This is a genomic window from Shewanella sp. MF08487, assembly GCF_050848685.1.
Taxonomy (GTDB): domain Bacteria; phylum Pseudomonadota; class Gammaproteobacteria; order Enterobacterales; family Shewanellaceae; genus Shewanella; species Shewanella glacialipiscicola.
The window spans coordinates 1-104,344 of the sequence record NZ_JBOZPB010000017.1; the positions used below are offsets into that span (position 1 = coordinate 1).

The window sequence follows — 104,344 nt, forward strand, 5'->3', positions numbered from 1 at the left end:
ACCTTTTAGAGCAGCATCCGCTAAAAGCCAGTAAACCAACCAAGATAAGAAAGGCAGCATGGAATGACGATTTTAGGCGCGAGATTTTCTTTGGTTAAGAGATTTAACAAAGCTTAATCCCGCCCTGACCTAATCCCTGCGAAGTTGCTGAAGGACGTTTAAGAAAATAGCGTGACGCAGACAGGACGTCTGCGTAGCTTTCGGGGGGGGGGGGAAGGGACGCCCCATCTGAAGCGTTAGCTATTTTTGAATAAGCACTAAACCAGCCTTTTATGTTATTGATTTTTTAATGAATTAACCAAAAAAATATACGCAACTGCTAATGGGGACACCAGATTAGGCATTGTTGCACCAGTGACCTTCTAAAACATGGATGTTTTAGTAGAGCCTACAGGGATGTATTTACGGCGAGTCACTGGTGTAACAGTGCAAAAGCCTGCGGCAGGCAATTAGACACACCATTACTTTGCCGCGATAACACTGCTAGTTCGCAATACAAAACGAACCAGCAACATTGGGTTTGGGGCGAAGCCCCACGACCTTTCGGTCGCAAGACCGATCTTATACCGCGTTAGCGTAATAAAGATCCTGATTATTCAGGATCATAATCCAATATTGGTGATAACCACCTTTCTGTTTCCTCAATGCTCATCCCCTTGCGCTTGGCATAATCTTCCACTTGATCGCGGCCGATGTTGGTTACGCCAAAGTAACGTGATTTCGGGTGGGCGAAATACCAGCCCGATACTGCCGCTGTGGGGAACATGGCGTAGCTTTCGGTGATATTCAAGTCGATGGTTTCATCGGGCTTGAGCAAGTCCCATAACAAGCCTTTTTCTGTGTGGTCTGGGCATGCTGGGTAACCCGGTGCGGGGCGTATACCTTTGTATTTTTCGCGGATTAAGGCTTCATTGCTTAACTGCTCGTCGGCCGCATAACCCCAAAACTCTTTACGTACCCGTTCGTGCATCCGCTCGGCAAAGGCTTCGGCCAAACGGTCGGCTAAGCATTTGAGCATGATGGCGTTGTAGTCGTCGTGGTTGGCTTCAAAACGCGCCACATGTTCGTCTATGCCGTGGCCTGTGGTCACCGCAAAGCCGCCCATGTAATCGGCGACGCCTGAGTCTTTTGGCGCAACAAAGTCAGATAGACAGAAGTTGTCGTTACCGACACGCTCAAGCTGCATCCGCAGGTGATGTGTGGTCATTTCAACTGTGGTACGCGACTCATCGGTGTACAGCTCAATGTCGTCGTAATTAACGGTATTGGCAGGGAATAAGCCGATAACCGCTTTCGCCGTGAGCCACTTTTCTTCGATGATTTGCTTGAGCATGGCCTGACCATCGGCGAACAGCTTTTGCGCCTCAACGCCCACCACTTTGTCGGTGAGGATTTCGGGGTAATGGCCATGTAATTCCCACGAGCGGAAAAACGGTGTCCAGTCGATACGCTCGACTAAGTCTTCTAATGGATAATTATCAAATACTTGGCGACCGAGCACGTTTGGCGTGAACGGGGTGTAGTTGGCCCAATCGTGTTGGCAACGGTTTTCGCGGGCCGCTTCGAGTGACACAATTTCTTTGCGTTTAGCCTGTGATAAACGTTTAGTGCGCATGTCATCGTATTCGGCATAGGTTTCGTCGATTGTCGCTTGGCGAGTCTCGTTGTTGATGAGTTTACTTACCATAGGCACGGCGCGGGACGCATCGGCGATATAAATGGCGCCATGGGGATAATGGGGCGCAATCTTCACCGCTGTGTGGATTTTTGAGCAAGTGGCGCCGCCGATAATCGCCGGAATGGTTAAGCCTTCGCGGTGGAAGGTTTTCACGTTATGCACCATCTCGTCCAGACTCGGAGTGATGAGGCCCGACATGCCGATGATATCGATATTGTGTTCTTTCACGGCGTCGAGAATTCGCTCCACCGACACCATCACGCCTAAATCGAATACCTCAAAACCGTTACAGGCGAGCACCACGCCGACGATATTCTTGCCGATATCGTGCACGTCGCCTTTTACCGTCACCATCAAAATCTTGCCGTTAGATTGGCCTTCGACCTTTTCTAGCTCGATATAGGGGTTTAAGTAAGCCACGGCTTTTTTCATTACCCGCGCCGATTTCACCACCTGCGGCAGGAACATCTTGCCCGAGCCGAATAAGTCACCGACTACGTTCATGCCGTCCATCAAGGCGCCTTCAATCACATCCAGTGGACGTTTCGCTTCTTGGCGAGCGGCTTCGGTATCTTCATCGATAAATTCGGTAATGCCTTTGACGAGCGCATGGGATAAGCGTTGACTCACCGGCCAGCTGCGCCATTCTAAATCTTCTTTTTTACCGACCTGCGCGCCATCACCGCGGAATTTCTCCGCGATTTCAAGTAACTGCTCGGTATTGCTTGAGCCTTCAACTGGGCAGGGCAAGTTAAGCACCACGTTTTCGACCCGCACTTTAAGTTCAGGGTCGATATCGTCGTAAATGGCTAACTGACCCGCGTTGACAATACCCATGTCCATGCCGACTTTGATGGCGTGGTACAGGAATACCGCGTGAATCGCTTCGCGCACTGGGTTATTACCGCGAAACGAGAACGACACGTTCGACACGCCGCCCGAAATCATTGCATGGGGCAGGGTGGCTTTAATCGCTTTAATGGCATCAATAAAATCGACGGCATAGTTGTCGTGTTCATCGATACCTGTGGCGATGGCGAAAATGTTCGGGTCGAAGATGATGTCTTCTGGCGGAAAGCCGACCTTATCGACCAGAACCCGATAGGCGCGGGTACAGATTTCGATTTTGCGTGCCTTAGTATCAGCCTGACCTTGCTCGTCGAATGCCATGATAATGGCCGCCGCGCCGTAGCGTTTCACCAGTGTTGCTTGCTCGATAAACTTGGCTTCGCCTTCTTTAAGGGAAATCGAGTTAACTATGCCCTTGCCTTGAATACATTTGAGGCCAGCTTCGATCACTTCCCATTTAGAGGAGTCGATCATAATAGGTACGCGGCTGATGTCGGGCTCAGAGGCAATCAAGTTTAAAAACTTGTGCATGATCTCGGCGCCATCGAGCATGCCTTCGTCCATGTTGATGTCGATGATTTGCGCGCCGCTTTCGACCTGCTCGCGGGCGACATCGAGCGCCTGCTCAAACTTGCCTTCTTTGATCAATTTTAAAAACTTGGCCGAACCTGTAACGTTGGTGCGCTCACCCACGTTAACGAACAGGGATTGGGCGTCGATAGTCAGTGGTTCCAAACCTGCCAAGCGGCAAGCTACCGGAATGTCCGGCAAAATACGTGGATCGTGACGGCTCACCGCTTCGCGGATCACGCGGATATGTTCAGGCGTACTACCACAACAACCCCCGATAATATTAAGCATGCCTTCGCGCGCCCAATCTTCGATCACGTTCGCCATGTCCTCTGGGGTTTCATCGTAACCGCCAAACTCGTTCGGTAGGCCAGCATTCGGATGCGCCGACACATAACACTCACTGATGCGGGATAATTCTTCGACGTACGGGCGTAATTCTTTTGGCCCAAGTGCACAGTTAAGACCGATAGATAAGGGCTTGATATGGCGAAGGGAATTGTAAAAGGCTTCGGTCGTTTGGCCAGTCAGTGTGCGGCCAGAGGCATCGGTAATCGTGCCCGAAATCATGATCGGCAATCTGTCTTTAGAATGCTGACCGAATAAGTCATCGAATACGGATTCAATCGCAAACAGCGCAGCCTTGGCGTTTAAGGTATCGAATATGGTCTCGACCATAATGATATCCGCGCCGCCTTCAATCAGCGCCTTAGTGGATTCTTTGTAAGCAGTCACTAACTCATCGAAGCTGACGTTGCGATAGCCTGGGTCGTTCACATCTGGGCTAATCGAGCAAGTACGGTTAGTGGGGCCTAACACACCGGCGACGTAGCGTGGAATGCCTGTGGCAGCAAAGGCTTCATCACAAGCTTCACGGGCGAGTCGCGCGCCGACTAAGTTAATTTCGGCGGACAGCGACTGCATGTCGTAGTCGGCCATGGCGATGGTGGTGGCGTTAAAGGTGTTGGTTTCAATGATGTCTGCACCGGCGTTTAAGTAGTCGGTGTGAATTTGTTTGATGATGTGGGGTTGCGACAACACTAATAAATCGTTGTTACCTTTGACATCCGTATGCCAATCTTTAAAACGTTCGCCGCGATAGTCCTCTTCTTCCAGCTTGTAGCCTTGGATCATAGTGCCCATGGCACCGTCTAAGATCAGAATGCGCTCTGCAAGCTGTTTGCGTATGTCTGCCAATATCTGGCCGGCTTTGGTAGAGGGTATCGTCATAAATAATTACCTTAAATACAGCTAAGCTAAGCCCATGATTAAGCCTAGGATTAAATACAGGATGCAGTTCAGAGTGTTTGCTGGTTCACTATCGACTTTTATTATGCTTAGTGCATTTTATTCTGCTCAGTCGATATTTCCAGACTTCCACTATTCCAGACTTCTACAATTCCAGATGTAAGTTATGGACGTTTAAACGTATGGACGTCCATAGTACGCGACTTATGATCGTCAGTGCAAGGTCAAAATCACCTGACGATTTACCCTGCTCATCGGAGATTTTTGAGCACTTTTAGCGGTGATTTGTTGAGTGAATGCTTTAATGGCAAATTAACAGGGCTGTTTTCATTGGTATTAAGCCATTTTTTAACAACATAATGCCCATAAGATTAAGTATCACCGCCTGAATGATGTGTTTTTTGAACATTCGCTCTTGAACATTAGCCAAGGAATACGATGAAACAAATACAACTATTATTACTACGCCACGGTGAGTGTGAAGGCGGCGCCATCTTACGCGGGCGTGTAGATGTGCCATTGAGCGAAACGGGTTGGCAACAAATGTCGGCGGCGGTTGCAGCGCAGGCCAGCGTCTGTAGCGCCATTTATAGTTCAACTTCACGCCGCTGTGCTGACTTTGCCCAAGCTCTGGCCGCTGAGCTGCATTCAACGGCGCCGCTGTTAACTGGAGTACCACCGTTAAGTACGGCGCTATCTTCAAATTCGACATCAGCAAGCAACATATTAACGGCACAGACAAAGCCATTAGAGGCGCAATTTTTGTCAGATTTACAGGAAATAGATTTCGGTGATTGGGACGGACGTAAACTCGATGAACTCTATCAACAAGAGGGCGAACGTTTAGCCGCCTATTGGCAAAATCCTTGGCAAGCGCCGCCGCCCAACGGTGAGACTATGGCCAGTTTTGAGTCGCGAGTGAACTATGCTATTGAGCAAATACTTGCCGCTGAGTTTGAGCAATTGTCTATTGCGTTAAATTCTATTGCCTTAAATAAAGATGAGGCTCAAGACGGTACGCTCACGCCTACTGCTAAAATATGGCTAGTGAGCCACGGCGGTGTTATCCGCCATTTAATGGCGCGGGCACTGGGGGTTGAACGGGCCGTGGGTTTTTATAGCCAACTTAATTTACCCGTCGCCGCAGTGGTAAAAATTAATGTGCTGCAAGATGAGCAAGGCACTCGTTATTGGCGTTTAGATTGGCCGAGCGGTCGCTGCGAATAACGTGACTCGCTGCCGTCGGTTATAACTGCAGGGAGTAACAGAGTTAGTCATCATAGTTAGCCATTTAAACCATCCGCTAAGTTGAAGATTTTTCTCATCTTAGCGGCGCGATTGTCGATTGCCTATTAGGGTAAATATAGGATAATGCTTTCTCTTGATGTTACCGCTCGCATACGATCCTGCTATAGCGTAGCGGCTAACGTCACAGAAATAGGTGTTGAGGGTTTTGAGTGGTGCAAGGGGAGTTAGGCAAATATTGCTAAGCCTCTTTGCCAAGGCTAAAGATTAATTTCAACATAATAGGGAATCGGGGAGCTGCTCGTCAGTCAGCCCGAACTGTGCCCGCAACTGTGCGTGACTTTTATAGAGTTTTAAATATAAAAGTGACAAGTCAGGAGACCTGCCTATTTCTGTTATCGCTGCGTGCAGCTTAAATTCTTGAGCGGGTGACTCGAGGGAGCAGATGACTATGTGTATAACGATTATGTATACAGCGACTATGTATACAGCAACTATGTGTATCTCCTTTTTTAGTGCAGGTTTGGACTCGCTAGGAGCGCCGCGTTGGTGAGACTCTCTGAAATCCAAACCAGCCGCAGCTTAAATAGCTGCGATACCCCACTTGCCAGCCAGCCAGTTGCGCTTGATGTGAGCCATTTGAGTTGGAGTATTGATAGCAAAACTATTCTTACCGATATTAACTTTACACTGCCGACAGGGCAGATGCTTGGGCTGATTGGCCCTAACGGTGCGGGTAAGTCTAGTTTGCTGCGCTGTTTGTATCGATTTGTGCGCCCGACTCAGGGCAAAATCACCTTATTTGATCAAGATATTGAGCGCTTATCGCCCAAAGCTTTTGCCTGTAGTGTTGCTGTTGTCCAGCAAGATACGCCGCATTATTTCGACATGACTACAGAGCAATTGGTCAGTATGGGGTTAACGCCGCACAAGGGCATGTTCGACACTAACTCTAGCAAAGATGGCGAATGCATTGCTAAAGCGCTCGAAAAAGTCGGCCTCAGCCATAAAATGTACCAGCAATATGAGCGTTTATCGGGTGGTGAAAAACAACGCGCCTTGATCGCTCGTGCCATAGTGCAACAGCCACAACTGCTCATCCTCGATGAACCCACCAATCATCTTGATGTGCGCTATCAAATTCAAATTCTTGAGCTGGTGCGCAGTTTGGGTATTAGTGTGATTGCTTCCATCCACGATCTTAATTTGGCCAGTGCCCTGTGTGACAGCTTATTGTTAATCCACAACGGCGAGGTCAGTGCCATGGGCACACCGACAGAGGTATTAACTGAAGCGCGTATCGCCGATGTGTTCGGGGTGTGCGCTCAGGTATCTGTTCATCCGCAACATAAAAATCCCTTAATCAGCTATTTTTATGGTTACCATGATGCAACCCATAACGGGGACAAACGAGGTGAGAGTGAATGATTCAGACGAGTCAACAACGCAGTATTGCACCTCAAATTTGGGGCCTATGGTGACACTTTTGACAAGACAACAGTTGATGCTGCTGGCGTTAGCCATGCTGACATTGATTACACCGATAGCCGCGACCAGTTTTGGTGCGGCAAACATCAGCTTTATGGATGTTATCCAGGTGTTTATCAATAAGGTTGCTAACCTCGCTCAGACAAGCGGCATGACTGAGCGCATTGTGATGGAGCTCAGGCTACCGCGCATTTTACTGGCTTTTGTGGCGGGGGCGGGTTTGTCACTGGCGGGCAGTGTGTTGCAAACCGTGACGCGCAATCCGCTGGCAGACCCGTATTTATTTGGCATTAGCTCTGGCGCGTCCTTTGGCGCTGTGGTGATGTTGACCTTATTCACTGGCTCTGGATTTTTTGATAATGCTGGCATGGCGGCACATTCTGGGCTTTTTAGCGGTTCGGGCGCCTTGTCGGGTTTGCTTTGGTTTAGCTTGCCCTTGGGCGCTTTTATTGGCGCCAGTTTGTCGGTGTTGATTGTGTTAGCGTTATCGGGACTTGGGCTTAATAGCCAAGTCGAGCGCATGCTGCTTTCAGGTGTGGCAACCTCCTTTATGTTTGGCGCCCTAACCAGTTTACTGTTGTATTTTTCCAGTCCGCAGGCCACGGCTTCGGTATTGTTTTGGAGTTTAGGCAGTTTTGCTAAGGCCAGTTGGTCGTTACTTATTTTGCCGACTCTGGTTGTTGGGGTGAGCTTATTGATTATCTTAGGCATGAAGCGGCAGATTATGGCGCTGCAAGCGGGGGATGAAACCGCCCATACCTTAGGGGTAAATGTACCTAAGTTACGACTCAACATGTTACTACTGTGCTCGTTAATTACCGCAGTATTGGTTGCCACCTGTGGCGGTATTGGTTTTGTCGGTTTAATGATCCCCCATACCGTGCGCATGCTATTTCCCGGTCGCCAGCCGATTTTATTAACGGCGTTGGTGGGCGGATTATTTATGGTGTGGATTGATGTATTAGCGCGCTGTTTGTTGGGTAATCAAGAGTTACCCGTAGGCATTATTACTGCCGCTATCGGCAGCTTATTCTTTTTACTGATTTTGCGTAAGCGTAGAGTTATGCCGTAAATACAAGGTCATGCCGTAGGCACCTAGTCAGAACGTAAACCCAGAGTTAAGTCGTCATCCTAGAGTTATGTCGTAAGCGCAGACTGACGGGATAATCAGTATTTCTGTTGATATCTGCCCCGCGATTGGAAATGCAAAATTGGTCATGTTAGTCATATACGCAGGATGCGTTGTGGTTATTTAATGTAGATTACAAGTGGAGTGTGGATGTCTCAGTCAGCCGTATCTTTTCAAATAAGCCCAGTGAGTAACGCGCAGGATCAAATGATTCAGCAGAAGATTGATCTTAAAACTAAACCGCTTGGCGCCTTAGGCCTGCTTGAATCCTTAGCGTTACAGATTGCCCGCGTGCAAGGCGCAACGTTGCCACAAGATACACTAAAAATCGTTCATCCAACTCTGTTAGTGTTTGCAGGAGATCATGGCATTGCCGCGCAGGGAGTATCGATTGCGCCGAGCGAAGTCACGCGCCAAATGGTGCAAAATTTTGCCCATGGCGGCGCTGCTATTAACGTGTTTTGTCGACAGGTCGGCTTTAAACTCGAAGTGATTGATTGCGGTATTTTAACGCCTGTAGAAGATGTTGAGGGCATTATTAATCAACGTCTTGGCGCCGGTACTGAGGCTATTCATTTGGCGCCCGCCATGGCGCTAAATACCGTTGATAAAGGCTTTGCCATGGCGCGAGATTTAATTGAACGCCACCATCAAGCAGGTTGTAATCTGATTGCCTTTGGCGAAATGGGTATAGGTAATACCTCGGCAGCAGCAGCGATTATGGCGGCAATTATGCAACTCGATGTGGCTGATTGCGTGGGTCGCGGTACGGGGATTAATGCAGAGACCTTAGCGCTAAAACTGTCGTTAATTGAGCAGGCTTTGCAGTTACATCAACACGCCTTAACTGGTCCCAAAGCAGTGTTAGCCTGCTTAGGCGGATTTGAAATTGTGCAAATGACAGGGGCGATATTAGCCGCGGCTGAACGCAAAATGCTGGTGGTGATAGATGGTTTTATCGCGACAGCTGCGGCGTTAGTGGCGGTAAAAATTGCGCCGAATGTGCGCGATTATTTAATTTTTGCCCATCAGTCTGACGAACAAGGCCACCTGCGGATGTTAGATTTTTTACAGGCTAAACCCTTGTTGTCCCTCGGGCTGAGATTGGGCGAAGGCACTGGCGCCGCTTTAGCATTGCCGCTTATTCAAGCTGCAGTAAATTTTTACAACCAAATGGCGAGTTTTAGTGATGCTGGGATTGAGGCTGTTGTATGATGTACTCTGCTAAGTCTCTTATTTTACTTATTTAAAATAATAACTGTTAGCCAACTGTTTTATTCTTAAATCGTGTAGCAAGTGTGAACTCACTAAGGATGCTTTATGTCAGAACGCGAAAGCTGGCACAAAGAAATAGATTTGTTTTTTGTTGCCATGGGCTATTTTACCCGCATTCCTATGCCGAGCTGGGTTGAAGTCGATAGTGATAAGCTGAATAAAGCCAGCCGTTATTTCGGTCTGGTCGGTCTTTTGGTCGGCCTGCTCAGTGCCATTGTGTTTTGGTTGACGCAGAACTGGCTCCCCGCTGGCGTTTCTGTACTGTTGGCTATGCTCGTTGGCGTCTTGCTTACGGGCGGATTCCATGAAGATGGCCTGGCCGATACCTTTGATGGTTTTGGTGGCGGTTGGACGGTCGAAGATAAGCTGCGGATCATGAAGGACTCGCGCCTTGGCAGCTATGGCGCTTTGGCGCTAATGTTGGCTCTGCTGCTGAAATGGCAGTTGTTGGTCGAGTTGGCCCTGTATGATCCTGTGGTGGCGGGCTCGGCGCTTATCGTCGCGCACACAGTGAGCCGTGTGGTGTCGGCGAGTATTATCTTTAGTGAAAAATATGTCCGCGATGACGAGACCAGTAAGTCAAAGCCGTTATCGCAACATCAAGGGATTAATGAGCTGCTTATCCTGATCGCCAGCGGCGTATTAGTGCTGTTATTCCTCAAGGGGTTAGCGGCATTGTCATTGCTATTGGTGATGATAGGACTGCGCCGTTTGATCATAGTGATCTTTAGACGCCAGATTGGCGGTTACACGGGTGATACCTTAGGCGCTGCGCAGCAAATAGCTGAAATCGTGTGTTATTTTGTATTACTCGTTGTGGGTAACATACTGTGATCCATCTCGTCCTAGGCGGCGCCCGTAGCGGTAAAAGTCGCTACGGTGAAGCCTTAGTGCGCCAGTACACAGCGCTAGGCTTCGATGCCTGCTATGTGGCCACGGCGCAGGCGCTAGATGATGAAATGGCCATACGCATTGCCAAGCATCAAGCGGACCGTTCTGACGATGGTGTTGAGTGGCAATTGTTTGAAGAGCCATTGGCGTTGACGGCTACATTAGCGCGCTTAGCCAAACCTGGACGAGTGATTTTAGTCGACTGTTTAACCCTGTGGTTAACCAATCAATTACTCGCATCCAATCCGCAAGTTGATGATGAACCCGCGCCGACCGAGTGGAACGCCTCAGACTTTGCCACTAGAACCTCAATGGATAAAGCTTTAGCGAATTGGCAGGCAGAAAAAACCGCTTTTGTGGATGCGCTAACTGAGTTTGAAGGCGTGGTGATTTTGATCAGTAACGAAGTCGGTTCTGGCATAGTGCCCTTAGGTGAGTTGAGCCGACAATTTGTCGACGAAGCGGGCTGGCTAAACCAAGCCGTTGCCGCCTTAGCGGATAATGTCACCTTAGTGGTCGCGGGTTTACCCTTAGCACTAAAACCACTGTAATCTAACTAAGTGATGTTGAGACTGAGCTTTATCTTTATCCCTGCAAACTAGAATAAGTTTTTTAACCCTATGCCCTCTCCAAACACAGACAACACAGGCTGTGCAAATGCACTCGATACCGCTAACGCTTTAGCTATTCATTCTGCTGCTAATCTTGCGGTGAATACGCCTGCGGTTAATTCACCTCGCCGCGCAAAAGTCTTGATGGTGCAGGGCACAACATCGGATGCGGGGAAGAGCACCTTAGTGGCGGGGATTTGTCGTTTGCTCGCCCGAGAGGGCGGTAAGGTTGCGCCTTTTAAGCCGCAAAATATGGCGCTCAATAGCGCTGTCACTATTGATGGCGGCGAGATTGGTCGCGCACAGGCCTTGCAAGCCGTGGCCTGTTATCTTGAGCCCCATACCGATTTTAATCCCATACTGCTTAAACCTAGCTCGGACACGGGCGCGCAAATTATCGTTCATGGCAAAGCCCTGACGACACTCGAAGCCTCAGCCTTTTTTGGGCCTAAATCTAAGGATTACAAGGCAATGGCGCTTGACGCTGTGCTGGAGTCCTTCGAGCGATTGACGGCCCAGTATCAAACCATAGTGGTTGAAGGCGCGGGCAGTCCGGCGGAGATCAATCTGCGTGAAGGCGATATTGCCAACATGGGATTTGCCGAAGCCGTGGATTGTCCTGTGATCATCATTGCCGATATCGATAAGGGCGGCGTATTTGCCCATTTGGTCGGGACCTTAGCGCTGTTATCTGAGTCTGAACAGGCGCGGGTAAAGGGCTTTGTGATCAATCGTTTCCGTGGCGATATTAGCCTGTTGCAATCAGGGCTCGATTGGCTTGAAGCTTATACTCAAAAGCCTGTTTTAGGCGTGTTGCCTTATCTGCATGATTTACATCTCGATGCCGAAGATGCGCTGATAAGCTCGCCGACTAAAGGCGCTAACAGCCGCTTAAAAGTGCGGGTCTTAGTGTACCCAAGGATCAGTAATCACACGGATTTTGATCCGCTGCGGTTGCATCCCGATATCGATTTTGACTATGTGTCATTGCAAACCCAAGCTGCGAGTCACGCCACTCATTTGCCCGCCGCCGATTTATTGATCTTGCCCGGCAGTAAGAATGTGCGTGCCGATTTGGCCTTTTTACGCCAGCAAGGTTGGGATAAGGATATCGACACACACCTGCGTTACGGCGGCAAAGTGCTCGGCATTTGCGGCGGTTACCAAATGTTAGGCCAAAGCATTGCCGATCCCTTAGGGATTGAAGACAGTGCGGGCGATACCGAAGGACTTGGCTACTTACCATTGAGCACAGAACTCAAAGCCGATAAACAGTTACGGCGGGTGAGCGGTGAGCTTACTCTGCTTGGGCAAAGGGTTGCAGTGCAGGGCTATGAAATCCACTGCGGCGAATCAAGTTATCTCGCGCCCATTCTTACGGCAGCTCTCGCGCTAAGTGATGAACAGTACAATCCGCCCTTGCAGTTAATCCCAGAATCGACACCATTAACCGCGCCTACGATGAGTTTTTCCGATGGCCTGCAAAGCGATGATGGGCAAATCTTAGGTACTTATTTACACGGGTTGTTTGATAGCCCTGATGCCTGTCAGCTGATCCTGCGCTGGGCGGGATTAAACGATACTAAGGCGATAGATATCAATCAAATACGTGAACAGCAACTCGATCGTTTAGCTGACGTGTTAGCCGAGCATTTAGACATGCAAAAATTACAGACTATTTTGGATGCCGCAGTTCGGCGTTGAATTCGGCAAAGAGCGGATATTGAGAAAGAGCGGCATTTAAAAACTAATATTTATAAAAGCATACATTTTTAGCAGCAGAGTGAAGAGAAGACTATGACAGCACAGAACGATAATGAACAAGCTCAAATCAAGGCCGAACGCCACAAGGCTCGCCAACAAAAAGTGAAAGTCGGTGTGGATGCTAAAATTGCCGCCGCTCAAGAAGAAAAGGGCATTCTGCTGGTATTAACCGGTAACGGCAAAGGCAAGTCTACTTCTGGTTTTGGCACAGTGGCTCGCGCCGTCGGTCACGGCAAAAAAGCCGCGGTAGTGCAATTTATCAAAGGTACTTGGGAGTGCGGTGAGCGCAATTTACTCGAAGGTGCAGGGGTTGAGTTTCATGTAATGGGCACAGGTTTTACCTGGGAAACCCAAGATAAAGAAAAGGATACCGCCGCTGCTGTACTCGCTTGGGAAGCCGCCGAAAAGCTGCTGCAAGATGAGAGCATAGATTGCCTTATGCTCGATGAACTCACCTATATGGTGAGCTATCACTATCTGGATGTGGAACGCGTGCTTAGCGCACTTAAAAATCGTCCACCGATGCAGCATGTGATTATTACGGGCCGCGCTTGTCATCGGGCGATTATTGAGCTGGCCGATACTGTGAGCGAAGTGCAGCCGTTGAAACACGCCTTCGAAGCGGGTGTCAAGGCACAGCAAGGTTTTGATTATTGATTTATGGTTATTTAATTTATGGCGATTTGATTAAAGGTTACTCCATCAAATCGCCATGAACTGATACCTATGCTGCCTATGATTTCAGGATTAACATTAAAGGGATGACGATGAAACGCTATTATGTTGGCTGCATATTGGGTCTGAGTATTTTGCTTTCTCAGCACGCATTAGCCAAACCTGCCCAACGTATTATTGCGCTTTCGCCCCACGCGGTAGAAATGCTTTACGCCATAGGTGCGGGCGATACGATTGTGGCCGCAACTGATTATGCGGATTATCCCGAGGCGGCAAAAAATATCCCGCGTATTGGGGGTTACTACGGTATTCAAATGGAGCGGGTGATGGAGCTTAATCCCGATCTGATTGTGGTGTGGGATTCGGGTAATAAAGCCGAAGATATCAACCAGCTTAGGACGTTAGGATTTAACCTTTATGGTAGCGATCCTAAAACTTTGGAAGGTGTCGCCAAGGAGCTTGAAGAGTTAGGCCAACTTACGGGGCATGTTGAAGAAGCAAGCAAGGCTGCGGCCACTTATCGCGCTGAGCTTATCCGATTGCGGGTTGAAAATGCTAAAAAATCAGAACCTAAGGTATTTTATCAACTCTGGTCGACCCCCTTGATGACGGTTTCTAAAAATAGTTGGATCCAGCAGATTATTGATGTGTGTCATGGTGAAAATGTGTTTTACGATGCCGCCAGTGATTACCCGCAGGTGAGTTTAGAAAATGTGTTACTGACCTTGCCCGAGGTGATTTTGCAAAGCCAAGAGGAAGGCAATGTTAAAGGTGTCGATTGGAGCCAATGGCCCGAAATTCCCGCCGTTAAAAAACAGCATATTTATCAAATTGATGCCGATTTATTGCACCGTGCTTCGCCCAGAGCGTTACTCGGCGTTCAAGCCTTATGTGATGCCTTGGATAAAGCACGTTAAATAAAACGCCTGACAGATTATTCCGTCAGGCGTTTAGTCAGATGTTGCTATTTTTTAAGCGTTTAGAAAGGCGCGTTAATATCAACCACATTAATCAGTTTGTGGTTTACAAACTCTTTTAAGCCTAAACCAATTAGCTCGCGGCCATAACCTGAGCGTCGCACACCACCAAAGGGTAAATCGGCCTTGACCATAGTTGGATGATTAACAAACATCATGCCGGTTGAAACCTGCTTAGCGACCGCTAACCCGCGTTTATTATCAGCAGTAAACACTGAGCCACCCAGGCCAAAGGGTGAGTCGTTGGCGATATCAATCGCTTCTTGTTCATCTTTCGCTTTGAGGATCATCGATATAGGGCCGAAAAACTCCCAATAGTAAGCGGGGTTATCTGGCGTGACATTGGTCAATATCGTCGGCTGCACAAAGGCACCTTTTTCTGGCACTTTAGGGCCGACTTCGGTTGCTGTTGCACCATGTTTTACCGCATCACGCACTTTTTGCTTCACTTCATCGGCAGCTGCCTGAGAAGATAACGGGGCCAATGTGGTGGTGGGATCCATAGGATCGCCCGCTTTTAGCGCTTCCACACCTTTGATATAGCCTTGCATAAACTCATCATAAATGGCTTCAACTAAGATCATCCGCTTGGATGACACACAAACCTGGCCTGCGTTCCAGTGACGGCCGAACACCGCCCAATCAATAGTTTTTGGCAGCTGGGCATCTTCAAGCACGATGAAAGCATCAGCCCCGCCGAGTTCTAAGGTGGATTTTTTCAACGCTTTACCAGCTTGTGCGGCAATCATTGCGCCTGCACCCTCAGAACCTGTGAGTGCCACCCCATGTACTTTGGGGGAGTTAATAATGTATTCAATTTGGTCGCGTGTTGCATACAGGTTTTGGAATACCCCTTGTGGCAGCCCTGCATCGCGCATCAGACCTTCAAAGGCTGCGGCGCATTGCGGCACATTGGACGCGTGTTTGAGCAGTAACGTGTTTCCGACGGATATCTGCGGCGCCAAAATTCGGGCAATTTGATAGTAAGGGAAGTTCCAAGGTTCGATAGCCAGCAATACGCCAAGGGGATCGTGAACCAGTATCGCTTCACCTTCTGCGGGATCGGCTACCGGCAGTTTTTGCGGGGCTAATAGTCGCTCGGTATGTTCGGCGTAATATTCGAGAATTTGCGCAGAAAGCTCGACCTCAGCTTCGGCTTCTGCAATCACTTTACCCATTTCTAACGTCAATAAATTAGCATATTGCCGCTTGTTATCTCTGAGAATGGTTGCAGCCTTAGACAGTATTGCGGCCTTGTCGGCAAAGGGAGTGGTTCGCCAAGCCAAAAAAGCCTGATGGGCGGAGTCTATCGCCTGCGTAACTTCGGTATCTGTTGCATTGGGAAATTCTTTGATGAGTTCTCCCGTATAGGGATTGATCGTTGTATAAGCCATATGTTCCTCCAAGCGTTCAACGAATAGAGTGACAATGCCAAGTCTTGGCATTAGGGGTAAATGTCTTTTATTTGCCATCGCCCTTGTCATTAACGATAAGGTCAGGGATTAACCTTCTACCTTTCTACCCACTCTAATCCGCGAGTGATGTGAGCCAGATCGCAGGGATTAAGATATCAACCTTGTTTTTAGGCATTTCATACTTTCGTTTTGGTTGGCTTAGTTTTTTATTAAACAACCCGAGTTAAGTAGGGTTGGCGCGACAACAAAGCCGCCAAAGACAGGTTAAGGGGCACTAATGCTGTGAGTATTTGGGCTGATATCTTGCGTATGGCAAAGGTATGGCACTGTGAGTCGCTTAACGTTACGATTGCATTTTGTGAGCGACAGTAGGTATAGGGTGAAATAATGTCGTCGTGCGCATACACTCATCAATTCAACATACTGAATACACTCAAATACTAAAATAATAGGAAGTGCAGCCCATGAATACCTTACTCATTTGTTTGTTTATCGCGATGTTATTGCCGTATTTAGCCAAAGGCCCCGTTGCTTGGGCGATGGCGAAGGCGGGCGGTTATGATAATAACCATCCTCGCGCCCAACAGGCGCAGCTAACTGGTTTTGGCGCACGTGCTTTAGCTGGGCATCAAAATGCTTTTGAATCACTCTTAGTTTTTGGCCTAGCGGTATTAGTGGTAATGGCTACTGGCAAAGTGACACCGACTGCAGAATGGCTTGCCATCAGCCATGTTGCAGCCCGTTTTGTGTACCATATTTTGTATCTTGCTAATAAAGGTACCTTGAGATCCCTCTCATGGTTTGTGGCTATTTTCAGTGCCTTCGGAATTTTCTTTCAGGCTTTTTAGCCTGTTTGAGCGGCGATATCTCAATAATGTAGTGCTTTTTTAACGCTTGAAACGGACCACCAGTTCGTGGAGTTCATCGGCGGTATTTTTAAGTTTAATAATTGACGCTGAGGTATCGATAGCACTTTCAGCGCTAGTGCCTGCTAAATCAGAGATATTAACTACTTGGCGGTTAATATCTTCGGCAACATGGGTTTGTTCTTCTACCGCTGCCGCCATTTGCGTCGACATATGGGCAATTTGACTTACGGCGTCTGAAATACCATTAAGCATAGCGGCGCTTTCAACGACTTTTTCAAGCCCTTCATTAGCCGCTTCAGAGCCAACATGGGCGGCATTAACGGCTTGTTTAGCCTTGGTAGTGAGTTCTTCAATGATCCCATGGATACTGTGGGTCGATTCCTGTGTACGTTGCGCCAGATTACGTACTTCATCAGCGACAACGGCAAATCCTCGGCCTTGCTCTCCCGCTCTGGCGGCTTCAATAGCGGCATTCAATGCCAGTAAATTAGTTTGATCGGCAATTTGCTCAATGATTTGTGCCACCTGTGCAATGCGCACCGTTTGATCTGAAAGCTCGGAGACGGAAACACTGATATCGTTGACGGTAGTTTTAAGTTTTTGAATCGACTGTTGGGTGATATCGGCCATATTTCGGCCCTTAATCGCTAAGTTATTCGCCGTATCTGCATGGTTTGCGGTTTCTGATACGTGTATTGAAACCTCGGCAATCGTGGTGGTCATTTGATTCATTGCTGTCGCAACTTGGCAGGTTTCTGCCTGCTGTTGTTCAATCTCGGCGCAGGTGTTAAGGGTTAACTGATAGCCATTGTCTGACTCTTTAGCCATATTCAATGCCGCATTTTCAATCCGAGTGATCACCGTCCCTAGATGGGCATTTTGGCTTAAAATACTCACCTTTAATAAACCCAGTGTGCCACTTGAGTCTGTGTAAGCTCTGGCGGCAAGGTCGTTAGAGAAGCTCATTTTTAACATGGCATTTAACGAGTCAACCGTAGATTTGTATTTGTAGGTTATTGAAATGGCATACAGCACTGCAGTGCTCAGCAGTAAAATGCTAAACAGAGTTGGGTATCCTGCAAAATAAAGCGCACAGGCTGAAATGAGGGCAAAAATAAGGCATAAGTTTGCAACAGAAATGCGCCCTGATGTAGCAAAAGACTTACCCGCATTAATTTGCTGATATAAAGTATCGGCCCTTGCTACGTCATCTCGCTTAGGACATGACCTTACTGACTCATAACCGACCACTTTGCCAGCGGTAGTGACTGGCGTAACATAGGCATCTACCCAATAAAAATCACCATTTTTACAGCGATTTTTAACCATACCCATCCAAGGTTTGCCTGCTTTTAAATAAGACCACATTTGAGTAAATGCAATTGAAGGCATTTCTGGGTGCCTCACAATGTTGTGGTGTTGTCCGATTAATTCCGTTTTTTTAAAACCACTCACATCGACAAACGCATCGTTACATTCGAGAATTGTGCCTTGTAAATCGGTCACAGAAATAAGTTTTATCGATTCAGGGAAGGTTCTTTCTTGACGGGTAATCGGTTGGTTGTTTCTCATGCCACACTCCTTTGTATATTGGCTATTTCTCAATAATATAAGGCTAAATAATCCTTTAGTTAATGTTAACACTAGTTAAACCGATTAATCGCCATTTATAAGTGTTTTTCTTGTAGAAAAATATACGTAACTACTATGAAAAAATTGAATTTAATGTTCTATTTACAATACTTCTCAAAAGACGTTTATTAATTGCGCAAGTACTAACGTCAACCCTAAAAATACCCATATTAATGAAATCAGTTATTCATAATGAGTATTGTGCTTACTAACATTAGATTAAAAACGCTCAGTAACCTTGTCCAATGTAAATGGTTGTAAATTGGTTATATTAGAGTAGAACATCCCAGAGAATTTGCCTTAAAGACGTGGTGAATTAGATTTAGTGCAGTACTTGTACATGGATTTGCCATCTAAGTTTTAGGTGACTTTTATTGGTGTATGAGGCTGGTGGCTTAATGAAGACATGAGTCGTTTAGGGACAAGCCTACTAAAATGGCTATGAAATTCATTACTCGCATGTAAGTGACCATTGGCGGCATGGACTGGACCGTTGAGCCCTCAGGGGAGTTTATGGCTTGTCACTGGAATAAACGTGATTAATCCTATGCATAAAAGATAAATCATGAATCGCTCTTTAAACTGAAGAGAGTATTGCTGTTAATCCCCTCTTAATCGTGCGAGTCTCAAATTAAGACCGCTGATGCGGCCTTAATTTTCTTAGTTTTATAGCATTAGTTTTATGGCATTAGTTCGATATTATCCTGCTCAATAGCAGCAGGATAATAAGCCTAGTTCAAGCGCTTATTTTACCTGCCAATCAATGGCTTCACCTGCACGAATCGGTACCACGTTGGTGTCGCCCAGCGGATAGCTCGCGGGTACATCCCATGATTTTTTTACCAGCGTAATCGTGTCGATGTTGCGTGGCAGATTGTAAAAATCTGGGCCATTGAAGCTTGCAAATGCTTCGAGTTTATCTAGCGCATTCACCGATTCGAAGGCTTCGGCATATAGCTCAATGGCGGCGTGGGCCGTGTACGAACCCGCGCAGCCACAGGCGGCTTCTTTTTTATCCTTAGCGTGGGGCGCCGAATCTGTGCCGAGGAAGAACTTCTTGCTACCGCTCGCTGCTGCGGCCAATAACGCCTGTTGGTGGGTATTGCGTTTTAAAATCGGCAAACAGTAAAAATGCGGGCGAATACCGCCAGCTAACATGTGGTTACGGTTATACAGTAAATGGTGCGCTGTGATAGTTGCGGCCACATTATCAGAGGCTTGAGTGACAAAATCGACCGCATCTTTGGTGGTGATATGCTCAAGCACGATTTTAAGCGCTGGGAAATCGGCGACAATTTTACTGAGGATATTTTCAATAAAGACACGCTCGCGGTCGAAAATATCAATAGCTGAATCTGTGACTTCACCGTGGACTAAAAACAGCATGCCGACTTCTTGCATGGCTTGGAGTACGGGATAGATATTTTTAACATCGGTCACTCCGGAATCTGAGTTAGTCGTCGCGCCCGCAGGGTAGAGTTTAGCGGCGAAAATTTTACCCGAAGCTTTGGCTTTACGGATTTCATCTGGGCTGGTTTTGTCGGTTAAATACAACACCATTAAAGGTTCGAACTGTGAGCCTGTAGGCACCTTAGCTTTAATGCGGTCGTAATAGGTTAGTGCGGTTTGTGTATCGATAGCGGGCGGCACTAAGTTGGGCATGACGATGGCGCGGCCCATATAGCGGCTGATATCACGCACGGTATCTTTAAGCTGCGCACCATCTCTTAAATGAATATGCCAGTCGTCTGGGCGAGTGATTGTAATTGTCGTCATAGGATTTTATCTTTTGATTGTTTTGGCTACGAGGGTGGCAGGATCTTATGTGGCAAGGATTTTACTGTAAAGGGAAACTCGGTATTTCGAGGTAATAAGTTATCTGTATTGGCGTTTTAGCCATTTAATGCTGATGACAGCGATATTACGCGGGATAACGCATTACCCAAATGGGTTATTTTCACCTTTTCACCTTAGCTCTTCGGGCTAATTTTGCCTTACACGTAATGACGGGAGATCTTTAACCCTGTTAACCTGCTTTATCAAAAAATCATTCCCATCACTTAGGTTGTGTTAACGGAGGTGGCAATGATTTTTAAAGCAAGCTTATATAGGTAAAGGAGGGATAAGTGAAACCGTTAAAACAGCGCCTGCTGATCTGTGTTTTATGTCCATTTCTACTGCTGGCTTCTCCTATCACACTTGCCGATAACGACATTGAAATTAGTGGGTTAGTGATAGATAGAACCTTGACTCGGTTTGGTAAAGATTTTGGTTTTTATTATTCAAGTTATTGGCGTGAATTGCCCTTTACCCAAGGCTTTAACGTCACCCTGTATGAGACGGTATTTCCACAGGCGGGAACCGTTTTAACCTTAGAGGTAAACGGGACGCGGATTTACACCACCCATTTTGGTCGTCGTGCAAATCCGATAAAAGAGAGTGCAGAGCAGGCCATTTTGCTCACCATTGATTATTTAGCGCAAGTGAGAGCCAATGCCCTCACAGGTGAATTTTCAGAAACATCGGACGATTTTTAGGATAATAAGAATGACTTACAGGACGTTACTTGCCCTTGTTACGCTATGTGTTGCAGGCAGTGGTCAAGCCACTGAATTGATTTACACTCCAGTAAACCCCAGCTTTGGTGGTAATCCGCAAAATGGGGCCTTTTTATTAAATAAGGCTCAAGCGCAAAATGACCATAAATCGACTTCGAACGAGAAGGACTTTGTCACCCGCTTTAAAGAATCCCTAGAACGTAACATTATCAACTCGATTACCCGAGGTGTCGCCGATGGGGAAATTACCGACGGTGTTTATGATACCGGTGATTTTCGTATCGAAGTGGCGTCGACGGGCAATGGCGTGATGTTAACGATTACAAATACTGAAACGGGTGAAGTCACTGTGATAGAAATGCCGACGTTTGGGGGGATCAGCTAATGGTCCGTTTAGTGTTAATCAGCCTGATGTTAATCAGTATTTCGGCGTGCAGTTTAATCTCAAAACCAGATCTTAATATCACTACTGCTGAAGTTAATCCCATAAGTGAAGTGATGCGTGGGCTGCAAGCGCAACCTGGACCTAAGTTTCCGATTCCAGTAGCCGTATATTCTTTTCGCGATCAAACGGGACAATATAAGCCACAGGCTAATGTGAGCTCATTTTCGACCGCAGTGACTCAGGGCGCAACATCGATGTTGATGCAGACCTTGCTCGACTCGAGATGGTTTACCCCTGTTGAGCGTGAAGGGCTGCAAAATTTGCTTACCGAGCGCAAAATTAGCAGCAAAAAAAGCGGCACTAAGGGGGATGAAGTACCGGTATTATCCACCGCCAGATTACTACTCGAAGGAGGCGTTATCAGCTATGAAACTAACACTAGCACCGGCGGTAGTGGCGTTGAATATTACGGTATTGGCGCATCGGAAATGTATCGCGAAGATCTGGTGACCATTTATTTGCGCGCTGTTGATGTGCATACCGGCAAAGTAATGATGTCGGTTTCGACCAGCAAGCGGGTTTTATCCCAAGAAATGCGTGCAGGTTTATTCCGTTACACCAGCTTAAATCGACTCGCCGAGGCTGAGGTTGGTTTTACCACTAACGAGCCAGTACAATTTTGCGTGCTACAGGCAATTGAACTGGCTGTTGCGGAGCTGATTGATAAGGGAATTAAGCAGGGTTATTGGAATCCAACGCAAGTGGCACAACCCGCTGAAAAAGTACAGGAGCTAAGTCAGAGTTAAGCTAAGGCCAGCTAACTTTTGGCTCAGTCAGCGCTAGGTTTCGGTTTAGCCAGCGTTGAGTGGTGTAATCTTTAAGCATCAATAAAAACCGAGCCATTTAATCTGGCTCGGTTTTTTTGTTATATCAATCTAAGCTGTTAGTATTCCTCTGTTAATCGGCTTGCATGGCCTTCCAAAACAGCTCAAAACTGGCATTGCGGTATTGGCTATTGTGGCCTAAATGTGGGTTATCAATAAAAAAGCGTGTGGCGGCCAGATACTGACCATGGCAGTTTTCTAGCATTAGCTCCACAGGGTAGTGGGCGATTAATCCCATCATTTGTCCCTGCTTAATCAGTTCGCTAATAAAGCCTAAAATACTGTTCATGGCTTGATCCCGCACATTTTTTGCAATCATAGGCGACATTGAGTATTGCTGAAAAAACAATTGCTTGATGGGGTTTTCTAGTGACCAATCTATCGCACTTTGCCAGAGTTGTTTGGCATTGTGTTTAAGCTTACTGTCTTGATGCGCGTTTAACAGTAAAGCATTGGCAAATTCTTGTTTTATAGTCAGAAACAAACATTCCAACAAGGCTTCTTTGGAAGGGAAGTGATGGAATAAGGTGCCCGTAGCGACACCGGCTTGCTTAGCTATCGATGCGGTTGAAGTGCCATGAAATCCTTGGCTGACAAACAACGCCAAAGCGGTATCGAGAATCGCTTGGCGTTTGTCTGTCTTAGTTTTTATAGGTTGTTCCATTAACTGTGTATTCACGATTTATCCCCGTCACTAGCGCAAGAACAGCTTCATCAGCATACGTTGGATAAACGTACCGTAGGGCGGGTGCACAAACTTACCCGTATTAAAGCGACCTCGGCTGAGCACAGTTTTAGCATGACTGAAGGTTAAAAAGCCTTCTTTACCATGGTAATGCCCCATACCCGAGGGACCAATACCGCCAAAGGGCGCGTCATCGGCGGCCACATGGAATACGGTCTCGTTAATACAGACGCCACCAGAATGGGTTTGCTGGAGGATTTTTTGCTGGCAGGGCTCATCAAAGCTCATGATATAAAGCGCTAAAGGCCTTGCTCTGTAATTGATATATTGAATCGCTTCATCTAGGGAGTTATAGCCAATTATCGGCAATAATGGGCCAAAAATCTCCTCTTGCATCAATAGCATATCTTCATTGGTATTAGTGATTAGCTGAGTCGCAAGTTTGCGGTTTTGGCTATCAATGGCTTCATCAGTCGCCGAAATGACACGGGCGCCTTTGGCCTTGGCATCGTTTAACACTGTGATAATACGGTCAAACTGACGGGTATTAATGATGCTACCGTAGTCTTTATTGTTATTTATTACGCCGTACATGGTCTTAAATTTAGCTCGATAGGCGGCGATAAAGTCATCGACTTTGGCTTTAGGGCACAGCACATAATCGGGGGCGACACAGATTTGTCCTGCATTGAGACACTTGCCGTAAATCATGCGTTCTACTGCTATCTCAAGCGACATATCGGGGGCGATAATCACTGGTGACTTACCGCCAAGTTCGAGTGTCACTGGAGTCAGATTATTGGCTGCGGCGCGCATCACATGGCGACCCACAGTGGTAGAGCCGGTAAAGAGTAAATGATCGAAGGGCAGGGCTGAAAACTCCGCGGCCACATCCGCTTCACCCTCGATAACAGCAACATGGGATTCATCGAAGACTTCTGCTAAAAGTTGTTTTATCACTTGATTGGTTGCAGGGGTGAACTCAGATAATTTGAGCATGGCATGATTCCCCGCGGCAATGGCAGTCACTAGCGGGCCAATGGACAGCATCACGGGGAAGTTCCACGGTACGATAATGCCAATAACTCCCAAGGGCTGATAATGCACTGTGACTTTAGCGGGCGCGAGCAAAATACCCGCATGGCGAGCACTAGGCTTGAGCCACCTTTTCAGATTTTTTAGGCTGTAATTGATGTTGTTGATGACCGGCATAATGTCTGAAATCAAGCTGTCATCAACCGAGCGATGGCCATAGTCTTGGCTTAGGGCTTCGACTAAAGGTGTTTTAAAGCGTAGTACTGCGGCTTTAAGTTGGGTTAATCGCTCACGACGCATATCGTGATCTGGATTAGGCGCTGCCAAATAGCTGCTGCGTTGTCGTTGAAATAATTCACTTAAGTGGGATATTTTTGCTTGTTCTGTGGTCATATTTATCGCCGTGGTTGCAAGTGTTTGATGTTAACAACGCGTATTGTGTAAGTGATTTAATGTGCTAATCGGTACCGACTGATTAGTCGGTTTACTCTAGCGTGCTTAGTCGGATGATACAAGTTATCCGGTGTCTTTTTGAGCATGATCACGACATATGTTAGGGTTAACTTCTAAACTGAAGTGTGCGTTTGTTAAGCGATTGATAATAAATTTTACATAAGGAGGATGTATGGCAATGTTAAAACATGGAATTTCGATTGGTATTGAACGTCACGGAGATGATGACTTTTTTGTTGCGGTTAAAGCAATCGGTACTTTAACGCATCAAGACTACGAGATGATGGTTCCTGTATTGGAATCAGCACTTGAAGGAGTCAAAGATCCCGATATTTTTGCTTTAGTGGATGTTACTGAGCTAGAAGGTATGGAGTTACAAGCGGCTTGGGATGATATTAAACTTGGGGTTAAACATATTCGACATTTTGAAAAGATTGCTATTGTCGGTAAAACAACCTTGCAGGAAGTGTTAGCAAAATTAGCTAATTGGTTTACGCCTGCTGAAGTAAGATTTTTTGTTGATAATGGCGATGCAGTCGCTTGGCTAAAAGGCTAATCGCGTTAATGTGGTTTTGTTAAGTACAGCTCAACACAGCTCATCATCAATCAGTACTAAAAAGGAGTACAGATTATGCGTACAGGTCAAATACTTTGGCCCACAGATTTTTCGGAAACTGCGGCCCATGCACTGAGCTATGCTATTGAAATGGCAAATCTATACCATGTAGGCTTAAAAATTTTACATGTAGTAGAACAACCGATCGGTGATGAGAACTTCATGATTTTATCTATTACTCCTGAAGAGCTTGCTAAGAGCATGGAGGACGCGGCGGCAACTAAAATGCAGGCGTTGTTAGAAGGGCTAAATACTGAGCTTCCCGTCACGACCTTGATCCGCCGTGGCGATCCCGTTGATGAGATTTTAGATGAAGCTAACAGTAAAGATACCGGTATGGTGGTGATTGCGAGCCATGGACGCACGGGGATTTCACACTTTTTGCACACCAATGTCGCCGAAGCTGTGGCAAACGGTGCGGCTTGTCCTGTGCTTGTAGTGAAGTAAGTTAGCTGGGCTCAATAATGCCAAAGGACGCTCAATGCGTCCTTTCTTTTTGATTGGTAAAGAATAATTAATTAAAATGACAACGCAAGATACATAGCTAATTGCTATAAATAAATGGTATTTTTAGGTTAATAATAAATCGTTAAGCTCGAAAGTCAGCTCATTAAAACTTAAATAACGGATAAGCTTATGCGTACTCAAGAAGTGTTATGTCCTACTGATTTTTCATCTACCGCGGCGCATGCGCTAAAATATGCTGTTGAAATGGCTAATCTTTACCATGTCGATATCCGCTTGTTGCATGTGACAAGCCCTGCCCGCGGCGCCCATTGTTATGGTATTGCCGTTGATATTCCCGCGACATTAGAAAATGAACTTAAAGCATTTGTGGATGCAAAGATGCAAAGTTTGCAGCAGGAAATGCAACAGGATCTCACTGAGGGACTTAATATCAAGCTAGTGGTGCGTAATGGTGATGCCATTGATGAAATTTTAGCTGAGGCTGCTGATGTAGGTATGCTGGTGATCGCCAGTCATGGCAGTAGCGGCTTAGCTGATTTTTTAAAGCCTCATGTCACGCAGGATATTGTAAAATATGCTAAATGTCCTGTATTAGTGGTGAAATAGTTCGACACCAACAGTAAACCTAAAGGGGATCGTGCTTGATCATCTTGGGGACAATAAAGTCAGGTGACGTCTCAGTATGATTATCAAAAGAGATGAGACGTCGATATTTTTCTTTTAGTGCCCATAAAGTGCCATTGTCAGTAATTTGTTTGAGCCCAGTATTAAAATCATCACGAATTTGTTCACTCAGAAACGCAAAACGGTATTGCGTGGGGGCAAATATGGGATGACAAATAGTCTGCTGTGCTAAGTCTTGTTGAGTCAGTTTGCCTTCAATAAAAGCCTGCTTTAAATAGTATTCAAAAATATTCTTATCCATCACTATCACATCGGCCCTGTGCTTCATTAACATATACACCTGCTGTATTTGCTGAGCTTGCTCTTGATAACCCTTATTGACCTTCGTCATTTGGGCAAATTCATCCCCGAGTAAGCTTGATGCGCGCTGGAAAGTGACGACATTTTTGTGATTTAAATCAGCGATACTATTGATATTATATTGGTTTGATATGAGGCTGATCGCACAGTTTTGGTACGTTATTGCCACATTGGAATAAAAGACATTTTTAACCATACCTTCTTTAATATTAATCACACCATCGAGTTTAGCTGCTTTAAATTCATGAAAAGTGCGTGCAAATGGTAGGTAATGAATTGAGGCGGTATGCCCTTTAACCGCCAATGCATTGAAGAGTAATTCGAGCTCTAGCCCACTGTTTGTTTCTTGGATGACATAGGGTGGAATGGATTCACTGACGCCAATTTGAAGTTCTATTGCTTGGCACGGTTGAACACTGCACAGTGCAACTAACCCCGCCCACTTATAGTGGTGATGCCAAGTGGTTGCTTTACTGGGTTTATGTGCAATATAGAGCATAAATGATTAATACCTCTTGCTACTGAGTTGCCATGATAAGAGAGCCAAAGTCATGAGTCGCGCTAGTAAGTGTAGTGTGTCTGCGGGCACAGGGTTTAATGTCCCCGATTAGACATAATCATGTTAGGCGGGAAATTTCAAGACATTGTAGTGTTGTGGTTCCTAGTGTGAAGGTTATTTAGTGCTTTCTCTTGCCTTATTAACTGAATATCAAGTAATTTTAATACTAATTCTATTTGTCATTCGTCAGGTTATTTTATGTCACTTGCCATACCAACGCAGCAAGCCGTTTCAAAGCAACATAAGGCGTTCCTTCGAAAGCTGTATTTAGCACATTTAATGGATGATGAGCGCCATAACATATTATCACTCAATAAGTTAACTGGTATGCCACGTCGCACCTTACAAGATGCTATCGCCGCCTTTGAAGACATTGGTATTCAAGCTGAGTTTGTGCAGGAAGGGAGCCGTAACAACTCAGGTTATTACCGTATCGTCACCTGGGGACCTATCAGTAGTGCTTGGGTTGATACGCATATCACTGAAATAGAACAGCAGATTGGTGTGGCTGATAATAACGCGGCGAGTGTGTGAGCTCGCCAGTGTTGCTGATATCGCTTTAGTATCAATTGCATAGCCGTTTAGTTGTTATCTCAATTGCTGCTCCACTGGCTTTATCAAGCGGTCATAATATAGGCGCCGAAACCTAGCCAACTTAATACTAGCATGGCTATGGCTATCCAAGTGGCGGTGGTAAACTGGTTTTTGGGTTCACTGTTATCGTCAAATTCGTCAGTATCATCGATATTATTTGTTGTTTGAAATTTAGCTTTTAATTGCTGTTTGCGGGCTTTATCTCGTTCACGGGCTTTGGCTTTCTGGAGCTTTTTGTATTCAGCGATACCTTTTTCAATACCTTGGGCGATGAGCTTAGTTTGCTCTTTATTTTGCCCCGGTTTTTGGATGGCTTTTGCCGCTGCGAGTGCGTTTTGCTGTGTTTCTGTCGAGATAGTGGGTTTCATTTGGGTTCTGCCTCAGTTAAAGCGGCTGTACTAAAAGTATATGTTATTGATTATACCCATATTCAGACTCAAAAACGTCAGGCTAGTAGTTTCAGTGTGTTAAAAAATCAATGGATGGCCGCCCTGCGGAGCCGGTACGTATATCGGTTCGTAGTCCCAGACTTGGCGGATGGTATCAACTGATAATGCCTGAGCAGGAATGCCTTCACTTACAATTCGTCCTTGTTTTAACACAATTAATTGGTCGCTATAACGAGCGGCTTGATTAAGATCATGCAGTACGACGATGACGGTATACCCCTGTTGATGGGCTAAACTTCGGGCCAATTCGAGCACTTTATGTTGCTGTGCAAGATCGAGGGCTGATGTTGGCTCATCTAATAACAGTATGGGCGCAAACGGTGATTGGCTCAGTTGAGTTAGTACGCGTGCGAGTTGTACGCGCTGTTTTTCACCCCCCGATAGCGTTGGATAGCTACGATTTGCCAGCGAGGTTAACCCCACTTCAGCTATCTGGTTAGCCACTAAAATCTCGCCTGCTTTTTTACTGATGGTTAAGGGATACAAACCCATGGCGACGACTTCACTTACAGTGAAGGGAAACGTCAAGCTAGCGTGTTGTGGCAGTACCGCTAAGGATTTTGCGAGTTCAGCCCTTGGCCAGTCAGCAAGTTGGCGATGACCTAAGCATATGCTTTGCCTTGGTGTGCTGATTTCTTGGCATAACGCTTTAAGTAGAGTGGATTTACCCGCACCGTTGGGGCCAAGAAGGGCGGTGACCGCGCCCGACTTAAATTGCACATTGATATCACTGAGCACTGTTTTTTGCCCAATGGCCACATTAAGCTGGCAAATTTTCAGTTGGGAGTGAGCAATGCGTGCCTTTGCTGAGTGAGCCGTTATATTTGAATCAGAGAGGGTGGCCATAGATATTCGCTTAGGTTAACTTGCTGCGCTGTTGCAGCAATAAAAAAATGAAAAATGGCGCGCCAATGAGTGCAGTGACCAGCCCGACAGGTAATTCGGCGGGCGGCAATAGTGCGCGGGCGCCGATATCGGCCAAGGCTAATAACGTGGCGCCCAACAGTGCGCTGATGGGTAATAGTTGTTTATGATCTGGCCCTAACATCATGCGGACTAGATGCGGCACCACTAAACCAATAAAACCAATAATTCCTGTTGCGGCAACGCTGACTCCCACGCCTAAAGCACAGAGTAAAATCAGCCGGAGTTTGAGCCTATCTACATCAATCCCTAAATGGCGTGCTTCAGCCTCGCCGAGCAGTAAGGCATTAAGCGCCGCCGCATCTTGGCGAAAACGCCAACTGATCAAGATTAACGTTGCGAGACTTAAGCTGACATAAATCCACTGTGCGCCCGTAATAGAGCCCATTTGCCATAGGGTTAAGTCACGTAGTGCCATGTCGTTGGCGAGGTAAGTCAGCACGCCAATACCCGCGCCCGCGAGTGCTGCTATGGCAACACCCGAGAGCAACAGTAATACGACAGATGTTCCTGTTGGGCTGCTGGCAAGGCGATAAACCACCAATGTGGTGATAAGTCCTGATGCAAACGCTGCAAGGGGGATGAATAACGCATTAGCATTGGGTAATAGCACAATACAAATCGCGGCCCCAAGTGCTGCACCAGACGACACGCCAATAATGCCAGGATCGGCTAAGGGATTACGAAATAATCCCTGCATCACTGCACCGCACTGGGCCAGTATGGCGCCGACCGCCAAGGCTAATAATGTGCGAGGTAAACGCACTGTGTTGATCACCAGTTGCTCGTGTGGCGCAATATTACCCATGTTTTGTTGGGTAGCCCAGTTCATCACCGCGCTTAAGGAGTCAATCAAGCTAATACTGACGGGCCCCGTGCTCACCGAGAGTAAACAACTCAAGGCTAACAATGTGAGTAAACTGGGCCACAGCCAGCGGCTAAGTAACATGGTTAAATTCCTATATTTATCTGTTGATCTATTTTCCGCTAGTGTTGGTGCAACAACTTACTGATGCAGAGTTAATAACGTGCTCGCAAGCGTATCTGCGGCGCTAATTGCGCTTAGTCCTAAACCGCCTAATAAGGCTTGTGGAGCAAGAGTTTGAATATGTTTATTTTTACCTGCTGGTGTATGGGCGAGTAATGGCATTTCTTTTATTAACTCTTGGGCTATTTGACTGTGAGTTTGCTCGGAGGCTTGATCGCTACGTTTTGACAGCAAAATAAGATCGGGTTGTAAGGATAATATCCCTTCCTGGGACATGCTTTTATAGCCTTCAAAATCGGCGACATTCTGTGCGCCTGATAGCTCAATAATGGTATCTGCGGCAGTGCCTTTACCGCCAACCCGTGCGCCGCGACCTTCTTGCAATAACATAAAGAGGATTTTGGTTTGAGTGCCGCCATCTTGTATTTGCAGTTTTTTATCCGCTAAGTGCTGCAGCTTTTGATGTAAGTCTTGCTTAAGTTTGATTGCGTTATCTTGGCGATTGAGTAACTGACCTAAAGTATCCACATTGTTCATTAGCTGCAGTTCATCAGTCGTAGTCGGTAATTGCACTACTTGAATATTGGCTTGTTTTAACACCTTGAGCGTGGTTTCTGGCCCCATCACATCAGAACCCACCACGACGGTTGGCGACAGGGCAATAATGCCTTCGGCGGAGAGCATTCTGTGATAGCCAAGTTTAGCAATATGGCTCAAATTTTCAGGGATATAGCTGGTAGAGTCGATGGCAACCAATTTATCGCCCGCATCAAGGGCGAGTACCAACTCAGTGACTCCCGCCCCTGCACTCACTAGACGTATTTCTTGCTCAGCGCTTGAGGCATTAGGCGCAACTAACATAGTGATGGCAGCGCTAAAAAATAGGCATTTATTCAGCGGCTTACTTATACGGTGAGGTAAAAAACTTAACATGCGAGAGCCTATTTTTATCGGCAGTTGAGTGGCTTGAAACAACATGGTTTAACTCCTATGAAATCTGGGTCGCCACAGTATTAGGCTCAGACTTGGGGTTTATAGACAGATGTTAAATACGTTCTGTTAACTTAACGTCGTGTAAATATTTAGTGTTCCATCAATATTTGTGTCTGACTGATGGATTGTGTTTGTAATAGCGCAAGCAGTTGCATTAGTGGCTCAACGGGCGCGGCTTTATCTGCGGCGATAACCACTGTTGCCTCGGGCATTACTTGTAAGCGTTGTATCAATACAGTGGTAAAGCGGGCTAAATCCATAAATTGCTCGCCATCGATAGCCCAATAGGGGGCCGTTGCCATAATATTAATGGCGATAGAAGGTTGGTTTTTTACCGCTGTAATGGCTGAACTTGGGCTTTGCGGCACCGCGACGGGTAAGCTCAATAATTGGCTGTTTGCGGTGAGTAGCAAAAATACCAATACAATAAAAATAATGTCGATTAATGCGGTCAAATCAACGCTTGGCAGTTGTTCTGGTGAAGATATGCCATTATGCGACAGTGAAGATTTATCAGTGCTTATCATCTCAGTGTCTCAAAGTGGTTATTAAGTGGCTGTTTAGGCTATGCACTCGACTGGCTGACGTGCTCAAACGCTTGATAGTCATGCGCATCGTGAGAGTCGTCTTTAATGCCGGCTAACCAAAGGTTAATTTGATTGAGTACATGGCTGGTGCGTTGACATTGATTTTGAGCCCAGATCCCAAAAAGATGCGCAGCTGTAATGGCGGGCACCGCGATAATGAGCCCCGCCGCAGTGGTATTCATTGCGAGCCCGAGCCCCGCACTTAATTGCGCGGGAGTGACCGGACCTTGCGATTGACCGAGCTGATTAAACATTTCAATCAAGCCTAAAACCGTGCCGAGTAAGCCAAGTAGCGGGCTAATAATGCCAATGACTTGTAATACTTTGAGTCCAGCCTGTAAGTCTCGTTGCTGTTTATTCAGCCACAGGCTGACTAACTCTTCCCGCAGGACTTTGGGCTGGTGGACCTGTTTGAGTAGTAAAGTCGCACCGCGTGAGAGTATGTCTTGCTGCGCGCTCGTTTGTACTAATAGTGCCTTGATGTTGTCTGTGGTTGCTATTGACGATGATTGACGTAGCGTTTTTACCCAAGCTTGTTTTTTAGGCCATAGTGACAATAGCGTTTGATGTAAAAACAAAGCGCTACGTTCAAGGCTGATCATAAAAGCTAGAAAAGCACATAACAATAGCGGCCATGTCAGTACGCCGAGCTGACTATGTAAGGTCGAAAAATGTAAAGTCGAAAAATCAGTTATGGGCATTAAGCCTCTCCAATCTATGTCAATTTCAGTATCTGTGTATCTCAGTATTAAGGCATCCACTGATACATGAGTTATGTGGTTAAGATTAAGCAATAAACGCATCTATGTTGGGGATTGATGTTGCTTACGTTTTGGTTGCTTATATTCTGTGTGGTTTTCGGTGCCATGATTCAATGGAGACGCCATCAGCTAAAGTCATTAGTTGAGTGCAAAACGTATGGGCACTGTGACCTTATAATGACTCGCTAACCTTGGCATCGGGGCCTCAAACTGCCAAGTCTCAACCGCCTCCAGTGCCGCTTGATCCAACAAACTAAATCCAGAACTTTTAACTAGTGTTAGCGCCAGTTGCTCACCTAATGCATTAAACATCACTTCTATTGTTGCCGTTCCTTCTAGGCCTTTTCTACGCGCTATCCGTGGATATTCAGGCTTAGGTGGTTGCGTAGCAAAAAGTGGCTTTGTTAATTCCACAATGTTGTTTTTTGCACTCGTAGTATCAGGTTTGGCCGTGCTGGTGGTTAATTCTGCTGGCTCTGTATTGATGTTTTTATCCACTAAATCGGCAGTAACATCTTGTATCAAAAACGCTTTATTCAACGTTGAAGCTGAACGTGTTGTTGCGAGCTGCTGCTCAATCTTCTTCGTCGCTCTATCCGCCGCAGCGACTATCGGCTTATCTATAGGTTTTGACCTTAATCGTGGTTTAGCCGCACTGTTAATCTTTTCTGCACTGGATTTGGATTGCTGTATAGGCGTGGCACTCGTGTTTGCTGCGGTGCTGACACGTTTGCTCGGCACGATAAAGCTCAGCGTGACACTATTTTGATTCGTGTCGACTGATGGCTTTGCCGCGCTAGATAGTGGCGAGTTTTTTAACATAGTGACCGAAGGCTGCGAGGCGATAACCCCGGTTTGTATCGCAATTGTCAACGCGCCAAAAGCCAAATATCGTTTCGGTGTCACAGCAATCTCTTATCTATAAAAACATTTCGCTAATTAAGATATCTCAATATAAATAAGATCGCAAATGATAATGATTAGCATTTGATCTATTTTATTATCTCAGGTAGAGTGCCTGCAATAGCTCGAATGAGCGCTTAAAAAAACAGCTAAGCTGCTAATTTACGCCACTTAATTGGCCATGAGTTTGTTTGATAACAATCTAGAAACTCAGCATTAAATTACGCAGTCACCGCTGATTATCACTTGAGGATGAAGATATGAAGAAAAAGCCGTTAGTGATCGCCATGGCGATAGCACTCAATAGTATGGCCCTTGGCTTAACGGCGCTCAGTTTTACTGTGGCGGCTGAAGAAAACAAAGCGCCTATTATTCAAAAGGATGTACAAAAAAAGCTAATCACAACTGAATTTGATGAAGTATTAGTGAGCGCAACAAGAGTCAGCGAAAAAGCGTCCGAAACCAGTCGCAGTGTTGCTGTGGTGGGTGAAGAACAACTCGCCGTTGCTCAAGCATCGTCCGTTGCAGATGCCCTTAAAAACGAAGCGAACATCACGCTGACTAATGGGCCAAGAGCATCATCACAAGGGGTTGAAATCCGCGGTTTAAGTGGCGATCGAGTATTGCAAACGATAGACGGTGCAAGACAAAACACGAGCTCTGGCCACCGAGGATCTTATTTTATGGATCCAGAGTTATTGAAATCTATAGAAGTATTACGTGGTCCAGCCAGCAGCTTGTGGGGCAGCGGGGCTTTGGGTGGCGTTGTCGCGCAGAACACTAAATCGGCACAAGACTTTTTAGCGCCCAACGAGACCTTTGGCGGGTATTTAAAACAAGGTTATGAAACCAATGGCTCGCGTACTAAAACCAGTGGTGCTATTTATAGTCAACAAGATAGTATTGATTGGTTATTAAACGGCTCTTATACCGACTCAAATAATATAAAAACTGGCAATGACGAAACCTTAAACAACAGTGCATCTAACGGCAGCAATGGTTTAGCCAAATTAGGTTGGCAAGCCGATGAAGCGTCACGGTTAGAATTATCAGCAAGAGTGAATAAAAGCAATGAACTCGTACCGAGTAATCCTGCTGCTGCGGTGAGTAGCTCAGTGCCTTTGGTACGCCGCAAGACAGACGATCAAAATATCACTGTAAATTACAGTCTCAATCCTGCCAATAATCCGTATCTGGATACTAAGATGCAAGTGTATTGGAACAGTACTGACTACGATGAAGACCGCATCACTAAAGACCAGCAAGATAGCACTGAGTATCGTACTGTGGGCATTAACCTTAATAACAGTTCACGCTTGGGCAGCACTTTACTGACCTACGGCGTTGACGGCTATCGCGATACCATAGAAACGCAGCGTGATGATTCTGGGCAAGTGGGCCAACGTCCGGGGAATATCGATGGTGAAACCACAGTGTGGGGCGCTTTTACACGCGCTGATATTGAGCTGACAAAGACATTAAATCTCGATTCAGGTCTACGCTATGATCGCTATAAAAATGACAGTAATAACCTTAATTTATCGTCTGATGACAATGAGTTATCACCTTCGTTGGGTTTAATTTGGCAAACTCAATCTTGGTTAACCTTAAGTGCGCGTTACGATCAAGCTTTTCGCGCACCGACGGTGGAAGAGATGTTTTCTAGTGGCACGCACTATTGCATTCCGCCCATTCCTGGATTTTTACCCCAAGGTTTGTGTAATACGTTTGCGACTAATCCTGATTTAAAGTCTGAAACCGCGCGCAATAAAGAAATTAAAGCAGACTTACGTTTCAGTGAGTTAGCGGGTAATGATGAGCTGGCGTTGACCTTTAATATTTTCCGCAACGATGTGGATGATTTTATCGTGCAGCAGGTATCTAACCCATGGCGCGGCATTCCAGGGTTCGAGCAAACGACCTCGTGGAATAACGTTGAAGATGCGCGCTTGACTGGTTTCGAAATTAGTAGCCGTTACCGTATCGGTCAGACTCATTTGGCGATGAATTATGGTCAAACCCACGGTGAAGATCGTAACAGTGGTGATGATATTGAGGGGATACCCGCCAATAAATTTAATGTCGATTTATCCCAAGGCATCATGGATGGCGACATGAAGCTCGGTACGCGGGTCACTTATGTAGCGAGTCAATCCAATACGCCTGATGGCTTTAAAGTGGCAAAATACGACGATTACACCCTTTGGGATGTGTATGTTACATGGGAGCCGACTATGGGGGCTATGGCTGGCGTTAGAGTTGATTTCGCCATTGAAAACATCGGTGATGAACAGTACTTACAAGCGTGGCAAACATTGCAACAACCGGGCCGTAACATGAAGTTATCGGCGCGCTATATGTTTTAAGTCGCGTATTAAAGAGGCTTGCTTTTAGTGTTGATGGCGTTAAAACCCATCAACACGGCCACTACATTTATATCGGTGAGCAAGTCTTTTATCTGCGACCACTTAGTCGTTACTCTATTTGGAGAACATTGATGAAGATGACACTCGATACCGAGCTTGATGTTGCGCCAGACTTAACCGCTCAGCAAATTGAGCAACAGGCGCTATTACGTCAACGATTTGAGCAACAACTCGATTTAATGCCGGCGCAACTCGCCAGTGAACTCGGCATTGCCGAGCTTGATGTGGTTGCTGCATTGCCGCCGGAGCAAGTGGTATTCGTACCTCTGGCTCAGTTAGATGAACTATTACAAGCCTTACCCCTGTGGGGCAAGTTAACTACGATTGTGATGCTTTCAGGCAGTGTGTTTGAATTTAAAGGTGACTTCCCTCAGGGTAAGTATGCCCACGGTTATTACAATCTTTACAGCAAGGGCGATGGTTTACACGGGCACCTTAAAGTCGATGTCATGCGTGCCATTGCATTAATCAGTCGACCATTTCGAGGCAGTGAAAGCCACTCTATTAACTTTTTTGGCAGTGCTGGCGAAGTGGTATTTAAAGTGTATTTAGGCCGTGATAAACAAAGGGCGTTATTTCCTGAGCAAGTTCGCCAATTTAAAGCGCTGGCAACGGCCTTTACATAACCACAATCAAGCCGCCGAATTAAAAAATTAACTTATTATATTTAAGGAACATAACTCATGAAGCCTGAAATAACCGAACAAGAAAAGCGTCTAAGAGACAAGCTTTTACCTGAAATAGAAGCCTTTAAGCAACAACATAAAAGCTTGCAGCTGGCCACTCTGGGCATTGATGGACAGCCAAATGCTAGTTACGCACCTTTTGCGCTGGCTGATGATGGTTTTTACATCTTGGTCAGTGATTTAGCCCGTCATGGGCATAACCTTAAGCACTCGGCTAAAGTCTCGGTTATGTTAGTTGAAGATGAAACTGTGGCTAAATCAGTTTTTGCCCGCAAACGTTTAACCTTTGATGCGATTGCCGAAGTGGTTCCCCGTGGCAGTCCAGCCTTTAGCAAAGGGGTTGGCGTGTTGTCAGCGCGGTTTGGTGAAATGTCAGATAATCTTGCCGCATTAACCGATTTTAACTTATACAAACTCGCGCCCCATCAGGGATTATATGTAAAAGGTTTCGGCCAAGCTTTTGTTCTTAGTGGTGTAGAGTTATTAGATGTGGGATGGAAGCGCGATGGGCACCATGGTTCACCCCAGCTAACTGAAAACACACAGTTGGCTTAACGTTTAGTGTTACTATTTTAATGAGAATATCTAGCCAAATCCGCACTTGATGAGGGTTTGGCTTTTATTATTTAACCTGAACTCGGGATAGTGGCTGTGGTAACGGATTAATCTTATTACCTTATTCACAAAATTAACTCTACAGAGTGAGTTTTTTCGTTATCAAGGCAAGTTTGCGTACCTAATAGCGGGCTATTAGTAGCAAAGTTAACGCAGATAAAGGGAAAAGTAACCTGTCGAGACACAGAGCTAATCCCGAGTTCAGGTTATTTAGGTATAATATTCTGTAAGCGCTTGAATTTAGCATTCACTGTCAGCATCTCTTTTATACGCCTTATATAATATCCCGCGGCAGGCGTTTTTATTCATGCCGATGTTAATGCTTGACCTGTAATCCCACCTTAAGGATATCAAGAGTGAACGAGCCAACAGCTAAGCCGTCTGAACCCATTCAATCTGTTGTCGATCCATTGAATAGCTCGCAAGATCACGCTCATCAAGCAGCTAATGTTATGGCAAAGGATAAAACTAACGTCTTTGACAGACAAAGGTCAGTGTTACCTTGGATTGCGGGCTTTCTCAAGCCTTACAAAATGAAAGTCGTTGCCTCGATTATTTTTCTCATAATAGGTTCACTTGCTTGGTTGTCCCTTGGCCAAGGTGTGCGGCTGATGGTCGATGAAGGCTTTGTGCGTGATAATGCGCAAAGGCTTAATGAGATCATATTATTCGTGCTGGGGATCACGGCGCTGAGTGGTGCTGCTGTGTTTTGCCGTTTTTATTTAATGACTTGGCTGGGTGAGCGCGTCAGTGCTGATATCCGCCTTACTGTTTATAACCAATTACTTAAACTCTCGCCTGCATTTTATGCCAAGGTGCGAACGGGTGAAGTGATCTCTCGTTTTACCGCCGACTCTACCTTGCTACAAACTGTGGTGGGATCAAGCCTTTCGATGGCTTTGCGCTCTAGTGTCACTGTGTTCGGTGGCTTGGTCATGATGGGTATTACCAGTGTAAAGATGACATTATTGGTGTTATTAGCAGTGCCTTTAGTATTAGGGCCAGTGCTATTTTTTGGCCGTAAAGTACGCGTACTGGCACGTGAAAGCCAAGATAGAGTTGCCGATCTTGGTGCTTATGTGGATGAAACGCTGCACGAGATCCATACAGTACAAGCCTATGGCCATGAGAATAAAGACCGCAGCTTATTTAACTCCCGCGTCGAAGACGTCATGACGGCAGCCAGTGGGCGGATCCTATATCGCGCTTTGTTGATCTCGTCAGTCATGTTTTTAAGTATTGCAGCCATAGTGCTGGTGACTTGGGTGGGAGCGCAAGATGTGATGGTTGGCAAGATGACCGGCGGCGAACTGTCTGCGTTTATGTTTTATGCTGTTATGGTCGCAGGCGCAGTAGCCACCATCAGTGAGGTCATCGGCGATATTCAGCGAGCATCGGGCGCCGCCGAGCGGTTAATTGAGCTGGCTGAAACGCAAGTTGATATTCCTGTCGCCGTAAATCCTGTGACATTACCGATAAATATTCGTGGTGAGCTCGCGATAGAAGGCCTCAGTTTTGCCTACCCAGAACACGATACCTTAGTCTTAAAACAGCTCAATATAGCAATTGCTGCGGGCGAGCGGGTTGCGCTAGTTGGCCCTAGCGGCGCGGGTAAAAGCACATTATTCCAGCTGTTACAGCGTTTTTATGTGCCGTCTAACGGGCGTATTCGATTAGATGGAATTGATATTGCCGATCTAACGCCTCAGGATTTACGCGCCCAATTTGCCCTAGTGCCGCAGGATTCGGTAATTTTTGCCACCAGTGTGCTTGAAAATGTGCGTTATGGACGAGTCGATGCAAGTGAGCAAGAAGTGATTGATGCTTGTATTGCGGCACGTGCCCACGAGTTCATTAGTGAATTTAGTGACGGTTATCAAACCTATTTAGGTGAACGTGGTGTGCGGCTTTCTGGCGGACAAAAACAACGTATCGCAATTGCACGGGCGATTTTAGCAGATAGACCGATATTATTGCTCGACGAAGCAACCAGCGCTTTAGATGCGGTGAGTGAACAAAAAGTGAAGCAAGCGTTAGATATCTTAATGGCGGGTAAAACCACCTTGATTATCGCCCATCGCCTATCAACGGTTATTAATGCGGACAGAATTTTTGTATTTGATAAAGGCGAAATCATTGCCTGTGGTCGCCACCAAGAGCTGATGCAATCGAATGATTTATATCGTGAGTTTGCCAGTTTGCAATTGTTAACCGAAGAGGCTAATGCCAGTTTTACCTAAGGGCAAATCCCAGTGACATGTTTCATTCACTGGGAATAGCTAAGGCTCATACGTGGTCTTTAAGCTCGCGGCGCAAAATTTTACCGACGGTGCTTTTAGGTAATTGACTCTTAAATTCAATCACTTTAGGTAGCTTATAGGCGGTTAATTGCTTGCGGCAATAGAGGAGAATGTCACTTTTCTGTTGCTCTAGTTCAACGCCATTATCTTTGAGTACGACAAAGGCTTTGACCGCTTCCCCCGAATGTTCATCTTTTATCCCGACGACCGCGCATTCGATCACATTGGGGTGGCTGGCTAATACGTTTTCGACTTCGTTAGGATAAACGTTAAAACCAGAGACAAGGATCATGTCTTTTTTGCGATCAACAATCTGATGAAACCCTTCTTCGGTGGCAATGGCGATATCACCGGTTTTGAAAAAGCCATCTGCAGTCATAGCATTAGTCGTTTCTTGTGGATTATTCCAATAACCTTGCATCACCTGTGGGCCGCACACGGTTAATTCTCCGGCGGTGCCGAGGGGGACTTCAAGGTTATTTTCATCTAAAAGTTTAACCTCAGTGCCAATCACAGGTTTACCAATAGTGCCAAGCTTTTGATAGCCGGGCGCATTAAGTGAAACAACCGGTGAGGTCTCAGATAATCCATACCCTTCGCTAATCATGTTACCTGTGGTCTGTTGCCAAATATTTGCCGCCGCCGCAGTGAGCGCAGTGCCGCCTGATATAGTGATTTTTAAATGGCTAAAGTCCAGCGCGGTAAATTCGGGTTGATGGCATAGGGCGACAAACAAAGTGTTAAGACCCGCAAAACCCGTAAAAGGATATTTAGCTAACGTCTTAATTAAGCCGCTAATATCCCGAGGATTTGGGATCAGTACCGAGCAACCACCACATTCGAAATACAAGACTAAGTTCACCATAAACGCGTAAATATGATAAATCGGTAGTGGTGCAACGAAGATATCTTCGCCTTCGGTGATGACGCTGCCAATGCGGGATTTTACCTGCGCGGCATTGGCGAGCATATTACCGTGGGTCAACATGGCACCCTTAGATAATCCAGTGGTGCCGCCGGTGTATTGCAATGCACTGAGAGTCGCCAATGTAGGAGCTACGCGAGTAAAGCTAAGTTCTGCACCTTGTTTAAGAATTTGGCAAAACTCGATATTTTTAAGCCTTGTTTTTGGCTGTACCTGTGGGGCAATTAAATCTAATGGATGGGTGGAAATGACCAGTTCTATTTGGGTGCTGTCGATAACTTTAGCTAAGGTCGGTAATAAGTCAGACAGTACCACCAACGCTGTGGTGCCAGAATCATTAAACTGATGAATTAACTCACGTTCGGTATATAAGGGGTTGGTATTAACCAGAATAAGACCGGCCCTAATTGCACCATAAGCAGCAATGACAAACTGGGTAATGTTAGGTAATTGAATAGCAATGCGATCGCCGGGTTTGAGTGCCGTTTCATTTTGTAAGTAGGCGGCAAAGTAGCGTGAATCGCGTTCTATCTCATTAAAACTGCTGGTTTTACCCAGGCACACATAGGCGGGTTTATCGCCATAACGCAGGCTAGTTTTTTCGATCAAGTCGACAAGTGAGCTGTAGTTTAGTTTAAGTTGGGAATCTTGATCATATGCCATGCTGAACTACCTCAAAGATGATGTTTATTAGTTGTTATTATTTTCGAGTTAAACAGATGTTTAGATTAGAGGCTGTGTGTACTTAAGGTCAATGCTTATCGCGAAAAAATCGCTATACCAATAATGCTATCTTTATGTAAAAAAAGTATTTTTACTCTAAAGGCTAGGGCTTAACTGTAGCTTAAGTTTGAATTTTTTGATTGTGTTTTTACTGTGGATTGAGTGCATTTTCGCGTCACAAAAGTTAATTTTTAGTTAACTTGGCTTGAGCTGGCATCAAAAGATAGCAGGGGATAATCAATATCATTAACCCGCGAGCCGCATACACTGATCTTTATGCTTATCCTTTTAGTAGCATCATAAATCGCCGATGTTCTATGTTGATTTACTGGATTTATATCATGATTTTACTATCAATAGCTTGAGTACCAATGACTTGACTATCAATAGCTTGGCTAGCTTATCTGTGTCTATGTTAAGTCGCGTCATTTAACAATAAGCTTATGGCGTCAATCAGCACTTGAGTTGTTTCCTTAAGTGCTGATTGAACGGTTAATGCTGTTCGCTAAACGTTGAGTCTTAAGGGCTAAAAAATCCGGTTTTTTGACTGACTTGCTGGTCGGGTTGTTTAATATCTGTCACCGAGAATTGAATTATTTTACGCCCAGAGGGGAGATTATTCCTATCGGCTAACACTGTGACGGGGTAGTCGAGTTGTTCACCGGCGGCCAGGGTAATAATCGGATTAGCAATAAGACTAAAGGGCATTTCACTATCAACGGCGAGTTGATATTGTTTAGTATCCTGGGTTTTGTTGCGGATCTTAAGCTGGTAGGTATTTTCAATCTTATTGTCTGCCGTTTCGCGGTACAGACTTTGACGATCGCGAATAACATTTAGCTGGATTTCGCTACGGCCATGTAAATCTAAGCCGATGACAATTAGCATGATGATGACCGCAATCCCATAACCTAAGAAACGAGGCGAACGCCAATAAGCGTAACGCACTTCTTTTATGTCATTTTCACTCATATAACCGATAAGATTTTGTTTATAATCGAATTTGAGCATTGTTTCATTACAGGCATCAACACAGGCGCCGCAATTGATGCACTCATATTGTAAACCGTTGCGAATATCTATGCCTGTTGGGCATACTTCAACACACAAATTACAGTCAACACAATCACCTAAGGTAGGCTCATTTAGGTTTGTTTGTTGCTTACGTTTACGAGGGCCACGAGATTCACCGCGCTGTGCATCGTAGGTCACGGTTTTGGTATTCGCGTCGAACATGACTGCTTGAAAGCGAGAGTAAGGGCAACAGTGTAAGCACATTTGTTCACGCATCCAGCCCGCATTGAGATAGGTACAAACGGCGAAAAACCATACCCAGCTAGTGCTCCAGAAGCTAGCATGACCTGTAAATATATCTACATAGAGTTCACGGGCAGGGATAAAATAGCTAATAAAGGCACAGCCAGTAAGCAGGGCTGTGAGCCCCCAAAGTAAGTGTTTTGCCGTTCTTTTAGCGATTTTATTGCTAGACCACGGCGCTTTGTCGAGTTGTTTGCGTTTGTTACTACTGCCTTCAATACGCGTTTCGATCCACACGTATATAAAAGTCCATGCTGTTTGCGGACAGAGATAACCACACCAAACACGGCCCCAAAATACAGTGATAAAAAAGAGGCTAAAAGCGGCGGCGATAAAAATCCATGCGAGTAACGTAAAGTCCTGCGGCCACAGTGTGATACCAAAAAAGAAAAACTGTTGTTGGCTGACATCTAACAGTATCGCTTGGCGGCCATCGATAGAGATAAATGGCAGAGCGAAAAATAGTACGATCAGCAAGCTATTCATCATAGTGCGTAGGCGTTGAAAATAGCCTTTCTGCTCTCGAAAATGTATGTTGCCAGATGGCGCATTTGTTGTCTGCGAGTTTTGGCTAGAGAGGTTTTTAATTGGGATATGCAGTTCTACAGCGGGCGGCTTCGCACCCACACACTTATTCACATTTGGAGAATTTGGGGTAACTTCGCACTTTGGCATAAAGGGTCCTAACGGCTTAAATAAGATCTGTCTCCCTAATAGCAAACTGCAGGCCAATGTTTCAATTGATTAACTGCATGATTATAAAGATTATTTTTCGATATCGGTTTCGCCTTAAACACGATATATCACACATTGGTGATATATCGTGCCTTTTGGTATGTATGCTGTGCTTATGTCTCAGTAGATTGACGCTTAATCCCCAGTTTTTTCATTCGTGATCTTAACGTACTTGCTGGCACGCCGAGCACATTGGCAGCCCCTAATGGACCCGATATACGCCAATGTAAACGTTTAAGGGTTTGTTCTATATGTAGGGCTTCTGCTTCAGCTAAAGTTTGCCCGTGAGCCTGAGTGAGTGGGTGGCTATTAGGCATAGCGTGAATATGTAAAATATCGCTTTGGGATAAAATAGCTTCGCGTTCAAGAATATTTTGCAGCTCACGCACATTGCCTGGCCAAGTGTATGCCATGAGCTTTTGCAGTCCTTTCTGGCTCACGCCGCGAATCTTTTTACCAAGCTTTCGATTTAAGCTGTGCAGAATATGGCTGACCAGCTCAGGAATATCGTCGATTCTTGCGCGCAGTGGTGGCACCTGAATAGGGAATACATTTAGGCGGTAATACAAATCCATTCGAAATAATCCTAGCTCAACTCGCTTGAGTAAGTCGTGATGACTGGCAGCGACTAAACGGATATCCACTTGAATGGTTTCACTGCCGCCAAGGCGTTCGAAGGATTGCTCTTGAATAACGCGCAATAATTTTGATTGCGCTTCTAAGCTCAGTTCCGCCACTTCATCAAGAAACAAGGTGCCTTGATGGGCGAGTTCAAAGCGACCTTTACGCCGACTGGTAGCGCCAGTAAATGCTCCTTTCTCATGGCCAAAGAGCTCACTTTCTAATAAAGAGGCTGAGAACGCCGCACAGTTAACACTGATCATTGGCTTGTCTTTACGGTGGCTTAATTGATGTAAATTACGGGCGACTAACTCTTTACCTGTGCCGTTTTCACCACAAATCAACACTGTGCTATCGGTATTGGCGACTAGATGCAATTGCTGGATCATATGGCGGATCACGCCGCTATTTCCTGATATATCCACATCGCCAGTTTTATCTGCGAGTGCGGTTTGTAGGTAATGGTTTTCTGAAGCGAGTCGTTCTGAGAGGGCTTGTACTTGGGCTAATGCTTGGCGTAATGACAGCTCTGTTTGTTTTTGAATACTGATATCACGAAATATCGCGACCACGCCAACCAGTTCATCGGCGCGGTAAACGGGCGTAGAGCTATAATGAACCGGAAAACTGCTGCCATCTTTACGCCAAAATACGTCATGGGTTATCTCACGCGTAATGCCATCTTTTAAAGTGTTATAAATGGGGCAATCTTCTTGTGGGTAGTGGCTCCCGTCTGCGTGGCTATGGTGATGACAATCATGGATATTTTTCCCGAGTAACTCTTCATTCTTCCACCCTGTCATTCGTTCTGCTGCAGGGTTAATAAAAACGGCATTACCACTTAAATCAAAGCCATAAATTCCTTCACCAACAGCATTAAGCAATAATTGGTTCTCGGGTAAAAAATGGTTGTTTATGAGTGCTGTAGTAGATGAAAGCTGAGACATAGGCCGGTTTGCTCGATTCGCTAGCAGATAGCTTGAGTGTACCTTTAAATATCATCACACGATATATCGTGGATTAATGGGCGGCTTTAAATGTGTTCGCAAAACTTGGTTTTAATATGATTTTTGTGGCCATAGACAAAGTGATAGCTAATATTTGTGGATCGAATAAATCGCTTCATTACATTTTAACGGCTCTTACTAAAAAGGCTGTCAGGCAGCCTTTTTATGTATAACTGATGAGCTTAACGGGCAGCTGTTAGGCCATTGAGTACGTCGCTAATACTAAGTTTTGACGGTAAAAGAATGCCATTGGGGTAGCTTGGGCCGTAGATTTTATTGTAGGGGGTTCCTGGCACGCCTTCATTTCGCATATAGGCTTCAATTGTTTTGTTGGCTTCACTCCAGTTGCCTTGCATCAGGATAATATTGTCGGCCATCAAGGCATTGACAACTTGTTCCCTATGGGTGACTTCGGCTTGATTGGTTTTACAAATCATGCACCAATCAGAGGTTATATCAACAAAGACGGTATAGCCTTTGGCAACCAAAGGCGCAATTTGCTCTGGTGCTAAGGTGCGCCACTGTAGTTTTTGATAGGCTTGATAATCCTCACCTTTATGTACAAATCCAATAATAGCGCCGAGTCCCACAGCGAAAAATCCCAGCACAAATATCACTGCTAGCGGTATGGTTTTGCCTTTTTGTCTCTGCCAAAGTAGCAGCAAAATAGCGCCTATTAATAAACAAAGAATGAAAATACTGATAAGAGTGATGGTGCTCATAAAACTTCCTGCTTGAGATCTGCCTATACAGGCTTAGGTTATGCTTATCTTAGCGGCTAACGGCTTAAATTAGCGTTAATTTATGGATTTTGAGTCAGCAAGTTTAGCCCTTAGTGTTGACGCATTTAGTTGCAATTATGTTTTGCGCCTTTTGTTAAGTGTTTGTAAGCTTGGGCAGATTATAAATATAACGACTTATAAGGAAGCAAGATGACAAGTTTTAGCTGGCGTAGAAGAGAGTCCGCTGTATCATTGTGGTCATTATTAGTGCCGCCTATGGTGCTATTTTTTTCGATGATGAGTCATGCAGAGGCGGAGCAAAGGCTGATGTTAAAGCTGAAAGCGCAGTCCCTGAAGTGGTTAAAACTGCTCATAAAATGACGATTCAAGATTAGAAAATAAGCTATCAAGCGATAAGCGGCGAAACCATTTTAAAAGATGATAAGGGTGAGCCTCTGGCAAGTATTTTCTCAATTACTTATTCGCGTTAACGCTTTTATGGTGTGATGTTAGAATCGTCAGCAAGTTTATGGTCCACAATGAGCCTTTTTATACGGGGTAGGATGTTTTAATGAGTATGAGTACCTGGTTAGGGCTATTGGCCATTTGTTGTTTGGGCGCGATGTCGCCTGGCCCCAGTTTAGCTATGGTGGTGCGCCACACATTAGGCGGTGGACGAGGAAAGGGGATTGTTTGCGCATGGGCACATTCGATTGGCATTGGGATTTATGCACTGGTGACCTTGCTCGGTTTAGCCGCAGTCCTTAAAAAGGCGCCCTTAGTATTTAATGGAATTGCAATTATTGGGGCGTTATATCTGGCTTGGATCGGAATTCAAGCGCTGCGCTCAAACGGTGGCATGCAAGCTAAATTTGCCGCAGGTGAAGCAACTGATACTCTAACCGCCGCCCGTGACGGTATCGCCATTTCTTTATTTAATCCTAAGATAATGTTGTTTTTCCTCGCGCTTTTCAGCCAATTCGTCATGGTGGCCGATAGCATAACGGCAAAAGCATTAATCATCTTTACGCCTTTAGTGGTCGATGGTCTTTGGTATACGCTTATTGCTTTGTTGTTGTCCCATTCAAGCGTGTTGCCTAAGTTACGGGAAAAGGCAGGGTTAATTGATAAGTTGTCTGGCGTGGTATTAATACTGCTGGCTATCAGGGTGATGTATACACTGTAAGCGAATTATCAGATAGCTAAAATCAAAACGCCATCAATTGATGGCGTTTTTTGTTTGTAAGAGAGGGAATAAAGCGGCTATTAGCCTTTAAACATTTGCACTGAATTGTCAGACTCTTCGGCGATAGTTTCTTGGGTGATAGGAGGATTTGCGATGTGATCGTCTAAGTTATCACTCAGCATTTCTTTAAATTCACTACTAAACCATTCTAATGCGCTTTCTTTCTCGGCGCCGAGATCCGCTGATTTAATCGCGGCTTCGAAGGCGTTAAAGCGTGCCGCAGCAAAACGGAGTGCAGTGCCAACTTTACCTACATCTGCTTCTTGTTGGCTTAGCTGATTGGCTAAGGCAATAAACTGATCGGCAAGTTCGTAAATGGTGGTGTTGCTCGTGTCGGTCATGGCGTTCACTCTAAAAAGTAACAGATTAAAGTTCGATTCTAACTTAATTGACGTAAGAAGGAATCGTCAGGCATTAACTATTGGGATCTGTGTCGGTAATGACGACTCCGGTTTGGGAGTCATAATTAATCGACAGTTTGTCGTTTGTTCGATAGAAATAAGTGCACTGGCCAGGATTGGTATAACTGGCTTTGTAGTCTGTTTCTGTCGCATCAACATTTAAGCGCGAGACACTGGGTTGAGTGTTTTGAAATAACACTTCCCATACCGATATACAGTCTTCGACATTATCAAGCGACGGTGAGGCTTCATTACCAAAGATATAGTGCTGTGCAGGCCAGCCGAAGGCGTTGAAATCCACTTGTTCAGATTGCGCCGTGCCAAATACAGGTAAGTCTTCTTTTGGACCTGATCCCACTTTTACCGCCCAAACGGAGCGCGCCAGATTGATGGCTGACTTAAAGCCACCGCCAGTGGCTTTGACTGTAGCGATTTGCGCATCTTGCTGCACATTGATAAATTTTGGCAGAGCCACTACCGCTAAAATACCGAGCACTATGATTACCACTACAAGCTCTATTAAGGTGAAACCCGTTTGATGTCGTTGTATCAATTTATCAGAATGTTGGATCATCATGGCGTAATTAGACAGTGCGAGAATGGGCGCACTATAGCATTTAAATTCGAATGTTTTAAATTGAAAGTCTTAAAGCGAAACACTGCAAACATAGCCGTATCAATTATCGACAAGCATAACCTTCAAACTTGCCATTCTACCAAAGGACTTTTAAGCTAACCCGATAATAGGATTGAGGAAGTAAAATCGTGACTCAGGCGACATGGCAAACATTTATCGATGAGCAAAGGGCTTTGCCTTATTTTCAGCAACTAAGTGCATTTGTAGACAATGAACGCAGGGCAGGGAAAGTGGTTTATCCATCTGAGGCTGATGTTTTCAATGCTTTTAGTATGACGCCCCTTGAACAAGTCAGAGTGGTTTTGATTGGCCAAGATCCTTATCACGGCCCAAACCAAGCCCATGGTTTATGTTTTTCGGTTAAGCGTGGTATTAAACCGCCGCCTTCCTTAGCCAATATGTACAAGGAATTGACGACGGATATTGCTGGCTTTTCAATACCATCTCACGGTGACTTGTCTGCATGGGCGGAGCAGGGAGTGTTGATGCTTAATACTGTGCTAACGGTTGAGCAAGGTAAGGCGCATTCCCATGCTAAAGCCGGGTGGGAAACGTTTACGACCGCAGCGTTAGCATTATTAAATCGTCAAAGGCGGCCGATTATTTTCATACTTTGGGGCAGCCATGCGATCAAAAAGGGTCAAGTGATCACCGCACCGCAACATCATGTGCTTACAGGGCCACATCCTTCTCCTTTATCGGCTTACCGTGGCTTTTTTGGTTGTGGACATTTTTCTAAAGTGAATCAACTATTACTTGAACGGGACGAAGCGCCTATTCTTTGGCAGGTTTAATCTGAGGATTAAAGGCTGAGTAGACAATAAAAAAGGTATTATTTAATAAGACCTTTTTTATTGGGCGATAAAGACTACATTAGCGAATAATTAGTGATTACGGTCGACCGAGATTTTAGCGAGTGTAACTAAAGCTTGCTTGTAGTCGCTCTCTGGCAGAATAGACAGTGCCGCAATGGCTTTTTCTGACTCTTCAATCGCTTTTTGCTGGGTATAGTTTAAAGCGCCGCAATGGTGCAATGCTGCAACTATTTTATCTATAGCTTGTGTGCCATCACCTTGTTCTATTGCTTGACGTATGAGCTGTTTCTCTTCGTCTGTACCATGGGCAATGGCATAGATGAGCGGCAGAGTGGGTTTACCTTCAGCAAGGTCATCACCTATGTTCTTGCCTAGATCGTCACTGTCAGCGGTATAGTCGAGTAAATCGTCCGTGAGCTGAAAGGCTGTACCAAGATATTTACCATAGTTACCTAGTGCCGTTTCTTGCTCTGGCGTTGCATCTGCTAAGACCGCAGCGAGTAAAGTTGCCGCTTCAAATAACTTGGCTGTTTTGCAATAGATGACCCGCATATAACTTTCTTCAGTTGTGTCTGGATCGTTGCAATTCATCAATTGCAATACTTCACCTTCAGCCAGTACGTTGGTTGTATCAGCCAGCACTCTAAGCACTCTCATGTTATCGAGTTCAGTCATCATTTGAAACGAGCGCGTGTAAAGGAAGTCACCGACCAGTACGCTGGCGCTATTGCCAAACAGTGCGTTGGCGGTTTCGCGCCCCCGGCGTAATGTTGATTCATCAACTACATCATCGTGCAGTAATGATGCTGTATGGATAAACTCAATAATCGCCGCAAGCTTAAGATGTGCTTCACCTTCATAACTCACCGCACGTGCGGCTAATACCGATAGCAGAGGACGAAGACGTTTACCACCACCATTGATAATGTAAAATCCTAATTGATTAATTAGGGCGACATCTGATTCAAGCTGTTTATATATCAGCTGATTGACTGCTTGCATATCAGTGTCAGCCAGTTGACGAATAGCGTTTAAATCCATAATAGACTCTGGTTGTGGGGTCATGCGTATCGGCCCCTGTTTAGGCTCACGTATTATAATTAAATGAATTTTACCTAAAATTTTGACATATGACAGCACTAGCTCAACTAATGTGAGAGTTAATCCGGTCTTTTTTTATTCTTTCCTAATTAGGGGTTGCCAGAGTGAGGTTCTTCGCGTAAACTCCGCGCCCATTGTCAATAAAGTTTTTTATAGCACCCTGCCTCATCCAAGAATGAGCCCGCGTGTTAGGAATTGGAGTAAAATAGCTATGTACGCTGTTTTTCAAAGTGGTGGTAAACAACACCGTGTAGCCCCAGGCCACACTGTTCGTTTAGAAAAGTTAGAAGTTGAAACTGGTTCTACTATCGAGTTTGATCAAGTTCTTTTGATCGCTGATGGCGAAACAGTTCATGTTGGTGCTCCTTTAGTTGCTGGCGGTAAAGTCATTGCTGAAGTTGTAAGTCACGGTCGTGGTGATAAAGTTACTATCATCAAGTTCCGTCGTCGTAAGCATCACGACAAGAAGATGGGCCACCGTCAGTGGTTCACTGAAGTTAAAATTACTGCTATCAACGCATAAATAGGAGTCTAACTCATGGCACATAAAAAAGCTGGCGGTTCTACTCGTAACGGCCGCGATTCAGAAAGTAAACGTCTAGGTGTTAAGCGCTTTGGCGGTGAATCAGTTCTAGCTGGTAACATTATCGTTCGTCAACGTGGTACTAAATTCCACGCTGGTGTAAACGTAGGTATTGGTCGTGACCATACTTTGTTTGCTCTGACTGACGGTAAAGTTAAATTCGAAGTTAAAGGCGCTAATAACCGTAAGTTTATTAGCATCGAAGCTTAATTTTCGAATCTAGCCTATACTGTTAAAGCCCCGCCATTGGTGGGGCTTTCTGTTTTTTGTGCTTCTATTTACACCGTGTAAATGGCTGTTTTGGGTAATCAATTACCAAAAAACCGCATTGACAGGTAAGATTGGGAGCAAAGTATCTCGAGTTTTTTGGCGACCAATGAAGTTAGACAGTATAATTGCTTCATTCAGTGGTGCCAGGAGTAAGTATGAAGTTTGTCGATGAGGCAGTAATTAGGGTCGAAGCAGGCGACGGCGGTAGCGGTTGTGTTAGCTTTAGGCGCGAAAAGTATGTACCTGATGGTGGTCCTGATGGTGGTGATGGTGGTGATGGCGGCAGTGTTTTTTTGCAGGCTGATGAAAACTTCAACACCTTGATCGAGTTCCGTTTTGAACGTTTTCACATGGCTGAACGTGGCGAGAATGGTCGTGGCCGTGATTGTACCGGTCATAGCGGTAAAGATTTGATCTTAAAAGTTCCTGTCGGTACGCGCGCGGTTGACCATGATACTGAAGAAGTGCTTGGGGATCTTACTACCCATGGCCAAAAGCTATTGGTTGCCAAAGGTGGTTTCCATGGTTTAGGTAACACCCGTTTTAAGAGCAGTACTAACCGTGCTCCACGTCAAAAGACATTAGGAACACCAGGTGAAGTTCGTAGCCTTAAATTAGAGTTGTTACTGTTGGCTGACGTGGGTTTGCTAGGCATGCCTAACGCGGGTAAGTCGACATTTATTCGTGCCGTTTCCCGTGCAACACCTAAAGTGGCTGACTATCCGTTTACTACTCTTGTGCCAAACTTAGGCGTAGTAAATCCTCGTCCAGGTCAAAGCTTTGTGATTGCCGATATTCCTGGCTTGATTGAAGGCGCTGCCGATGGTGCGGGTTTAGGTATTCGCTTCTTAAAGCATCTTGAGCGTTGTCGTATTTTGCTACACATTATCGATATTGAGCCTATTGACGGAACCGATCCGGTTGAGTCTGCGCGCGCAATCGTGGGTGAGCTTGAAAAATACTCACCAAAATTAGCGGGTAAGCCACGCTGGTTAGTCTTTAACAAAACCGATCTACTGCTTGAAGAAGATCTGCAAGAAAAAGTTGATCGTATCGTTAAAGAAATGAACTGGGAAGGCGATGTCTACACGGTTTCTGCCTATAATCGTCATGGTACCAGTGAGTTAGCATTAAAACTGCTTGATTACATTGCGAGCCTACCACCTGAAGACAATAACGTCGATCCTGATAGCGAAGTCGAATTCAAGTGGGATAATTATCATCAAGCTAATATTGATTCATTGAATGAAGATTATGTCGATGAAGATGATGATGACGACTTTGATGATGACGACTACGATGTAGAAGTTATTTACCAAAGATAATGTGATTGCATGAATTGCGCGAGTTATGTGTAACGCTGATACTTAAAGTGATATGACTCGCCATGTTGTACGTGCTGTACAACGCTTGTTAACCTAGGCGCCAGCTGATTTAGTTAAAAATCAACTGGCGCCTAGTTTAGATTTTAAATCTCACCAGTTTAAATTGTTCTATCATTTTTAATCTCTTCGCATTAACCGCCTTATTTCCTCGTTTGTGTATCACTACCCGATTTTGTATGGGTAAGTATGCGATTAACCTCAGCATTATTTTTTATCCTAAACTTTTATGACTTTAAAGCCGTTATTGCTTTAGTACAATTGATTATTCAGCTTAAAATTAGCCTAGAGTGTGTGCTTATTACGATTTATCGCTTATAAGCCGCCTTTATTTTAAGCTGATTGGTGTTGAACTCAGCCACATAAGCAGCATTTTAGGGAGCTGTTTTATCATTTAATGATTTGTCTACATAAAGGAGTAAACATGCGTATTGCTATGATAGCCGCGATGGCAAACAATCGAGTTATCGGGAAAAATAATAAAATGCCATGGCATCTGCCAGAGGATTTACGCCACTTTAAGGCTATCACCCTAGGTAAGCCAGTCGTTATGGGGCGTAAGACCTTTGAGTCTATCGGTAGACCGCTTCCTGGCCGACATAACATCGTCATTTCACGGCAAACAGATCTTGTCATCACAGGGGTAACCTGTGTTACGTCCTTTGATGCCGCTAAAGATATTGTTGGTGATTGCGAAGAACTCGTCATCATTGGCGGCGGTCAGCTTTATGCCGAGTTATTACCTTACGCGGATACTCTATATTTAACGCAAATTAATCTTGAAGTTGAAGGAGATACTTTTTTCCCAGTGTGGGATGACGGTTCTTGGCATGAAATAGCGTCTTTATCGGGTAAAAGTACGGAAGGATTGGAATATCGCTTTATCACCTTAAGTAAAAGGTGTTAAATTAATGGCTGTGTTGTGTACCCTGAGTGTATGCGGTGTAGCTTAATCGGATGTGTTTTATCCTATTGGACATATAGTTAACCTAGAAAAAGGGATCGTTTTGTCTTGTTATCTTAGATGTTGAACGAGAACTAAAACCAAAAGATTGGCATTATTTAGATAATAGATGCAGCCCATACAATATTAATTATAAAAAATAAGAAAGTATTGAGGAGTATCGGATGCGTCTAATACCTGTAGCATTAGCTGCATTAATTGGATTTAGTTATATTTCTGTACCTACAGCTGCCGTTGCAGCTGAAGATCCATTAATTGCGAGTATTTGCGATTATGTAAAAGCGAACGATAAAAATCGCCTACGTAAAAAGTTAAAAGAAAGCCGCGTTAAATTACGTCAAATTTACAGTAGTATCAGCTGCGATGGGGCGAGTTTGTTAAGGACTGCCTATAGCGTAAATGCTGACGATGCGGGTGAGTTCGTTGCTAAACGTTTGTCAGTTAATGAATTGAGTGTAGCCGAAGCTGATGGGGTGACAATTTTTGCTTGGGCTGAAGCCAATGGTCATGGTGCTAGCCCAATTACTGCTGCAGTTAAAGAGCGTTTAGGCGCTGCAGCTGGTGGCGAAGAAGAGTAGCAGGCTGAGCCATTATTTACTGGCGTAACAGCTTAAAAAAAATGCCGAACTTTAGTTCGGCATTTTTATATTTAAACTCAGTGCGATACGGTATGTTGAGTAAAAAACCATCGGCAGTTTGACTGTTATCGAAAGCCACTTAGCGAGTCTCGATTGCGTTTAAAGCGCGATTAGAGCCTAAACTCACCGACTGAAGCTTGCAGTTCTTCGGCTAATTTAGCAACTTGGTGACTAGATTGAGCGGTTTGATCTGCGCCGATAGCAGTTTCTTCTGAAATAGCCGCAATATGCTCAAGTTTCTCAGATACCTGTTGGCTCACTAAGTTTTGTTCCTGCGCTGCATGGGCGATGTGAGTACCCGAATCATAGGCCCTGTGGACTGATTTACTGATGGTTTCCAGTGCAATGTTTGTTTGCTCTGTTTTCTCGACACAGGCATTGGCTTGCGCGCGGCCTATATCCATTGCAACGACGGCTTGTTCTGCGCCCAGTTGTAGCACTTCAATCATTTGTTGGATTTCTCTTGTTGATGCTTGAGTACGAGAGGCTAGATTACGAACCTCATCGGCAACAACCGCAAAACCGCGGCCTTGCTCACCCGCGCGAGCGGCTTCAATGGCGGCATTGAGTGCGAGTAGGTTAGTCTGCTCAGCAATACTGCGGATCACATCTAAGATAGAGCTAATGGATGCGCTATCTGATTGCACTTTGTTGATCACTAGACCTGCTTTGGCGACTTCATCGGCTAATGCCAAAATAGTCAGTTTGTTCTCCTCGGCAATGATGCGCATATGCTGCGTTTCTTGGTCAGCCTGTTTAATTTGCTCAAGGGCTTCATCTGCACTTAACGTGACTTGCTGAGCACTGGAGCTCAGTTCCGTTGTGGCTGCGGCGACTTGGTCAACTTGGCTTTTTTGCTCTTGAATGCCTGACGTGGTCTGGGCTGTAATAGCTGAAGTTTGCTCGGCCGCTGCAGCAAGTTGGTTTGAGCGATCTAAAATACCAATAATCAAACTACGCAGACTGTCGACAAGGCGATTACAATTCTTCGCAAGTTCAGCAAATTCATCGTGCCCAGAATCATCGAGTTTGTGAGTTAGGTTGCCCGAAGCTAAAACGTTAAGTGCATGGTTTACCTGGCTTAGTGAGCGTTTTAGCGGGTTGACGACAGCAAAGCTGACTATGACAGCGACAACAATAGCAATCAACACGACTAGAGTTGTTTGCATGCTGGCTGAGTCGATGTTATCGATAGTATCTCGGCTCATATTTGCTGCAATAAGTTCGATATTATTGCTGACATCATCCATATTGGCATTGATAACGGTGACATCTTTTTCAATAACGCTGAGTTTTGCTATGGATTCTTTAGCGTTACTGAGTTGGCTCGATTTCACTTGCAGCATAGATTGCGGCCCAGTGACGAGCGTTAATACTTTTTCAATATCCTTGGTCACTGAACTTAAAGTCTCTGCTGCGATAATGCCTTGACCGTGGCGATTGACATAATCCAGTTTGTTCTTGGTCTCGCTAAGAATATAGTCAAGTTCTTTAGAAATCAGTTCGTGCTTGCTGTCTTCTTCGTTACTCACCAAGTCTGCGATAGTAGTGATAATATTGCCCAGACTGGTGTCTATGGCGCTTGCCGATGCCGCAATACTCTGTAAATCAGGGTTGTCACTGCTTTCTAAATCAACAATGTCGAGCAATTCTGATGATGCATCATCGGCTGCATTTTCGAGTTTTTTCTTCAGATCGATTAACAGTTCTTGCTTGCTTAAAGCCGCTTCTCGTTCGGCAAACATTGCCAGACTGTCGCGTTCAAAGGTAGAAAAACTGCTATTCAATTGGGTAGTTAAAGAGCCAAAGTTGGGGTGATTTTTTAATAATTGAGAAAGCTTAGCTATTTCATCTTTAAAGCGAGAGGTGTGACTGTCGAACACTGCGCGGATACTTGGGATCGTTGTCGCTTTTGGGGCGTGGTAGGCAATGAGGATCTGTTTTTGTTGTTCACTCAATGTCTCACTTAAATGATTGGTCGATTTAAGCGCGGGCAAGCTTAACTCTTGCATCATAGCCGAACTTTCTTTGAGGCTATTGTTGGTGAGATAAGACGTGAATCCTAGCAGCACGAGTAACAGTATAACAATACCAAATCCGCCAATTACTCTGGTGGCTACATTAAACTTCATAGGATTCTCCGATTTTTATTATATTTTTCCAAATGAAAGCAGGACTATATTCAGGGACAGTACAAGGGGTTATCGACGTTAACTCACTTTAGTTTAACTCTTTTTTAACTTCTTTTGGGTAATTATTTGGTCTTTTTCGAGGTGCCATAGGGTTAAATGTTCACCCCAGCAACATCCGGTATCTAAAGCCTTTAGCTTATTGTCGCTGACCCTGCCCATCAGTGCAGCCCAATGTCCAAATACTAGGGTATGACTCTCACGCAAAGGTGAGGGGAAATTAAACCAAGGCCGTAATTGAGGATTGGTACACTTTTCTGGTGGCTGCTTACAATCAAAATTAAATCGGCCATCAAGATAGAGGTAACGCATGCGTGTTAATGCATTGATACAATAACGTAATCTGGTTATACCTGTCGCAGTAGCATCCCACTGATCCGCTGTATCAGAGTACATTTGGCTTATTAATGCCTCTAAATAGTCATTCTGTTGTAATGCCTCACTGACTAACGCGGTTTCTTGCCTTAATACGCCTAATGACCATTGTGGCGGTATACCCGCATGGCTCATGATGATCTTATGCTCAGGTAACTCACGCATAAGTGGCTGCTGCCTAATCCAATCAATGGAGGCTTCAATATCGGGAGATTGCAGAATTTCAGTTAGGTTATCACTGGGTTTAGCCCGTTTAAGCTTACCGTGTAATGCTAATAAATGTAGATCGTGATTACCTAATACTGTTTTAGCAGCATCGCCTAAAGAACGGAAAAAGCGCAGAGTGGCTAAGGAATCAGGACCGCGTGCAACAAGATCGCCTACGGCCCAGAGTTCATCGCGGGAGGGATTAAAATCGACTTTAGCGAGTATTCTTTGTAACTCAGTAAAACAACCTTGAATATCACCAACAAAATAATGTGCCACAGCAACCCTTCCTTAATATATCAGTGAAGTAACCCTGGCGTTGTTAAGCGGAAGGGACGGATCGTTGCCTGAAAACGTTCACCCGATTCGCTGACCATACCATAAGTGCCGTGCATTATGCCTAGTGGAGTATCGAGCACTGTGCCGCTGGTGTATTGATAGGCTGTATTAGGCGCTATGGTGGGTGTTTCACCGACGACACCAGCACCTTGGACCTCACTAATATTGCCGTTGGCATCAGTGATTATCCAGTGGCGAGTTTCTAGCTTTGCCGCTTTATCACCTAAATTAATGATCGTGATGGTATAGCTGAATAGGTATTTTTCATCCTCGGGCGAGGATTGCTGCTCTATATACTCAGTTTTGACTTCGACCCTAATGGAGGTGTCCAATGCGCTCATTGTGGTTCCTAAGCTTTGGTCTAAGGGCACCTAAGTGCCAAGACGGGTTTATGCTTGCTTGTCACATACCATGTTAGCCATTGCTACATATTGCTGAACACTGATTTGCTCAGGGCGTTGACTTGAATCTATGCCTAATTGTTCAAATTCAGCATCAGATAGCATGTGTTTTAAGTTATTTCGCAATGTTTTACGGCGCATGTTGAAGGCCGTAGTGCAGAGGTGGCGAAGCACTTTTACGTCTTTACAAGGGAACGGCTTTACGGCGTAGGGTAACAAACGGACTACCGCAGAATCGACTTTTGGTGCTGGAGTAAAGCTGTGGGGCGGCACTTCAAGAACCGGAACCACTTGGCAGAAGTATTGCGCCATTACAGTTAAACGGCCATAGGCTTTACAGCCTGGGCTTGCTGATAAACGCAGCACCACTTCTTTTTGTAACATAAAATGCATTGTTTCAATCTGTTCCGCAAACTCAAACAGATGGAACATTAGCGGCGTTGAAATGTTGTAAGGTAAGTTACCGAACACTTTCATTTTTTTTCCTGGCACACTCAATTGACCAAAATCAAACTGTAATGCATCACCTTGATGGATGGTCAGTTTATCTTTAAGTATTGGGTGCTGATGCAAGCGCTCAACCAGATCGCGGTCAAGTTCAACAACCGTCAGATTATCAATAGCATCTGCAACGGGTTCAGTTAAGGCGCCAAGACCTGGACCGATTTCTACCATCACATGATGATTATCGGGGGAAATTGCGCCCACAATGCGATCAATCACATTGCTGTCGGTAAGGAAGTTTTGTCCAAAACGCTTTCTGGCCGTGTGGCCTAAATGTACTTTGCTGCTCATTAATAATGTAATCGTTAGTTCTTTGAGGATAACTCAATGGCTTTATTCAGAGCACAAACAAAACTGCCAATATCGGCTTTGCCTGTACCCGCGAGATCGAGCGCCGTACCGTGGTCAACCGAGGTACGAATATAAGGCAAACCTAAGGTAATGTTTACCGATTTGCCAAATCCTTGTGACTTGAGAACGGGAAGTCCTTGGTCATGGTACATGGCCAAGACGACATCAGCATCCTGTAAATATTTAGGTTGGAATAGGGTATCTGCCGGTAATGGGCCGACAATATGCATCTGGAACTCTTCTCGCAACTCGTTGAGTGCAGGAATAATTACGTCGATTTCTTCACGCCCTAAATGACCGTCTTCACCTGCATGTGGATTGAGGCCACAAACATAAATCTTCGGTGAAACTATGCCAAATTTGCTAATGAGATCGGCATGCAAAATCTTGATAATATGCTGTAGGCGCTGACGCGTTATCGCTTTTGCAACATAGGCCAGTGGGATGTGCGTGGTCACGAGTGCCACTTGCAATCCCGGCGTTGCTAGCATCATTACCACATCGGGGCAATTTGCTTGATGGGCAAAAAATTCAGTATGGCCGCTAAAGGAAATCCCCGCTTGATTAATAATCCCTTTGTGTACCGGACCTGTCACTACGGCATCAAACTCGCCGCTCATATTTTTCTCACCGGCATAACGCAGGGTTTCAATCACATAGCTACTATTTTGCTCATCGAGCTGACCACAAACTACATCACTGACTAACTTGAATGGCGCAATCGTTAAGGTGCTTGCTTTTTGCGGTTTAGGCGGTTGATTTGGCTGGTAAGGACGAAAGGTCACTTGCAAACCAAGTTGTTTGGCACGGTTTGTTAATAATTCAGGATCTGCACAAACGACTAACTCAGCAGGCCAAGCCTGCTGAGCGAGTTGTACGACTAAATCGGGGCCTATACCAGCGGGTTCGCCAGGGGTAATGGCAATGCGTTTAGTGCTCAATTAGAATTAACCTCGGTTGGTCTCTGGCTGGAAGATTTCAATGTATGCGTCTGAACGCATTTCGTCTAGCCAGTTTTGTAATTCTTCGTTAAATTTACGACGGAATATTAACTGATGCGCACGATTACTATTGAACTGATCGGTCGCGTCGGTTTTTCTGCGTTCTTCTAACTGGGTAATGTGCCAACCGTGAGTGGTACGGAATGGTTCACTGATTTGCTCTGGTTTTAAGCTATTGAGTGTTTGAGCAAACTCTGGCACATAAATGCTGGGTTCTGCCCAACCTAGCTCACCACCTTTAGTGGCTGAACCTGGATCTTCAGAATACTGACGCGCAAGATCTTCAAATTTAGCTTCGCCTGAACGGATTTGCTTAACGAATTGCTCAAGCATAGCTTTAGCACGGTCTTCAGACAGAATTGGCGATGGCTTAAGCAGAATGTGACGTGCTCTTACTTCTTCAATTTCTTTTGTTTGCAGACCACGGGCATCCATAATTTTGATGATATGGAAACCAGCACCACTTTTGATTGGGCCGAAAATATCGCCGGTTTTTGCGCCATTAATGACTTCGGCGAATAGGGTCGGCATTTCGTTGATGTTCATGTAATCCCAAATACCGCCTTCTAGAGCTTTTGGGCCTGAAGATGAAGCAATAGCAGTACTGCGGAAATCCTCACCCTTTTTCAAACGCTCCAATACAATATTGGCGCGTTTACTGGAGGCTTCTAATTGCTCGCTGGTTGGATCATTGGGGACATCAATCAAGATGTGACCAATTTGGTATTCCACATCTTTGATACCTTGCTCTTGGATGAGCTTAACTAAACTGGTAATTTCCTGTGGAGATACCTGAATACGGCGTTGTACTTGAATACGCTGAATTTCACCTAAGGTAATTTCTTCACGTAATTGTTCACGATATTGGCTAAAGCTTAATCCTTCGCTTTCAATTTTCTGTTGCATTTGAGCGACAGATATTTTTTGCTCACGGGCAATGTTTTCAATCGCCTGGTCTAGCTGTAAATCGCCAATGTTCAGGCCAATACGAGCAGCCATTTGGAGCTGCAAACGTGTCAGAATTAAGCGTTCAATAACCTGAGTGCGCAGGGCGCTGTCAGAAGGTAACGATTGATTCGCAGCTTTAGCATTGGCTTTTACTGTGTCAATCATGTTGATGATTTCACTTTCTAGCACTATGCCGTCGTTAATTTGGACCGCAACACGGTCAAGTGGCTCTGGTGCTGCCAATGTAGATTGGCTCATAGCGAGTGCAAATAAAGCAAAAATTAGATGTTTACTGGGTTTCATCCACAAAATCCTTGGCACGTTCTAAGGTCAGGTTCGACGGCTTAATTAAATTAATCTTACCATTTATATCGAAATTACAGCGAGTTACCTTAATGTAATTTTTGGGCGATGCATTTGAGTGCCAAGCTAACCTTTAATATCTGCTTTTGTCAGCGTTAACAAAAGGCACATCATAAAGCACTCATTAACCTGTTTGGACTCTCAGTCCTTGTTGAGGTTCAGCAATCTATCACAATTCTTTACTAATTCCTCAGATAAAGCGGTTTTCTATAGTTAAACAAGCCGTCATCCAGCATATCGGATACGCCTAATGGGCCAGAACCACCGAGTCCTTTAATGACTAAATTCAAGTAAAATCCGCTGTCAAATTGTTCACGACTGTCGATAGCCGCTGAGCCTATGTTGTCATCGTAATTGGTTTTAATACGGTAGTGATAACTAAATCGCAATGCGTAACAGCATGATTCATATTGAATACCAGTATAGGTTTCTATACTGCGGTCTTCATTCAAGTCGTAATACCAGTTACCGACAAAATAAAAGTTGTCAGTAATTGGCCAAGCTCCACGCACGCCAGCTTGGGAAATATTAACCGTATCATTAGTATTTGAGTTCAATAAATCGGGTACGTAGCGATAACTCAATTGCAGTAGTTTGTTCACTTCAGGCCTGAAGTCTAAGGTGACTTCGGTTTTTTTATTTTCGCTAGTATTAGTATCGTATTGAATCGCGGCGCCCATATACCAATCCCGCGCTAAACGAGTATCTAATTCTGCGGCGAGTACTGATGTTGATTGGTTTGATTCAAAAATACTATCTTCGTAACCGACTTTACTGTCTTGAAGATAAAAAATTTGGCCTAGGCTAAATTTAGTGACTTCTTGATTGTGATCGTCTAACAAACGCGTAGTTATACCCAAAGTCGCTTGATTTGCATCAGAAATACGATCGAGCCCTGAAAAACGACGATCACGGAACAGACCAAAGTAGTCGTCCTGTAATTGGGCGGTATCATAAATGCCGATACCACGTTGATCTTCGTAGCCGACATAAAGATATTGAAATTGAGGTTCAAGTGTTTGGCGATAGTTCTCATCGAATAACTCAGTAAAACGTTCGAAGTTAATCTGACCATTAATGCGTACCTGAGGCAGTGTACGGCTTACCGTATCATCAATAACCCTGTTTGGATCTACATTTTGCTGCCAATAGTTAGTTTGCATCAGCTTAACTTGGCTGGTGAGCGAACCTGAAGGCCCATGAATCGGTAGGGTAACGCTTGGTGACATATGTAAACGTGTCGCCGTATTGATGTTGTTGTCTTGATGGGCAAAATTCGTTAGCTCTGAATTAAAGCCAAAATCTAAGCTATTCCAAAAATCGTCGGCACGATAATTAAGGTTGACCTGCGGCATCACCTGATAAGGCTTTTCGTCTTCACCGAGCACTTTAATATCTTGTACTCGAGTGCTGAGATCCCAGTTTCTTTCAAAGTAACTAATTTCGCCAATCCGTGATAACTGGTTATCTGTTGCACGGTTAACATCTGAATTTAAGTCATTGAAGTAATTGTTATCTGAGACATCAGTAAAATTAGCCAATACACGCCAATTTTTATCAATAGCCCCCTGATGTTGCCAGTTATATAGGTAACGATTAGGGTTGCCACTGATGAGTTCGTCATCGCCTAAATACTCTAAATTTAAGCGTCCATTTTGACGATCACCCGCTAAATAGCGAAACTCAGTCTTAGTGAATAAACCACGGTTAGACATATAACTCGGGGTAAAGGTTAAATCATATTCTGGCGCAATATTCCAGTAATAAGGCACCGAGAACTCAACGCCATTGGTGGTGCTGGTACTAAAGCTGGGGTAGAGAAAACCCGATTTTCGTTTATCTGAAACGGGAATGGTCATATAAGGAATGTAGAATACGGGTACGCCGTGAATTCTTAATTTAGCATTCCAAATTTCGCCCCATTCTTCTTCACTGTTGATTTTGATTTTTTCAGCTTCAAGCAACCAAGACACATTGTCTGGCGGACAAGTTGTAAAGTTGGTATTGGTCAAAATTAAATTGTTATTGAGGGTAATTTGCAGTTTTTCAGCATCGCCGTGCACTTGTTGGCCATGTAGCCAATATTGCGCCCCTTGTAACGTGGCGCGATTCGATCGCATTTGTGCTTGTAAAGATTCGGCGGTGACGGTGAAATTACTGTCTTGAAAGACTAAATTACCATTGGCATCAAACTGTTCGGTCGCTTGGTCTAAAATCGCTTCATCAGCGGCTATATGTCTATCGCCTTGGCTAAAAAGTACATCTCCACTGAAAATGGCTTGTTTGCCCATTTCGGCATTAGTGTTATCAGACGTGATACGAATTTTACTCAGCTCGGCAGCGGTCATCCCCTGAGTTTGAGATACGATACGGGGTACTGGCGGTTCGATTAAGCATTGAGATGCTGAAGCGGTTGGAGAGTCGTCTGCCAGGACTAATTGCGGTAACAGGCTCAAGGCCAGAAAGTAACGGATCTGCATCTTTAGGTCAGTAATTATGATTTCTTAGTCTGGACAAGTATCGATGGGGAAAGTTGCAATGTACATATGCAACATCGTTAAATAAATCTCTCGATTTCTTAGCTGTTTCCAAATTATATGCCAGCTATAATAAAGCAATTTTTCTTTAAGAGCCATGAAATGACTTTATCCGATCCGAGATTTCTTTCCTTAAATCAGTGGCTGAAGGCTTATTTTTCCGATGAAGTGACACCTGTGTTGATTTCCGGTGATGCGAGCTTCAGACGTTACTTTAGAATATTTACCCCTGATGCCAGCTTTATCGCAGCAGATTCACCACCGGATCTTGTGCCTATCGGACCGTTTATTTCTTTGTCCAATGCTTATGCCGCAGTGGGATTGACAGTTCCAAAAGTGATCCATGCTGATACGGCACAAGGTTTTATGTTGATGACAGATTTAGGCGATACCCAGCTGTTATCTGTGCTTAATGCACAAAATGTGGGGCAGTATTATCGTCAGGCGCTCGATTTACTGCCGCAAATCGCCTCAGTAGTAGAGAGCCAAGAAGTTAATAGCGGTCTAATTCACGCATTACCGTACTACAATGAAGCCTTTGTTCGCCGTGAATTGCATATTTTTACTGAGTGGTTGTTAGGCACCCACCTTAGTCTGTCTTTAAGCGATGATGAGCAACAATTGCTAAATCAGAGCTTTGATTACCTTGTCGCCAATGCACTATCCCAGCCTAGCGTGGGAATGCATCGGGATTTTCACAGTCGTAATTTAATGCTGCAAGCAGGCGAGTTGTGCGTTATTGACTTCCAAGATGCTGTTGTTGGCCCAGTGACTTATGACGCTGTATCGCTGCTGCGTGACTGTTATATTCGTTGGCCACAGGCACTTGTCACCGATTTGATGCAGTATCATTATCAGCAAGCCCTAGCCCATGCATTTATTCCGCTAGAGACTGGCTTTGACCAATATCAAACTTGGTTTGACCTTATGGGCTTGCAACGCCACATCAAGGCTGTGGGGATTTTTGCGAGATTAAATTATCGTGATAGTAAACCCGCTTATATGGCCGATATTCCGCTAGCCTTAACCTATGTTGTTGATATTGCAATGAAGTATTCTGAGTTAGCACCATTGGCACTGTGGTTGACTCGCCGAGTGCTACCAGCGTTTGCATCGACTGAGCCTTTAACTGAGGTTAAGTCATGAGAGCAATGATTTTGGCGGCAGGACGCGGTGAACGCTTACGGCCATTAACTGACACTTTGCCTAAACCTATGGTGCCAGTATTGGGTAAACCGTTGATTGTTTACCATATTGAAAAACTCGCCGCGTTAGGCATAGTCGATATCGTTATAAACTATGCTTGGCTTGGGCATAAGCTAGTCGAAGCCTTAGGCGATGGCAGTCATTTGGGTGTACGAATTCAATATAGTGCTGAGGAGCATGCGCTCGAAACGGGCGGCGGCATCAAACAAGCTTTGCCTTTATTATGTGAGGGTGGAAGTAATGAACCCTTTTTAGTGATTAATGGTGATGTGTTTATTGATGCTTTGCCACCAATCACGCCGCTTGCCAAGGGGATGCTGGCCCACCTCTGGCTGGTGCCTAATCCGCAGCAGCATCCGCAGGGCGACTTTGCTTTGAGTGGTGATCGAGTGAATGAGCTGGGCGATAAAAAATATACGTTTTCGGGTATGGGCATATATCATCCCAGATTCTTTAACGACTCGCCAGCGGGGGCTTTTGCTTTGGCGCCCTTGTTGAAAGCACAAATGGCGGAGGGCCGCGTGACCGGTGCTTTGTTTGACGGACTTTGGTGCGATGTGGGCACTATTCCACGTTTACAGGCGCTTGAGTTAACATTGCAAACTAACATGTCAATCTAGATGCGTAGCGTATTTTGTCTCAATTGCGCGGGCATATTTAACACATTATAAATATCAGGATATAAGATGCGGCTTTGGGGTAAGTTTTTTGGGTTTGTTATTGGCTTTATGTTCGGTCGTATCTTTGGTGCATTATTGGGTTTATGGCTCGGTCATCTCTACGATAAACGTGCGTCTTCAGGCGTAGGATTTCGAGAAATACTGGGTCAAGCTAAGAATCGTCAGGCGATCTTCTTCAATACCACGTTTGCCGTGATGGGCCATGTGGCTAAAGCGTCAGGGCACGTGACCGAAACCGATATTCGTATCGCGACGTTATTGATGGACCAAATGCGTTTAACCGGTGAGGCGCGTAAAGAAGCGCAACAGGCATTTCGTGAGGGCAAATCAGCTGATTTTGACTTACGTAGCAGCTTACAAGCTTTCCGAGCGATTACCATGGGACGCAAAGAGCTCGTGCAGATGTTTATTGAAATCCAGATCCAAACGGCGTTGTCCGATGGTGAACTGGATGCCGCTGAACACGCCATCTTGATGACGATTGCACAAGAGTTAGGTTATGGTCGCTCGCAGTTGGATGCTTTACTTCAACGCTGGCAGGCTGAGTTTCGTTTTAATCAAACATCTAATGGCAATAAGACCTCGGTCACCGATGCCTATAGTTTGTTGGGTATTACCGACGAAGCCAGTGATCAAGATGTTAAACGGGCTTACCGTAAGTTGATGAACGAACATCATCCCGATAAGTTAGTGGCTAAAGGTTTGCCACCGGAAATGATGGAGCTGGCAAATCGTAAGGCTCAGGATATTCAAGCCGCCTATGATAGAGTCAAGTCTGAGCGTGGTATGCGTTAGATTTGGCTGAATTGGACATATAAAAGATAAGGAATTCTTTATGAAATCTATACATAACGCTTTACTTTTTACCGCTTTGTTACCGGTGGCAATGTTCGCGCAGGCTGACGTTTTCGTCGCACCTTTTGGTGGTTATAGTCTAGGTGGCGGTCAATTTGATGTGAGTCAAGTAGAGGTTAACACTGCGCAGACCAGTGGTAATGAAAGCGTGAAGATTGAAGAGTCTAGTCATTACGGTTTGATGCTGGGAGTGAACACCAAAGATCCTGGCAACATTTATTTGCTATATAGCCGTCAAGCCTCTGAGCTGAAAAGTAATGGCATGTTTACGCCAAATACCCTGACCTCATTAGACTTAGATTATATCCATTTAGGTGGCACCTTATATTTCCCCCAGGGCGATATGCAGCCCTATGTTACCGCCAGCGCTGGGGTCACACGTATGCAGCCTGACGATTGGTCAAACGAAACGCGTTTCTCTATGGGAATTGGCGGTGGGGTTGAATATAAAGTGACCTCAAACGTGGGCCTTTTTGCCGATATCCGCGGCTACGCAACGTTTATCAACAGTGATAGCGCGCTCTTTTGTGATGAAAACGAATGCCTATGGCACATCACTTCAGATGTGATGTGGCAAGCGCAGGCTAACCTTGGACTAAAAATGAGTTTTTAGTCCATCGCTTACCTGAATTAATCGTAAAGGAGATTTCGCGGCATGAAGATAGTAATACTCGATGGTGAAAGCTTAAATCCAGGCGATCTCAGTTGGCAATCCTTGGAAAAGTTGGGTGAGTTTACTTGTTTTGCACGCACGGCAAGTGATGACATTATAACGAGATCTCAAGGTGTCGAGATCATTCTAACCAATAAAACCCCGCTTAATGCTAAGACATTGGCGCAGCTGCCTGCACTGAAATATATCGGGGTATTGGCGACGGGTACTAATGTTGTCGACTTAGCTGCTGCTAAAGCGTGTGGCATAGTCGTAACCAATGTGCCGGCCTATGCTCCCGACGCTGTCGCGCAAATGGTGTTTGCCCATATTTTGCATCACACCCAAGCGGTAGCTGCTCATCATCAAGCCGTGGTCGATGGTCAATGGGTAAATAGTAAGGATTTTTGTTTTACCTTAATGCCGTTGCAATCTTTAAAAGGCAAGACTTTAGGCTTAATAGGTTATGGCGATATCGGTCAGCAGGTGGGAACGCTCGCTCTCGCATTCGGGATGAAAGTTCTTGTCAATACTCGTTCAATCATCAAGGATTTACCCCAAGGCGCGAGGTGGGTAGAGCGTGATACTGTACTTAGCGAATCCGATATTATTTCGCTGCATTGCCCGCTCAGCCCCGAAACTGAGCAGTTTATCAACCAACAAACCCTTGCGTTGATGAAGCCCAAAGCCTTGCTGATTAATACCGCGCGCGGTGGATTAATTGATGAGGCCGCGCTTGCCGCCGCGCTTATTCAAAATCGCTTATTTGCCGGTGTCGATGTGTTATCAACCGAGCCGCCCTGTGCGGATAATCCCTTATTGCATGCGCCCAATATCAGCATCAGCCCCCATAACGCATGGGCGACTAAAGAGGCTAGACAAAGTTTACTCGATATTGCCGTAGCAAATGTGAACGGTTTTTTAAAGGGGGAAGTGATTAACCGCGTAAATTTGTAACGTGATATGCGTCCTCTCTTTTTAAGCTCATAGTGACGCTTAAAGAGAGAGGACGTTAATAGATGTTGATTATTGAGTCTTTCTTCTACGTATCCACCAAACACCCATTAATCCTGCGATGGCTAATAAGCCCAAGACGATGGGCTTTTTCAGCTTATGGTACAGGGCGTTCCATTGTGCCATGTCATTGGCCCGTGCGCGTTTTGCTGCGCTATCAAAATCGGGTGCTTCACACTGCAAACCAAAGTTTTCGGCCCAAGGGACAAATGCGCCATTAGTGACGTATTTTTTATAGTAACGCAGGGCAAGCTCCTGATCTCGATACAATACCCAACCGGTCGCCTGGCAGAGTAACGCTGCGTAGGCTTGGCTATTCTGCGGCACAAAGTCGGCCGCTTTGTTGGCAAGCTCTGCCGCTGTGTAGCGATAATGGAAGCGTTTATCTGGGATGGCTTGGCTGGCGTTTACCCGTGATTGTTCTTTTTCACTCAGTTTACTCGGCTCATTCCAATCGCTTAAATCAAATACACCTTGGTAGATAGCGTAATCGGGTGCTAATTCAAACCCTAAGATTTCCATGCCTTGATGGCGAGCAAGCCCAGCAGCCGCCCAATAGGCCTTGGCACTATCAATACCTTTTTCATTTTTTGCTAAGGTTAGCTGATTACCATAGTCGAGGGCGCTGGCATTAAGATTAGGGTTAGGGAAGTAAGCAGGCGCTTCTTTTATCGCCCCTTCACGTAATAGTCTGCGGCCGAGTAAGTAGCGTAAGCGGTTGTTTATTGGATCGATATTATCATACCAATCGCTATCTTTTGGGTATTCAAAGGCGATAAGCGGCACATGTTCATCGACAAACAATTTAAGTTCAGCTGTGGTCAGTACGCGCTCCGCCACATAGGCGATATCTTGCCAATACTCATCACCACTTTCGAGTAAGTGATTTAACGCATCTAGGTATTCACCGCGCTCTAGGGATAATACGCCTTGCTCAGCGCGAATACGGCAGTAGGTGGCGATATCTTTATCAGCATTAATAGCTTGCTGCTGGGTTTCTTTGGCATCAACAGTCGCTAAGACTTTGGGTTGCTTGGGAAAGTGGCGCGCGGCCTCAGCATAGGCATTAGCCGCCTCAACTGAGTCACCCTTTTGTAGCATTAATTTTGCAGTGAGCCACCATGTTAAGCCGCTGGGTTTAGCTAAGGCTAATAGGCGCTCTGCACTAGCATAATCCCCTAGCTGATAATAAATAGCGGCTAATTTATCGCCATGACTAAGTTGTAAGCCATCGGCTGGAAAGATTTTCAGGATTTCTGCGACCTTTAAGCCCATTTCAGAAAGCTGGCCATCGTAGGCAAATTCATTCGTACTACTTTGCCAATAGGCAATCAATAACTGCTGCACGCTCGCCTGTTGCAGTAGCGGCTTAAGTTCAGCAATCTCCTTACCCATCAAAGTGCGGCTTAGCATCAACAATGAATCATAACCGCTACTATCGCCCTGTACCGATTGGGTTGCATAAAGCTCAATCACTTTATCCAATACCGCAGGATTAAGAGTGATGGGCAGTTTAGCGTCAGCTGTGCCACTTTGTTCTGTGGTTTGGGCTAAGGGCTGGCCTTGGTGCAGCAAAATATACGCTTGCTCACCTAAGCTCGCCAAACTTAAGCGTAGTGGATCGGCGCTGCCTTGGATGACCTCAGTTTGTAGCTGTGTTAAATAAGCATTAGCACGATTTAAATGTTCAGGATCCGCAGAGGTTTTACTTAAAATAAGCTCAATTCGTGAGAGTGAATACAGCGCCCACAAACTGCGAGAGGCGCGTTCACTCTCTGGTAGTTGTATAACTTTATTAAAGTAATTAGCGGCTCTTTCATAATCTTTGGCCTCAAATGCGACGGCCCCTAAGGTGTACCATATTAGAGCTTGGGGCAATTCTTGATCTAGCCTAGCCGCCATTTGCTCAGCCTCAATCGGGCCTGTCGCATCGCGTAGAGTGTTGACTAAAGCTAAATGAGCTTCACTTAATTCGCTACTTTCAAAGGCGCGGGTTTGTGACAGATAACGACTATGGGCTTCATCCCAGAGATATTCCTGCGCAGCTGGCGCACCTTGATACTGCCAAGGCAAAGGTTTTGCGAGGGTGGTGAGCTGCTGGCTAAAGGATGTTTGCGGCAAGTAGCTGAGATTACTCTGTCTGTCTTGAGTCAATTGCAACGGAAAATCGGGGCCGCATGCCAACAGCATTGGTGAGAATAAGCTTAAACAGATGAGCGTGGTTTGTTTAAGCTTAAAAGCCCGATGAGATGTTGCTATTGTGGTTGATAATGTTGGCTTATGGCGCATAAATCCCCTGTAAATATAATGACTCACAACGTGCCCAGCCTATCACTTTTTGGCCGTTTGGGTTGAGCATGTATTTTTGAGTCTCTCTGTTTGGTTGCAGTACTGACATCATGTTAGTACGTGGAGCTTCAATTGAGGTTAATGCGGCGGTCGTTTCAGCTTGCGATTGCCACGTTAACAGCCCATCTTTCTGTATTACGCGATAGCCATTTTGCGCATCATACGCGCTACAAGCGTGTCCCGCTAGCGACAAAATAGTGGGCGGTTCACCCGCAATATTACCGCGATTAATTAAGCTCAGTTGGAATAATTTCGACTGAGGCATTGTGTGGCTTTTTACCGTATTTTCAGCGGTTAATTGCGCTTGGTTGGTGACGTTGTTATCGCTTGATATCACCAGCTCAATTTTGGCTGCGAGTTCCCCGTGCTGCGCAACAGCAATTAAGGTGTTGAGCGGCCACACTCTTTTATCCCCTTCTAGCGGTAGCCGAAACCAGATAATACCTTTAAGTTTGCTGTCCTTTGGGTTTTGTAGTTTGTGTATAAAGGTTTGTAATATCTTGGGATCAGCCATTAATTCTTCTACGGCGTTAGCGGATTGGCGTTGATGGCGCAGCGGCGTTTCACTCTCAACTTGATAGCCTGAAGCTGTGCTGATAACCGCAGAGCCATAGGCGGGCAGTGCAATAAGATAAGGCACTGTGCTGATGCGTGACAGTTGCTCTACCCATTGCCAACCTTTCACAGCATCAAATAGGCCGTGGCGTGGGTCGCTTACGCTGTGAATTTGCAGTACGAGTTCATCGATAGTGGCCAGTAACGTAGGTAATTCAGCGCTATTGAGCCAAGCGGGGAGTGCGGTAATACTGAGTTTTAGCTGGGTGGGTAAATGTGCTTTAAGCTTTTTAAGAAACTCTCGATAAGCAGGCAGTTTACTGCTGGCGCTATCGTGATCGATTTCCACTCCAACAATGTGGGTGCCTTTAGCTTGCCAGTTTGCCAGAACTTGGTTGATTTTATGAATCACTTCTTCATCATTTAAATGAGTGAATTGACCATCTAAACGCACCACGAGGATTTTGGGCCTTGGGTCGGCCTGCAACCAAACATGATTAACCGCCACCTCAAACCAAATATCGGCGCCATTAGGCTTTGGGTGTGCTTGCAGTGCCAGAATGCGTAATCCCTGAAAGGCGTTTTGGCTTTGCACTAAGGCGGTTTGGTTCGCTGGGCGCCATTGGCGCTGCCAAATATAAACTTCTTGCGAGAATGGCTGATCAGAAGTTATAGGTGCTAAAGCCGTTTTTACTGCATGAGGAGCATTCGGGTTTGACTTAAGCTCACTTTGATCTGCAGCGGGTTGGCAGGCACTCAGCCATAATGAGGCGATGAATAAAGTGAATAATCGCCACTGATTTCGCCTCATGTTGTTAATCAGATTGCCCATGTTACTGCTATCGTCTCTGCGTTTAATGAAATATGACTATGCCTGAAAAATACCGCTTATACATCGCGAAAAAGTAAAAATTTCTGATACTTAGCCTTAAATATTAATCTTAAAAACACTTATTTTTGACATGAGCGCTTAAAACTCGGCATCAACTTGAAAGCGTATTGATTCACGAGTTACAGGATGTTGGAGTATCAATAAATCGGCATGTAAATGCAGGCGATTAGCGCGAGTCCCGTAGAGGTCATCACCTAAAATCGGCGTATTTAACCCCTCTAAATGAGCACAATGCACTCTGAGTTGGTGGGTTCGACCTGTTTTAGGCGACAAATATACTCGGGTTTGATTGGCCGATTCATCGATTTGACTCATTTGCCAATAGGTTTGCGCCGCTTTACCAAACTCATGGCACACCAGTTGCCTTGGTCTATCGTCTAAATCCCCCCGCAGGGGTAAAGATATTTCGCCATTTGGCGGTTTGCTAACCATTACCGCAGGAATACCCGCTAAAAGAGCCACGTAGCGTTTAGTTACCGTGCGCTGGATAAATTGTTTTTGCAGTTGTTTATGGGCATCTTTTGTTAGTGCGATCACCATTAACCCCGAGGTCGACATATCGAGTCGATGAACGATAAGTGGGCCCGTGGCATTAGGAAAGGTTTGTTGCATGCGTGAATACACTGATTCTGTAATGTCTTTGCCCGGCACGGATAAAAACTCGGCGGGTTTATTCACAATCGCCATGACATCGTCTTGATAGACAATAGCTAAGGTTTTGCCTAGTGCAGGATTAGCAAGTAGCGGATTGTCATCAACGCTGAGCCCTTCGAGCATATGCCCTAAAATTGGATGGCATTTACGTCGGCAGGCGGGATAAAACTGTTTATGTTGGCGGATTTCTGATTTTGGCGGTGCGCCCCACCAAAACTCGGCAATCGCCAGCGGTTTGAGATTGTGTTTAAAGGCGTAATGTAACAATTTTGGTGCGGCGCATTCACCCGAACCCGCAGGTGGCGTTAGTTCTACTGTGCCTTTAAAGATGCTGTAAAGGCTCTTTTCTACGCCCTGAATATTCAAAAAACGATACTGTTCAAACAGCTTTTGCTGCAGCGCCGCAGAGAGTTGTTTACGTTGCAGTCTTAATGCATCGCGATCATCGGTAAGTAGACTTAACTCTTGGCTGATGGCATTAATTCGCTCATCCCAATAGTGTTTAATATCTCTTAGCTGATTTTTTTCATTAATGCTTTCTTGGTTAAGCTTGGCTTCGATTACTACATTTTCACGTAAGGTCTCATCAGTCGGCTTGATCGCCAATTGGACTGCGAGTTGATTGCGCTGCGCCTTGCGTGATTGGCGGCTGTCGATCATCAATTGTCTGTGGACGGCAAGTTTGGTTGCTGCTTGCGCTTGCTCAACATTAAGATTGGTTGATAGACGGGGAATATCGGGATGATTTTCTAGCGCGAAGAGTTGGGCATTAAGCTGATTGATTTGCAGATTTTCAGCGTGAAAAAAATTATCCTTTGCTAGCATATCAAACACAGGTGGGACGAAGTGTGGCCAATGGTTTTGCTCGGCTAATTTGCCCGAAAATGCTGATAAATAACCCACTTCACCCTGCGGGTTTTGCACCAGTAATACGCCAAACATTTTGCCAATGGCGCCAGTTAACTCACCCATTAGGCCAAAATTATGCTGCCAATTATTTTGAGTCTCAAGATGCTGTTGTAATTCGTTTGCGGCGATAACGCACAGTGGATGCGGCTCGTAATAGAAAGGAAACGTAAAACGCTGCGGCAGCGCATAGGCATCAATGGCTTGGGTGAAAGGGGTAAAGCATGAGGGCTGAAGAGGCATATTGAGTTCTACTTTCTACTACTGTTGGTTGCTGCTGTGGTGTTTTATAAGTCACACGCTTGACATAAAGAGTCTTAAATAAAAGCTTAAAATAAAAAAGTCAGGCACAGCGCTTATGGTGCAAGGCGTGGAAACACCGGCCATAGAATAAGGCAGCTAGTTTACTCTGTGCATTCTGCGTGGTCACTTTTTATTGAAGGTGGTTGATTATTCTGGTTCTGTATGAAAAAAACTGGAAATGCGCGGATGCTCATCTCCCGTTTTTTAGTGTGTGCTTGAGCTTAATGTTAAGCGGCTAACACAGTTAAAAAATGACTTTTATCTTGCTAGCGCTATCAAGTGCCTTACTTATTGCGCTGTCGATATCGATATCACGTGCAAGCGCGACACCTAAGCGGCGGCGGCCATCAATGTCGGGTTTGGCGAATAATCTGAGTTGAGTGTTGACCGCTTCTAATGCAGCGGCAATACCTTGATAGCGAATATTACTTGAGGTGCCTTCAGCCAAAATCACCGCTGAGGCACTTGGCCCATGCTGGTGGATATTGGGTATGGGCAGGCCAAGAATCGCCCTTACATGCAGGGCAAACTCGGATAAATCTTGGCTAATGAGTGTGACTAAGCCGGTATCGTGCGGCCGAGGTGAGACTTCTGAAAAATACACGTCATTGCCTTTGATAAACAGCTCTACGCCAAATAATCCATAACCGCCAAGATTTTCAACGACTTTACTGGCAATCGCTTGCGACTTTGCTAACACTTCAGCGGACATGGCTTGTGGCTGCCATGACTCACGGTAATCACCATCTTCTTGCCTGTGGCCAATGGGCGCACAAAAGTGTATGCCATTGACTGCGCTTATGGTTAACAGTGTGATTTCATAATCGAAGGCTATAAAGCCTTCTACGATAATGCGACCACCGCCAGCGCGGCCCCCTTCTTGGGCGTATTGCCACGCTTTATGGCTTTGGGCGACATCACGAATAACGCTCTGGCCTTTGCCCGATGAGCTCATGACCGGCTTAACCACACACGGCAGACCAATTTTACTTATAGCTTGATTAAATTCGGTTTCAGTATCACAGAAAAAGTAAGGTGAGGTGGGTAACCCTAAGGTTTCGGCGGCGAGGCGACGAATACCTTCTCTGTCCATCGTTAGCTTCGTTGCCCGGGCTGTCGGGATGATATTCACGCCTTGCGCTTCCATTTCCACTAAGGTTTGGGTGGCAATGGCTTCAATCTCGGGGATAACTAAATGCGGTTTTTCTAACTCAATAACAGCCCGCAGCGCGCTTGCATCGAGCATATTGATCACATGGGAGCGATGCGCGACTTGCATGGCGGGGGCGTTGGCGTAACGGTCAACGCCAATCACTTCTACGCCTAAGCGTTGCAGCTCAATGGCTACCTCTTTACCCAGTTCACCGCAGCCGAGCAACATGGCGCGTCGTGCGCCCTCAGTGTAGGGAGTGCCTATCATGTGTGGATACCTTTTTAACAATTGTAGGGATTGCGTCATGGCGCGCAACTTAATCTTGAGTTTAACGCGAACGGTAGTTGGGATCATGATGTAAATAAGCAAGTGTGCAGCGGATCACTGGGTTTAGTGTGAACTCAGTCAATTTTATTATTCATAACATTGTTGTTGGTTCTGCTGGTTAATATTGTTTAGCAAATGTTAATTACTGGGTTAGCATATCTAATAGGGATTATTTTAAAAGTGAATATGACGAACATGGGAGTTTTATAATGTTTTTAGATTACTTTGCGTTAGGGGTGTTGTTGTTTGTGGTAGTGGTTATTTTTTATGGGGTGATTGCGATCCATGATATTCCGTACGAAATTGCAAAAAAACGTAATCATCCACAGCAAGATGCTTTGCATATTGCGGGATGGGTGAGCTTGTTTACTTTGCATGCTATTTGGCCATTTTTATGGATATGGGCGACCTTGTACCGAGAAGACCGTGGTTGGGGTTTTAGTACTGTAGCGAAGCGAGAGCTGAGCTTAGAAGAAGATGTAAACACGCTACGCCAGACAGTAACTAATCTACAAGCAAGACTAGATCAATTAGAACAGGCGAAAACAAATGTTGTAGAGCCTGTTATTACAAATAAAGTCGAGGTGTAACATGGATTTATTACTCATACTGACCTACGCCGCTATTTGTATTGTTATTTTTAAAGTTTTTAAAATCCCGCTGACAAAATGGACTGTACCCACCGCAGTTTTGGGGGGAGTAGTGATCATTAGTGCATTGATATTAGTGATGAACTACAACCATCCTTATTCGAGCTTTGCGCGGGAGTATTTTGTCTCTATTCCCATCACACCCGCGGTAAAAGGGTTAGTGATTAGTGTTGAAGTACAGCCTAATACTCAGGTTAAACAAGGAGATGTACTTTTCCGTATTGATCCTATTCCCTTTGAAGCCGTGGTTAAGCGTAAACGTGCCGCTTTAATCGCCGCTGAGCTAGAAGTGCCACAGCTCGCTGCAGCATGGGAATCGGCTAAAGCCAATGTTGAGCGGGTTAATGCCGATAAAGAACGCAATAAATCTGCATACGAACGCTATGAAAATGGTCATCGTAAAGGTGGGGCTAACTCTCCATTTACTGCGCTGGAATTGGATAACAAACGTCAGCTTTACCTCGCTTCTGAAGCACAGTTAATGGTAGCTAAATCAGATGAGTTACGAGTTAGGCTAGCCTATGAGTCTAATATTGACGGCGTTAATACTAAAGTCGCGGGCTTACAGGGTGATTTAGATGGTGCTATCTATGACTTAGAACAAACCGTGGTTCGTGCGCCAGCCGATGGTGTGGTGACGCAAATGGCGCTACGTCCAGGTGCGATGGCGGTGCCTATCCCATTACGCCCAGTGATGAGTTTTATCCCTAATGAGCAACGTTATTTTGCGGGTGCTTTTTGGCAAAATTCTCTACTACGCCTAAAGGAAGGTGATGAGGCTGAGGTGATTCTTGATGCTGCTCCCGGGCAAGTGTTTACTGGCCGTGTCGCTAAAGTACTGCCAGCCATGTCAGAGGGTGAAGTTCAAATGGGCGGAGTGCTACAGTCCTCGGATCGTATGTTTCAAACCGGTCGAGTTATCGTCTTAATTGAGATTGATGACGATGTCATTCGTAAAGGTTTCCCCGCGGGAGTGTCAGGGCAAGTGGCTATTTATACTGAGCATTTTCACCACGTGTCTGTTATGCGTAAGGTGTTGCTCAGGATGCAAGGTTGGTTGAATTACTTGTTTTTTGATGGACATTAACCCTTAGACGGTTAAATCTCATTTGTTGAGCATGCTATAAAGTCCAGTTCGCTGGACTTTTTTTTGACACATTTTTGGTTAATAAAAAAGGAACTGGCCGACATTATGTCACCTTGCATGCTTTGGTTAGATGAAATTGAAAAAGGCTTAAACAACAGTAGCTGTGATGAAGGTGCATCAACTCGCATACTCGGCATCTTACTGACTTAAATGATTGAGCGTAAATCAGAGGTTTTTGTGGTGGTAACCGCCAATGATATTCAAGCCTTGCCGCCAGAGCTAATACAAAAGGGTGGGATGGATGAAATTTTCTTTATCGATTTATCCGGCGGGGGGACACGCAAAGCAATCTTCTTGATCCGTTATTGCCACCATGTATACCGCAAAAAGTATTGATAGCAGTGTCGATCAAGCTTTATCACTTGAGGAGCTCAGCAAAACTCGGCTTTTATCCGTGGCCATGAGCGAAAAAATCAATGCACTCAAGCAATGGACTCAAGCAATGGACTAAAGGCAATGGGCTAAAGGCCGTACAGTGAATGCCCATGAGTAGGTTTTCAATCTATAACATAGAGATAAATGTTGATAACTTTACAAAAACACAACATTATCCTCTGCTACGCAGGATTTATTCTCAGTCCTTAACCTTCTACCACTATATTGATGTTAATTATTATTACCACAACGCTAAAAATATCAGGCGACCTAATAGGCTTTATGTATTAGAAAATATGTAACTTAGCATCCGTGTGTAAATTTCCGTTGTTTTGCATCAGCATGCCGCACAAGTTTTGAACTGTTCAAATATCTACATTTATGTGATGTGAACGGCCTATCAGCAACGTAATTCAATGAAAAGGAGAGCACAATAATGAGAATTCCCATGGTAAAGTTTTTCCTATGCCTGTTGTTTATATCTATCTCATCGGGGGGGGATGTTCAAGCGGCTATCTCGCCTGAGCAAGCGCGTGAGATCGCTAAAGAAGCATATATTTATGGTAATCCTATGGTTGACAACTATCGGATTCAGTATGCGTATTTTGTCGATACACAGAGTCCTGAATACAAAACTTCTTGGAATCAGATATTCAATATGGCGCGGGTGTTCACATCGGATGACAAAGCGATCCAGACCGCCAATTCTGATACGCCTTATTCTTTCGTCGGGATGGATCTGCGAACTGAGCCATTAATTCTCACTCTGCCGCCTATCGAGAAGAATCGATACTTCTCGTTGCAGTTTATCGATTGGTACACGCACAATTTCGCGTACGCCGGAAGCAGAACAACCGGCAATGATGGATCTGTACTTCTCGTGGCCGGTCCGGACTGGCAGGGTGAGACTCCCAAAGGAGTCGCTAAGATGATGCGTTCTGAAACGCAGTTTGTCTTTCTTGCATACCGCACTCAGTTGTTTAACCCCGCAGATATTGACAATGTGAAGGCTGTGCAGGCAGGCTACAAGGTGCAGACACTCTCGGCTTATATGGGTAAACCCACCCCTAAAGCTGCATCCAAGATTAATTGGATGCCTCCGCTATCCGCTGTTGAGCAAAAGACTTCATTGGAGTTTTTCAATATTCTGAACTTCGTTCTGGAGTTTACGCCTACAGTTCCTTCGGAGAAGGCACTCATGGCACGTTTCGCAAAGATTGGCGTTGGTGGAGGTAAACGAATTAATTTTGAGTCACTGTCACCTGAAATGAAGCAGGCATTTGCGGACGGTATCGTCGATGGCTGGAAAGCTCTGGATAATTTGGAAAAGACTGACATTGCCTCCGGCAAGGTGACTACCGCAGACCTCTTCGGTACACGAGAAGTACTCAAAAATAATTATCTCTACCGCTTTGCTGGTGCGGTGCTTGGTATTTACGGCAACTCTAAGGATGACGCGATCTATCCACTCTACAGAGAGGATGCTGATGGTCAGCCCTTGGATGCATCAAAACATGACTACACTTTGCGCTTCGAGCCTGGACAATACCCTCCAGTGAATGCGTTTTGGTCAGTGACTATGTACAACCTACCTGAGAGCTTGATGGTTGCAAATCCTATTAATCGTTATTTAATCAACTCGCCAATGCTCCCTGAACTCAAAAAGGATGCTGACGGTGGCTTGACTATTTATGTTCAGAAGGACTCCCCAGGTAAGGATAAAGAGGCTAACTGGCTACCGGCACCCGATGGACCGTTCTGGATCCCTATGCGAATTTATTGGCCAAAAATTGAGGCGCTCGACGGTACATGGAAAGCTCCTCCGCTGAATAAGGTTCAATAGTTAAGTGGAGTGATGATCGCGACTATTTATTCTATAAGCTAAGAAGTGGTTATAGCGGGCGTGTCGTTTTGCGCCCGCAGCCGAACTTAAACGTTAATTCTTAATATTTATCGCAATCTGATTATGGTTGCATAGCTAAAACGTTTTTGTCTCGAGTTCTGTTCTCTACATTATGTACAAATCATGGGTGGGTGAGTTCATGCCCATATATGATTGGTCAATTATTTCTTCTGTGGCAACAACGCCAACGTCTAGCTAACGGCTTTGGCGATATCACGATCCTGTGGCACGCCAACATTATTGTCTATTCCTGCCAATATAAAAATTTAGATATCAAAGGCGAGGCTGCCTGGTGTCAGGAATGGCCAGCTTAGACGGGTCGGTGAACTGTCGCCCTTTGCACCAAAGAAGTAACCTGTTCTTGGCGTGGCGTATACCAAACCGCCTTTTTGCAGCCCGAGCTCCTGCAGATGATGTTGGGTGAATTTAGCCTCCCATAGTTCTTTGCTATGCCAGCCGTGTGGTGCTAATTCCACTCTCACTTCGGCGCCTACTGGTGTTATAGCAACAATATCAAACGGCAAGTTGGCCTGACTATTCGGTTTGTCTGACAGCGTCAATTCGTGACTACGGACATAAAGTGCGCCATCTTGCTGCAATGTCTGCTGCGCTGGAGGCACCAAAAATGCTTGGCCATTTTGCCAACGATTTTGTTGCCAACTGGCTTCAAACACATTGACGTTACCCAGAAAATCAAACACAAAGCGACTATTGGGGTGCGAGTATAGTTCTGCAGGCGTATTAATTTGCTCTATATGACCATTACTCATCACGACCACTCTGTCAGAGAGTTCAAGCGCTTCATCCTGATCGTGGGTCACAAACACACTGGTGAATTTTAGTTCATCGTGCAGGCTGCGTAACCAGCGGCGTAGTTCTTTGCGCACTTTGGCATCTAAGGCACCAAAGGGTTCATCGAGTAGCAGCACTTCGGGTTGCGTTGCTAATGCGCGGGCCAAAGCAATCCGCTGTTTTTGTCCACCTGATAGTTGCTCAGAATAGCGATTAGCGAGATGGCCTAGTTGTACCGTTTCTAACAGTTGTGCCACTCGTTTACGAATATCTGCCGCTGGAAGTCTTTGTTTTTTAGGCATGACTTCGAGTCCAAAGGCGACGTTATCCGCTACCGTCATATGGCGAAATAGTGCGTAGTTTTGAAATACAAACCCCACTCGTCTTTCACGCACATGCACTTGGGTTACCTCTCTGTCACCGAAATGAATGCTGCCGCTATCAGCGCCTTCAAGACCTGCAATAATCCGCAGTAACGTAGTTTTACCCGAACCTGACGGTCCCAGTAGGCCAATCATTTCCCCTTCTTGAATATCAAGATTTAGTGGGGAAAGCGCCTGAAACTGGCCAAACGTCTTGGAAATATTAGTCAGTCGAATACTCATAATGGACTCTGCTCTTTATTGTCATTGGCGGTTAAACTGCGTTGTTGTCGCCATTCAACTACGGCTTTTAGCATTAGGGTCAATAGGGCAATTAAGGCCAGTAATGACGCGCTCGCGAAGGCGGCCTCTGCCTGATAATCTTCGTACAATAATTGCACATGCAAAGGTAAGGTGTTGGTTTCACCGCGAATGTTACCTGATACAACCGCAACCGCACCAAATTCCCCAACGGCTCTGGCATTGGTGAGGATTACACCGTAAATCAGCGCCCATTTGATATTAGGAAATGTCACGCGGCGAAATAGTTGCCACCATGATGCTCCGAGGATCACGGCGGCTTCTTCTTCCGAGGCGCCCTGTTGTTGCATTAATGGAATAAGTTCTCTGGCAACAAAGGGGCATGTGACAAAAATGGTCACTAACAGTATTCCCGGCCATGCAAACATGACTTGCAGATCGCGCTCATATAACCATTCGCCCAGCCAACCGCTGCTGCCGTAGAGCAATAAGTAGAGTAGACCTGCGACGACAGGCGATACCGCAAACGGGATATCGATGAGTGTGATAAGTAACTTGCGGCCCGGAAACTCAAACCGCGTGACACTCCACGCCAGCATGATACCGAACACTAAATTGATGGGCACAGTTAGTGCGGCTACCATCAGTGTCAAACCAATTGCGTGTAGCGAATCTGGCTGACTTAGGTGCTCAATATAACGTTGCCAGCCGCCGACCAGCGCTTGTTGAAAAATACTCACTATCGGTAATAGCAGGAACAGTAAGGCCAATAGTACGGCAAGCGTAATTAGGCTCCATTTTATAAGGGGCGCTTCACCGACTCTTAAGGGTTTAAATGAGTTCATATTCGCTCCTTAACGTCCATGAATACGGCGCAGATAACGCGCCTGCCACAGGTTTATTAGCAGTAATAACAGTAACGAAGTTAGTAAAACTACCGAAGCAATGGCGCTGGCACCTGCAAAATCAAACTCTTGTAAGCGGACAAAAATCATTAACGAAGTGATTTCGCTGATATAGGGCATATTACCGGCGATAAAAATAACTGCGCCAAACTCACCCAAACTACGGGTAAAAGACAGTGCGGTTCCCATCATTAATGCTGGCCATAAGGATGGCAAAATAATGTGCCAGAATACTGCGCGATCTGAGGCGCCAAGGGTCATGCCCGCTTCTTCCTCATCATGTGACAATTCTTCCAGTACCGGTTGTACTGTTCGCACCACAAAGGGAATGCTAGTGAAAATCATCGCCACCACTATGCCTAAAGGGGTGTAGGCAACTTTTATTCCAAACTCGGCAAGTAGACTACCAATTTGGCCATTTTCGGCATAAAGGGTGGCTAAGGTGATACCTGCAACGGCGGTCGGTAATGCAAAGGGTAAATCTACTAATGCATCAACTATGCGTTTACCCGGAAATTCATAACGCACCAGCACCCATGCGAGCAATAACCCGAAAAGGCAGTTAAAGACTGATGCAGCAAGCGCCGAAAAAATGGTGACGCGGTAACTGGCCACGACTCTGGGATCGGAAATCACGCCCCAGTATTCAGACCAGCTCATTGAACTGGTCTGCATGATAAGCCCAGAAATCGGCAATAATAGGATCAGGCTGACAAACAGTAGGGAGACACCTAAGCTGATGCTGAAACCTGGTAGAACCCGCTTATGGCGTAAACGCCCGTTATTAAAAATCACAGAATAATCACCCGATCAGGTTAATTGAGTTAAAACTAATACAATTTATTTATCGTCAGTTATGTGTTGTCTGAGTTAGACAATCAAAGCTATTTTCACGCTGGCAACAATGACGGCTAAATACCATAAAGCGTTTTAACCCGGGACTTTGCCCGGGTTAAACCATTAACCTTTTATAACATCAGCTTGGAATTAGCGCTTGAGTAACTGATCAAGTTTTGCACCGTTACCAAACTGCGTTTTCATGGCATTATCCCAACCACCGATGATTTGCTCGACGGTTAGTAGGTCAACCGTAGGGAACTGCTTCGTGAACTCGGCCTTCACTGTTTCGTTGTGCACACGATAGTTGAATCCTGCCAATAAGCGTTGTGCTTCTTCACTGTAGAGATACTGTAAATATTCCGTTGAAAGCTCAAGAGTGCCATTTCGCTTAGCATTCTTCTCAACAACGGCGACAGGAAATTCAGCCAGAATCGATGTTTTTGGCACTATGACCTGGTAATTGTCGGCACCATACTGCTGGCGGATATTGTTCACTTCTGATTCAAAGGTAATCAATACATCACCGATATTACGCTCTACAAAAGAGGTGGTTGCACCCCGACCGCCAGTATCAAATACAGCCACATTACCAAGAAATTGTTTCAGGAATTGATCCTGTTCAACTTGATTCTCCTTGCCAAAGCTTTTCTGGGCATAACCTAATGCGCCTAAATAAGTGTAGCGGGCATTACCAGAGGTTTTTGGGTTAGGGAATACCAGTTTAACGTCATCTTTAGCTAAATCACCCCAGTCACTGATTTGTTTCGGGTTACCTTTACGTACCAAAAATGCAATGGTGGAGTAGTAAGGTGAACTGTCATTAGGTAGCAATTTTTGCCAGTTTTCTGGGATCAATTTACCGCGCTCGTATAGTACCTGTACGTCTGTCACTTGGTTAAACGTCACCACATCTGCTGGCAAACCCTGCAAAATAGAGCGTGCCTGCGCCGAAGATCCCGCATGAGATTGTTTAATCTCGACAGTTTTACCGGTTTTTTCTTGCCAATGTTTAGCAAAAACAGGGTTATAGGCACTGAATAATTCCCGCGCAATATCGTATGAGGAATTAAGCAATGTTTGATCAGCGGCAGCCACATTGAGTGACGTTCCCAGAAAGAGGGTTCCTAATAGGGCCTTTATCAATTTTACGGGCATTTTAAACTCCTTGGACTGGCGACTTTGTCAGCGTTGTTACCTATAGATTAATAGAAGTAATTGTTTATAAGAAGTCAGTTGTATAGAACTTTTTTGAATAACTATGAGCGATTTATTGTATGCCATAAGTAATATTCAGCGTGTTTGTTCGTGGTAACCCCCTTAGAATAGGCTATCGCTTAGCTATTCTTATCAAGTAAAGGGTAACCCTAGTGTCTGACTTTCCAACCATTGAAGCCTGTATTGGACAAACTCCACTCGTTCGCTTGCAACGGCTTAACTGTGGTGATTCCACCGTGCTGTTAAAGTTGGAAGGGAATAATCCGGCGGGTTCAGTCAAGGATCGCGCAGCACTTAATATGATTATTCAGGCCGAGCGGCGCCAAGAGATAAGCCCAGGTGATACGCTCATCGAGGCGACGAGTGGTAATACAGGGATCGCACTAGCGATGGTGGCGGCCATTAAAGGGTACAAGATGATCCTGATTATGCCGCAAAACTCGACTCAGGAACGTAAAGATGCGATGCAAGCCTATGGTGCAGAGCTCATGCTGGTGGATAACATGGAGACCGCACGGGATTTAGCGCTGCAGTTACAAACTGCAGGCAAAGGTAAGGTACTGGATCAATTTAATAATCAAGATAATGCTAATGCGCATTTTCTTACTACAGGCCCTGAAATTTGGCAACAGAGCCAAGGTAAAATCACTCATTTTGTGTCTAGCATGGGCACAACAGGCACCATTATGGGGGTGTCTAAATACCTTAAAAGCTGTAATGCCGACATCACTATTATTGGTCTTCAGCCTGCCGATGGCAGTGCTATTCCTGGGATCCGCCGCTGGCCACAGGCGTACTTACCCGAAATTTTTGATGCATCCCGCGTTGATGTCGTGGTGGATATTGAAGAGCAAGATGCAAAAGATATGACTAGAATCTTAGCCCGAGAAGAAGGGATTTGTGCTGGAGTAAGCTCTGGCGGCGCCGTGTTTGCTGCACTGAAGATTGCCAAACAATATCCGGGTTCAGTGGTGGTGGCGATAGTCTGTGATCGGGGGGATCGTTACCTCTCATCAGGGCTTTTTTCCTGAATCTGCGTTCGAAGGCTTCGGGCGATACGAATGCTTTATCAATAAAAATGGGCGATATTCGCCCATTTTTATTGCCCCCCATTTACGATTATTTTTGCGGTGGAAACTGCGCTAAAATCCGGCTAACCGCCTTAGCGGTATCTTGGGCTTTTTGATCTCCGCCAGAATCAAAATTAAAACTGTCGCTGCCACGCCAAATTAGTGCTTTGGTTTTAGGGTCGATAATATCAATCTGAATAGTTTGGATTTTTGCAGTATCACTCCCCAGTGGTACGCCAACGCTGGTGCCTATTCCTATACCTCCTGAGCCCCCAAACGTACCCGTACCTAAGCCGATTGAAAGGCCTGAGTCCTTAGGTTTATCTTGGGTTAGTAGGGCGTAGGAGACATTAAAGTCGGGTACTTGAGTGTTTTCGGTAAAACCTTTTTGAGTCAATTGATGACTTATTTCAATTTGAATGCGTTGGGCGCTTAATGGATCGTCCGTTTTCTGCGGTGTGAGTTGTGCAAAGCTATGCAGTGCGCTGAAATCGTAATTAAGATCGTAATCATTTTTTGGTTTACTGCTGCAAGCGCTTAATAAGGCAACGGCAACTAGCAGGCTGGCAAAGTAACGGTATCCCATAAGAGTGCTCCATGTTGTACAAACTCTGTTCAATGTGCCTTGATTATAGTCGTTTCTGCAAGTACTTTAAGATAAGAGTGTTGTATTTACATCCCTTTTACCATCAGGCAGCGACGTTATTTAATAGGCGTTGGTGCTTGAGAGAAATTGCAGCAGGTTATGGAACAGTTAGCCTTTTTTGAAATCCCTAGTCCTTGTATCGGTGTGTGCCAAACCGATGTGCGCGGTTACTGTAATGGTTGCCTGCGAAGCCGTGACGAAAGATTTAATTGGTTAAGGTTTTCAGCTGCGCAAAAGTACGATGTGATTCGCTTGTGTACCCAGCGTAAACGCCGTCGCCAGTTAGCGATAATCAAAGAACGGCAAACCCAACTTGAGCGAGAAAGGGCCGAATTAAACCCACAACTGAATTTCGACCCTGAGCCAGAAGCCTCGCTGGATTTTGGTGGCTTTGAGCTAGATTAAACGCGTGGCAGATAGCTTAATCGTCATATACTGCTAAAAGAGGGGTTACAGCTGGCGCTTTTTTGGCCAATCGAGGCTAAAACATGTCTGGTGTGGATCGCTCGTGACACTAACATTTCCTTGGTGTCGCTGCATGATACGTTTGATTATAGCAAGTCCTAAACCATGTCCTTTATTACCATTTTGCACCGATTGGCTGCGATAAAATGGCTCGAACACTTTAGGTAAATCCACCGCAGGGATGGGTTCTCCATCGTTGCTCACACTTAAACTCACCCTGTGCTGAGTTTGTTTAACTTCTATGATGATTGCTGTGCGGGCAAAGCGCTGCGCATTGGTCAGTAAATTTTGCAGTGTACGCTCGATTAATGCAGGTTCACCTAGTAGTGGCAGTTTATCGATTGTAGCCTTGAGCACGATAGGGATTGGACTTAAGCTTTCTAAACGCTTAATGATTTGATTAATTAGCTGAATTAAATCGTACTCATCTAATTGGATCCCTTCTCGCTGGGATTCTAAACTGGCATAGGTTAGAAGTTCTTGCAGTAAATCTTCAATCTCTTTGATATCGAGCTGCATCTCATCGAGAAATTTTTGTCGCTTTTGTGCGTCTGAATCAGGCTCACAATACATGGGAATTAACGCAAGGGCGAATTTAAGCCTAGCCAGCGGTGTGCGGATCTCATGAGAGACTGCATTTGACAGGTGTTTTTGATTCTCGATTAAGGCGCTGATATGCCGTGCCATTTCGTTAAACGTATTGGCTAAGGGCTTAACTTGAGAGCGATTTGACAGGGTAATGCGGGTGTCCCATTTGGCTTCACCAAACTCTTTGGTCGCCTTACGTAGTATGCTCAAATCCCGTGATAGTGGACCGACCCAAATTAGTGCCACAAGGGCGAGTGATAAATAAAAGAACAGCGTGAATAGGCTGCGAAGGTTTGCCCTAGGATCGATATCCAGCGGCCCCGCCATTAAGACTTGATCGCCGACTCGAATAAATTGCAGCAGGCTATTGTTGTTAGTGGTGGTGAACACTTTACTGGTACTCAAGGCTTGATTGTCCAGCAGCGCAACTTGATCGGCATTGAGTAATTGTAGTGGCATTACAGGATTGGCTGGGATCGCCTCCAAATATCGTTGACGAGTATCGGCAGGGAGCTCTGCTAATAATTGCGCCAATGCGACTAGTGGCGCATCGAGGGCATTATTATCATCGACATTTTTCTGCCACAGGCTGTCGAGTGTCCAGCCAATCCCAAGCACGCTGAGGCTGAGTAACAGATATAAACTAATAAAGAGACGTTTCACTGGATTTTTACTTAGTTATTCCAAGCTTCAGGAGCAAACAGATAGCCTTGTCCCCAAACGGTTTTAATTCTGAACGGTGTCTCAATATTATCGTTGAGTTTTTTACGTAATCTAGAAATACGCACATCGATTTTTCTATCTTTACCATCAAAATCAATATTGAGGAGTAATTGATAGATGTACTGACGGCTCAGCACTTGGCCTGCTTGTGAAGCAAGTAGCCACAGTAACTCGAATTCGTGACTGGTAAGATCGACTTCAGTTTCGTTAAGGCGAATTGCATGGGTATGTGGGTCGATACTCAGTTTACCAAAGGTTAAACAGTGTGATTCTGCCTGCGGCGGCTGATTTTGACGGCGTAGTAAGTTGTTAATTCGCGCCACTAATAAGGCGGGATCGACGGGTTTAACCACATAGTCATCGGCACCGAGTTCTAAGCCTTTGATTTGATCTTCGGTTGAACCTAACGCGCTCATCAGTAGGATAGGGCCGGCGAAATAATCGGGCAGTTTTTCACATAATGTGAGGCCATCCATACCGGGCAGCATAATATCTAACAGTATGATATCCGGCTTGTAATTGATTAATCGCGTTAATACCGTGTCACCACGGCGTTCAACTTCAACATGCATACCATGGGACTTTAGGTAATCTACAATCAGATTTGCGAGACGAACGTCATCTTCAACCAATAACACTCTGTGATTCGATAGTGGGCTGGTCATTAAAATAAACTCCAAGGGTTGCGATAACGTCTGCGAACCTGAGGTTGTGCTGCAGAAGTGATTTTAAGTTTGGCACTTGCCAACGTTTGGTTGCTGTCTTTAGTCACCATGATAAATTCAATGTCCGTTAAGGTATGGATTTTCATGCGTAAAGTCTTGGTTAAAACGGAATCACTGCACCACTTTGGATAGGCAATATTGTTAGATAAAATACAGATAAGCTCATCTGTAGCCAGTGTCCAATGTAGTTCTATATCGATGTCACAGGCTTGATTATCAGAACTGGTGATACAAATCTCAGGTGTCAGTTTGAGTGCCGAATCGCGACTATTAGCTTGCACAGAATGTGGGCTTACTAAGCTGAGGCTTAAACCGATAAAGCATAGCCAGCTTAACTGAGACAGCGTCACTAATATTAAAACCTATAAGCCGCACCGATAAAATAGGTGCGGCTGTAGTCTTGTATTAACAAGGGGCTGGCGGCAATTTCATCGGCAATTTGAGTATAACGAACTGCCAACAGCAGATCCCAGTTGTCAGTTAATACATAACGCGTTGTTATTTCTGCACCTTTATTCCAACCCGATTTAGCTTGATACTGTTCGCTCCAGTAGGCGTTTTCACTGGGTCTAACGCCGTAATAATAATCCACCACAGCTTGGCTCTTCCAATCAAATATTAATGCAAATTCAAAAATGAAACGATCGACCTCCCAGCCATTGCTCCACTTTATTTGGGCTTCAGAACCTTGGTGAACATTAAACATATCGTGGGTGTACGCTAAGCGAATAATCCCCAGTCGTGTATAGATAAAGGCTTCAGCGCCGCCAAACATAGTGAAATTTCGCGTTTCTAACGTATTAAACTCTGCTTCGGGTTCTGTGGTTAATGCTAAATTTGTCGTTGTTTTAGTGGGCATCTGACTACTACGCTCTAAAAAAACATTCGATGGATCCCAACGATAAAAATAGGCTCTATCTAAGCTATAACTGGTCACTAGATTGATAGTAAAGCTTTCTTGCTCGGCTAAGGTATAACCTAAATTACCATTATCAAAGAACCAGTTTTTACCGTAATAGGCTATGGTTGGAATAAAAAATAGAGGTATATCGTTGAAATCTTTTAGTGGATTAGATTTTTGTCCCCAGCCAATAGCCACACCTAAGTCCCAGTCGTCCATCTCAATGCATTGACTTTCAGGTGCGCAAGTTTGTTTCGCCATTCCAATTGAAGGCAAAATACTTAAGCTGGCAATGAGGATAAATAGGATCCGATACATGATTTTATGATTAAAGGCTGCTGTTACCTGTACAGAAAAACAGAGTAGCATTTTACACAAAATTCAACAGCGGTTTCATCGGCGTGGATGCAAAATGATACAGTTATCATATAAATAGTAGATTTGTAGAACTTAGAAACCACAATGCAGCACTCGTAATGCAAAAAGCTCTATTGGGCAGATTCTTATGGTTAAACATCAATACTTAAACTGGTCGTTTATGTATGTCACAATCACTAATAAAGCTATAACTAAGTGACTGTTTTAATTGTGAATAATAATGCCATTCGCGGATGCGGATGCGAATGGCATTGGATGAGGCTGAGAACGTAATTGTTACGGTAATATCTGAGATTTAAATGAAAATTAATTGACCTCAGTGACCGATTTGTAGCCTATTTCAGTGAGTTGATCGTTTACACAATCCAACACATATTGTTTAAGCTCGGCATTCTCTACTTGATCTTCAGAGGCCATCTGTTGGCACACTTCTTTCAGCTGAGCTACATCGGCTGCGGGTGCAGGCGGTAAAGTTGAATCGTCAGCAAACGAAGTCACACTAACTAATGCTAACAAGGTAAAAACAGCTGATAACTTCTTCATTTTATTTCCTTTAGTGATGTATTGTTAATCACAGATTAAGAAGCATTCTCCTAATACTACTGTGCTAACAACAGCAATTTATCACTGCTATTCTGTTTTTGATATAAATAATTTTAACCTTTTGAGTACAGATATTTTTTCAGCTTTTCACCTGATACACGTCAAGAACAGCTGCAAGTCAGTGGAACGATTTAGCCATCTTAACGGGATTCAAGTTTACTGAGTTTTATATCGTTACTCACTTGTTTGTGCTGTTAGTGGCGCCAAACTTGTTACTTAACGCCCCCATGCAACAAAAATCATATTTCAGAATCATCCTACTAAAATTATCGCCATAAATCGGCGTTAATCCTATATCGACCATTGCTATGGTTTTTTCAAAAAGTGCCACTTTCATCACCTTAATAGTTAATTTGCGATGAAAAGCATAATTTTAGCGGTTTTCACCCTTGTTTCTGTTGATGATTCCCGAGCCGTTTTAGCTGAATTATGCGCTGGTTACAATTATTGGGTTAAAGTGAGATGTAAAGCAGTATTCAGGCAGTTTATATTTTAGTGTTTTGAATTGAAAAGGATTTATTTTTAGACTATTTATATAAATGTTTATTTTTTTATTTTTAAATGTATAAGTACATGTTTATAATATGTTTTTAATATAAATTATTTGCTTTCAGTAATTTTTTTGCTAAAAGCATTGTTATTCTCTAGAATGCGCCGCTCTCGCAGAGGCGAGAATAGAAAGTAAAATAGTAAACACTATTGATTTTTATCGAATTATTTATCTTGTAGGGGAATACAGTGTCTGCAAAATTGGCTAATCCAGCACCATTAGGTTTGATGGGCTTTGGTATGACAACGATTTTATTAAATATCCATAACGCGGGTTATTTCCCTATTGATTCGATGATCTTAGCCATGGGTATTTTCTACGGTGGTATTGGTCAAATTATTGTAGGCATTATGTGTTTTATGCGAGGCGACACGTTTGGGACAACGGCATTTACCTCATACGGTTTGTTTTGGTTAACGCTAGTGGGGTTAATTCTGATGCCTAATACGGGTATTGCGGCGAGTCCAACGTATTTTATGGGTTGGTATTTAACGTTATGGGGCATATTCACTGCATTTATGTTTGTGGGGTCTTTGCGTTACTCCAGAGCTAAACAGTTTGTTTTTGCTTCGTTGACTCTCTTATTTTTCTTGCTCGCAGCACGTGATTTTACCGGCAATGTCTTAATCGGCACTATTGCGGGCTTTGAAGGCATTATCTGCGGTGCGAGTGCGATTTATTTTGCGATGGCGCAGGTACTTAATAATGAGTACGGCCGCACTATTTTACCGATTGGTGAATTAAAGCAGTAACCCTTAAGCGCATGTGTGGCTGTAAAAAAGGCTGATATGGATCAGCCTTTTATTTAGATTTTTTTTAGCAACATTAGATTTTAGTTTTAATATAGGTCACTGTCGCCTCATCTAAACTACGGAAAGAAACATAACTAGTACCCGCTTTGTGGGTGATCAAAAAGCCTTTTTCGGTTTCTTTAATCCGGTACACATCAGTCCACAAAATTTGGCTGGTCACTGACATCGATTGAGTGTGGATACCTAACTCATCAATCGTAAGCATCACCTCATTACTGGCCGCTTTACTCATCATCTGGCGCATTAACCACCAAGCCTTGTGATACTTCACATTGAGCGCTTCGATAACACCTAATCCAACAAAAAAGTAAGCTAAATACAAACTAATACCGCTGAAAATAAGTGCAATACCTATTAGAAATAATCCAATGGCTTTGTAATAAGGTTTGAGTGTGGGATCAGGAATGACAGATTGACTATAGCATTCTTCAAAATGAGCTTTATCTAAAATATAGGTCGTCGAATAGGAATAAGGCGTTGGCATAATGTCATCTAATTGAGGTCAAGCTTAAGGCTAGTGTAGCGATTACCAACGACAAAGTAACTAGACGCTTGAGAATGATGGGGATTTTACCACTTAATACCTTTGCAATTAGGCAATTGGGTTGGACAGCAATACGGTAACCGTTATAGTGAGTGTGTCGTCAGATTTATTAAATTCTCAACCATTTATTCAAGGAGCGTAGTCGTATTATGACCTTAATTCCTAAAGATTTTGTTAATTATAAATCAACGCCCATTTTCTCCCATGATAGTGTCCCTAAAATGTTGCTGCATATGCACAATACTAAGGCTGGCGTGTATGGTCAAATCCAAGTGTTGGCCGGCCAACTGACGTTTTACGGCTTTACAGACAGGAGAGGCGAGTTAGACAAACAAATCGTCATTAATGCCGGAGAAACGGCTATTTCACCGCCTGAGTATTGGCATAAAGTCGAGCTGATGACCGATGATACCGAGTTTAGGATCCACTTTTATGCTCAAAAAGATTCAGAGATTGTCGCACAGCAGCAATCGGAGCGAAATGAGTAGCGCGCAGGCTACTTACTCAGGTTATGATGGTATTGAATGACAATACCGTCATAACCACCGCGATTAAACCTACATAACGATGCGGCTTTAATATCGGTTTCGCTCGGTAGGCATGTCACTCAGATACTCGACAAACTCGACTTCAAAGCCATGGGCATCGAAGAAGTAAATGTTGCGTCGATACGGATCTTCCATGCCATCTTTGGCAATCGGGAATCCTGCTTGGGTCAATCTTGCTATCACAGCATCTAAGTTGTCGGTCACAAAGGCAAAATGCGCCAGTCCAATTTGATGGCCAGTTAAATCTCGGTTTTCTCCCTCACCATTATCACTAAAAGCAATATATTGATAATCATCACCAAAATGAATCCAATTACGAGGTTTGCCGTACCAAGTGCCCTTATCGCCACCGCGAACACGCCAGTGGGGAAAAGCCGCTTGATAAAAGCGCAGTGCTGCGGGGATGTCGTCTACCACTAAGTTGATATGCTCTAAATGAATCATAATGCGTTCCTTGTAATGATTTTAGTCTGTTGCTGGTGGTTAAAATCTCAAGCCGCTTACATACCGTAACAGTATTCTTGCTGCTTTGGGTACGCTTGTCCTGCATGTTGTTGACGAATGGGCGCTAATGCTTGGGCGTATTGATGTAGCATATACAAGCTGTACTGCACTCTTTCCCTGAGTGCGATATCGTGGGTTCCCTCGGGAATGGCATTGAGTACATGGCTGACATTGCGGATGATCAAGTGATCGGGAATGGGCACTAATTTATTGTTTTTGAATGCATTCATCTTCACTTCAACGATGGGATAGGTACCGCCAATCCCGTTCGATACTGAGATTAACAGTACCGGTTTATGAGCTGTTTCTTCGCGAGTACACATCAATAAAAAGTTCTTCAGTAGTGGCGATGCCATGCCGCCCCATTCAGGGGTGATAAGTACCAGCGCATCGGCTTCATCGACTCTTTGCTCTATTTCGGGCCAGTGCTCCCCTTTGTTGTCTTCCTCTCCATCCCAAAATGGTAGGTTAAATTGGCATAACTCTAAGTGATGTATGCTGGCGTAACCCATAGCATGGGGAGATGAGAAACTGCTTTCGGCAATGTAACGACCGACTTTAGCACTTTGGGAGTTGGGTCTTTGGCTGGTGCTGATAATGAGTAATTTCATTAAGTAAACCTATTTGTTTATAAATTATTTATAAGGTAATTACTTTACTTAATCTTGTAAAGGATAAAGTAAATAAAAAAGTTTATTTAATCTGTTAAAGCGGTATTGGATCGGAGATAATGCGCTGGCTAACATCGGAGATAACAGATGAAAACCACTGATAAGATTATTCAATTGCTCAAGTTGCATGGTCCGCTTACCGCTAAAACCTTAGCGGAGGAATTGGCGTTAACGACTATGGGCGTGCGTCAACATCTTCAGGCATTGGAAGACGCAGACGATGTTGACATCGAAGATAGAGTTGAGGGGCGTGGTCGGCCAACGCGATATTGGGCTTTGACTGAGCAAAGCCGTGTTCACTTTGCTGATCGCCATGAAGAGTTGACGGTACAGCTAATTGATTCGGTGAGAATGATTTTTGGCGATCAAGGCTTAGACAAGTTAATTGACCATCGGGAGCAAAGTGCGTTAATCCAATATAGTGCCGCGATGGTAGGGGCGACAGATATTCCTACTCGTTTGGCTATACTTGTGCAGTTGCGTTCAAACGAAGGCTATATGGCGACGATGGAGCAAATAGGTGGCATATATTTTTTACTCGAAAATCATTGTCCTATCTGCGCTGCAGCCACTAAATGTTTAAATTTTTGCCGTTCAGAATTACAACTTTTTCAGCAGCTATTCGCCGATATTGCCGTGGTGAGCCGTGAAGAACATATCATCGAAGGCGCGCGCCGCTGTGCATATAAGATTGAAGTTATCACTCTAGAGTGACTTTAGGCTGCACCTCTGTGATGCTTTATCTATCGGATAAAACATCGCAGAGTTGATAACTGAGTCAAAGAATGGCTCAGATAGTGTACCAAATGACTATAGAACCGCTATCAATATTCTTGTCTCTAAGGTTCGTGATAAGCCAATAACGTATCGAAACGTTGATGCCCTTTAAGTTGTGAAAAATCAGCCTCATCTAAAGCCAGCTCTTTAAACGAAGCGCTGTTATCGATAGCGCGCTCTAAATCAGAAATCGCTCTTTCTTCTACGCCTAAACAGGCAAAAGCGCAGGCTCTTTGGTAAAACGCGTGGGCGTTAGTCGGGTCAACTTCTAATACGCGATTACATAGGCTTTGTGCCCAGTTAAACTCGCGCATTTCCATGGCCGCATCAGCCTTGTAGGTCAGCGCCTCTAAATCCCCTGGGCGGATCGTGAGAATTTCATCATAGACTTCAATCTTTTGTTCTGGGGTTTGTGCGCTTTGGGCGCGTAGCCAGAGATTATGGATTTCATTAATAATCTCAATCTCACGATTATTGTCTGTGATAGTACGACTCTTACGCTTAAGGTCTTGCTCTAATGCTTTAAATTTATTTTCGTATTGCTCTGCAATACTTTGTAGCTGATTAGCCGCTAATTTTGCGGTATGGGTTTTGATTTCCCGCAGGGATTGCCAGCCGATAAAAGCAACTAAAGAGGCGACCCCCGCAATGATGTAGAAGAAGTAAGTCACAGTGACATTGGCGTAATTCATCGACGCATTAGCAACTGCCATTTCACGGTCGGTAATATCAATCGTGAGGCGTCGTTCGAGATCCTGCTGATCGTGCCTAAGTAATTTAAGCTCATCGAGGACGTAACGCTCGATCAATGGTTTATCATGTATGGCGGAAGGTGTTGAGACCGCGGACGGACTAGCTGTATCATTCGCTTGAGCGAAAAAAGAGCTTGCAAGCGTCACTAAAAATAAGGCTAAAAGTAGCAGATTCGAACATTGTATAACGGGATTTGCAGATAAGTTTTTGATGCGGCAACCACTCATAATAAGATGAATTAAGTCCCTATCTTAACAAATTGTAGCGACAGGGATCCAATTTCGTCCCGAAAACCTTCGTTATATAGAGCGGTAATGGCTCGCTATGAGCGCAACGTTCATCCTGATAGAATAGCCATCCCATTCATATTTCGTCATTTGTGGTGTTATGCAATCTAAGCGCGGCCGGCTTGATCGTTATCTTTGTACCCAGTTACAAACGCACCGTAAAGCGGTACGTGAACTACTGCTGTCAGGTAACGTCAGTATCGACGGATTAATCGTCAAAGACATGGATATGCAAGTGGATGAGTTTTCGCATATTCAACTTGGCGATCAAATACTGCAAGCCAACACGCCGGTTTATTGGATGTTGCATAAGCCGATTGGTGTAGTGAGCGCCACCAAAGATACTCAGCATAAAACTGTGATTGATTTGCTCGATTGCGAAGCCCGTGATGAGTTGCATATCGCGGGTAGACTAGATTTAAATTCTTCGGGTTTATTATTACTTACCAATGACAGCCGCTGGTCTGATGCACTAATGTCACCGACGCATAAGGTTGATAAAGTGTATCGCGTCACCTTAGCTAATCCATTAACTGAAGAATATATAGCCGCATTTGCCGAAGGCATGTATTTCAGCTTTGAAGATATAATGACTCAGCCTGCTAAATTGGTGATCCTTGCTGATCATGTTGCTGAAGTGACTTTAAAGGAAGGTAAGTACCATCAAATTAAGCGGATGTTTGGACGATTTCGCAATCCAGTCGTTGGCCTACATCGATTATCGATAGGCGACATTGTGTTGGATGACACGCTAGCGCCGGGTGAGAGCCGTGTATTGACTGCTTCAGAAGTGGCTTGTATCCGCTGAAAACTGATAGTTCAACGTATGAGACACATATAGCGTCATCTCTGCCATGCTAAGCATAAAAGCGGGCTTGAGAGTTCATTCCCTCAAGCCCTTAGCATGCCTTACAGATCGGCGTGTGGGCCAAATACTTCATAGTGCATGTTTTCAATTGTCACACCGAGCGCGAGTAATTGCTGTTTGATAGCAGACATGAATCCAATTGGGCCACAGAAATAATAACGTGCATTAGGAACCAGTTGCTCGGCTACTTTGCTTAATTCCATTTGTCCTTCAAAATCATAGTCTTCACCTAACACATCAGTTGAAGTCGGCTCACGATACCAGACATGGCTAGTTAGATTGGTATACTGCTTGCGCTTGGCATGAATTGCCTCTTTAAAACCGTGTACAGGACCTTGCTCGCAGGCATGCAACCAAGTGATATCGCTTGGATGTTGCTGCTTGAGTAGCTGATTTAGCATACTTTTCATTGGAGTTTGGCCTACACCAGCAGAAATTAATACCACTGGCATTTCAGGTGTCACTTCAAGCATGAAATCTCCAGCGGGTGGCATGACCATAACTTTGTCACCGGCTTGTAATACATCGTGAAGCAGATTAGACACTTGGCCACCGATTTCACGTTTTACACTGATGCGATAATGGCTGCCATTAGGGGCATCGGACAGCGAATACTGACGAATTTCTTCATTGGCTAAGTTAGGATGTTTTAGCTTTACACTTAAATATTGGCCAGGAATAAAATCTTTAACTGGCTTGCCATCTTCAGGAGTCAATATGAAGGAGGTGATGACTGCTGACTCGGTATTTTTCGCGCTAATAATAAAGCGACGTTCACCTGTCCACCCACCTTCTTGTTCTGCTTGTGCTTGGTAAATTTGCGCCTCACGCTGAATAAAAATGTTAGCTAAAAACCCATAGGCTTGTCCCCAGGCTTCTAATACTTCTTCTGTAACCGCATCACCACCTAACTCTTTAAGAGTGGCTAATAAATGGCTACCGACAATGGCATATTGATCAGGCTTAATTAAAAAACCTGTATGTTTTTGGGCAATACGCTCGACGGTTGATGCCAGAACAGCTAGGTTTTCAATATTTTTAGCATAGGCCGCGACAGCATTAAAAAGGGCGACAGGTTGACCACCAGAATGCTGGTGCGCTAAGTTAAAAACATCTTTTAACTCGGGATTATGTTTGAACATACGTTCATAAAAGTGCGTAGTAAGTGCAGGTCCTGCTGATTCTAATAGGGGAATGGTGCTTTTAATAACTTGGATGGTACGGCTATCCAACATAGAAAATCCTTAACGCGCAAATAATATGAATGTTTAATAAGTTTAAAGATCTATTTGATTTGGATCAATGGTTATTGTCGTTTTCTATGTTATGGCAACAAGTGTGTAGGCATATTAGTAGTGTTTGACTTGGAGATTTAGTACATCAGCTGGATTGTATTGTTACTTTGATTTCAATATGTAAAGTAGCTAATACTAAGTCAGTTAAAGATAGGTTTAATAAATTTAAAGGGGAAGTAACAGGGGACTTAATTTATTGTAGACGTAAAAAGCAGGCACAAAAAAACCTCGCTTGGCGAGGTTTAATTGTTGGTACAGATGAGAGGACTTGAACCTCCACGCCCTTGCGAGCACCAGCACCTGAAGCTGGCGTGTCTACCAATTCCACCACATCTGCATGGATATCCGAAATTTCATCGAATGAATAATCTTAATATCGAATAACAAATCGTAATGGTTTGTTTCGTTGAACTGCAATTTGGTACAGGTGAGAGGACTTGAACCTCCACGCCCTTGCGAGCACCAGCACCTGAAGCTGGCGTGTCTACCAATTCCACCACACCTGCACTGTACCTATTACCGTTCTCTAACATTAGCCGCTGTAGCAACCAATTTAAAGATGGTGCCCGAACCCGGAATCGAACCAGGGACACGAGGATTTTCAATCCTCTGCTCTACCGACTGAGCTATTCGGGCGACGGGCGCAATTTAAAGGCTTTTCGGGTTTTGAGTCAATAGATTTTTACGAAATAACCTAAAAAACGACTTGGTTGAGTAAGATTCACTCGAAAGTATCATTTGTGTGGCTATTGTCGATGTCAAAATCGTCAAACTTCAATATAGACTGAGCACTTAGCAAACCTAAATAATAACTTATTTGTAATCCAAAGCAAAAAAAAGCCCCTATTACAGGGGCTTTCTACATTAGTTTGATAAGATTTCATTGTTTGGATAGTTAGCTTGCATTACCATGAGCACGTTTTGCTTCAGCTTGCTCTGACCTAATTCGCCATAAGCTTCTATCATTATTTCTAATGCCCGTTCATTTGAAGGGGTGCCAGGGTAAGTTTCCATAACTGATTGTGCTCGAATCGCTGCGGCGCTCCAAGCATTCATCTTGAGGTAATACTCGGCAACTTGAATTGAATATCTTGCTAAGCGATTCTTTAACGCTAACATGCGTTTTTGCGCATCTGCGGCATATTTGCTGTTAGGATAGGTTTTGATAAGACGATCAAAATCTTTGAAAGCATCTTGAGCATTTTTAGGATCACGATCGGTTCGGTCAATACTAAGCATATCGTGGAACAAGTAGTTGTCTGCTTGCATGTTCACTAAACCGCGCATATAGAACACGTAGTCGACATCAGGGTGAGTAGGATTAAGACGGATAAATCTGTCTATATTCGCAATCCCCGAGGCAACATCGTCCATTTTGTAGTAAGCATAAATCAGGTCTAACTGGACTTGAGTTTTGTGAGGTCCGAAGGGGAAGCGCGAGTCTAACGCTTCCAAAGAACGGACAGCTTTAGAGTAATTGCCAAGTTCCATAGAGGTTCTTGCCTGAGTGTAAAGTACATCAGGTGACGTTTTGGCGGCAATATCGTTATCATCAGGGCTGCTGCTACAGGCTGATAACGCTAGTGAAAATAGGACTAAGGTAACGCCTTTGGAAAATTTATACATACTTGAATTCAATTCTTTTTAAGTTGTAGTTAAGAATTTTTCCATTTCACTATAAAATAGAAAACATCCGATTGTAACAGATAGCACACATTTTTTGACCCCTAAATGGGGATACGGTTCCTATGACACAAGAGATTAATCTAAAAAGCGAGATTTCGGCAACACAAACTGGACTGAGATTAGATCAGGCCCTAGCAGAGTTGTTCCCAGATTACTCGCGCACGCGCATCAAGGAATGGATCCTATCTGATGCAGTTTATGTTGACGGCGTAGTCGTTAATAAGCCCCGTGAGAAAGTTTATGAGCTGCAGCAGATAGTCATTGATGCCACGCTCGAAGAAGAAGTGCATGCCGCGGCGCAGGCTATTGATCTTGATATCATCTATGAAGATGACGATATTATCGTGATCAACAAGCAAGCTGGCCTTGTCGTTCACCCAGGTGCAGGCAATGCTGATGGCACCTTGATGAATGCACTGCTGCACCATTGTCCTGATATTGAGCATGTGCCGCGAGCGGGTATTGTGCACCGTCTTGATAAAGACACCACAGGTTTAATGGTTGTAGCCAAAACTGTTGAAGCACAAACGCATTTAGTTGCGGCGTTGCAGGCCCGTGAAATCACTCGTGAATACGAAGCGATAGTGATGGGAACTATGACGGGCGGCGGTACTGTGGATGAGCCAATTGGTCGTCATCCAACGAAACGTACTCATATGGCAGTGCATCACTCAGGTAAACCTGCGGTGACGCATTATCGTGTTGCAGAAAAATTCCGCAACCATACGCGATTAAGACTGCGTTTGGAGTCGGGACGTACTCACCAAATTCGTGTACACATGGAATACATAGGACACGTGTTGGTTGGCGATCCTACCTATGGTGGCCGCCCAAAACCGCCTAAATATGCTAGCCCCGCGTTTTTTGATATTCTGAAAAACTTTAAACGCCAAGCATTGCACGCGGTACGTCTTGAATTAGCACACCCAGTGAGCTGTGAAATCATGAGCTGGCAAGCGCCAATTCCTGAAGACATGGTGATTCTGACTAAAGCACTGCGTCAAGACACGGTCGAGCATCCGATCGAGTATTTGTAAGTGTTGCATCACGATTGGCCCGTTCCTGCTAATGTCGGCATCGCCATGACAAATCGTCATGGCGGTGTGAGCACGCATCCCTTTGATAGTCTTAATCTTGGGCTACATGTTGGCGATGTGATTGAGCGGGTGATGGCTAATCGTGAATTACTTTCCAAGCAATTAGCATTAACTGCCGATCCTGTCTGGCTTGAGCAAGTTCATGGTACCCATGTGCTTAATTTAGATGCGCTGAGCTTAGCTCCTGCTGTGGATACACCGATTGCCGATGCTAGTTACAGCCGAACGGCTAGCCAAGTTTGCGCTATAATGACTGCCGATTGCTTACCCGTTTTAATGTGTAATCAAGCGGGAACCGAAGTGGCAGCCGCTCATGCCGGTTGGCGTGGTTTGTGTGATGGCGTTATTGAAGCCACCGCGGCGCAGTTTAGTTCACCGATGAATGAGCTAATTGCGTATTTAGGTCCAGCTATTGGGCCACAAAAATTTGAAGTTGGCGCTGAAGTAAAGCAAGCATTCTGTGCTTTGCATCCGCAGGCGGCAGCCTGTTTTATCCCGAGTGGTGATAAATGTTTTGCCAACATCGTAAGTTTAGCTAAATTACGCTTGAGTTTGCTTGGCATAAATCATATTTATAGTGCCGATATCTGCACTGTTACCGACACGAATTATTTTTCTTATCGACGTGATAAGGTAACGGGGCGCATGGCTTCGTTGATCTGGCTTAAGTCTTAAGCTTATATCCCTAAAATTTATCTCTATTTGTGTAGTATCTGCTTGAAATTGGCTAAATAGCCCCCATCTTTTAACTAACGAAATGTAACACCAATTCCTATTTAGAATTTTCCATTAGAGGTACTTATTTAAAGCTACTAAATTGGCAAGATATCTTGTGGATTGGTATATCTCTACTATGTGAGTTTTAGGAGGCTGTATGCGACTCGATCGTATGACCAATAAATTTCAGCTTGCCATCTCAGATGCCCAGTCTCTTGCACTTGGGCGTGATCATCAGTTTATTGAACCACTGCATTTGATGATGGCATTGTTGAACCAAGATTCAGGTTCAATCCATCCGTTATTAACCCAAGCGGGCATTCGCGTAAGTGCGCTGCGATCGCTTTTGAGCCAAGAGCTCGAGCGTTTACCGCAAGTCGAAGGTACTGGCGGCGATGTGCAATTATCTCAAGGGTTAATACGGTTATTAAACCTGTGCGATAAATTAGCCCAAAAGCGTAAAGACAAATATATCTCTAGCGAGTTATTTGTGCTTGCGGCCTTAGAAGGTACCGATGCCCTTGCGCAAGCGCTGAAAAAATCCGGCGCGACCAAAGAGTTGATGGAGCAAACCATTGAACAGATGCGTGGCGGCCAAAAAGTGGATGATCCTAATGCGGAAGATCAACGCCAAGCGTTGAAAAAATTTACTATCGATCTCACTGAGCGAGCAGAGCAGGGTAAATTGGATCCTGTGATCGGCCGTGATGAAGAGATTCGTCGCACAATCCAAGTGTTACAACGTCGCAGTAAAAATAACCCGGTCCTTATCGGCGAACCGGGTGTGGGTAAAACGGCGATTGTTGAAGGACTTGCCCAGCGTATCGTTAATGGTGAAGTTCCTGAGGGCATTAAAAATAAGCGTGTCTTATCCCTCGATATGGGCTCATTGATAGCGGGCGCTAAATATCGCGGTGAGTTTGAAGAGCGTTTAAAAGCGGTACTTAATGAACTCGCGCAAGAAGAAGGTCAAGTCATCCTCTTTATCGACGAGTTACATACTATGGTCGGCGCGGGTAAAGGCGAAGGCGCAATGGATGCGGGTAACATGCTCAAACCTGCATTAGCGCGCGGTGACTTACACTGTGTCGGCGCAACGACGCTCGATGAGTATCGTCAATACATTGAAAAGGATGCGGCCCTTGAACGTCGTTTCCAAAAAGTACTGGTGGATGAGCCAAGCGTTGAAGACACCATCGCTATCTTGCGTGGACTGAAAGAGCGTTATGAGCTGCATCACCATGTTGAAATTACCGATCCGGCGATTGTGGCGGCAGCAACTATGTCGCACCGTTATGTGTCGGACCGTAAGTTGCCCGATAAGGCAATTGATTTAATTGACGAAGCTGCATCGAGTATCCGTATGCAGATGGACTCTAAGCCAGAGTCGCTTGATAGATTAGAGCGTCGTGCTATTCAGCTTAAGTTGGAAGAGCAAGCGTTAGCGAAAGAAAGTGATGAGGCTAGCCGTCGTAGGCTTGAAACCTTGCAAGAAGAATTGCGTGAAGTTGAAGCTAAAGCTTCTGATCTGAACGAAATTTGGCGCACCGAAAAAGCGGCACTTGCGGGAACTCAGCACATTAAAGCTGATCTTGAGCAAGCTCGAATGGACTTAGAAGTCGCGCGTCGTGCGGGTGATTTAACGCGGATGTCTGAGCTGCAGTACGGTCGCATTCCTGAGCTTGAAAAACAGCTTGATTTGGCATCGCAAGCCGAAATGCAGGACATGACGTTATTGCGTAACAAGGTTACTGAGTTCGAAATCGCCGAAGTATTGTCGAAAGCGACGGGCATTCCCGTATCGAAAATGCTTGAGGGCGAGCGCGAAAAATTACTGCAAATGGAAGTGGCGTTGCATGAACGGGTTATTGGTCAAAATGAAGCCGTCGATGCGGTTTCGAACGCTATCCGTCGTAGTCGTGCAGGATTGGCGGATCCAAATCGTCCGATTGGTTCGTTCCTGTTCTTAGGCCCAACGGGTGTGGGTAAAACTGAGCTGTGTAAATCATTGGCGCGGTTCTTATTTGATACCGAATCAGCCCTAGTGCGCATTGATATGTCCGAGTTTATGGAGAAACATTCAGTATCGCGTTTAGTGGGTGCGCCTCCAGGATACGTAGGTTATGAAGAGGGCGGTTACTTAACGGAAGCCGTTCGTCGTAAACCTTATTCGGTGATATTGCTCGACGAAGTCGAGAAAGCGCATCCCGATGTGTTTAACATTTTACTGCAAGTGCTTGATGATGGACGCTTAACCGATGGTCAAGGTCGTACTGTAGATTTTAGAAATACAGTGATCATCATGACCTCGAACTTAGGCTCCGACATTATCCAAGAAGGATTTGGTCAAGTGACCTATGCAGAGATGAAAGCAGCGGTAATGAATGTGGTTACTCACAGTTTCAGACCCGAGTTTTTAAATCGTATCGATGAATCTGTGGTGTTCCATCCATTGGATGCTGCCAATATCAAGCGTATTGCTTCGATACAGATTGCTTCTTTACGCCAACGTTTGGCAGAGAAGGACTATACATTGGAGATCACCGACGACGCATTATCATTGATTGCGGAAATTGGTTTCGATCCTGTGTATGGCGCAAGACCGTTGAAACGCGCATTGCAGCAAGAAGTCGAAAACCCACTGGCGCAAAGATTGTTGCGTGGCGATTTATTACCAGGCAAACCAATCAAAGTCAGCTGTGTGGGTGGCGAGTTAGTATTTGAGCAATAACGGCGTGTATTGTTTGAATGCGAGAGATGGATGCTTGAGGTAGGTGCACCGGTTTTTTTAAAATAAGCGATCTAGAAACTGAGCTTGAAATCAATCAGTACAGAGCTGATTTAATCGGTATCGAACCTACATCAAAGCACTAAAACCCAAAAGGGCTGAGTTTCTAACTCGGCCCTTTTTTATTTGCTCAAGCACTTTTTTTGTTCATACATTTATCGGCTGCTATTTTTATCACTTCTTATTACAGAAGAGTTTGATTCTTTCTTGTTGCTGAGCAATCGATGTTTGGCGATCTTCTTCAGTCATAGCGACAGATTCACCCGAATCGGAAGTTTGGCGGATAAGATTAGTATGCGTCGTTAGTACTTCTAAATTGTGTGTAGCACTCTCGCAAATCGATTGAGCCTGTTTGGCATCTTTCTCTTTAATCAAAGCTGCTGACTTTTCTACTTCACTGGTTTGTGGTACTTCTTCTTTCTTTACTGGTGCAATAAAACCCACTTTAGCCTGCGACAAATCTTTACTGTATAACTTCTCAGCTTTAATATTCTCTTGTTGTGGGGCCTGCTGGCTGTAATGCGTCACCCCATTATCATCAACCCAAGTATAAATAACGTCTGCCAAAACAGGACTAGTGAAAAGGCCTAGCCAGAGCCACTGGCATAATATTGTTCTGAACTTGTTCACTGGTAACATTGAAATTATTCCTAATGGCAGCTTATCGATACAATAAAATATGCTTTCTTGACGGCTAGAGCCACGCCCATGGCTTAACACAAATCAGTGTATGCAAAATTCATCCAATCAAACAATAAAAATAACGGTATCTGTTTATAGAGCAATGACTGAGTATCTCATCACGCTAAGAATGCAATGGCATAGTGAATTTGGCAGTTATGCGGTTATTGTCTCTCATCTTAGGCCATCGCTACTATCTTTCCTATATTTGAGAAGGTTTACTTATTATAGATAAAATACCTATTCACCTCTGTTTATAGGAGTTCAATCCATTAAAACCACGATAGTTGGTGATTTTCTTAGTCAAATTTATCAGCTCAATAGGGATAATCAGCCAATTTTGCAGCATATTTCTGCAGTTTGATGGTTATTCATGCGTTTGACTTTAATTTTTTAAAAAGCCCTTGCGCACTTTCTCAATCTCCCTATAATGCGCATCCACTGACACGGCAGACAGCGTTAAGCAGCCTGATGTGACAGTTCATTAATAAGTTTACTGATTGATGAGTTTTGGAGGTTTATGTAAATAATCCTTGACGCACAATGGGAAATGCGTAGAATACGCAGCCCTAGCCATCTGGAAGCATTCGATGCTCAGTGTGGTACTCAAGTTCTCTAATGAGATTGAGTTGCTCTTTAACAATATAAAACAAGAAATCTGTGTGGACACTCACAGGTGTTGAGTTAATCGAAACTGCTTAGCCTTCGGGTTGGCAGTCAAAAATTTAAATCAATGTAACAATGAGTGTTCATAGCAATATGTACAGTTTGTTTCTGTAGCAGAAACAAAAAATCAGAATTCATTGAGCCGCTGATTGGCTTCTTATTTATAAGAAGTTGAGAAGCAAAAAACTTTAATTGAAGAGTTTGATCATGGCTCAGATTGAACGCTGGCGGCAGGCCTAACACATGCAAGTCGAGCGGCAGCGCAAGGGAGTTTACTCCTGAGGCGGCGAGCGGCGGACGGGTGAGTAATACCTAGGGATCTGCCCAGTCGAGGGGGATAACAGTTGGAAACGACTGCTAATACCGCATACGCCCTACGGGGGAAAGGAGGGGACCTTCGGGCCTTCCGCGATTGGATGAACCTAGGTGGGATTAGCTAGTTGGTGAGGTAATGGCTCACCAAGGCGACGATCCCTAGCTGTTCTGAGAGGATGATCAGCCACACTGGGACTGAGACACGGCCCAGACTCCTAC

At 44.9% G+C, this 104,344-nt stretch carries 94 protein-coding genes, 3 tRNA genes, 1 rRNA gene, 1 pseudogene and 1 riboswitch; of the genes and pseudogenes, 47 read left to right on the plus strand and 52 right to left on the minus strand.

Annotated features, from left to right (window positions below; genetic code table 11):
• Positions 1-592: 592 nt before the first annotated feature.
• On the minus strand, positions 593-4,327 hold the full coding sequence (gene metH / locus ACRN9H_RS12405) for a methionine synthase (protein WP_432314069.1): 3,735 nt from the start codon (positions 4,325-4,327) through the stop codon (positions 593-595).
• 456 nt (positions 4,328-4,783) lie between these two features.
• On the opposite strand from metH, the gene ACRN9H_RS12410 reads away from it, so the two are divergent.
• The 9 genes from ACRN9H_RS12410 (at position 4,784) to ACRN9H_RS12450 (ending at position 14,340) form a co-directional block, all read left to right on the plus strand.
• On the plus strand, positions 4,784-5,572 hold the full coding sequence (locus tag ACRN9H_RS12410; protein WP_432314071.1) for a histidine phosphatase family protein: 789 nt from the start codon (positions 4,784-4,786) through the stop codon (positions 5,570-5,572).
• Positions 5,573-5,835: 263 nt separating this feature from the next.
• Positions 5,836-5,994: riboswitch (cobalamin riboswitch) on the plus strand.
• Positions 5,995-6,139: 145 nt separating this feature from the next.
• Positions 6,140-7,018 (plus strand): ABC transporter ATP-binding protein, encoded by an 879-nt coding sequence (locus ACRN9H_RS12415; RefSeq protein ID WP_432314073.1) that lies wholly within the window; start codon positions 6,140-6,142, stop codon positions 7,016-7,018.
• Between the two features lie 46 nt (positions 7,019-7,064).
• Positions 7,065-8,150: a FecCD family ABC transporter permease gene (locus ACRN9H_RS12420; RefSeq protein WP_432314210.1), complete on the plus strand. Its 1,086-nt coding sequence runs from the start codon at positions 7,065-7,067 to the stop codon at positions 8,148-8,150.
• A 207-nt stretch (positions 8,151-8,357) separates the two neighbouring features.
• Entirely contained in the window at positions 8,358-9,422 is a 1,065-nt protein-coding gene (gene cobT / locus ACRN9H_RS12425; protein ID WP_432314075.1) for a nicotinate-nucleotide--dimethylbenzimidazole phosphoribosyltransferase, read from the plus strand.
• A 105-nt stretch (positions 9,423-9,527) separates the two neighbouring features.
• Positions 9,528-10,316 (plus strand): adenosylcobinamide-GDP ribazoletransferase, encoded by a 789-nt coding sequence (locus tag ACRN9H_RS12430; RefSeq protein ID WP_432314077.1) that lies wholly within the window; start codon positions 9,528-9,530, stop codon positions 10,314-10,316.
• Positions 10,313-10,924, plus strand: coding sequence for a bifunctional adenosylcobinamide kinase/adenosylcobinamide-phosphate guanylyltransferase (cobU, locus tag ACRN9H_RS12435; protein WP_432314079.1), 612 nt, complete (start codon positions 10,313-10,315; stop codon positions 10,922-10,924). Before ACRN9H_RS12430 ends, cobU begins: the two co-directional genes overlap by 4 nt.
• A 69-nt stretch (positions 10,925-10,993) precedes the next feature.
• Positions 10,994-12,688 carry a cobyric acid synthase gene (locus tag ACRN9H_RS12440; RefSeq protein ID WP_432314080.1) on the plus strand — a complete coding sequence of 565 codons (1,695 nt, stop codon included), beginning with the start codon at positions 10,994-10,996 and terminating at the stop codon, positions 12,686-12,688.
• Between the two features lie 93 nt (positions 12,689-12,781).
• Positions 12,782-13,405, plus strand: a complete 624-nt coding sequence (gene cobO / locus ACRN9H_RS12445) for a cob(I)yrinic acid a,c-diamide adenosyltransferase (RefSeq protein ID WP_432314082.1) — start codon at positions 12,782-12,784, stop codon at positions 13,403-13,405.
• A 110-nt stretch (positions 13,406-13,515) separates the two neighbouring features.
• Positions 13,516-14,340: a cobalamin-binding protein gene (locus tag ACRN9H_RS12450; RefSeq protein WP_432314083.1), complete on the plus strand. Its 825-nt coding sequence runs from the start codon at positions 13,516-13,518 to the stop codon at positions 14,338-14,340.
• A gap of 62 nt (positions 14,341-14,402) precedes the next feature.
• Here ACRN9H_RS12450 and ACRN9H_RS12455 read toward each other — a convergent pair whose 3' ends face one another.
• Positions 14,403-15,794 carry an NAD-dependent succinate-semialdehyde dehydrogenase gene (locus ACRN9H_RS12455; protein WP_432314084.1) on the minus strand — a complete coding sequence of 464 codons (1,392 nt, stop codon included), beginning with the start codon at positions 15,792-15,794 and terminating at the stop codon, positions 14,403-14,405.
• A gap of 485 nt (positions 15,795-16,279) precedes the next feature.
• On the opposite strand from ACRN9H_RS12455, the gene ACRN9H_RS12460 reads away from it, so the two are divergent.
• Entirely contained in the window at positions 16,280-16,663 is a 384-nt protein-coding gene (locus ACRN9H_RS12460) for an MAPEG family protein (RefSeq protein WP_220773915.1), read from the plus strand.
• Between the two features lie 39 nt (positions 16,664-16,702).
• On the opposite strand, the gene ACRN9H_RS12465 is transcribed toward ACRN9H_RS12460, so the two are convergent.
• Together ACRN9H_RS12465 and pyrC are read right to left on the minus strand one after the other, a co-directional pair.
• A complete protein-coding gene (locus ACRN9H_RS12465; protein ID WP_432314086.1) occupies positions 16,703-18,256 on the minus strand; it encodes a methyl-accepting chemotaxis protein in 1,554 nt (517 codons plus the stop codon).
• An 804-nt stretch (positions 18,257-19,060) separates the two neighbouring features.
• A complete protein-coding gene (gene pyrC, locus ACRN9H_RS12470; RefSeq protein WP_432314088.1) occupies positions 19,061-20,092 on the minus strand; it encodes a dihydroorotase in 1,032 nt (343 codons plus the stop codon).
• 350 nt (positions 20,093-20,442) lie between these two features.
• Between pyrC and ACRN9H_RS12475 the strand changes: the two genes are divergently transcribed.
• Genes ACRN9H_RS12475 through ACRN9H_RS12485 form a run of 3 tightly spaced genes read left to right on the plus strand, consistent with a single transcriptional unit; the run spans position 20,443 to position 22,065 of the window.
• Positions 20,443-20,853: a curli production assembly/transport protein CsgE gene (locus ACRN9H_RS12475; protein ID WP_432314090.1), complete on the plus strand. Its 411-nt coding sequence runs from the start codon at positions 20,443-20,445 to the stop codon at positions 20,851-20,853.
• 10 nt (positions 20,854-20,863) lie between these two features.
• Complete coding sequence (locus ACRN9H_RS12480; protein ID WP_432314092.1) at positions 20,864-21,259, plus strand: curli assembly protein CsgF; 396 nt, start codon at positions 20,864-20,866, stop codon at positions 21,257-21,259.
• Positions 21,259-22,065: a CsgG/HfaB family protein gene (locus ACRN9H_RS12485; RefSeq protein ID WP_432314094.1), complete on the plus strand. Its 807-nt coding sequence runs from the start codon at positions 21,259-21,261 to the stop codon at positions 22,063-22,065. The genes ACRN9H_RS12480 and ACRN9H_RS12485 overlap by 1 nt, the downstream gene beginning before the upstream one ends.
• Positions 22,066-22,216: 151 nt before the next feature.
• Here ACRN9H_RS12485 and ACRN9H_RS12490 read toward each other — a convergent pair whose 3' ends face one another.
• Positions 22,217-22,807 carry a TetR/AcrR family transcriptional regulator gene (locus tag ACRN9H_RS12490; protein ID WP_432314212.1) on the minus strand — a complete coding sequence of 197 codons (591 nt, stop codon included), beginning with the start codon at positions 22,805-22,807 and terminating at the stop codon, positions 22,217-22,219.
• Positions 22,808-22,837: 30 nt separating this feature from the next.
• Positions 22,838-24,256, minus strand: a complete 1,419-nt coding sequence (locus ACRN9H_RS12495) for a coniferyl aldehyde dehydrogenase (protein WP_432314096.1) — start codon at positions 24,254-24,256, stop codon at positions 22,838-22,840.
• 232 nt (positions 24,257-24,488) lie between these two features.
• Between ACRN9H_RS12495 and ACRN9H_RS12500 the strand changes: the two genes are divergently transcribed.
• From ACRN9H_RS12500 to ACRN9H_RS12510, 3 genes are all read left to right on the plus strand, one after another.
• On the plus strand, positions 24,489-24,872 hold the full coding sequence (locus tag ACRN9H_RS12500; RefSeq protein WP_432314097.1) for an STAS/SEC14 domain-containing protein: 384 nt from the start codon (positions 24,489-24,491) through the stop codon (positions 24,870-24,872).
• Between the two features lie 75 nt (positions 24,873-24,947).
• The gene (locus ACRN9H_RS12505) at positions 24,948-25,379 is read left to right on the plus strand and encodes a universal stress protein (protein WP_220774834.1); all 432 of its coding nucleotides are present in this window, start codon (positions 24,948-24,950) and stop codon (positions 25,377-25,379) included.
• Between the two features lie 189 nt (positions 25,380-25,568).
• The gene (locus ACRN9H_RS12510; protein WP_220774833.1) at positions 25,569-26,006 is read left to right on the plus strand and encodes a universal stress protein; all 438 of its coding nucleotides are present in this window, start codon (positions 25,569-25,571) and stop codon (positions 26,004-26,006) included.
• A 19-nt stretch (positions 26,007-26,025) separates the two neighbouring features.
• Here ACRN9H_RS12510 and ACRN9H_RS12515 read toward each other — a convergent pair whose 3' ends face one another.
• Positions 26,026-26,883: a substrate-binding periplasmic protein gene (locus ACRN9H_RS12515; RefSeq protein ID WP_432314099.1), complete on the minus strand. Its 858-nt coding sequence runs from the start codon at positions 26,881-26,883 to the stop codon at positions 26,026-26,028.
• A 258-nt stretch (positions 26,884-27,141) separates the two neighbouring features.
• Here ACRN9H_RS12515 and ACRN9H_RS12520 point away from each other — a divergent pair, with 258 nt between their 5' ends.
• Positions 27,142-27,477: a winged helix-turn-helix domain-containing protein gene (locus ACRN9H_RS12520; protein WP_263189284.1), complete on the plus strand. Its 336-nt coding sequence runs from the start codon at positions 27,142-27,144 to the stop codon at positions 27,475-27,477.
• 83 nt (positions 27,478-27,560) lie between these two features.
• Here the strand turns inward: ACRN9H_RS12520 and ACRN9H_RS12525 are convergent, their stop codons facing one another.
• The 7 genes from ACRN9H_RS12525 to ACRN9H_RS12555 all read right to left on the minus strand — a co-directional run bounded on the left by ACRN9H_RS12525 (position 27,561) and on the right by ACRN9H_RS12555 (position 33,145).
• A complete protein-coding gene (locus ACRN9H_RS12525; RefSeq protein WP_432314100.1) occupies positions 27,561-27,905 on the minus strand; it encodes a DUF2956 domain-containing protein in 345 nt (114 codons plus the stop codon).
• Between the two features lie 99 nt (positions 27,906-28,004).
• Positions 28,005-28,832 (minus strand): heme ABC transporter ATP-binding protein, encoded by an 828-nt coding sequence (locus ACRN9H_RS12530; RefSeq protein WP_432314101.1) that lies wholly within the window; start codon positions 28,830-28,832, stop codon positions 28,005-28,007.
• A 10-nt stretch (positions 28,833-28,842) separates the two neighbouring features.
• A complete protein-coding gene (locus tag ACRN9H_RS12535) occupies positions 28,843-29,859 on the minus strand; it encodes a FecCD family ABC transporter permease (RefSeq protein WP_432314103.1) in 1,017 nt (338 codons plus the stop codon).
• Positions 29,860-29,916: 57 nt separating this feature from the next.
• On the minus strand, positions 29,917-30,876 hold the full coding sequence (locus tag ACRN9H_RS12540; protein ID WP_432314105.1) for a hemin ABC transporter substrate-binding protein: 960 nt from the start codon (positions 30,874-30,876) through the stop codon (positions 29,917-29,919).
• A 104-nt stretch (positions 30,877-30,980) separates the two neighbouring features.
• On the minus strand, positions 30,981-31,418 hold the full coding sequence (locus tag ACRN9H_RS12545) for an ExbD/TolR family protein (RefSeq protein ID WP_107881775.1): 438 nt from the start codon (positions 31,416-31,418) through the stop codon (positions 30,981-30,983).
• Between the two features lie 38 nt (positions 31,419-31,456).
• The gene (locus tag ACRN9H_RS12550; protein ID WP_432314107.1) at positions 31,457-32,179 is read right to left on the minus strand and encodes a MotA/TolQ/ExbB proton channel family protein; all 723 of its coding nucleotides are present in this window, start codon (positions 32,177-32,179) and stop codon (positions 31,457-31,459) included.
• Positions 32,180-32,377: 198 nt separating this feature from the next.
• On the minus strand, positions 32,378-33,145 hold the full coding sequence (locus tag ACRN9H_RS12555; protein WP_432314109.1) for an energy transducer TonB: 768 nt from the start codon (positions 33,143-33,145) through the stop codon (positions 32,378-32,380).
• 257 nt (positions 33,146-33,402) lie between these two features.
• Here ACRN9H_RS12555 and ACRN9H_RS12560 point away from each other — a divergent pair, with 257 nt between their 5' ends.
• The 4 genes from ACRN9H_RS12560 (at position 33,403) to ACRN9H_RS12575 (ending at position 39,109) form a co-directional block, all read left to right on the plus strand.
• Complete coding sequence (locus tag ACRN9H_RS12560; protein ID WP_432314110.1) at positions 33,403-35,508, plus strand: TonB-dependent hemoglobin/transferrin/lactoferrin family receptor; 2,106 nt, start codon at positions 33,403-33,405, stop codon at positions 35,506-35,508.
• A 131-nt stretch (positions 35,509-35,639) separates the two neighbouring features.
• Positions 35,640-36,194: a heme utilization cystosolic carrier protein HutX gene (gene hutX / locus ACRN9H_RS12565; RefSeq protein ID WP_432314112.1), complete on the plus strand. Its 555-nt coding sequence runs from the start codon at positions 35,640-35,642 to the stop codon at positions 36,192-36,194.
• A gap of 57 nt (positions 36,195-36,251) precedes the next feature.
• The gene (gene hutZ / locus ACRN9H_RS12570) at positions 36,252-36,809 is read left to right on the plus strand and encodes a heme utilization protein HutZ (RefSeq protein WP_432314114.1); all 558 of its coding nucleotides are present in this window, start codon (positions 36,252-36,254) and stop codon (positions 36,807-36,809) included.
• A gap of 512 nt (positions 36,810-37,321) precedes the next feature.
• Complete coding sequence (locus ACRN9H_RS12575) at positions 37,322-39,109, plus strand: ABC transporter transmembrane domain-containing protein (RefSeq protein ID WP_432314214.1); 1,788 nt, start codon at positions 37,322-37,324, stop codon at positions 39,107-39,109.
• Between the two features lie 46 nt (positions 39,110-39,155).
• Here ACRN9H_RS12575 and ACRN9H_RS12580 read toward each other — a convergent pair whose 3' ends face one another.
• The 4 genes from ACRN9H_RS12580 to ACRN9H_RS12595 form a co-directional block, all read right to left on the minus strand.
• Positions 39,156-40,757, minus strand: a complete 1,602-nt coding sequence (locus tag ACRN9H_RS12580) for an AMP-binding protein (protein ID WP_432314116.1) — start codon at positions 40,755-40,757, stop codon at positions 39,156-39,158.
• 579 nt (positions 40,758-41,336) lie between these two features.
• Positions 41,337-42,809 carry a cytochrome c oxidase accessory protein CcoG gene (gene ccoG / locus ACRN9H_RS12585; RefSeq protein WP_432314118.1) on the minus strand — a complete coding sequence of 491 codons (1,473 nt, stop codon included), beginning with the start codon at positions 42,807-42,809 and terminating at the stop codon, positions 41,337-41,339.
• A gap of 173 nt (positions 42,810-42,982) precedes the next feature.
• Positions 42,983-44,437 (minus strand): sigma-54 interaction domain-containing protein, encoded by a 1,455-nt coding sequence (locus tag ACRN9H_RS12590; RefSeq protein WP_432314120.1) that lies wholly within the window; start codon positions 44,435-44,437, stop codon positions 42,983-42,985.
• A 242-nt stretch (positions 44,438-44,679) separates the two neighbouring features.
• Entirely contained in the window at positions 44,680-45,219 is a 540-nt protein-coding gene (locus ACRN9H_RS12595) for a thioredoxin family protein (RefSeq protein WP_432314122.1), read from the minus strand.
• A 571-nt stretch (positions 45,220-45,790) separates the two neighbouring features.
• Here ACRN9H_RS12595 and ACRN9H_RS12600 point away from each other — a divergent pair.
• Positions 45,791-46,405 (plus strand): LysE family translocator, encoded by a 615-nt coding sequence (locus tag ACRN9H_RS12600; RefSeq protein ID WP_432314123.1) that lies wholly within the window; start codon positions 45,791-45,793, stop codon positions 46,403-46,405.
• Positions 46,406-46,485: 80 nt separating this feature from the next.
• Here ACRN9H_RS12600 and ACRN9H_RS12605 read toward each other — a convergent pair whose 3' ends face one another.
• Complete coding sequence (locus ACRN9H_RS12605) at positions 46,486-46,806, minus strand: DUF3144 domain-containing protein (protein WP_432314125.1); 321 nt, start codon at positions 46,804-46,806, stop codon at positions 46,486-46,488.
• Positions 46,807-46,879: 73 nt separating this feature from the next.
• Positions 46,880-47,443, minus strand: coding sequence for a pilus assembly FimT family protein (locus ACRN9H_RS12610; protein WP_432314127.1), 564 nt, complete (start codon positions 47,441-47,443; stop codon positions 46,880-46,882).
• Between the two features lie 188 nt (positions 47,444-47,631).
• Here ACRN9H_RS12610 and ung point away from each other — a divergent pair, with 188 nt between their 5' ends.
• Positions 47,632-48,297 carry a uracil-DNA glycosylase gene (gene ung / locus ACRN9H_RS12615; protein WP_432314129.1) on the plus strand — a complete coding sequence of 222 codons (666 nt, stop codon included), beginning with the start codon at positions 47,632-47,634 and terminating at the stop codon, positions 48,295-48,297.
• A 90-nt stretch (positions 48,298-48,387) separates the two neighbouring features.
• Here ung and ispB read toward each other — a convergent pair whose 3' ends face one another.
• Positions 48,388-49,359: an octaprenyl diphosphate synthase gene (gene ispB, locus ACRN9H_RS12620; RefSeq protein WP_432314216.1), complete on the minus strand. Its 972-nt coding sequence runs from the start codon at positions 49,357-49,359 to the stop codon at positions 48,388-48,390.
• Between the two features lie 271 nt (positions 49,360-49,630).
• On the opposite strand from ispB, the gene rplU reads away from it, so the two are divergent.
• The 5 genes from rplU (at position 49,631) to ACRN9H_RS12645 (ending at position 53,196) form a co-directional block, all read left to right on the plus strand.
• Positions 49,631-49,942, plus strand: coding sequence for a 50S ribosomal protein L21 (gene rplU, locus ACRN9H_RS12625; protein ID WP_076500982.1), 312 nt, complete (start codon positions 49,631-49,633; stop codon positions 49,940-49,942).
• Positions 49,943-49,957: 15 nt separating this feature from the next.
• On the plus strand, positions 49,958-50,212 hold the full coding sequence (rpmA, locus tag ACRN9H_RS12630; protein ID WP_006080527.1) for a 50S ribosomal protein L27: 255 nt from the start codon (positions 49,958-49,960) through the stop codon (positions 50,210-50,212).
• A 215-nt stretch (positions 50,213-50,427) separates the two neighbouring features.
• A complete protein-coding gene (cgtA, locus tag ACRN9H_RS12635) occupies positions 50,428-51,597 on the plus strand; it encodes an Obg family GTPase CgtA (RefSeq protein ID WP_432314131.1) in 1,170 nt (389 codons plus the stop codon).
• A gap of 481 nt (positions 51,598-52,078) precedes the next feature.
• A complete protein-coding gene (folA, locus tag ACRN9H_RS12640; protein WP_432314133.1) occupies positions 52,079-52,561 on the plus strand; it encodes a type 3 dihydrofolate reductase in 483 nt (160 codons plus the stop codon).
• A gap of 221 nt (positions 52,562-52,782) precedes the next feature.
• The gene (locus tag ACRN9H_RS12645) at positions 52,783-53,196 is read left to right on the plus strand and encodes a DUF3718 domain-containing protein (protein WP_432314135.1); all 414 of its coding nucleotides are present in this window, start codon (positions 52,783-52,785) and stop codon (positions 53,194-53,196) included.
• 170 nt (positions 53,197-53,366) lie between these two features.
• On the opposite strand, the gene ACRN9H_RS12650 is transcribed toward ACRN9H_RS12645, so the two are convergent.
• From ACRN9H_RS12650 to lptD, 7 genes are all read right to left on the minus strand, one after another.
• A complete protein-coding gene (locus tag ACRN9H_RS12650) occupies positions 53,367-55,388 on the minus strand; it encodes a methyl-accepting chemotaxis protein (RefSeq protein ID WP_432314137.1) in 2,022 nt (673 codons plus the stop codon).
• A gap of 93 nt (positions 55,389-55,481) precedes the next feature.
• On the minus strand, positions 55,482-56,306 hold the full coding sequence (locus ACRN9H_RS12655; RefSeq protein WP_432314139.1) for a symmetrical bis(5'-nucleosyl)-tetraphosphatase: 825 nt from the start codon (positions 56,304-56,306) through the stop codon (positions 55,482-55,484).
• Between the two features lie 20 nt (positions 56,307-56,326).
• Positions 56,327-56,707 carry a Co2+/Mg2+ efflux protein ApaG gene (gene apaG, locus ACRN9H_RS12660; protein ID WP_432314141.1) on the minus strand — a complete coding sequence of 127 codons (381 nt, stop codon included), beginning with the start codon at positions 56,705-56,707 and terminating at the stop codon, positions 56,327-56,329.
• Positions 56,708-56,755: 48 nt separating this feature from the next.
• Positions 56,756-57,562, minus strand: a complete 807-nt coding sequence (gene rsmA, locus ACRN9H_RS12665; RefSeq protein ID WP_076500968.1) for a 16S rRNA (adenine(1518)-N(6)/adenine(1519)-N(6))-dimethyltransferase RsmA — start codon at positions 57,560-57,562, stop codon at positions 56,756-56,758.
• Positions 57,563-57,576: 14 nt separating this feature from the next.
• The gene (gene pdxA / locus ACRN9H_RS12670) at positions 57,577-58,563 is read right to left on the minus strand and encodes a 4-hydroxythreonine-4-phosphate dehydrogenase PdxA (protein ID WP_432314143.1); all 987 of its coding nucleotides are present in this window, start codon (positions 58,561-58,563) and stop codon (positions 57,577-57,579) included.
• Positions 58,564-58,569: 6 nt separating this feature from the next.
• Positions 58,570-59,874, minus strand: a complete 1,305-nt coding sequence (gene surA, locus ACRN9H_RS12675) for a peptidylprolyl isomerase SurA (protein ID WP_220774521.1) — start codon at positions 59,872-59,874, stop codon at positions 58,570-58,572.
• Positions 59,875-60,116: 242 nt separating this feature from the next.
• Complete coding sequence (gene lptD / locus ACRN9H_RS12680) at positions 60,117-62,414, minus strand: LPS assembly protein LptD (RefSeq protein WP_432314145.1); 2,298 nt, start codon at positions 62,412-62,414, stop codon at positions 60,117-60,119.
• Positions 62,415-62,573: 159 nt separating this feature from the next.
• Here lptD and ACRN9H_RS12685 point away from each other — a divergent pair, with 159 nt between their 5' ends.
• From ACRN9H_RS12685 to ACRN9H_RS12705, 5 genes are all read left to right on the plus strand, one after another.
• Positions 62,574-63,617 carry an aminoglycoside phosphotransferase family protein gene (locus tag ACRN9H_RS12685; protein ID WP_432314147.1) on the plus strand — a complete coding sequence of 348 codons (1,044 nt, stop codon included), beginning with the start codon at positions 62,574-62,576 and terminating at the stop codon, positions 63,615-63,617.
• Positions 63,614-64,297, plus strand: coding sequence for an N-acetylmuramate alpha-1-phosphate uridylyltransferase MurU (gene murU / locus ACRN9H_RS12690; RefSeq protein ID WP_432314148.1), 684 nt, complete (start codon positions 63,614-63,616; stop codon positions 64,295-64,297). The genes ACRN9H_RS12685 and murU overlap by 4 nt, the downstream gene beginning before the upstream one ends.
• A gap of 66 nt (positions 64,298-64,363) precedes the next feature.
• Positions 64,364-65,152 carry a co-chaperone DjlA gene (gene djlA, locus ACRN9H_RS12695; RefSeq protein WP_432314150.1) on the plus strand — a complete coding sequence of 263 codons (789 nt, stop codon included), beginning with the start codon at positions 64,364-64,366 and terminating at the stop codon, positions 65,150-65,152.
• A 40-nt stretch (positions 65,153-65,192) separates the two neighbouring features.
• Complete coding sequence (locus ACRN9H_RS12700; protein ID WP_432314152.1) at positions 65,193-65,825, plus strand: outer membrane beta-barrel protein; 633 nt, start codon at positions 65,193-65,195, stop codon at positions 65,823-65,825.
• 42 nt (positions 65,826-65,867) lie between these two features.
• A complete protein-coding gene (locus ACRN9H_RS12705) occupies positions 65,868-66,821 on the plus strand; it encodes a D-2-hydroxyacid dehydrogenase (RefSeq protein WP_432314154.1) in 954 nt (317 codons plus the stop codon).
• Between the two features lie 69 nt (positions 66,822-66,890).
• On the opposite strand, the gene ACRN9H_RS12710 is transcribed toward ACRN9H_RS12705, so the two are convergent.
• The 4 genes from ACRN9H_RS12710 to purT form a co-directional block, all read right to left on the minus strand.
• Positions 66,891-69,167, minus strand: coding sequence for a tetratricopeptide repeat protein (locus ACRN9H_RS12710; RefSeq protein WP_432314156.1), 2,277 nt, complete (start codon positions 69,165-69,167; stop codon positions 66,891-66,893).
• On the minus strand, positions 69,157-70,614 hold the full coding sequence (locus tag ACRN9H_RS12715; RefSeq protein WP_432314158.1) for a DUF3142 domain-containing protein: 1,458 nt from the start codon (positions 70,612-70,614) through the stop codon (positions 69,157-69,159). The genes ACRN9H_RS12710 and ACRN9H_RS12715 overlap by 11 nt, the downstream gene beginning before the upstream one ends.
• Before the next feature lie 138 nt (positions 70,615-70,752).
• Entirely contained in the window at positions 70,753-72,477 is a 1,725-nt protein-coding gene (locus ACRN9H_RS12720; protein WP_432314160.1) for a pseudouridine synthase, read from the minus strand.
• A gap of 304 nt (positions 72,478-72,781) precedes the next feature.
• Complete coding sequence (purT, locus tag ACRN9H_RS12725) at positions 72,782-73,957, minus strand: formate-dependent phosphoribosylglycinamide formyltransferase (RefSeq protein WP_432314162.1); 1,176 nt, start codon at positions 73,955-73,957, stop codon at positions 72,782-72,784.
• 269 nt (positions 73,958-74,226) lie between these two features.
• Between purT and ACRN9H_RS12730 the strand changes: the two genes are divergently transcribed.
• From ACRN9H_RS12730 to ACRN9H_RS12745, 4 genes and pseudogenes are all read left to right on the plus strand, one after another.
• Entirely contained in the window at positions 74,227-74,607 is a 381-nt protein-coding gene (locus ACRN9H_RS12730) for a DUF3302 domain-containing protein (protein ID WP_220773259.1), read from the plus strand.
• A gap of 1 nt (position 74,608) precedes the next feature.
• Positions 74,609-75,754, plus strand: coding sequence for an HlyD family secretion protein (locus ACRN9H_RS12735; protein ID WP_263189323.1), 1,146 nt, complete (start codon positions 74,609-74,611; stop codon positions 75,752-75,754).
• A gap of 90 nt (positions 75,755-75,844) precedes the next feature.
• Positions 75,845-76,265: pseudogene (locus ACRN9H_RS12740) on the plus strand (AAA family ATPase); the annotation flags it as partial.
• Positions 76,266-76,625: 360 nt separating this feature from the next.
• A complete protein-coding gene (locus ACRN9H_RS12745; RefSeq protein WP_432314164.1) occupies positions 76,626-78,032 on the plus strand; it encodes a DUF1254 domain-containing protein in 1,407 nt (468 codons plus the stop codon).
• A 326-nt stretch (positions 78,033-78,358) separates the two neighbouring features.
• On the opposite strand, the gene ACRN9H_RS12750 is transcribed toward ACRN9H_RS12745, so the two are convergent.
• From ACRN9H_RS12750 to cysP, 4 genes are all read right to left on the minus strand, one after another.
• Entirely contained in the window at positions 78,359-79,489 is a 1,131-nt protein-coding gene (locus ACRN9H_RS12750) for a sulfate/molybdate ABC transporter ATP-binding protein (RefSeq protein ID WP_432314166.1), read from the minus strand.
• Entirely contained in the window at positions 79,486-80,352 is an 867-nt protein-coding gene (gene cysW, locus ACRN9H_RS12755) for a sulfate ABC transporter permease subunit CysW (protein ID WP_432314168.1), read from the minus strand. The genes ACRN9H_RS12750 and cysW overlap by 4 nt, the downstream gene beginning before the upstream one ends.
• 9 nt (positions 80,353-80,361) lie before the next feature.
• A complete protein-coding gene (gene cysT / locus ACRN9H_RS12760) occupies positions 80,362-81,207 on the minus strand; it encodes a sulfate/thiosulfate ABC transporter permease CysT (RefSeq protein WP_432314170.1) in 846 nt (281 codons plus the stop codon).
• Between the two features lie 192 nt (positions 81,208-81,399).
• Entirely contained in the window at positions 81,400-82,407 is a 1,008-nt protein-coding gene (gene cysP, locus ACRN9H_RS12765) for a thiosulfate ABC transporter substrate-binding protein CysP (RefSeq protein WP_263189330.1), read from the minus strand.
• A 212-nt stretch (positions 82,408-82,619) separates the two neighbouring features.
• On the opposite strand from cysP, the gene cysM reads away from it, so the two are divergent.
• On the plus strand, positions 82,620-83,498 hold the full coding sequence (cysM, locus tag ACRN9H_RS12770) for a cysteine synthase CysM (protein WP_432314172.1): 879 nt from the start codon (positions 82,620-82,622) through the stop codon (positions 83,496-83,498).
• Positions 83,499-83,586: 88 nt separating this feature from the next.
• Here the strand turns inward: cysM and ACRN9H_RS12775 are convergent, their stop codons facing one another.
• Positions 83,587-84,123, minus strand: coding sequence for a DUF4136 domain-containing protein (locus ACRN9H_RS12775; RefSeq protein ID WP_432314174.1), 537 nt, complete (start codon positions 84,121-84,123; stop codon positions 83,587-83,589).
• Positions 84,124-84,282: 159 nt separating this feature from the next.
• Between ACRN9H_RS12775 and ACRN9H_RS12780 the strand changes: the two genes are divergently transcribed.
• Positions 84,283-84,588: a DUF1289 domain-containing protein gene (locus tag ACRN9H_RS12780; protein WP_432314176.1), complete on the plus strand. Its 306-nt coding sequence runs from the start codon at positions 84,283-84,285 to the stop codon at positions 84,586-84,588.
• Between the two features lie 45 nt (positions 84,589-84,633).
• Here the strand turns inward: ACRN9H_RS12780 and ACRN9H_RS12785 are convergent, their stop codons facing one another.
• From ACRN9H_RS12785 to ACRN9H_RS12805, 5 genes are all read right to left on the minus strand, one after another.
• A complete protein-coding gene (locus tag ACRN9H_RS12785) occupies positions 84,634-85,899 on the minus strand; it encodes an ATP-binding protein (RefSeq protein ID WP_432314178.1) in 1,266 nt (421 codons plus the stop codon).
• A gap of 11 nt (positions 85,900-85,910) precedes the next feature.
• A complete protein-coding gene (locus ACRN9H_RS12790) occupies positions 85,911-86,624 on the minus strand; it encodes a response regulator (RefSeq protein ID WP_432314180.1) in 714 nt (237 codons plus the stop codon).
• Positions 86,624-87,034, minus strand: coding sequence for a DUF3019 domain-containing protein (locus ACRN9H_RS12795; RefSeq protein WP_432314181.1), 411 nt, complete (start codon positions 87,032-87,034; stop codon positions 86,624-86,626). The genes ACRN9H_RS12790 and ACRN9H_RS12795 overlap by 1 nt, the downstream gene beginning before the upstream one ends.
• Positions 87,035-87,039: 5 nt before the next feature.
• On the minus strand, positions 87,040-87,903 hold the full coding sequence (locus tag ACRN9H_RS12800) for a MipA/OmpV family protein (protein WP_432314218.1): 864 nt from the start codon (positions 87,901-87,903) through the stop codon (positions 87,040-87,042).
• A gap of 366 nt (positions 87,904-88,269) precedes the next feature.
• Positions 88,270-88,506 (minus strand): hypothetical protein, encoded by a 237-nt coding sequence (locus ACRN9H_RS12805; RefSeq protein ID WP_220775232.1) that lies wholly within the window; start codon positions 88,504-88,506, stop codon positions 88,270-88,272.
• A 798-nt stretch (positions 88,507-89,304) separates the two neighbouring features.
• Here ACRN9H_RS12805 and ACRN9H_RS12810 point away from each other — a divergent pair.
• Positions 89,305-89,868, plus strand: coding sequence for an acetate uptake transporter (locus ACRN9H_RS12810; protein WP_432314183.1), 564 nt, complete (start codon positions 89,305-89,307; stop codon positions 89,866-89,868).
• Positions 89,869-89,941: 73 nt separating this feature from the next.
• Here the strand turns inward: ACRN9H_RS12810 and ACRN9H_RS12815 are convergent, their stop codons facing one another.
• Positions 89,942-90,412, minus strand: a complete 471-nt coding sequence (locus ACRN9H_RS12815; RefSeq protein WP_432314185.1) for a YcxB family protein — start codon at positions 90,410-90,412, stop codon at positions 89,942-89,944.
• Positions 90,413-90,621: 209 nt separating this feature from the next.
• On the opposite strand from ACRN9H_RS12815, the gene ACRN9H_RS12820 reads away from it, so the two are divergent.
• Positions 90,622-90,960 (plus strand): DUF1971 domain-containing protein, encoded by a 339-nt coding sequence (locus ACRN9H_RS12820; RefSeq protein ID WP_432314187.1) that lies wholly within the window; start codon positions 90,622-90,624, stop codon positions 90,958-90,960.
• 87 nt (positions 90,961-91,047) lie between these two features.
• Here the strand turns inward: ACRN9H_RS12820 and ACRN9H_RS12825 are convergent, their stop codons facing one another.
• Positions 91,048-91,464 carry a VOC family protein gene (locus tag ACRN9H_RS12825; RefSeq protein WP_432314189.1) on the minus strand — a complete coding sequence of 139 codons (417 nt, stop codon included), beginning with the start codon at positions 91,462-91,464 and terminating at the stop codon, positions 91,048-91,050.
• Between the two features lie 56 nt (positions 91,465-91,520).
• Positions 91,521-92,135: an NADPH-dependent FMN reductase gene (locus ACRN9H_RS12830; RefSeq protein ID WP_432314190.1), complete on the minus strand. Its 615-nt coding sequence runs from the start codon at positions 92,133-92,135 to the stop codon at positions 91,521-91,523.
• 147 nt (positions 92,136-92,282) lie between these two features.
• On the opposite strand from ACRN9H_RS12830, the gene ACRN9H_RS12835 reads away from it, so the two are divergent.
• The gene (locus tag ACRN9H_RS12835) at positions 92,283-92,909 is read left to right on the plus strand and encodes a helix-turn-helix transcriptional regulator (RefSeq protein WP_432314192.1); all 627 of its coding nucleotides are present in this window, start codon (positions 92,283-92,285) and stop codon (positions 92,907-92,909) included.
• 125 nt (positions 92,910-93,034) lie between these two features.
• Here ACRN9H_RS12835 and ACRN9H_RS12840 read toward each other — a convergent pair whose 3' ends face one another.
• Positions 93,035-93,781: a TPR end-of-group domain-containing protein gene (locus ACRN9H_RS12840; protein ID WP_432314194.1), complete on the minus strand. Its 747-nt coding sequence runs from the start codon at positions 93,779-93,781 to the stop codon at positions 93,035-93,037.
• Positions 93,782-94,112: 331 nt separating this feature from the next.
• Between ACRN9H_RS12840 and ACRN9H_RS12845 the strand changes: the two genes are divergently transcribed.
• Positions 94,113-94,820, plus strand: a complete 708-nt coding sequence (locus tag ACRN9H_RS12845) for a pseudouridine synthase (RefSeq protein ID WP_432314196.1) — start codon at positions 94,113-94,115, stop codon at positions 94,818-94,820.
• A 101-nt stretch (positions 94,821-94,921) separates the two neighbouring features.
• Here the strand turns inward: ACRN9H_RS12845 and hmpA are convergent, their stop codons facing one another.
• The 5 genes from hmpA to ACRN9H_RS12870 all read right to left on the minus strand — a co-directional run bounded on the left by hmpA (position 94,922) and on the right by ACRN9H_RS12870 (position 97,801).
• The gene (hmpA, locus tag ACRN9H_RS12850) at positions 94,922-96,115 is read right to left on the minus strand and encodes an NO-inducible flavohemoprotein (protein ID WP_432314198.1); all 1,194 of its coding nucleotides are present in this window, start codon (positions 96,113-96,115) and stop codon (positions 94,922-94,924) included.
• 310 nt (positions 96,116-96,425) lie between these two features.
• Positions 96,426-96,512: transfer RNA gene (locus ACRN9H_RS12855), tRNA-Leu, on the minus strand.
• A gap of 82 nt (positions 96,513-96,594) precedes the next feature.
• A tRNA-Leu gene (locus tag ACRN9H_RS12860) sits at positions 96,595-96,681 on the minus strand.
• Between the two features lie 54 nt (positions 96,682-96,735).
• Positions 96,736-96,811, minus strand: a tRNA-Phe gene (locus ACRN9H_RS12865).
• 228 nt (positions 96,812-97,039) lie between these two features.
• Positions 97,040-97,801: an outer membrane protein assembly factor BamD gene (locus tag ACRN9H_RS12870; RefSeq protein WP_432314200.1), complete on the minus strand. Its 762-nt coding sequence runs from the start codon at positions 97,799-97,801 to the stop codon at positions 97,040-97,042.
• A gap of 122 nt (positions 97,802-97,923) precedes the next feature.
• Between ACRN9H_RS12870 and rluD the strand changes: the two genes are divergently transcribed.
• From rluD to clpB, 3 genes are all read left to right on the plus strand, one after another.
• Positions 97,924-98,898, plus strand: a complete 975-nt coding sequence (gene rluD / locus ACRN9H_RS12875) for a 23S rRNA pseudouridine(1911/1915/1917) synthase RluD (RefSeq protein ID WP_432314202.1) — start codon at positions 97,924-97,926, stop codon at positions 98,896-98,898.
• Entirely contained in the window at positions 98,899-99,633 is a 735-nt protein-coding gene (gene pgeF, locus ACRN9H_RS12880; protein ID WP_432314204.1) for a peptidoglycan editing factor PgeF, read from the plus strand. It abuts the gene before it with no gap.
• Positions 99,634-99,832: 199 nt separating this feature from the next.
• A complete protein-coding gene (gene clpB, locus ACRN9H_RS12885) occupies positions 99,833-102,406 on the plus strand; it encodes an ATP-dependent chaperone ClpB (protein WP_432314206.1) in 2,574 nt (857 codons plus the stop codon).
• Positions 102,407-102,637: 231 nt separating this feature from the next.
• On the opposite strand, the gene ACRN9H_RS12890 is transcribed toward clpB, so the two are convergent.
• Positions 102,638-103,102 carry a DUF4124 domain-containing protein gene (locus ACRN9H_RS12890; RefSeq protein ID WP_432314208.1) on the minus strand — a complete coding sequence of 155 codons (465 nt, stop codon included), beginning with the start codon at positions 103,100-103,102 and terminating at the stop codon, positions 102,638-102,640.
• Between the two features lie 897 nt (positions 103,103-103,999).
• Here ACRN9H_RS12890 and ACRN9H_RS12895 point away from each other — a divergent pair.
• Positions 104,000-104,344: ribosomal RNA gene (locus ACRN9H_RS12895) — 16S ribosomal RNA — on the plus strand; the annotation flags it as partial.

What these genes read in the sequence shown, in the direction of transcription:
- clpB (WP_432314206.1), top strand. Translation starts at nt 99,833, where the DNA reads ATGCGACTCGATCGTATGACCAATAAATTTCAGCTTGCCATCTCAGAT.
- apaG (WP_432314141.1), bottom strand. Translation starts at nt 56,707, where the DNA reads ATGAGCGCATTGGACACCTCCATTAGGGTCGAAGTCAAAACTGAGTAT.
- ACRN9H_RS12530 (WP_432314101.1), bottom strand. Translation starts at nt 28,832, where the DNA reads ATGGCCACCCTCTCTGATTCAAATATAACGGCTCACTCAGCAAAGGCA.
- metH (WP_432314069.1), bottom strand. Translation starts at nt 4,327, where the DNA reads ATGACGATACCCTCTACCAAAGCCGGCCAGATATTGGCAGACATACGC.
- ACRN9H_RS12485 (WP_432314094.1), top strand. Translation starts at nt 21,259, where the DNA reads ATGGTCCGTTTAGTGTTAATCAGCCTGATGTTAATCAGTATTTCGGCG.
- ACRN9H_RS12845 (WP_432314196.1), top strand. Translation starts at nt 94,113, where the DNA reads ATGCAATCTAAGCGCGGCCGGCTTGATCGTTATCTTTGTACCCAGTTA.
- ACRN9H_RS12520 (WP_263189284.1), top strand. Translation starts at nt 27,142, where the DNA reads ATGTCACTTGCCATACCAACGCAGCAAGCCGTTTCAAAGCAACATAAG.
- ACRN9H_RS12525 (WP_432314100.1), bottom strand. Translation starts at nt 27,905, where the DNA reads ATGAAACCCACTATCTCGACAGAAACACAGCAAAACGCACTCGCAGCG.
- ACRN9H_RS12505 (WP_220774834.1), top strand. Translation starts at nt 24,948, where the DNA reads ATGCGTACAGGTCAAATACTTTGGCCCACAGATTTTTCGGAAACTGCG.
- ACRN9H_RS12430 (WP_432314077.1), top strand. Translation starts at nt 9,528, where the DNA reads ATGTCAGAACGCGAAAGCTGGCACAAAGAAATAGATTTGTTTTTTGTT.
- ACRN9H_RS12545 (WP_107881775.1), bottom strand. Translation starts at nt 31,418, where the DNA reads ATGATAAGCACTGATAAATCTTCACTGTCGCATAATGGCATATCTTCA.
- ACRN9H_RS12710 (WP_432314156.1), bottom strand. Translation starts at nt 69,167, where the DNA reads ATGCGCCATAAGCCAACATTATCAACCACAATAGCAACATCTCATCGG.
- ACRN9H_RS12535 (WP_432314103.1), bottom strand. Translation starts at nt 29,859, where the DNA reads ATGTTACTTAGCCGCTGGCTGTGGCCCAGTTTACTCACATTGTTAGCC.
- ACRN9H_RS12835 (WP_432314192.1), top strand. Translation starts at nt 92,283, where the DNA reads ATGAAAACCACTGATAAGATTATTCAATTGCTCAAGTTGCATGGTCCG.
- ACRN9H_RS12610 (WP_432314127.1), bottom strand. Translation starts at nt 47,443, where the DNA reads ATGATGATCCAACATTCTGATAAATTGATACAACGACATCAAACGGGT.
- ACRN9H_RS12490 (WP_432314212.1), bottom strand. Translation starts at nt 22,807, where the DNA reads ATGGAACAACCTATAAAAACTAAGACAGACAAACGCCAAGCGATTCTC.
- ACRN9H_RS12550 (WP_432314107.1), bottom strand. Translation starts at nt 32,179, where the DNA reads ATGCCCATAACTGATTTTTCGACTTTACATTTTTCGACCTTACATAGT.
- ACRN9H_RS12455 (WP_432314084.1), bottom strand. Translation starts at nt 15,794, where the DNA reads ATGGCTTATACAACGATCAATCCCTATACGGGAGAACTCATCAAAGAA.
- ACRN9H_RS12540 (WP_432314105.1), bottom strand. Translation starts at nt 30,876, where the DNA reads ATGTTGTTTCAAGCCACTCAACTGCCGATAAAAATAGGCTCTCGCATG.
- ACRN9H_RS12420 (WP_432314210.1), top strand. Translation starts at nt 7,065, where the DNA reads ATGGTGACACTTTTGACAAGACAACAGTTGATGCTGCTGGCGTTAGCC.
- ACRN9H_RS12705 (WP_432314154.1), top strand. Translation starts at nt 65,868, where the DNA reads ATGAAGATAGTAATACTCGATGGTGAAAGCTTAAATCCAGGCGATCTC.
- cysW (WP_432314168.1), bottom strand. Translation starts at nt 80,352, where the DNA reads ATGAACTCATTTAAACCCTTAAGAGTCGGTGAAGCGCCCCTTATAAAA.
- ACRN9H_RS12440 (WP_432314080.1), top strand. Translation starts at nt 10,994, where the DNA reads ATGCCCTCTCCAAACACAGACAACACAGGCTGTGCAAATGCACTCGAT.
- ACRN9H_RS12410 (WP_432314071.1), top strand. Translation starts at nt 4,784, where the DNA reads ATGAAACAAATACAACTATTATTACTACGCCACGGTGAGTGTGAAGGC.
- ACRN9H_RS12575 (WP_432314214.1), top strand. Translation starts at nt 37,322, where the DNA reads ATGGCAAAGGATAAAACTAACGTCTTTGACAGACAAAGGTCAGTGTTA.
- ACRN9H_RS12775 (WP_432314174.1), bottom strand. Translation starts at nt 84,123, where the DNA reads ATGGGATACCGTTACTTTGCCAGCCTGCTAGTTGCCGTTGCCTTATTA.
- ACRN9H_RS12495 (WP_432314096.1), bottom strand. Translation starts at nt 24,256, where the DNA reads ATGACCACAGAACAAGCAAAAATATCCCACTTAAGTGAATTATTTCAA.
- ACRN9H_RS12590 (WP_432314120.1), bottom strand. Translation starts at nt 44,437, where the DNA reads ATGTCTCAGCTTTCATCTACTACAGCACTCATAAACAACCATTTTTTA.
- ACRN9H_RS12815 (WP_432314185.1), bottom strand. Translation starts at nt 90,412, where the DNA reads ATGCCAACGCCTTATTCCTATTCGACGACCTATATTTTAGATAAAGCT.
- ACRN9H_RS12750 (WP_432314166.1), bottom strand. Translation starts at nt 79,489, where the DNA reads ATGAGTATTCGACTGACTAATATTTCCAAGACGTTTGGCCAGTTTCAG.
- ACRN9H_RS12500 (WP_432314097.1), top strand. Translation starts at nt 24,489, where the DNA reads ATGGCAATGTTAAAACATGGAATTTCGATTGGTATTGAACGTCACGGA.
- ACRN9H_RS12595 (WP_432314122.1), bottom strand. Translation starts at nt 45,219, where the DNA reads ATGAGCACCATCACTCTTATCAGTATTTTCATTCTTTGTTTATTAATA.
- ACRN9H_RS12450 (WP_432314083.1), top strand. Translation starts at nt 13,516, where the DNA reads ATGAAACGCTATTATGTTGGCTGCATATTGGGTCTGAGTATTTTGCTT.
- ACRN9H_RS12800 (WP_432314218.1), bottom strand. Translation starts at nt 87,903, where the DNA reads ATGTATCGGATCCTATTTATCCTCATTGCCAGCTTAAGTATTTTGCCT.
- ACRN9H_RS12820 (WP_432314187.1), top strand. Translation starts at nt 90,622, where the DNA reads ATGACCTTAATTCCTAAAGATTTTGTTAATTATAAATCAACGCCCATT.
- rplU (WP_076500982.1), top strand. Translation starts at nt 49,631, where the DNA reads ATGTACGCTGTTTTTCAAAGTGGTGGTAAACAACACCGTGTAGCCCCA.
- djlA (WP_432314150.1), top strand. Translation starts at nt 64,364, where the DNA reads ATGCGGCTTTGGGGTAAGTTTTTTGGGTTTGTTATTGGCTTTATGTTC.
- rpmA (WP_006080527.1), top strand. Translation starts at nt 49,958, where the DNA reads ATGGCACATAAAAAAGCTGGCGGTTCTACTCGTAACGGCCGCGATTCA.
- cgtA (WP_432314131.1), top strand. Translation starts at nt 50,428, where the DNA reads ATGAAGTTTGTCGATGAGGCAGTAATTAGGGTCGAAGCAGGCGACGGC.
- ACRN9H_RS12685 (WP_432314147.1), top strand. Translation starts at nt 62,574, where the DNA reads ATGACTTTATCCGATCCGAGATTTCTTTCCTTAAATCAGTGGCTGAAG.
- murU (WP_432314148.1), top strand. Translation starts at nt 63,614, where the DNA reads ATGAGAGCAATGATTTTGGCGGCAGGACGCGGTGAACGCTTACGGCCA.
- lptD (WP_432314145.1), bottom strand. Translation starts at nt 62,414, where the DNA reads ATGCAGATCCGTTACTTTCTGGCCTTGAGCCTGTTACCGCAATTAGTC.
- ACRN9H_RS12510 (WP_220774833.1), top strand. Translation starts at nt 25,569, where the DNA reads ATGCGTACTCAAGAAGTGTTATGTCCTACTGATTTTTCATCTACCGCG.
- ACRN9H_RS12645 (WP_432314135.1), top strand. Translation starts at nt 52,783, where the DNA reads ATGCGTCTAATACCTGTAGCATTAGCTGCATTAATTGGATTTAGTTAT.
- pyrC (WP_432314088.1), bottom strand. Translation starts at nt 20,092, where the DNA reads ATGACGACAATTACAATCACTCGCCCAGACGACTGGCATATTCATTTA.
- ACRN9H_RS12730 (WP_220773259.1), top strand. Translation starts at nt 74,227, where the DNA reads ATGTTTTTAGATTACTTTGCGTTAGGGGTGTTGTTGTTTGTGGTAGTG.
- ispB (WP_432314216.1), bottom strand. Translation starts at nt 49,359, where the DNA reads ATGGATTTAAACGCTATTCGTCAACTGGCTGACACTGATATGCAAGCA.
- cobT (WP_432314075.1), top strand. Translation starts at nt 8,358, where the DNA reads ATGTCTCAGTCAGCCGTATCTTTTCAAATAAGCCCAGTGAGTAACGCG.
- ACRN9H_RS12560 (WP_432314110.1), top strand. Translation starts at nt 33,403, where the DNA reads ATGAAGAAAAAGCCGTTAGTGATCGCCATGGCGATAGCACTCAATAGT.
- ACRN9H_RS12605 (WP_432314125.1), bottom strand. Translation starts at nt 46,806, where the DNA reads ATGACCGACACGAGCAACACCACCATTTACGAACTTGCCGATCAGTTT.
- cobO (WP_432314082.1), top strand. Translation starts at nt 12,782, where the DNA reads ATGACAGCACAGAACGATAATGAACAAGCTCAAATCAAGGCCGAACGC.
- ACRN9H_RS12890 (WP_432314208.1), bottom strand. Translation starts at nt 103,102, where the DNA reads ATGTTACCAGTGAACAAGTTCAGAACAATATTATGCCAGTGGCTCTGG.
- ACRN9H_RS12745 (WP_432314164.1), top strand. Translation starts at nt 76,626, where the DNA reads ATGAGAATTCCCATGGTAAAGTTTTTCCTATGCCTGTTGTTTATATCT.
- folA (WP_432314133.1), top strand. Translation starts at nt 52,079, where the DNA reads ATGCGTATTGCTATGATAGCCGCGATGGCAAACAATCGAGTTATCGGG.
- ACRN9H_RS12460 (WP_220773915.1), top strand. Translation starts at nt 16,280, where the DNA reads ATGAATACCTTACTCATTTGTTTGTTTATCGCGATGTTATTGCCGTAT.
- surA (WP_220774521.1), bottom strand. Translation starts at nt 59,874, where the DNA reads ATGAAACCCAGTAAACATCTAATTTTTGCTTTATTTGCACTCGCTATG.
- ACRN9H_RS12515 (WP_432314099.1), bottom strand. Translation starts at nt 26,883, where the DNA reads ATGCTCTATATTGCACATAAACCCAGTAAAGCAACCACTTGGCATCAC.
- ACRN9H_RS12600 (WP_432314123.1), top strand. Translation starts at nt 45,791, where the DNA reads ATGAGTATGAGTACCTGGTTAGGGCTATTGGCCATTTGTTGTTTGGGC.
- hmpA (WP_432314198.1), bottom strand. Translation starts at nt 96,115, where the DNA reads ATGTTGGATAGCCGTACCATCCAAGTTATTAAAAGCACCATTCCCCTA.
- ACRN9H_RS12650 (WP_432314137.1), bottom strand. Translation starts at nt 55,388, where the DNA reads ATGAAGTTTAATGTAGCCACCAGAGTAATTGGCGGATTTGGTATTGTT.
- ACRN9H_RS12830 (WP_432314190.1), bottom strand. Translation starts at nt 92,135, where the DNA reads ATGAAATTACTCATTATCAGCACCAGCCAAAGACCCAACTCCCAAAGT.
- ACRN9H_RS12580 (WP_432314116.1), bottom strand. Translation starts at nt 40,757, where the DNA reads ATGGCATATGATCAAGATTCCCAACTTAAACTAAACTACAGCTCACTT.
- rluD (WP_432314202.1), top strand. Translation starts at nt 97,924, where the DNA reads ATGACACAAGAGATTAATCTAAAAAGCGAGATTTCGGCAACACAAACT.
- ccoG (WP_432314118.1), bottom strand. Translation starts at nt 42,809, where the DNA reads ATGCCAAAGTGCGAAGTTACCCCAAATTCTCCAAATGTGAATAAGTGT.
- ACRN9H_RS12870 (WP_432314200.1), bottom strand. Translation starts at nt 97,801, where the DNA reads ATGTATAAATTTTCCAAAGGCGTTACCTTAGTCCTATTTTCACTAGCG.
- ACRN9H_RS12700 (WP_432314152.1), top strand. Translation starts at nt 65,193, where the DNA reads ATGAAATCTATACATAACGCTTTACTTTTTACCGCTTTGTTACCGGTG.
- cysP (WP_263189330.1), bottom strand. Translation starts at nt 82,407, where the DNA reads ATGCCCGTAAAATTGATAAAGGCCCTATTAGGAACCCTCTTTCTGGGA.
- purT (WP_432314162.1), bottom strand. Translation starts at nt 73,957, where the DNA reads ATGATAGGCACTCCCTACACTGAGGGCGCACGACGCGCCATGTTGCTC.
- ACRN9H_RS12480 (WP_432314092.1), top strand. Translation starts at nt 20,864, where the DNA reads ATGACTTACAGGACGTTACTTGCCCTTGTTACGCTATGTGTTGCAGGC.
- ACRN9H_RS12465 (WP_432314086.1), bottom strand. Translation starts at nt 18,256, where the DNA reads ATGAGAAACAACCAACCGATTACCCGTCAAGAAAGAACCTTCCCTGAA.
- ACRN9H_RS12720 (WP_432314160.1), bottom strand. Translation starts at nt 72,477, where the DNA reads ATGCCTCTTCAGCCCTCATGCTTTACCCCTTTCACCCAAGCCATTGAT.
- ACRN9H_RS12805 (WP_220775232.1), bottom strand. Translation starts at nt 88,506, where the DNA reads ATGAAGAAGTTATCAGCTGTTTTTACCTTGTTAGCATTAGTTAGTGTG.
- ACRN9H_RS12790 (WP_432314180.1), bottom strand. Translation starts at nt 86,624, where the DNA reads ATGACCAGCCCACTATCGAATCACAGAGTGTTATTGGTTGAAGATGAC.
- ACRN9H_RS12825 (WP_432314189.1), bottom strand. Translation starts at nt 91,464, where the DNA reads ATGATTCATTTAGAGCATATCAACTTAGTGGTAGACGACATCCCCGCA.
- rsmA (WP_076500968.1), bottom strand. Translation starts at nt 57,562, where the DNA reads ATGAGCAGCAAAGTACATTTAGGCCACACGGCCAGAAAGCGTTTTGGA.
- ACRN9H_RS12735 (WP_263189323.1), top strand. Translation starts at nt 74,609, where the DNA reads ATGGATTTATTACTCATACTGACCTACGCCGCTATTTGTATTGTTATT.
- ACRN9H_RS12780 (WP_432314176.1), top strand. Translation starts at nt 84,283, where the DNA reads ATGGAACAGTTAGCCTTTTTTGAAATCCCTAGTCCTTGTATCGGTGTG.
- ACRN9H_RS12715 (WP_432314158.1), bottom strand. Translation starts at nt 70,614, where the DNA reads ATGGGCAATCTGATTAACAACATGAGGCGAAATCAGTGGCGATTATTC.
- hutZ (WP_432314114.1), top strand. Translation starts at nt 36,252, where the DNA reads ATGAAGCCTGAAATAACCGAACAAGAAAAGCGTCTAAGAGACAAGCTT.
- hutX (WP_432314112.1), top strand. Translation starts at nt 35,640, where the DNA reads ATGAAGATGACACTCGATACCGAGCTTGATGTTGCGCCAGACTTAACC.